General features: G+C 40.4%; 101 protein-coding genes and 1 tRNA gene (1 of these 102 only partly in view). 89 read left to right on the top strand and 13 right to left on the bottom strand.

Translation table 11 applies throughout. From position 1 onward, the window contains the following. The first annotated feature begins 314 nt into the window (after nucleotides 1–314). Complete coding sequence (locus J7E81_RS31115; RefSeq protein WP_215044918.1) at nucleotides 315–2,306, top strand: cytochrome c3 family protein; 1,992 nt, start codon at nucleotides 315–317, stop codon at nucleotides 2,304–2,306. 94 nt (nucleotides 2,307–2,400) lie between these two features. Here the strand turns inward: J7E81_RS31115 and J7E81_RS18990 are convergent, their stop codons facing one another. Next, a complete protein-coding gene (locus J7E81_RS18990; protein WP_215044920.1) occupies nucleotides 2,401–4,329 on the bottom strand; it encodes an SEC-C metal-binding domain-containing protein in 1,929 nt (642 codons plus the stop codon). A 298-nt stretch (nucleotides 4,330–4,627) separates the two neighbouring features. Between J7E81_RS18990 and prfB the strand changes: the two genes are divergently transcribed. The 8 genes from prfB (at nucleotide 4,628) to J7E81_RS19030 (ending at nucleotide 13,633) form a co-directional block, all read left to right on the top strand. Further along, nucleotides 4,628–5,729, top strand: a protein-coding gene (gene prfB / locus J7E81_RS18995; RefSeq protein ID WP_215044922.1) for a peptide chain release factor 2 whose coding sequence is annotated in 2 segments (ribosomal slippage) — nucleotides 4,628–4,699 and nucleotides 4,701–5,729 — 1,101 coding nt in all. Because the reading frame shifts where the segments join, the coding sequence is not laid out codon by codon here. A gap of 201 nt (nucleotides 5,730–5,930) precedes the next feature. Next, nucleotides 5,931–6,797: a YitT family protein gene (locus tag J7E81_RS19000; protein ID WP_215044924.1), complete on the top strand. Its 867-nt coding sequence runs from the start codon at nucleotides 5,931–5,933 to the stop codon at nucleotides 6,795–6,797. Nucleotides 6,798–6,852: 55 nt separating this feature from the next. Continuing rightward, nucleotides 6,853–7,206: a cytochrome c551 gene (cccB, locus tag J7E81_RS19005; RefSeq protein ID WP_215044926.1), complete on the top strand. Its 354-nt coding sequence runs from the start codon at nucleotides 6,853–6,855 to the stop codon at nucleotides 7,204–7,206. A gap of 252 nt (nucleotides 7,207–7,458) precedes the next feature. Then, nucleotides 7,459–8,145, top strand: coding sequence for a cell division ATP-binding protein FtsE (gene ftsE / locus J7E81_RS19010; protein WP_215044928.1), 687 nt, complete (start codon nucleotides 7,459–7,461; stop codon nucleotides 8,143–8,145). After that, complete coding sequence (ftsX, locus tag J7E81_RS19015) at nucleotides 8,135–9,028, top strand: permease-like cell division protein FtsX (protein ID WP_215044930.1); 894 nt, start codon at nucleotides 8,135–8,137, stop codon at nucleotides 9,026–9,028. Before ftsE ends, ftsX begins: the two co-directional genes overlap by 11 nt. A 103-nt stretch (nucleotides 9,029–9,131) precedes the next feature. Next, nucleotides 9,132–10,475, top strand: coding sequence for a murein hydrolase activator EnvC family protein (locus tag J7E81_RS19020; RefSeq protein WP_215044932.1), 1,344 nt, complete (start codon nucleotides 9,132–9,134; stop codon nucleotides 10,473–10,475). 180 nt (nucleotides 10,476–10,655) lie between these two features. Next, complete coding sequence (locus J7E81_RS19025) at nucleotides 10,656–12,110, top strand: S41 family peptidase (protein WP_215044934.1); 1,455 nt, start codon at nucleotides 10,656–10,658, stop codon at nucleotides 12,108–12,110. A gap of 329 nt (nucleotides 12,111–12,439) precedes the next feature. Then, nucleotides 12,440–13,633: a PDZ domain-containing protein gene (locus J7E81_RS19030; protein WP_215044936.1), complete on the top strand. Its 1,194-nt coding sequence runs from the start codon at nucleotides 12,440–12,442 to the stop codon at nucleotides 13,631–13,633. Nucleotides 13,634–13,728: 95 nt separating this feature from the next. On the opposite strand, the gene J7E81_RS19035 is transcribed toward J7E81_RS19030, so the two are convergent. Both J7E81_RS19035 and J7E81_RS19040 read right to left on the bottom strand, forming a co-directional pair. Continuing rightward, nucleotides 13,729–13,875, bottom strand: coding sequence for a GapR family DNA-binding domain-containing protein (locus tag J7E81_RS19035; protein WP_215044938.1), 147 nt, complete (start codon nucleotides 13,873–13,875; stop codon nucleotides 13,729–13,731). 43 nt (nucleotides 13,876–13,918) lie between these two features. Next, a complete protein-coding gene (locus J7E81_RS19040; protein ID WP_215044940.1) occupies nucleotides 13,919–14,239 on the bottom strand; it encodes a cupin domain-containing protein in 321 nt (106 codons plus the stop codon). A gap of 327 nt (nucleotides 14,240–14,566) precedes the next feature. Here J7E81_RS19040 and J7E81_RS19045 point away from each other — a divergent pair, with 327 nt between their 5' ends. The 14 genes from J7E81_RS19045 (at nucleotide 14,567) to J7E81_RS19110 (ending at nucleotide 28,906) form a co-directional block, all read left to right on the top strand. After that, entirely contained in the window at nucleotides 14,567–15,160 is a 594-nt protein-coding gene (locus J7E81_RS19045; protein ID WP_215044942.1) for an NADPH-dependent FMN reductase, read from the top strand. A 281-nt stretch (nucleotides 15,161–15,441) separates the two neighbouring features. Beyond that, complete coding sequence (locus J7E81_RS19050) at nucleotides 15,442–16,014, top strand: putative ABC transporter permease (RefSeq protein ID WP_215044944.1); 573 nt, start codon at nucleotides 15,442–15,444, stop codon at nucleotides 16,012–16,014. Nucleotides 16,015–16,206: 192 nt separating this feature from the next. Further along, on the top strand, nucleotides 16,207–16,980 hold the full coding sequence (locus J7E81_RS19055; RefSeq protein ID WP_215044946.1) for a cytochrome c oxidase assembly protein: 774 nt from the start codon (nucleotides 16,207–16,209) through the stop codon (nucleotides 16,978–16,980). Nucleotides 16,981–17,178: 198 nt separating this feature from the next. Next, nucleotides 17,179–17,883, top strand: a complete 705-nt coding sequence (locus tag J7E81_RS19060) for a response regulator transcription factor (protein ID WP_215044948.1) — start codon at nucleotides 17,179–17,181, stop codon at nucleotides 17,881–17,883. Between the two features lie 4 nt (nucleotides 17,884–17,887). Then, nucleotides 17,888–19,249, top strand: a complete 1,362-nt coding sequence (locus J7E81_RS19065; RefSeq protein WP_215044950.1) for a sensor histidine kinase — start codon at nucleotides 17,888–17,890, stop codon at nucleotides 19,247–19,249. 13 nt (nucleotides 19,250–19,262) lie between these two features. Continuing rightward, complete coding sequence (locus tag J7E81_RS19070) at nucleotides 19,263–19,955, top strand: polysaccharide deacetylase family protein (protein ID WP_215044952.1); 693 nt, start codon at nucleotides 19,263–19,265, stop codon at nucleotides 19,953–19,955. Nucleotides 19,956–19,968: 13 nt separating this feature from the next. Next, a complete protein-coding gene (locus tag J7E81_RS19075) occupies nucleotides 19,969–20,562 on the top strand; it encodes a DedA family protein (protein WP_215044954.1) in 594 nt (197 codons plus the stop codon). Nucleotides 20,563–20,711: 149 nt separating this feature from the next. Next, nucleotides 20,712–21,893 (top strand): MGDG synthase family glycosyltransferase, encoded by a 1,182-nt coding sequence (locus tag J7E81_RS19080; RefSeq protein WP_215044956.1) that lies wholly within the window; start codon nucleotides 20,712–20,714, stop codon nucleotides 21,891–21,893. Nucleotides 21,894–21,915: 22 nt separating this feature from the next. Continuing rightward, on the top strand, nucleotides 21,916–22,518 hold the full coding sequence (locus J7E81_RS19085; protein WP_215044958.1) for an undecaprenyl-diphosphatase: 603 nt from the start codon (nucleotides 21,916–21,918) through the stop codon (nucleotides 22,516–22,518). A gap of 27 nt (nucleotides 22,519–22,545) precedes the next feature. Then, nucleotides 22,546–24,249 carry a DUF6044 family protein gene (locus tag J7E81_RS19090; RefSeq protein WP_215044960.1) on the top strand — a complete coding sequence of 568 codons (1,704 nt, stop codon included), beginning with the start codon at nucleotides 22,546–22,548 and terminating at the stop codon, nucleotides 24,247–24,249. Between the two features lie 15 nt (nucleotides 24,250–24,264). Beyond that, nucleotides 24,265–25,254 carry a glycosyltransferase family 2 protein gene (locus J7E81_RS19095; protein ID WP_215044962.1) on the top strand — a complete coding sequence of 330 codons (990 nt, stop codon included), beginning with the start codon at nucleotides 24,265–24,267 and terminating at the stop codon, nucleotides 25,252–25,254. A gap of 147 nt (nucleotides 25,255–25,401) precedes the next feature. After that, complete coding sequence (locus J7E81_RS19100) at nucleotides 25,402–25,770, top strand: ArsR/SmtB family transcription factor (RefSeq protein WP_285292033.1); 369 nt, start codon at nucleotides 25,402–25,404, stop codon at nucleotides 25,768–25,770. Next, nucleotides 25,763–27,832 (top strand): heavy metal translocating P-type ATPase, encoded by a 2,070-nt coding sequence (locus J7E81_RS19105; RefSeq protein WP_215044966.1) that lies wholly within the window; start codon nucleotides 25,763–25,765, stop codon nucleotides 27,830–27,832. The genes J7E81_RS19100 and J7E81_RS19105 overlap by 8 nt, the downstream gene beginning before the upstream one ends. Before the next feature lie 135 nt (nucleotides 27,833–27,967). Further along, nucleotides 27,968–28,906, top strand: a complete 939-nt coding sequence (locus J7E81_RS19110) for a cation diffusion facilitator family transporter (RefSeq protein ID WP_215044968.1) — start codon at nucleotides 27,968–27,970, stop codon at nucleotides 28,904–28,906. A 116-nt stretch (nucleotides 28,907–29,022) separates the two neighbouring features. Here J7E81_RS19110 and J7E81_RS19115 read toward each other — a convergent pair whose 3' ends face one another. The 6 genes from J7E81_RS19115 to pssA form a co-directional block, all read right to left on the bottom strand. After that, a complete protein-coding gene (locus J7E81_RS19115; protein ID WP_215044970.1) occupies nucleotides 29,023–29,730 on the bottom strand; it encodes a DNA alkylation repair protein in 708 nt (235 codons plus the stop codon). Nucleotides 29,731–29,798: 68 nt separating this feature from the next. Further along, nucleotides 29,799–30,989 carry an MFS transporter gene (locus J7E81_RS19120; protein ID WP_251028747.1) on the bottom strand — a complete coding sequence of 397 codons (1,191 nt, stop codon included), beginning with the start codon at nucleotides 30,987–30,989 and terminating at the stop codon, nucleotides 29,799–29,801. Between the two features lie 30 nt (nucleotides 30,990–31,019). Further along, nucleotides 31,020–32,384: a sensor histidine kinase gene (locus J7E81_RS19125; protein WP_215044972.1), complete on the bottom strand. Its 1,365-nt coding sequence runs from the start codon at nucleotides 32,382–32,384 to the stop codon at nucleotides 31,020–31,022. Further along, nucleotides 32,362–33,081, bottom strand: coding sequence for a response regulator transcription factor (locus J7E81_RS19130; RefSeq protein ID WP_215044974.1), 720 nt, complete (start codon nucleotides 33,079–33,081; stop codon nucleotides 32,362–32,364). The genes J7E81_RS19125 and J7E81_RS19130 overlap by 23 nt, the downstream gene beginning before the upstream one ends. Before the next feature lie 50 nt (nucleotides 33,082–33,131). Then, the gene (locus J7E81_RS19135) at nucleotides 33,132–34,409 is read right to left on the bottom strand and encodes a DedA family protein (RefSeq protein ID WP_215044976.1); all 1,278 of its coding nucleotides are present in this window, start codon (nucleotides 34,407–34,409) and stop codon (nucleotides 33,132–33,134) included. 199 nt (nucleotides 34,410–34,608) lie between these two features. Beyond that, complete coding sequence (pssA, locus tag J7E81_RS19140) at nucleotides 34,609–35,100, bottom strand: CDP-diacylglycerol--serine O-phosphatidyltransferase (protein WP_215044978.1); 492 nt, start codon at nucleotides 35,098–35,100, stop codon at nucleotides 34,609–34,611. A gap of 267 nt (nucleotides 35,101–35,367) precedes the next feature. On the opposite strand from pssA, the gene J7E81_RS19145 reads away from it, so the two are divergent. The 47 genes from J7E81_RS19145 (at nucleotide 35,368) to J7E81_RS31120 (ending at nucleotide 93,431) form a co-directional block, all read left to right on the top strand. Next, the gene (locus tag J7E81_RS19145) at nucleotides 35,368–38,493 is read left to right on the top strand and encodes an efflux RND transporter permease subunit (RefSeq protein ID WP_215044980.1); all 3,126 of its coding nucleotides are present in this window, start codon (nucleotides 35,368–35,370) and stop codon (nucleotides 38,491–38,493) included. A gap of 184 nt (nucleotides 38,494–38,677) precedes the next feature. Further along, nucleotides 38,678–38,962, top strand: coding sequence for a YhdT family protein (locus J7E81_RS19150; protein WP_215044982.1), 285 nt, complete (start codon nucleotides 38,678–38,680; stop codon nucleotides 38,960–38,962). Continuing rightward, nucleotides 38,959–40,410 carry a sodium/pantothenate symporter gene (panF, locus tag J7E81_RS19155; protein ID WP_215044984.1) on the top strand — a complete coding sequence of 484 codons (1,452 nt, stop codon included), beginning with the start codon at nucleotides 38,959–38,961 and terminating at the stop codon, nucleotides 40,408–40,410. The genes J7E81_RS19150 and panF overlap by 4 nt, the downstream gene beginning before the upstream one ends. 80 nt (nucleotides 40,411–40,490) lie before the next feature. Further along, a complete protein-coding gene (locus tag J7E81_RS19160) occupies nucleotides 40,491–40,721 on the top strand; it encodes a CsbA family protein (RefSeq protein WP_215044986.1) in 231 nt (76 codons plus the stop codon). 329 nt (nucleotides 40,722–41,050) lie between these two features. Beyond that, entirely contained in the window at nucleotides 41,051–43,030 is a 1,980-nt protein-coding gene (uvrB, locus tag J7E81_RS19165; RefSeq protein ID WP_215044988.1) for an excinuclease ABC subunit UvrB, read from the top strand. Nucleotides 43,031–43,037: 7 nt separating this feature from the next. After that, a complete protein-coding gene (gene uvrA, locus J7E81_RS19170) occupies nucleotides 43,038–45,911 on the top strand; it encodes an excinuclease ABC subunit UvrA (RefSeq protein WP_215044990.1) in 2,874 nt (957 codons plus the stop codon). Nucleotides 45,912–46,837: 926 nt separating this feature from the next. Beyond that, entirely contained in the window at nucleotides 46,838–47,950 is a 1,113-nt protein-coding gene (locus J7E81_RS19175; RefSeq protein WP_215044992.1) for a DUF4097 family beta strand repeat-containing protein, read from the top strand. Between the two features lie 12 nt (nucleotides 47,951–47,962). Then, nucleotides 47,963–48,328 carry a phage holin family protein gene (locus J7E81_RS19180; RefSeq protein ID WP_215044994.1) on the top strand — a complete coding sequence of 122 codons (366 nt, stop codon included), beginning with the start codon at nucleotides 47,963–47,965 and terminating at the stop codon, nucleotides 48,326–48,328. Nucleotides 48,329–48,484: 156 nt separating this feature from the next. Then, nucleotides 48,485–49,414 carry an HPr(Ser) kinase/phosphatase gene (hprK, locus tag J7E81_RS19185; protein WP_215044996.1) on the top strand — a complete coding sequence of 310 codons (930 nt, stop codon included), beginning with the start codon at nucleotides 48,485–48,487 and terminating at the stop codon, nucleotides 49,412–49,414. A 12-nt stretch (nucleotides 49,415–49,426) separates the two neighbouring features. Further along, nucleotides 49,427–50,242, top strand: coding sequence for a prolipoprotein diacylglyceryl transferase (gene lgt, locus J7E81_RS19190; protein ID WP_215044998.1), 816 nt, complete (start codon nucleotides 49,427–49,429; stop codon nucleotides 50,240–50,242). A gap of 40 nt (nucleotides 50,243–50,282) precedes the next feature. Further along, nucleotides 50,283–50,933, top strand: coding sequence for a pyrophosphatase PpaX (ppaX, locus tag J7E81_RS19195; RefSeq protein WP_215045000.1), 651 nt, complete (start codon nucleotides 50,283–50,285; stop codon nucleotides 50,931–50,933). 5 nt (nucleotides 50,934–50,938) lie between these two features. Continuing rightward, a complete protein-coding gene (locus J7E81_RS19200) occupies nucleotides 50,939–51,487 on the top strand; it encodes an acyltransferase (RefSeq protein WP_215045002.1) in 549 nt (182 codons plus the stop codon). A gap of 313 nt (nucleotides 51,488–51,800) precedes the next feature. Then, on the top strand, nucleotides 51,801–55,607 hold the full coding sequence (locus J7E81_RS19205) for a bifunctional 2',3'-cyclic-nucleotide 2'-phosphodiesterase/3'-nucleotidase (protein WP_215045004.1): 3,807 nt from the start codon (nucleotides 51,801–51,803) through the stop codon (nucleotides 55,605–55,607). Nucleotides 55,608–55,862: 255 nt separating this feature from the next. Beyond that, nucleotides 55,863–57,035 carry an ATP phosphoribosyltransferase regulatory subunit gene (locus J7E81_RS19210; RefSeq protein ID WP_215045006.1) on the top strand — a complete coding sequence of 391 codons (1,173 nt, stop codon included), beginning with the start codon at nucleotides 55,863–55,865 and terminating at the stop codon, nucleotides 57,033–57,035. Continuing rightward, a complete protein-coding gene (gene hisG / locus J7E81_RS19215; protein ID WP_215045008.1) occupies nucleotides 57,028–57,651 on the top strand; it encodes an ATP phosphoribosyltransferase in 624 nt (207 codons plus the stop codon). Before J7E81_RS19210 ends, hisG begins: the two co-directional genes overlap by 8 nt. A 13-nt stretch (nucleotides 57,652–57,664) precedes the next feature. Next, the gene (gene hisD, locus J7E81_RS19220) at nucleotides 57,665–58,939 is read left to right on the top strand and encodes a histidinol dehydrogenase (protein ID WP_215045010.1); all 1,275 of its coding nucleotides are present in this window, start codon (nucleotides 57,665–57,667) and stop codon (nucleotides 58,937–58,939) included. Nucleotides 58,940–59,237: 298 nt separating this feature from the next. After that, nucleotides 59,238–59,825 carry an imidazoleglycerol-phosphate dehydratase HisB gene (gene hisB / locus J7E81_RS19225; RefSeq protein ID WP_215045012.1) on the top strand — a complete coding sequence of 196 codons (588 nt, stop codon included), beginning with the start codon at nucleotides 59,238–59,240 and terminating at the stop codon, nucleotides 59,823–59,825. Between the two features lie 40 nt (nucleotides 59,826–59,865). Next, a complete protein-coding gene (gene hisH / locus J7E81_RS19230) occupies nucleotides 59,866–60,492 on the top strand; it encodes an imidazole glycerol phosphate synthase subunit HisH (RefSeq protein ID WP_215045014.1) in 627 nt (208 codons plus the stop codon). Continuing rightward, a complete protein-coding gene (hisA, locus tag J7E81_RS19235; RefSeq protein WP_215045016.1) occupies nucleotides 60,489–61,214 on the top strand; it encodes a 1-(5-phosphoribosyl)-5-[(5-phosphoribosylamino)methylideneamino]imidazole-4-carboxamide isomerase in 726 nt (241 codons plus the stop codon). Before hisH ends, hisA begins: the two co-directional genes overlap by 4 nt. Next, nucleotides 61,211–61,972, top strand: a complete 762-nt coding sequence (hisF, locus tag J7E81_RS19240) for an imidazole glycerol phosphate synthase subunit HisF (protein WP_215045018.1) — start codon at nucleotides 61,211–61,213, stop codon at nucleotides 61,970–61,972. The genes hisA and hisF overlap by 4 nt, the downstream gene beginning before the upstream one ends. Beyond that, nucleotides 61,969–62,586, top strand: coding sequence for a bifunctional phosphoribosyl-AMP cyclohydrolase/phosphoribosyl-ATP diphosphatase HisIE (gene hisIE / locus J7E81_RS19245; protein ID WP_215045020.1), 618 nt, complete (start codon nucleotides 61,969–61,971; stop codon nucleotides 62,584–62,586). The genes hisF and hisIE overlap by 4 nt, the downstream gene beginning before the upstream one ends. Before the next feature lie 190 nt (nucleotides 62,587–62,776). Beyond that, entirely contained in the window at nucleotides 62,777–63,532 is a 756-nt protein-coding gene (locus J7E81_RS19250) for a DeoR/GlpR family DNA-binding transcription regulator (protein ID WP_215045022.1), read from the top strand. 139 nt (nucleotides 63,533–63,671) lie between these two features. After that, nucleotides 63,672–64,427, top strand: a complete 756-nt coding sequence (locus tag J7E81_RS19255; RefSeq protein ID WP_215045024.1) for a DeoR/GlpR family DNA-binding transcription regulator — start codon at nucleotides 63,672–63,674, stop codon at nucleotides 64,425–64,427. Nucleotides 64,428–64,638: 211 nt separating this feature from the next. After that, complete coding sequence (locus J7E81_RS19260) at nucleotides 64,639–65,502, top strand: sugar phosphate isomerase/epimerase family protein (protein ID WP_215045026.1); 864 nt, start codon at nucleotides 64,639–64,641, stop codon at nucleotides 65,500–65,502. A 178-nt stretch (nucleotides 65,503–65,680) separates the two neighbouring features. Further along, nucleotides 65,681–66,070: a tautomerase family protein gene (locus tag J7E81_RS19265; RefSeq protein WP_215045028.1), complete on the top strand. Its 390-nt coding sequence runs from the start codon at nucleotides 65,681–65,683 to the stop codon at nucleotides 66,068–66,070. 205 nt (nucleotides 66,071–66,275) lie between these two features. Next, a complete protein-coding gene (locus J7E81_RS19270) occupies nucleotides 66,276–67,751 on the top strand; it encodes a CoA-acylating methylmalonate-semialdehyde dehydrogenase (protein ID WP_215045030.1) in 1,476 nt (491 codons plus the stop codon). Between the two features lie 81 nt (nucleotides 67,752–67,832). After that, nucleotides 67,833–68,651 carry a 5-deoxy-glucuronate isomerase gene (iolB, locus tag J7E81_RS19275; RefSeq protein WP_215045032.1) on the top strand — a complete coding sequence of 273 codons (819 nt, stop codon included), beginning with the start codon at nucleotides 67,833–67,835 and terminating at the stop codon, nucleotides 68,649–68,651. 19 nt (nucleotides 68,652–68,670) lie between these two features. Then, nucleotides 68,671–69,669, top strand: coding sequence for a 5-dehydro-2-deoxygluconokinase (gene iolC / locus J7E81_RS19280; protein ID WP_215045034.1), 999 nt, complete (start codon nucleotides 68,671–68,673; stop codon nucleotides 69,667–69,669). A 14-nt stretch (nucleotides 69,670–69,683) separates the two neighbouring features. Continuing rightward, nucleotides 69,684–71,594 carry a 3D-(3,5/4)-trihydroxycyclohexane-1,2-dione acylhydrolase (decyclizing) gene (gene iolD, locus J7E81_RS19285; protein WP_215045036.1) on the top strand — a complete coding sequence of 637 codons (1,911 nt, stop codon included), beginning with the start codon at nucleotides 69,684–69,686 and terminating at the stop codon, nucleotides 71,592–71,594. A gap of 82 nt (nucleotides 71,595–71,676) precedes the next feature. Beyond that, nucleotides 71,677–72,543: a class II fructose-1,6-bisphosphate aldolase gene (fba, locus tag J7E81_RS19290; RefSeq protein ID WP_251028748.1), complete on the top strand. Its 867-nt coding sequence runs from the start codon at nucleotides 71,677–71,679 to the stop codon at nucleotides 72,541–72,543. A 452-nt stretch (nucleotides 72,544–72,995) separates the two neighbouring features. After that, nucleotides 72,996–74,213 (top strand): MFS transporter, encoded by a 1,218-nt coding sequence (locus J7E81_RS19295; RefSeq protein WP_483861574.1) that lies wholly within the window; start codon nucleotides 72,996–72,998, stop codon nucleotides 74,211–74,213. A gap of 805 nt (nucleotides 74,214–75,018) precedes the next feature. Next, nucleotides 75,019–76,041, top strand: coding sequence for a Gfo/Idh/MocA family oxidoreductase (locus J7E81_RS19300; protein WP_215045040.1), 1,023 nt, complete (start codon nucleotides 75,019–75,021; stop codon nucleotides 76,039–76,041). Between the two features lie 75 nt (nucleotides 76,042–76,116). Beyond that, complete coding sequence (locus J7E81_RS19305) at nucleotides 76,117–77,142, top strand: LacI family DNA-binding transcriptional regulator (RefSeq protein ID WP_215045042.1); 1,026 nt, start codon at nucleotides 76,117–76,119, stop codon at nucleotides 77,140–77,142. Nucleotides 77,143–77,360: 218 nt separating this feature from the next. Beyond that, nucleotides 77,361–78,809, top strand: coding sequence for a sugar porter family MFS transporter (locus J7E81_RS19310; RefSeq protein ID WP_215045044.1), 1,449 nt, complete (start codon nucleotides 77,361–77,363; stop codon nucleotides 78,807–78,809). A 153-nt stretch (nucleotides 78,810–78,962) separates the two neighbouring features. Then, entirely contained in the window at nucleotides 78,963–79,790 is an 828-nt protein-coding gene (locus J7E81_RS19315; protein ID WP_215045046.1) for a sugar phosphate isomerase/epimerase family protein, read from the top strand. A gap of 315 nt (nucleotides 79,791–80,105) precedes the next feature. Continuing rightward, a complete protein-coding gene (locus J7E81_RS19320) occupies nucleotides 80,106–81,614 on the top strand; it encodes a sugar ABC transporter ATP-binding protein (RefSeq protein WP_215045048.1) in 1,509 nt (502 codons plus the stop codon). Between the two features lie 4 nt (nucleotides 81,615–81,618). Continuing rightward, on the top strand, nucleotides 81,619–82,635 hold the full coding sequence (locus J7E81_RS19325; protein ID WP_215045050.1) for an ABC transporter permease: 1,017 nt from the start codon (nucleotides 81,619–81,621) through the stop codon (nucleotides 82,633–82,635). Nucleotides 82,636–82,728: 93 nt separating this feature from the next. Beyond that, nucleotides 82,729–83,724, top strand: coding sequence for a sugar ABC transporter substrate-binding protein (locus J7E81_RS19330; protein WP_215045052.1), 996 nt, complete (start codon nucleotides 82,729–82,731; stop codon nucleotides 83,722–83,724). 157 nt (nucleotides 83,725–83,881) lie between these two features. Beyond that, a complete protein-coding gene (locus J7E81_RS19335; protein ID WP_215045054.1) occupies nucleotides 83,882–84,889 on the top strand; it encodes a LacI family DNA-binding transcriptional regulator in 1,008 nt (335 codons plus the stop codon). Between the two features lie 82 nt (nucleotides 84,890–84,971). After that, on the top strand, nucleotides 84,972–85,991 hold the full coding sequence (gene iolG / locus J7E81_RS19340; RefSeq protein ID WP_215045056.1) for an inositol 2-dehydrogenase: 1,020 nt from the start codon (nucleotides 84,972–84,974) through the stop codon (nucleotides 85,989–85,991). A 155-nt stretch (nucleotides 85,992–86,146) separates the two neighbouring features. Continuing rightward, a complete protein-coding gene (iolE, locus tag J7E81_RS19345; protein ID WP_215045058.1) occupies nucleotides 86,147–87,043 on the top strand; it encodes a myo-inosose-2 dehydratase in 897 nt (298 codons plus the stop codon). Between the two features lie 515 nt (nucleotides 87,044–87,558). Next, nucleotides 87,559–88,587: a LacI family DNA-binding transcriptional regulator gene (locus J7E81_RS19350; RefSeq protein ID WP_215045060.1), complete on the top strand. Its 1,029-nt coding sequence runs from the start codon at nucleotides 87,559–87,561 to the stop codon at nucleotides 88,585–88,587. Nucleotides 88,588–88,805: 218 nt separating this feature from the next. Then, nucleotides 88,806–90,236 carry a sugar porter family MFS transporter gene (locus tag J7E81_RS19355; protein ID WP_215045062.1) on the top strand — a complete coding sequence of 477 codons (1,431 nt, stop codon included), beginning with the start codon at nucleotides 88,806–88,808 and terminating at the stop codon, nucleotides 90,234–90,236. A 163-nt stretch (nucleotides 90,237–90,399) separates the two neighbouring features. Continuing rightward, the gene (locus J7E81_RS19360) at nucleotides 90,400–91,422 is read left to right on the top strand and encodes a Gfo/Idh/MocA family protein (RefSeq protein ID WP_215045064.1); all 1,023 of its coding nucleotides are present in this window, start codon (nucleotides 90,400–90,402) and stop codon (nucleotides 91,420–91,422) included. A gap of 30 nt (nucleotides 91,423–91,452) precedes the next feature. Continuing rightward, the gene (locus tag J7E81_RS19365) at nucleotides 91,453–92,394 is read left to right on the top strand and encodes a sugar phosphate isomerase/epimerase family protein (RefSeq protein ID WP_215045066.1); all 942 of its coding nucleotides are present in this window, start codon (nucleotides 91,453–91,455) and stop codon (nucleotides 92,392–92,394) included. Between the two features lie 137 nt (nucleotides 92,395–92,531). Further along, nucleotides 92,532–93,116 (top strand): AraC family ligand binding domain-containing protein, encoded by a 585-nt coding sequence (locus J7E81_RS19370; RefSeq protein WP_308162240.1) that lies wholly within the window; start codon nucleotides 92,532–92,534, stop codon nucleotides 93,114–93,116. A 48-nt stretch (nucleotides 93,117–93,164) separates the two neighbouring features. After that, on the top strand, nucleotides 93,165–93,431 hold the full coding sequence (locus tag J7E81_RS31120; protein WP_308162241.1) for a helix-turn-helix transcriptional regulator: 267 nt from the start codon (nucleotides 93,165–93,167) through the stop codon (nucleotides 93,429–93,431). A 186-nt stretch (nucleotides 93,432–93,617) separates the two neighbouring features. Here J7E81_RS31120 and J7E81_RS19375 read toward each other — a convergent pair whose 3' ends face one another. Then, nucleotides 93,618–93,986, bottom strand: a complete 369-nt coding sequence (locus J7E81_RS19375; protein ID WP_215045068.1) for a dihydrofolate reductase family protein — start codon at nucleotides 93,984–93,986, stop codon at nucleotides 93,618–93,620. Nucleotides 93,987–94,358: 372 nt separating this feature from the next. Here J7E81_RS19375 and J7E81_RS19380 point away from each other — a divergent pair, with 372 nt between their 5' ends. After that, the gene (locus J7E81_RS19380) at nucleotides 94,359–95,546 is read left to right on the top strand and encodes an FtsW/RodA/SpoVE family cell cycle protein (RefSeq protein WP_215045070.1); all 1,188 of its coding nucleotides are present in this window, start codon (nucleotides 94,359–94,361) and stop codon (nucleotides 95,544–95,546) included. Between the two features lie 98 nt (nucleotides 95,547–95,644). Here J7E81_RS19380 and J7E81_RS19385 read toward each other — a convergent pair whose 3' ends face one another. Next, the gene (locus tag J7E81_RS19385) at nucleotides 95,645–95,815 is read right to left on the bottom strand and encodes a hypothetical protein (protein WP_215045072.1); all 171 of its coding nucleotides are present in this window, start codon (nucleotides 95,813–95,815) and stop codon (nucleotides 95,645–95,647) included. Nucleotides 95,816–96,043: 228 nt separating this feature from the next. Beyond that, nucleotides 96,044–96,907, bottom strand: coding sequence for a sugar phosphate isomerase/epimerase family protein (locus J7E81_RS19390; protein ID WP_215045074.1), 864 nt, complete (start codon nucleotides 96,905–96,907; stop codon nucleotides 96,044–96,046). Between the two features lie 250 nt (nucleotides 96,908–97,157). Here J7E81_RS19390 and J7E81_RS19395 point away from each other — a divergent pair, with 250 nt between their 5' ends. From J7E81_RS19395 to J7E81_RS19445, 11 genes are all read left to right on the top strand, one after another. Beyond that, nucleotides 97,158–98,021 (top strand): helix-turn-helix domain-containing protein, encoded by an 864-nt coding sequence (locus tag J7E81_RS19395; protein ID WP_215045076.1) that lies wholly within the window; start codon nucleotides 97,158–97,160, stop codon nucleotides 98,019–98,021. A gap of 189 nt (nucleotides 98,022–98,210) precedes the next feature. Next, nucleotides 98,211–99,125 (top strand): myo-inosose-2 dehydratase, encoded by a 915-nt coding sequence (gene iolE / locus J7E81_RS19400; RefSeq protein WP_215045078.1) that lies wholly within the window; start codon nucleotides 98,211–98,213, stop codon nucleotides 99,123–99,125. A 29-nt stretch (nucleotides 99,126–99,154) separates the two neighbouring features. After that, nucleotides 99,155–100,582 (top strand): sugar porter family MFS transporter, encoded by a 1,428-nt coding sequence (locus J7E81_RS19405; protein ID WP_215045080.1) that lies wholly within the window; start codon nucleotides 99,155–99,157, stop codon nucleotides 100,580–100,582. 87 nt (nucleotides 100,583–100,669) lie between these two features. After that, nucleotides 100,670–101,704 carry a bifunctional inositol 2-dehydrogenase/D-chiro-inositol 1-dehydrogenase gene (gene iolG, locus J7E81_RS19410; protein WP_215045081.1) on the top strand — a complete coding sequence of 345 codons (1,035 nt, stop codon included), beginning with the start codon at nucleotides 100,670–100,672 and terminating at the stop codon, nucleotides 101,702–101,704. Between the two features lie 249 nt (nucleotides 101,705–101,953). Continuing rightward, nucleotides 101,954–103,453 (top strand): tetratricopeptide repeat protein, encoded by a 1,500-nt coding sequence (locus J7E81_RS19415; RefSeq protein ID WP_215045083.1) that lies wholly within the window; start codon nucleotides 101,954–101,956, stop codon nucleotides 103,451–103,453. Nucleotides 103,454–103,543: 90 nt separating this feature from the next. Next, nucleotides 103,544–104,500 carry a thioredoxin-disulfide reductase gene (gene trxB / locus J7E81_RS19420; protein WP_215045085.1) on the top strand — a complete coding sequence of 319 codons (957 nt, stop codon included), beginning with the start codon at nucleotides 103,544–103,546 and terminating at the stop codon, nucleotides 104,498–104,500. A gap of 384 nt (nucleotides 104,501–104,884) precedes the next feature. After that, on the top strand, nucleotides 104,885–105,343 hold the full coding sequence (locus J7E81_RS19425) for an NUDIX hydrolase (protein ID WP_215045087.1): 459 nt from the start codon (nucleotides 104,885–104,887) through the stop codon (nucleotides 105,341–105,343). An 18-nt stretch (nucleotides 105,344–105,361) separates the two neighbouring features. After that, complete coding sequence (gene rapZ, locus J7E81_RS19430; protein WP_215045089.1) at nucleotides 105,362–106,255, top strand: RNase adapter RapZ; 894 nt, start codon at nucleotides 105,362–105,364, stop codon at nucleotides 106,253–106,255. Continuing rightward, the gene (locus J7E81_RS19435) at nucleotides 106,252–107,238 is read left to right on the top strand and encodes a gluconeogenesis factor YvcK family protein (protein WP_215045091.1); all 987 of its coding nucleotides are present in this window, start codon (nucleotides 106,252–106,254) and stop codon (nucleotides 107,236–107,238) included. Before rapZ ends, J7E81_RS19435 begins: the two co-directional genes overlap by 4 nt. Nucleotides 107,239–107,297: 59 nt before the next feature. Beyond that, complete coding sequence (gene whiA, locus J7E81_RS19440) at nucleotides 107,298–108,257, top strand: DNA-binding protein WhiA (protein WP_215045093.1); 960 nt, start codon at nucleotides 107,298–107,300, stop codon at nucleotides 108,255–108,257. A gap of 58 nt (nucleotides 108,258–108,315) precedes the next feature. Continuing rightward, a complete protein-coding gene (locus J7E81_RS19445; RefSeq protein ID WP_215045095.1) occupies nucleotides 108,316–108,573 on the top strand; it encodes an HPr family phosphocarrier protein in 258 nt (85 codons plus the stop codon). A gap of 333 nt (nucleotides 108,574–108,906) precedes the next feature. Here J7E81_RS19445 and clpP read toward each other — a convergent pair whose 3' ends face one another. Next, entirely contained in the window at nucleotides 108,907–109,512 is a 606-nt protein-coding gene (gene clpP, locus J7E81_RS19450; RefSeq protein ID WP_215045097.1) for an ATP-dependent Clp endopeptidase proteolytic subunit ClpP, read from the bottom strand. A 206-nt stretch (nucleotides 109,513–109,718) separates the two neighbouring features. Here clpP and J7E81_RS19455 point away from each other — a divergent pair. The 7 genes from J7E81_RS19455 to tpiA form a co-directional block, all read left to right on the top strand. Beyond that, a tRNA-Arg gene (locus J7E81_RS19455) sits at nucleotides 109,719–109,790 on the top strand. 206 nt (nucleotides 109,791–109,996) lie between these two features. After that, nucleotides 109,997–111,316, top strand: coding sequence for an RNA polymerase factor sigma-54 (gene rpoN / locus J7E81_RS19460; protein WP_215045198.1), 1,320 nt, complete (start codon nucleotides 109,997–109,999; stop codon nucleotides 111,314–111,316). A gap of 20 nt (nucleotides 111,317–111,336) precedes the next feature. After that, nucleotides 111,337–111,579: a glutaredoxin family protein gene (locus tag J7E81_RS19465; RefSeq protein WP_215045099.1), complete on the top strand. Its 243-nt coding sequence runs from the start codon at nucleotides 111,337–111,339 to the stop codon at nucleotides 111,577–111,579. A gap of 142 nt (nucleotides 111,580–111,721) precedes the next feature. After that, entirely contained in the window at nucleotides 111,722–112,744 is a 1,023-nt protein-coding gene (locus J7E81_RS19470) for a sugar-binding transcriptional regulator (RefSeq protein WP_215045101.1), read from the top strand. Nucleotides 112,745–112,793: 49 nt separating this feature from the next. Then, nucleotides 112,794–113,801 carry a type I glyceraldehyde-3-phosphate dehydrogenase gene (gene gap / locus J7E81_RS19475; RefSeq protein WP_215045103.1) on the top strand — a complete coding sequence of 336 codons (1,008 nt, stop codon included), beginning with the start codon at nucleotides 112,794–112,796 and terminating at the stop codon, nucleotides 113,799–113,801. A gap of 127 nt (nucleotides 113,802–113,928) precedes the next feature. Beyond that, nucleotides 113,929–115,113: a phosphoglycerate kinase gene (locus J7E81_RS19480; protein ID WP_215045105.1), complete on the top strand. Its 1,185-nt coding sequence runs from the start codon at nucleotides 113,929–113,931 to the stop codon at nucleotides 115,111–115,113. Nucleotides 115,114–115,220: 107 nt separating this feature from the next. Further along, on the top strand, nucleotides 115,221–115,343 hold the 5' portion of the coding sequence (gene tpiA / locus J7E81_RS19485; protein WP_215045107.1) for a triose-phosphate isomerase. Its footprint extends 639 nt past the window's final position; the window shows 123 of its 762 coding nt (coding positions 1–123); the start codon lies at nucleotides 115,221–115,223; its stop codon lies beyond the right edge, outside the window.

A 115,343-nucleotide genomic window follows, 5' to 3' on the forward strand; every position in this document is an offset into this window, starting at 1 on the left:
AAGCTACCAAATAGCCCTACTATTTGATAGCCCTGAATGGAATATTTAAGTTATTAAAATGACAGTTCACCTCGGTGGGCTGTTATTTATTTTAATTAAACCATTTGTTCACAAAATTGTCACGTTAATAGGTTCACAATGTTGTCAATTTATCTTCACAGTTCTGTTACCCAATTAACTTTCTAATAAAAGTATAATAATAATGTAGATTACAAGAAAACGGTGTTCGAATATTTATTACCTTGTAAACTTTTTATACATCATATAAATTAAATTTCAGCTTTTATGTCAAAGCAAAAAAGGAATGGCCATCCGTGACCTCGAATAATCCAAGAAATAAAATGCTAAGCTTTTTTATTGTACTTATATTTTTTCTTCTATCAACCACCATACCCTCCATTGCATCTGCAGAAGAACAGATTCCTATCGGGGATTCTCCGCAGGTTGATACAGTAAATATTCCTCACGCTACGGTTGATCAAACAACTCCTGTTACGGAACCAGCGTTGGTTGTAACAACAACTGAAGCCAGCGATACAATTACGCCTTCAATATTCGTAAATAGCATAACACTAAAAAGTGACGGAATAACTGTTGCTGGAACAGTTTCAGACAATCAGCCAACCACTGAACCATTAACTATGAATATTATTTATCCTGACGGTCATAAAGAATCATTAGTTCCTAATTCTGGGGCCTGGTCATTCAAAACAAGTGTCACAGCAAAACTTAATCGATATAAAATAGAAGCAATCGATGCGGCTAACAATGCAACGGTGATTTTTGTACAACGTCCTTATATTAAATCTATAACTATGAATGTCTTTAAATATAAGCAGAAGGATTATGAAGGCACTGAGCCCTATAAAGTAGAAGATGTAACTGCAAATGTTAATATTCTAGATAAAGATAACATCACCCGAGTCTCTTTAAATCAAACCATTATAATAGAATTAAGCGACACATTGACAAATCCGATTGATAACAGCCATAATCCTTTTATCATTTATGATAAAAACAAACAAGAAGTTCCATTCGACATTGACTTTACACCTGCTTCTAATAAAATAACAATTACCAATCAAACTGCGCTGAATCCTGGTGAAACTTATTACTTAAGGTTTAACCCGAGTCTAATCAGTCTTAATTATAATGATGGTACAAGAAAACTAGTTGATGATTTGACTAACCCGTTTTATTCCCTTACCAAACAATTTACAACGGTTAGTAATGCAGCAAAAAACTTCGCCGTTAACGGATATACTGTTCAGGAAATGAATAACCTACAACAGCTGCCGCATGGGGAATACAACTATAATATCAATAACTGTGCAATTTGCCATAATACTCACGAAGGTGCAAATAGTAGTTTGGAAGATAAAGATATGGCACAGGGATACTGTATGACCTGCCATGATGGAACAACTGGTCCAAAAATAGTAAACTTTGACTCATCAGTTAAATCGAAACATGAGACACAAAAAATCATCGAACACGATACGAAGTCTGGATCCTGCACAGTCTGTCATAATCCACATCTAACTTGGAGTGAAGACAACCCTAATTTACTTATTGATCACTATGTATATAACCATAAAGCAGAAGATACTTGGGAAGGGAATGCAGTTGGGGAAATTGACAGCAATGTTCAAATGTGTGAAGCCTGTCATGGCAGATTTACCTATTCCTATAAGTCCTTAGCAGAGAAAAGTGGTGGTTATAACGTCCTCCATTATCGACAAGAGACTACGGCGATTGGGAATATATCAGAAACTGACGAAGTGAAAAATGGGGTTACAAATAAAGTTTTACATGTGGATGATTACAACTTGTGTTTTACTTGTCACAATAGTGAAAAGGAAACTAAAGATGGGACAAAGGATATCCTAACCTATTATACTAATAATGATTCCAAACATATCATGTCAGCGTTGGATGGAAGTAAACTTAATGGTCAGCTTCCTTGTTCAGAATGCCATGATACACATGCATCGCAAAATATTTTTTTATTAAAAGATAAACTAGGCCATGAAAATCAGCAAACATTTAATTTAACCAAAATAGATGATTGGTCAACTCAAAAGAAACGTGATTATTGTTTAACTTGTCATAATGGTGAAACAGTCCTTTTCGGAGTAACAGGAAAAGCCATATATGATGAAACGGGTCAATCACTTATTACAACGAACGAAACAGTAAAAACAGCACATGCAAGGGATAGTATAGACGTGGATTGCTCTACTTGTCATAGCAATAGTAAGTCATTTACCGAAGCTGTGCATGCGCCAATAATATCAACACCATAAAATCGAGGGGGCTAAGCCCCTCGGTTTTTTAATAGGCCAAAGCAAAAAAGCCTTCAGGCATTCCTAATGAAGCCGAAGACTTTTTCCATTCTCTTTATTTCCCCTTCAACCATTCCCCTAACCCATCAATCTTCTTCCACAAATGCAAATGCATATCCGCATAAACAATCGCTTCATTCTCATCCCCAAATCCGAAATAATCAGGAGGATAAGCAGGCAGTCTTTTTTTACCGGTTAAATAGGGAATCACATACTTATTTTCCTTTTTGGCACCCTTCAAAAGCATTCCGGCTTTAGCCGAAAAACCATGTTCAGATAACTCCAATAAAAGCCGGTTATAGAAGAATTGGGCAGTGGGCTCCTCATATTGTTCCAGAATCGCATGAGCCTTTGTTAAGTCTCCCATATCCATATAAGCAACAAACAAGGAGTAACGGACACCTTGGTTATCCATTGGATTTAATTCAAGCAACTCTTCATATTGCCGAGCCGCCTGGTCTATTTTTCCCAAAAGCGAAAGGGCTTCGGCATAATGAAGTTTGGCGCGCATGAAAGGTCTTGTTTCGACCAATCCCCAAAAATAACCCTTGTTTTCTTTGAAAAAGTCCTTGCCCAGGTCTTGTTCACCCGCTTGGATCCCTTTTTCATATAATAGAATCGCTTCTTCTAGGCTCTTTGTTTTTTCAGCAAGAATGACGTAGGCATCGACACAGTTCGGATTGATGTTTAATGCTTCCTCTGCAAATTTATAACGCTGCTTCCCGTCTGTTTGCAAGGCGTCATAAATCAAGTTTCGAGCCCGCTCTTCATCACGCTTGGAAATCTTTCGTACGGTGGTTTTCTTCGCAGCTCGATCCGACCCAGTTGGAAAGTTTGTCACATTAGGCCCGGCTGCAGTGTTCGACCCTTTATTCTTAGGAAACTCAATAACAGGTGCTAGTTGAGCCTTAGGGAGTACAAAAGTATCCTCCTTACCCAGATTGTCCAACCCGAAAAACTCGCCAATATCTTCCTCTAACTCGAACTCCAATTCTGACACAACCGAGGAAATACTGCGGGCAGAAACACCGTATTGCTGAGCCAGATCCTTTTGCGTCACGGTTTGGTCCAATGGAGTGAGCGTGGACACTAAGTAATGAAGGGCGGCTACATATATATTGGGATTTTGGATTCGCTTTTGTTTCTTTTTGCAGAAAGAATACCAAAGAATCAGACCCATATCTAAGACGGGAGGGGGCAGCTGCATTTCAAGCTGCTTTTTAAAAAGATCAGCTACTTCCTTGTAAATAGGAGCAGGCCAATCAATCTCGTCTATGTCCATTAAACCACCTGCCATCGGGAGCTCACTTACAACGTCTACAAAGAAGTCGGTCAAATATTCCTGTGGTGAATCATAATCGGCATCAAGACTGCTGTCCTCAATATAGGAAATAGCAAGGTCTGGGTTGAGGTCTGGCAGTTCTAATGGACCCGGGAAGAAGACATATTGTTGTTCAAATGGAAGCAAGATTCCAACCATAAATGATCCTTCATCCACTTGAAGGGGCTCGGTTAGATTAATCGCTTCAAGATGTTCCGAAGTAAAACCATCTTTAATTGTCAGCTTGTTTTCATCTATAGCGATTACAGTGCCGGCAATGGTTCTGGCATTTGTCCAGGTTTGTAAAATATGCTTTAATTTAGGCCGCTTTATTTTTCCCGCTTCGACCTGAATGAATTTTTTCATGATTGTTTCACCATCATCCAACCCTTCAAACAGGGAGAACCAAATGGAGTGAATCATTTCATAGAATTCCTGCTCCTCGTTATCCATGATTTCGAGATTTGCTTCTACTACTTCAAAGTCTTCCGCCATTTCATGACCAAAGTGATAGTAAGCGAAATGGAGGAATTGTTTCTGTAGTTCATCTATTTCCTGTTCAAGGACCTCGGTGATGGAAATGGCATCAGTTGCTCCGCAGCACTTTTTATACTTTTTTCCACTTCCGCAAGGACAAGGTTCATTACGGTTTATTTTCTCCATTCCTTTGCTCCTTTTCTTTAGCTTCGCTCGTTCTGTTCCAACTGCTTATGTATAAATTTGGATGATAACCCTCGTTTACTCTTATCTAATAGTACCATCTTTGACACTTCGAAATATATAAATACTAAGGATATTTAATGGATTTTTCCCGATTTATCTTAGCGGATGTATGGGGATGATTTTAAAAAAATACGATCTAAATCGTCTAATTTTGAATTTAATCCGGTTCTCACGCTATAATGGATAGGGACTAACTAATTCAAAAAGCAATGATTAATTTTTTTTAGAGGTGAAGAAAATGGAATTAGCAGAAATTCGGAATGAACTTGAAAAAACAGCTAAGACATTAGCGGACTTTAGGGGGTCTCTTTGACCTTGAAAATAAAGAAGCCAGAATCGCAGAGCTAGATGATGAAATGCTTCATCCTGACTTTTGGAATGACCAAGAGAAGGCGCAGGCCGTGATCAGCGAAGCGAATGGTTTAAAAGATCAAGTGAATGAGTTCATGGAGTTAAATGACTCCTATGAGAATCTCGAGCTGACATATGAACTTGTAAAAGAAGAAAATGATGAAGAATTAAGGGCTGAACTTGAAGAAGAGTTGGAACAACTAACCTCTCGTTTAAGCCAATTTGAGCTCCAGCTTCTTTTGAGTGAGGAATATGATAAAAATAATGCCATCCTCGAGCTCCACCCAGGTGCGGGCGGGACAGAATCACAGGATTGGGGTTCGATGCTGCTTCGGATGTATACTCGCTGGGCGGAGAAGAAGGGTTTTAAGGTGGAAACGCTCGACTATCTTCCTGGTGATGAGGCGGGCATAAAGAGTGTGACCTTGTCGATTAAAGGACATAATGCCTATGGTTACCTAAAAGCAGAAAAAGGGGTTCACCGCCTTGTGCGAATTTCGCCGTTTGATGCATCAGGCCGCCGTCATACTTCATTCGTATCCTGTGAAGTCATGCCTGAGTTTAATGAAGAAATTCAGGTCGAAATACGCACTGAGGATTTAAAAATTGATACGTACCGTGCTACTGGTGCAGGTGGACAGCATATCAATACAACCGATTCGGCAGTAAGGATTACCCACTTGCCAACGGGAGTGGTCGTGACCTGCCAATCGGAACGTTCACAAATTAAAAACCGTGAGTCAGCGATGAAAATGTTAAAAGCGAAGCTATATCAGCGGGAAATTGAGCGCCAGGAACAAGAGCTTTTGGAAATCCGTGGTGAACAAAAGGAAATTGGCTGGGGAAGTCAAATTCGTTCCTATGTCTTCCATCCTTATTCCATGGTAAAAGACCACCGGACGAGTACGGAAAGTGGAAATGTGCAGGCTGTTATGGACGGAGACTTAGATCAGTTTATTAATGCCTATCTGCGTTCAAGAATTTCATAATCATCAAGCCTTTGCCGAGATGTTTCGGCAAAGGCTTTTCTTTTTCATGAAACAATGAAGAAAGGTACATTCTAATGGAGAATGGAGAAACATCTTGTAACACTTTATCACGTTAACTCAATGCCATTTACACCCCTATTTATCAAATGCTATACTCACTTTCGGTTCATTTATCTGGAAAGAAAATAGAGGAGAATTTGTATGAATGTTTTAAGCAATTTAACACATAAGTATCCGAAATGGAGTATAACAGTTGATTACATTTACGTGTTAGTGGGAGCGGCAATTATTGCGTTAACTTTTAATGTGTTTTTACTGCCTAACCAAGTAGCTTCAGGAGGAGTCAGTGGGATTAGTACGATTTTTAAAGCTGTTTTTGGATGGGAACCGGCCTTTGTTCAATGGGCTTTTAATATCCCGTTATTTATTGCCGGTGTTATTTTTTTAGGAAAGCAATTCGGTGTCAAAACACTTGTTGGCACGATTTTTCTGCCGTTTGTCGTTTTTCTGACGAAACACTTAGAACCATGGACCCATGATGCCCTGCTAGCGGCGTTATTCGGGGGGATTGGCGTAGGCCTGGGGCTTGGGATTGTCTTCCGTGGAAATGCCTCGACAGGCGGTACTGACTTGGCGGCTCAAATCATCAATAAATATACTGGCTTTACCCTCGGGAGATGTGTGGTCATCATTGATGGATTAATTGTACTAACCGCTGCGGTTGTTTTTGATATTGAAAAAGGCTTGTATGCGTTAATAGCCCTCTATGTGACAAGCAAAACGATTGACCTTGTCCAGGTTGGCTTTGGACGTTCGAAAATGGCCATGATTATTACGAATAACCAAGAAGAAGTTAGAGAAGGAATCTTGAATAAAATTGACCGTGGCGTGACAAAACTATCAGCATATGGTGGTTTTACAGACCATGAACGGCCAGTGCTTATGTGCGTGGTAGATCAAACGGAGTTCACAAAATTGAAACATTTAGTTCAATCTATTGATCCATCTGCATTTGTCATTGTAATGGATGCGGCTGAAGTACTTGGTGAAGGTTTCAAACGCGCATAAGATTGGTATAATAGTACATTGATGGAAACTTTTTCTCATAAAAGGAGGTAATGTGATGAAGCAAAAACTGTTAGCCCTATTACTGGGAACCTCTCTTGTAATGGGACTTGCTGCCTGTGGCGGAGGCAATGATAACAAAAAGGATACGTCTAAAGATAATGGCGGCGGCACAACGGAAACCTCAAATGCCAGTGACGCCCAAAAAATCTATGACCAAAAGTGCTCGAGCTGTCACGGCGGTGATATGAAGGGTGCAATGGGTCCGAACTTAACTAAGGTTGGTTCAAAGTATTCCAAAGCTGAAATTCTCGACATTCTTAAAAACGGTAAAGCAGGCGGAATGCCTGCAAAAGTGGTTACGGGCGACGATGCCAATACCATGGCAACATGGCTTGCAGGAAAGAAATAAGAATTGAGGAAAACGTTCTGTTGTTTGTAAACAGGGCGTTTTTTATTTGTATAATTGATTTAGAATAGTAAGAAATTTGTCAAGATAGGCGTCTCTTGAAAAGAAACTGTAATATTTTTACCGTTTTATTAGCAGATTATGATGTTATAATAAAAACATGCAAGATTATGCACGTATTATTTGTTTTTTTGGCCCAATCTGTAAAAATACGAAGATTAATGTCGAATAATCTTCGATAATAGGTGATAATGAATGATAGAACTACTAGATGTATATAAGAAGTATCCGAATGGTGTAACAGCTATTAATGGTATAGATGTCCGAATTAATCAGGGCGAATTTGTTTATGTCGTTGGACCAAGTGGTGCCGGTAAATCAACCTTCATTAAAATGATGTACCGTGAAGAAGTACCGTCAACTGGTACGATTACGATGAATGGCGTCAACCTTGCCAAATTAAAAATGAAAAAGGTACCGATATTTAGAAGGAATTTAGGCGTCGTGTTCCAAGACTTTAAACTCCTCCCGTCCTTAACGGTTTATGAAAATGTGGCCTTTGCCCTTGAGGTTATTGAGGCACAGCCAAAATTTATCCGCAAACGGGTAATGGAAGTACTCGATCTTGTCGGCTTAAAGCATAAAATTAAAATGCTGCCAACAGAGCTATCCGGCGGGGAACAACAGCGTGTATCGATTGCCCGTTCCATCGTCAACTCGCCAAAGGTTGTGATTGCCGATGAGCCAACGGGTAACCTGGATCCAGATACATCATGGGAAATTATGAAAATTTTTGAAGAAATCAACAACAGAGGAACCACTGTTGTAATGGCAACGCATAACAGAGAGATCGTCAATACATTAAAACATCGCGTCATTGCTATTGAAGGCGGTAAGATTGTTCGTGATGAGCAAAGAGGTGAATACGGTTATGAAAATTAGAACAGTTGGCCGTCACGCCCGAGAAAGTTTAAAAAGTATTAAAAGAAACGGCTGGATGACTTTTGCGTCCGTTGGTGCCGTTACGGTTACCTTAATCTTAGTGGGTGTCTTTTTCGCCATTATGATGAATCTTAACAGGGTAGCGCAAACAATTGAACAAGACGTAGAAATTCGTGTGCACATAGACGTTGCCGCTTCTAAACAAGATCAGCAAACGTTGAAAAACGAGATTGATAGTATACCAGAAGTAAAAAGTATTCAATTCTCACCAAAAACGCAGGAACTAGATAACCTCGTCAAGAGTCTTGGTGAGGATGGTAAAGCGTTTAAGCTTTTTGAACAGGATAATCCGCTAAATGATGTCTTTATCGTCAAAACAAAAGATCCGGCAGATACGATGAAAGTGGCAAAGTTGATTGAAAAAGACAACTTTGTCGCAAAGGTTAAATACGGTCAGGGCAAGGTTGAAAAATTATTTAAATTTATCAATGCAGCCCGAAATGTGGGGATTGTCCTCGTTATTGGATTGTTCTTTACGGCTATTTTCTTAATCTCCAATACAATTAAAATTACAATTATTGCGAGACGAAGAGAAATTAAGATTATGAGGTTAGTAGGAGCAACGAATACGTTTATTCGCTGGCCGTTCTTTTTAGAAGGTTTATGGCTCGGCATTATCGGCTCGATTTTACCAATTGTCCTGATCTCGATTGCATACTATCGTGCTTATGATTATATCGGTCCTAAGCTTGCTGGTACCTTTATCAAGATCTTGCCGTTTAACCCATTTATGTACCAAGTTTCAGGCATTTTGATTTTAATGGGTGCCCTGATTGGTGTATGGGGCAGTGTCATGTCCGTACGTAAATTCTTAAGAGTGTAATTTTTTAAGGAAGGACGACTCATTTGTCCTTCCTTCAATCATGAGTAAAGCAGGGCCAGCAACGATTTACCTGTAAATAGAGAGACGGAGGGAACAACCGGTTATGAGGAAATCAATAGTTACCCTTGCCGTGACGGCAACGGTAGGGTTTGGAACCATTTTTGGAGGAACATCTGTTAGAACAGAAGCTGCCTCTATTTCCAGCTTAAAGGGTGAGCAGAACAAAATTCAAGAACAGCGCTCCGATATCAATTCCACTATTAATCAGAAAAGCAATCAGATTACGGATCTACAGAATCAGCAGGCAGATGTAAAAGATGAAATTACTAGATTAGATAAGGCTATTGCTGACTCAACCAATAAAATTAATGAAACAACCGCTAAATTAGAAAGTACCAAAGCTGAAATTCTGGAACTTCAAGGCGAAATGGAAGTTATTAAAGACCGGATTGAGAAACGTAATATCCTCTTAAAAGACAGAGCACGCAGTTATCAGGAAACAGGCGGTGTCGTTAACTATCTGGATGTTTTAATGGGTTCCACCAGTTTTAGTGATTTTGTTGGCCGTGCCAATGCAGTTGTAACGATTATGCAGGCTGACCAGGCTATCTTAAAAGAGCACGAGGCAGATAAGCAGGCTTTGGAAACAAAACAGAAGCAAGTTCAAGCCAATCTTGCCAACATCGAAAAAATGGCCGCAGACTTACAAACCTTAAAACAACAATTAAATGTTCAAAAGGCAGATAAGGATAAATTATTAGCGAGCCTGAAGGATCAAGAAAATGAGGTCCACGAGGGCTTAATGGATTTACAAGAACAAGATGCCCTTCTTGCTGCTCAACAAACAGCCATTCAACAAGCATTTAAAATGGAGCAGGAAGCCCAAGCGAAAGCGGCTGCTGAAGCCGCAAAGGCAGCAAAAGCAGCAGCAGAAGCTGCTAAGCGTCAGGCAGCAAGCAGCCACAGCAGCAGTAGTAGTAGTAGTAATACAAGTTCTAGCAGTAGTTCTGGACTTGTTAGTTCCGGATCGACGCCTGGTGTATCCAGCGGTTATTGGACACAGCCTGCTGTCGGCTATTTAAGCTCTGGATTTGGAACACGAGGCAGTGAAAGGCACGTCGGTGTAGACATTGCCAATCGTACAGCAGTACCAATTGTTGCTGCTGCTGACGGTGTCGTCATTCGATCCTATTTATCTAGCACTTACGGAAATTGTATCTTTGTCTCCCACTCTATTAATGGACAAGTTTATACGACTGTCTATGCTCATATGACCACACGTTTGGTCGGCGGCGGCGCCGTTGTGAAAAAAGGCCAGCAAATTGGTGTGATGGGTAACACAGGTGCGTCTCATGGCCAGCACTTACACTTTGAACTTCATAAAGGTCCGTGGACACAGGATAAGCGCTTTGCGATTAATCCTGTCGGCATTGTGCCATTACCATAGCAGAAAAAGGAAGAGACCAACAGGTTTCTTCCTTTTTTACTTTTTTCCGATTCATGCGTCCCTCTCGCTTTTCTAATCATAACTCGTCCATTCCTTACATATAAGTTAATAATCGGGCAGGGGTTCGGTTGAATTTGACGAATCGAAGGACAGGCATTTTTTACTTGAGGAGGATTCAGGATGAATCGTAGATGGATGGCCCTGTTAATGACAGGTTCACTGCTGACAGGAGCAGGGGGAACTTATGCGGGAATGACTTATTTTAATAAAACAGATGCTGCAGCAAAATTGGAACAAGCAGTCAGTCCAAAAGAAAAAGCGGCAGCTACTGAGGCAAATGCTGATAATCTTGTAAAGGTCGAACAGGCTTATGAACTCATTTCAAGCCGTTATGTCGAAAAGGTAGACCATGACCAATTGGTGGAAGGGGCCATTCAGGGGATGCTTTCCGTTTTAAAGGATCCGTACTCGGTTTATATGGACAAGGATACAGCGAAGCAATTCACCCAAACTTTATCATCATCCTTTGAAGGGATAGGTGCCGAGGTCGGCATGGTAGATGGGAAAATTGTTATTGTGTCGCCTTTTAAAAATTCACCGGCTGAAAAAGCTGGCATCAAACCAAATGACCAAATTTTAAAAGTGAATGGAAAAAGTGTCGAGGGCCTCGATTTAAATAAAGCTACCCTCAAAATTCGTGGAAAAAAAGGAACCACGGTTGAACTAGAGATCGCTAGAAAAGGCTTAAAAGAACCGTTGAGCATTGATGTGAAACGTGATGAAATTCCACTTGAGACCGTTCATTCTTCGATCAAAAAACAGGATGGCAAAAAGATTGGCTATATTGAAATCACCTCGTTCTCCGAGGATACCGCTGCTGATTTTAAGAAAGACCTAAAGGCCCTTGAGAATGATCATATAAAAGGGTTGGTCCTTGATGTACGCGGTAATCCTGGCGGCTTATTAGATAGTGTCGGAGAAATCTTAAAAGAGTTCGTTCCAAAGGATAAACCATATGTACAAATTGAGCAGCGTAACGGTGAGAAACAACGCTTCTTCTCAACCCTTTCTAAGAAAAAGGATTATCCAGTCCTTGTCCTTGTTAACAAAGGCAGTGCGTCTGCATCTGAAATCCTGGCAGGTTCTCTTCAGGAGGCGGACGGATATAAGCTTGTTGGGGAAACCACGTTTGGCAAAGGGACTGTCCAGCAGGCCATTCCAATGGGGGATGGCAGCAATATTAAGCTGACATTGGCTAAGTGGCTGACCCCGGATGGAAACTGGATTCACAAGAAAGGGATCAAACCGGATGTTGCCATTAAGCAGCCGGCCATCTTTAATACCCATCCAATTCAAGTCAGTAAGCCAATAGTGGAAGATATGAACAATGAACAAGTCAAGAATGCTCAAGAAATATTAGACGGATTGGGATTTGAACCGGGCCGGAAGGATGGTTATTTTAGTGAGGAAACCAAGGTAGCAGTAAAGGTCTTCCAACAGGAATATAATCTGCCGTCTACTGGAAAGATTGATGAAAGGACAGCGGCTAAGCTGGAAGAGGCAGCAGTAAAGGAAATGAAAAAAGAGAAAAATGATTTGCAGCTGAAAATGGCGCTAAAATTAATAACGAAATAAACTCGGCAGAGGCTTTAAGCCTCTGTTTTTTTTGTGGGAACCATCAGGGGGTTCATTTCATTTATGGGATGGCGGAAAAAGTGTCCAATTTCGTGGAATTATCAAGAATTTCCACGGAAATAGTCGCAGATTCTGCGGAAATGCTCCACAAATTGACGGAATTCCTCCAAAAATGAGCGGAATCGGCACCGTGTGAGGACAAAATGACGAATTTTCCTTACTTCTAAAAACTAGCAATTTGTTTTATGTTAGTAATTTGGTAAAATAAAGTTTAAGAGATTTTTATTTCATATTTTTAAGAAATTTTTAATAGAGGCAGGTGGCAGGAAATGGTAGAAATGTGGCTTGTGGAAGTATTAAAAGGGGCAGGCAGGTTCTTTCTTCATCCTGTTTTATACTATCTCGTTTTCCTTGCCGGGATATTAGGTGTCAAACGGGTAAAACGTGAACGGAAAAATTTTCATATACGGGCAGAAGATGCCTATTTTGAACTTCGACAGCTATTTCCAATCGGAATGGTCATTGGGCTCATTCTGTCGGTCTTCACGATAGCCGCGGGAATCGCTGTACCATTTGCCGCAATCATACTGATTGCCGGTTTCACGCTGATCTGGTCATTAACAACCAATATACGGTTGATGTCACCAGCATATACACTTGGGGCCTCCTTTTTCGCTATCATTATGATTGCGCAAAATAATTGGTCGATACCTCTGTTTTCAAAGGCGTTTTCTTCGATTGATAATAAAGTCTATCCATCATTAGTAGTTATTCTGGGATTATTGTTAGTTGCCGAGGGCATCTTAATTTTTAAAAATGCCAGCAAAGGTTCTTCCCCTAAGCTTGCAAAAAGTAAGCGCGGCCAAGTGGTTGGTGTCCATGAAGTCAAGCGGCTATGGATGGTGCCTTTGTTCCTGCTGATTCCTGGGAATGCCTTGCATCTTCCTTTTGAATGGTGGCCAGTCTTCCATTTGGGGGCAAAGGAGTATTCCTTGATTTTTGTACCGTTTGCAATTGGGTTTCATCAGCAAATTAAAGGCATGCTCCCAAAAGAGTCGATTCAGCTCCATGGGCGCCGGGTCATTGTTCTTGGGGTTGTGATTTCATTGCTTTCGCTTGCCGGTTATTGGTATCCGTTGTTTTCGATTGTTGTCGCAGCATTAGCTGTCATTGGCCGGGAACTACTAGCATTAATCGCCTATTTGAAGGATGACAGCAGAGCTTCGTATTTTTCTAAGAAGAATAACGGTGTGATGATTATTGGGATTATTCCGGAATCTCCGGCGAGTAAAATGGGCCTTCAGGTCGGGGAAATTATTTCGAAGACCAACGGGGTTATAGTCCGCGATGAACAAACCTTTTATGAAGCATTGCAAAAAAACCGCGCCCACTGTAAGCTCGAGGTTTTCGACACAAACGGCGAAATCCGCTTTGTGCAGCGCGCACTGTATGAGGGAGACCATCACGAGCTCGGCGTTCTGTTTGTGCAGGGGGACCGGAAGTTTGATGAAAAAATCTGCTAGGTTTAACGATTTGTTTATAGCTATTTATTACTAAGAGAGGTACCAAAATGGTACCTCTCTTAGTTTTTTTATCGGCTTTATCCCAAAAAAGTGTATCACTGATTTTTGAGTATTTTTATAAGTTCTTTTTGTTCTTCTTTTAACGATGCTATTTCTGTTTCTAACTTCTCTATTTTCTGTATAAACGGTGTCAATGCCTCTTGAAGCATAGAACGCAGGCGATCACTTTTTTCAGTATCCATTTTGTCCTCCTAAAGTCCACTGTTTTTTCATATCAAACTTTTCTTATTTGGAATGCTTAGTTAGCACGACATACAAACTAACAGGTTGACTACTCGTATTGATAACTGAAAGTTCCTCATCATCACTGATATGGATGACATCCTGTTCCGTTACTTCATTTTCTTTGCCGTCAATGATTATCGTGCCGTTTCCGGATACCACAAGCAGATAGACGTCCGCGCCAGGGTGCTTATGAGCGGGCAGTTTTTGTCCAGGAAGGAAATTTAAGACAAAAGCCGTACTGCTGCTTTTATTAAAAATAACCCGTTTTGTAAATTTTTCTTCATTAAATTCCTGATAGGTCTTAATCGATTGCTTATCCATGTCTCCCCCTCCTTATTTTCTCTATCCACATTATAAATGAAAATCATTATCACTTAAGTGAACTGAATCACACTCCTATTGATATTTTTGTCTGGATTTCTGTCACTATGTAAATTAAGTTTTAAGATGCCAAATAAGCTAAATAGATCAAGAGAGCATAGAAGCCGATCATGTGTATTTCAACGTATTTTTTATGACCTTTCTGATTGTATTGGAAAAAAACTGTTGACATCGAAAGAGCTTTTATTATATGATTATCTCGAATTAAAAATAAACAACTTTGAGATACTCACAACTAAGATATAACATCAAAGAGGCGGTGCAAGCATGGGCTTTTTAAATCGATTATTTGGTCAAACACCAAAGGAGGAAAATAACATGACAAAATTAAATATCGGGATTATTTTAGGAAGTACACGTCAAGGACGCGTTAGTCCACAAGTAGGAGAATGGGTTAAAGGAATTGCTGACAAACGCGGTGACGCAAACTACGAAATCGTTGATATCGCAGACTTCAACCTGCCATTCTTAGGAACTACTGATGGTACAGAACCAGGGATTGCTGCATGGAATGAAAAATTAGCGAGCCTAGATGGCTTCGTATTCGTTGTTCAAGAATACAACCACAGCATTACAGGCGCGTTGAAAAATGCTCTTGATTTTGCTCGTGAAGCTTGGAATGACAAAGCGGCTGGTATCGTAAGCTATGGATCAACAGGCGGCGCGCGCGCAGCTGAACATTTACGCGGTATCTTAGGTGAATTAAAAGTGGCAGACGTTCGTACACATCCAACTTTGTCATTATTCACAGATTTCGAAAACGGCAGTGTTTTCAAACCAGCTGAATTACACCTAACAAATGTAACAGCCATGCTTGACGAAGTAATCAAGTGGAGCGGAGCATTAAAAACAATTAGATAAGAAGTTTCTCCTATTGAAACTGCTATAAAGGTGTCTGATACCTAAATGGTGTCAGGCACCTTTTTTATCGTCTAGCTCCAGCGCCTAGCCCCTCGAGGTCATAAGCCACTCTGGGAATGAAGGCAAAGAGCGCCTTCCTTCCCTGAGCGTCTTATGCTTGTCGGGGCTGTTCAAGGCGCTTGCGCTTTTGTTACTATTTATTCAGTAATTACTGGAATAATTTCCAACTTTGCGGGTAATCATAAAATGGGAAATTCTTATCCGTGAAAGGTGGTTTAGCCATGACACATAATTGGTTAAAAGGCTTGGAACTTCAACTTGTAGAAGTTCTTACAATGGAGGGAGCCGCCGCCATGCTATTTTATTTCACGCTCTATTCATTGATTGGCTGGCTGCTGGAAAATAGTTATAACTACGTGACCAAACGAGAGTTTTTGAAGGAGAATTTTTTATTTGGTCCCTTTAAACCGATGTATGGAATTGCCCCCGTACTGTTGGTTTATTTCACTCCACCGGGTTCACATTGGGCTTACATACTGTTTTTATGTTTTCTTATCCCTACCCTGGTTGAGTATGCCAGTGGGGCATTGCTGCAGAAGCTATTCCAACGGCAATGGTGGGATTACTCCACTGCCCGATTCCAGCTGCACGGACATATCTGTCTGCCATTTTCCATCTGCTGGGGCTTTTTATCCCTCCTTTGTTTAAAATGGATTCACCCAGCCATGGCCTTAATGTATGGAGAGATTGAGCCATTGTGGGCTTGGATCTGGTCAGCCGTCGGACTCTACTTTCTTGCCGACCTCGCACTCGCAGTCCGCAAACACACCCTCCAGGAAATCGTGGGTGCCTGACACCATTTTCAATATAAACACTCCTTCTATGTGGTAATGGAAGGAGTGTTTTCTTTTTGAACTCATAGATCCTCCCGATCGTGGGTATATTTTGATCCAGAAATCATATAATTTATAGTTCTTAACAAGATTGGAAATAGCGGCTTTCTCCAAGTGTGCACCATAGGATTGATTCAGAGGGGAGGAAGAGGGATGTTAGACTTTTTTTTGTTTGAAGATCCATTCGTGTGGAATTTTCCCTTATTGGCTGGACTTATTGGTGTTTGTGCCTTCTATATCGTTCTATTACACACATATACAAAAATCAAAATTTATGACAAGCAGCCATTGCTTTTCTTCCTCTCGTTAACCTTACTCTATCTGACGATCGGCAGCCCCTTATCGAGCATCAATCATTTATCATTCAGTTTGCACATGATCCAGATGAGTTTGTTATTTTTTGTCATCCCGCCTCTGTTTTTATTAGGCATTCCAGAAGCCTCTCTTCTTATGATAAAACGACTAAACATCCCCTTCTTAGCTGCTTTAATTCCCTTTGCTGTCCTGTTTTTCTTCTATCATTTTCAAGCCATTCTAACCTATCTTTCCTTACATTCGTATATCCATAATAGCTATCTGCTCCTGCTAATGCTTTTATCCTTGCTGATTTGGCGGCCGATTGTAACGGAACAGAATAAACGATTCGCCTTCTTAAGCGGGATTGTTCTATTGCCAGCATGCAGTTTGCTCATTTTGAGCGGCCTTTTTGGGAGCGGGACAAATCCACTCCTAAGCGGAATGATGGCCAGTTTGTGCATAACTCCATCTGCCCTAAGTTCACTTAGTATCCTTCCGCCGCCTTTCAACACAAGGGCTGATTTAATCTTGGCCGGTATTTTAATGATAATCATTCATAAATTCGCGCTCCTGCTAACCGTTCGGTTGAGAAATAAAGTCATAGCGAAGGATTTAACAGGGAATGGCTGATGGCTATTCCTTATTTTTATGGGGAAAGGTTTTCAGTCAAAACACTCCAGCCCTGTACAGTCCTAAACGGGTGCTTCCACATTTCCATGAAAAATAGATTAAAATTTAATGAAATCAAGTAAAATAAAGAAAAATAGTGCTAAATTGTAGATGAAGTAGTAGATAGAGTTTCTACCTTGATCAAAAGGGGGGCTGATGATGCAGGAAAAGTTGCGAATTTTGGTTGTCGAGGATGAACGGCATATCGCCAAAATCTTAAAAATAGAACTCGAATACGAAGGCTATGAGGTAGTAGTTGCTTATGACGGGAAAGCCGGCTTGCAGTCTGCACTCGCCGAAAAACTAGATTTAATCCTATTAGATGTCATGCTTCCTGAGATGAACGGAATTGAAGTGTTAAGAAGGATTCGAAAAGAAAACAACCTCATCCCGATTATTTTGTTAACGGCGAGAAACCTGACAATGGACAAGGTGACAGGTCTTGACCAAGGGGCCAATGATTATATCACCAAACCGTTTGAAATGGAGGAATTATTAGCGCGCGTCCGTTCTTGTCTGCGGCAAAATGCTCTAGCAGTCAAGGCTATGCAGCCAGAGGAATCGATCTTATCGTTTCAAGATTTAACGGTAAATCCTGAAACACGGGAAGTTACCAGGGGAAATACCTCCATTTCCTTAACTCCGAAGGAATTTGATTTGCTGGTTTATTTGTTAATGAATAAAAATAAAATTGTCACCAGAGAAAATATCCTCTTTCATGTCTGGGGTTATGAATATGAAGGAGAAACAAATGTCATTGATGTGTTTATCCGACATTTAAGAAAGAAAATCGAAGAAGGGTTCACCGACCCAACCATTATTCAAACAGTGAGGGGAATTGGCTATACCATAAAGGAGAATTAAGCAAATGAAGATAACAACCAAAATAAACATCATGACAACTGCTTGGATTCTCTGTGTTTTAGTGGCTGTAAATGCGGTTGTCTTTTTTTCATTTATGAAAATCACCATCAACATGGAAGATCAGGAGCTCTACCAAAGGGCTAATAGTCTGATTAAAGATATGAAACTGAACCCTTCCTCTGTCCTTATAAAAGAACAATTAACACCGTATTTAACAGGCCATTCTTTTATTAGAATGGTTCCACCCGGTTCAAAAGTGACCAATGAAGTAACCAATGATAAGCCTATGGCAGCTAAAATTAAGCCGAAATTCGTTAGAAAAAAAGAAGCAGAAAGAAAAACCGTTATGCAGAAGAATGGTGAAGAGCAGATTCTGATTGTGCGGATTCCCATCCATTCAAATGACGGCATGACTACGACACTGGAGATGGGAGAAAAATTATCCGGTCTCGAACTGGCAAAGGATGTATTACTTTCGATTCAAATCTCAAGTACCATTTTAGGAGCCTTATTGGCTTTACTTGGCGGCAGGTGGTTATCCAATCTGATCATAAGGCCGATTTCTAATATGATTAACACGATGGAAGAGATCGAGCAAAGCGGGATTCCTAAAAAGATTGTAATACAGCACGAAACAAAGGATGAACTGCAAAAAATGGCGGTTACCTTCAATCAGATGATTGGCCGGTTAGAAGAAAATCTCGATAAACAACGACAATTTATTTCCGATGCTTCCCATGAATTAAAAACGCCCCTTACGGTTATTAAGAGTTTCGCTGACCATTTATTAAGGCGGGGAATTCGAAATGAGGCCGATGCATTGGATGCCATAGAAACGATTCATTCTGAAGCGACCAGGATTCAAAAAATGACCGAAAGATTTCTTGATTTAGCCGATACCGAATCAGGGAATCATTTGGAAACCAAGTCACTTGATTTGGTCGCATTATGTCAAAACACCATCAAACAACTTAAAAGTGCTTATAAACGGGACATTGATTTGCACTTCGCTGCTCCGGCCATAATGGTTAAAGCGGATGAACTAAAGCTTAAACAAGCCATCATTATTTTAATCGATAATGCCATTAAATATAGTACAGACAAAATCGAAGTCTACCTAATGGTAAACGAACTTAATACGGTTATTAAGGTAAAAGATTACGGAATTGGGATTCCGGAATATGAAATTAAAAATATCTTTGAACGTTTTTACCGAGTGGACAAGGCGAGAAGCCGTGAAACCGGGGGAACTGGCCTGGGACTGGCCATTGCGAAGAATATCATGAAACAGCATCGCGGAGAAATTAAAATAAGCAGTACGGAAGGTAAAGGGACAGAGGCCGAATTATTTTTACCGAAAAGCTGAGAAAGGACCAGCCATGAAACTTTTATTGTTAGGCATTGTAATCATCATCGTGTTCTTACTGGTTTATGCAATCGTCCCAACGATCCTGATTCGCATGAATAGTTGGGGCATTTTAAAAAGGACGCAATCAGATGCGATTGCGATTACCTTTGATGATGGCCCTAATCCATTCTATACTCCACAGTTGTTAGATCTATTAAAGAAGTATAAGGTGAAAGCAACATTTTTTGTGGTGGGCAGTAAGGTAAAACAGAATCCGGAGATTATTAAACGGATGAGCGAGGAAGGACATACGATTGGAATTCATCATTTTCAGCATGTCTCAAGCTGGATCTGTACAGCGTCTCGTTTAAAAAAGCAGCTAGAATTAACGGATCAAGCGATAGCGGAATGTACAAAGGAAAAGGTAGTTTTTTATCGGCCGCCCTGGGGCCATTTCAATCTTTTTAGCTTGTTGGTAAGCAAACCGTATAAAACAATAATGTGGTCGCATATTTTTGGAGATTGGAAGGTTGAGAAGGGCAAAAATGGTCTGCTGGAGGAACTTCGGGAAGCTGCAGAGCCAGGTTCAATCCTCCTGCTTCATGACTGCGGGGAAACACTGGGTGCGGACCCGGAAGCACCGGGTTACATGATTAAGAATCTAGAAATCTATTTAAGGGAAGCCATCGATCATGGAACAAAATTTATACCCTTAAAGGAATAATAAGAGGCTGTTTATGAATATAGAATCCATCCTACATTATATTAATCTATATGGTTATGCGGTTATCTTCGTCTGTCTTTTTTTCGGAATCGTAGGGATTCCTGCTCCTGAGGAATCCCTGCTGTTTTTGATCGGGGTACTGTGTGGAAAGCACAAACTCTCCTTTGAATTTGGACTGGCAGCCGCCATTCTCGGCGTGTTTACCGGCATGCTGTCAGCCTATGCCTGTGGGAAATATCTTGGTTATCCTTTTATTAAAAAGTTTGGGAAGTATGTAGGGATTAACGATGAGAGATGGCAAAAAGCGGTTAGGTTTTATTCGAAAAATGTCCAGAAAACGATTCTATTTGGATTTTACCTGCCAGGACTAAGGCAAATCAGTCCATACTTTGCCGGAATTACCGAAATTCCGTTTCGGAAATTTGGGCTGCTCTCCTTATTGGGTACACTAGCCTGGACGATTCCGGTGATGTCGGCAGGAGTATTTACCGGGAAGGTCTTTTCGGTTAATCCAGCGTACATTCCCTGTGCCGGAATCATTTCGTTTCTAGTATTCTTGAGCTTTATTTGGTTCCGAAACAAGCGGCGTGCCCGTTTAACCGAATAGTGACAAAACAAAAACTCGATGTGTCGAGTTTTTTTAATTCTTCCTGAAGGGTTGATTAAAAATCAATTAAAAACCGGGTTTTCCCAAAAATGAGTGGTACAGTAAATGAGACAAATTTACAAGCTTATCAAAACAGGAGCTGGTCAATAATGAAAAAAATCTTGTTTTTACCACTCTTACAAATGCAATCAGGCCATCATCAGGTAGCTGAGGCCTTAATGGACCTTCTAAAAAATCATGCCGACCATCTAATCTTAAAGAAAGTCGACTTATTAAGTTATACCAATAAATCATTAGAAAAAATGATTACTAATGGCTATCTGAACTGGATCCGCTATGCACCTGAAACCTATAATCTGGCCTATAAGAGTTTTTTTTACATGCCAGACACGAAAAGGCAGTCCTTTAATTGGTACCAGCCTTTATTTTTAAAGAAAATGGAACAATTGCTGTTGGAGGAAAAGCCAGATCTGCTTGTTTGTACCCATGGGTTTCCTTCCCGCTTGCTTAGTATCTTAAAGAAAAAAGGTAAATGTGATATTCCAGTTATTAATGTATACACCGACTTTTTTGTAAATAGTGTTTGGGGAAAAGAGGGAATAGATGCCCATTTTGTTCCGAGTCAGCAGGTTAAAGAAATGCTGGTTGAGCGGTTTCACATCCCTAAGCACCGAATAATGGTTACCGGTATTCCTGTTCATGAGGAGATAACAAAGTGCTCTAAGACCTACCAACCGCCTCAAGCGCGTCCGAAACTATTAATTGCCGGCGGAAATAGCGGCCTAGGCGGAATGGGCAAGCTTCTAGAAGAGTTGAAAAATTCAAGCGGGTTGGACTTTTTCGTTTTATGCGGCAAGAATAAAAAATTGTATGAGGAGATTCGTTCCTGGCAGCTTGCGCATATTACTCCATTGCCATACCTTTCCTCAAGGTCAGCCATGAATCAGCTTTATGAAGAGGTTGATGCGATTATGACAAAGCCTGGCGGCGTGACAGTTAGTGAAGCATTGCACAAAAGATTGCCGATCTTTGTCCATTCCATGCTGCCTGGTCAAGAAAAAATCAACTTGCGTTTTTTAAGAGAACACAAACTGGCCTTTGTCCTTGACCAGAGCCGTTCAATCGAACAGCAATTAGTAATGGTGTTGAATAACAGGCAGCAAATGAAGGAATGGGAAAAAGCGATTGATTCCTATCAACAAGGAATGGAGCTGACTAGCAAGGAACCACTCATCGAAACGATTCTAGATGCAGTAAACCAACAACCAAAAAACGTGCTGGCGGGAGCGGTTCTGTCATCTGCCGTTTTGCACGCTAGCAGCGCACAATAATAAACTAGGGAGGATTAAGTAGATGTCAAATTTAGATTATAGTGTCTTTCAGATGATCAATCATCTGGCGGTAAGTGATCGCTTTTTAAACCCATTGATGATTTTTTTAGCTGAAAAAGCACAGTATTTATTCTTTGCCGCGATTGTTTTTTATTGGTTTTATCCCAAAGCCACTAATCGTAAAATGGTCGTGGAGGCCATCCTGGCTGCCTGTGTTGCCCTTAGTATCAACGGCGCGATTGGCCACTTTTTTTACCGAGCCCGGCCATTTGTCACTCATCATGTCAACTTTTTAATTTCACATGCGAAAAACGCTTCGTTCCCAAGTGACCATGCGACCGCCGCATTTGTGATTGCAACGGCATTTTGGATTTGGATTAAGCGGGATGGCTGGATTTGGCTGATTTTAGCAGCCGGAATTGCCTTGGCCCGGGTGTGGACAGGTGTTCATTATCCGTTGGATGTGACGGCGGGAATGGTTATCGGGGTTAGCATTGCGTTTGTGGTCCATTATCTATTTAGCCGATTTGAAAAAATGAACAAAGTTAGGGAAGCCATCATTGGGGTATATGAAAGTGTGGAAGGGAAAATCCTCAAAAAAACAATTATGCTTAGAAAAAGATAGGCATCAGGAGGTACAGTTCTCTTAGCCATGAAAAAGCTTTGCGGAAAAATAAAGTCAGTTTTAGATTCAGAAAAAAAGTCGCTCATCCTTGCCATCTGCCTCATCCTTTTGTATCTGTCACCATTGTTTATCTTAGGTGAAAATGCTCATATAAGGGTCCATGACAACTTGGACTCAAATATAGCGTGGTACAAAGTCCTGAAGAATAGCGGGCAGTTATTCGGCGGAATTAATTCGGTTATACCACAAGTCATCAATGGTTTGCCGCGGAATACCTTCGGAACAGAATTCAGCGGAATTGAGTGGCTTCATCATCTCTTTCCTTCCATGCTTGCCTATGCATTAAGTCAAACCATTACAAGGCTATTTGCTTTTCTTGGTATGTATTTATTGCTGAAGCGGCACTTTGTGAAAAAAGATGAGGCGTACCCCATTCGTGTTTGGGTATCGCTTGCGTTTGCCTTAACTCCCTTCTGGCCCTCAGGTATGTTAAGTACACTGGGAATGCCGCTTGCTCTGTGGGCGTTTATGAATATCAGGGAAGGACGCTATACCTGGAAAGAATGGCTGACACTGATTTTGCTGCCCCTTTATTCCAGCTTTGTGTTAGGGTTTTTCTTCTTTTTATTTGCCATGGGACTCACGTGGCTGAGAGACCTGCTCGTCAAGCGGAAGCTGAATGGGGTGTTCTTTAGCAGTATTGTGTTAATGACGGTTATTTACTTATTAATAGAATACCGCCTTGTCTATTCCTTAGTATTTCCGGAAGCGCCAACGAGCCGAAATGAGTTTGTCAGCTCAACACTGGGCTTTTGGCATACGATTCGACTTGCTTGTAAAAATTACTTCCTTGGTCATACCCATGTGTTAACCCTTCATACGCTGGTGATTGTGCCGCTGTCCTTCCTAGTGATTGCTATGCTTTGGAAAAAGAAGGACCGAAACGAGACAGACAAACGATATATGTACTTATTTGTTATTAATATTCTCCTTTCTGTCTGGTATGCCTTTTGGTTTAATAAAGAGTGGGAGCCTCTTAAAGAGAGAATCTCTTTATTAAATACCTTTAATTTTGCCCGGTTCCATTTCCTAAGACCGTTAATCATCTATCTGATGTTTGCGGTGGGAGCGTTTATTTTGTGGAATAAAGGCAAGCGGTGGAAGTCATTCGTAAAAATCTGCCTGATCGTACAACTGCTGGTCTTATTCTGTGCAAACGATGAAATTGTTTATCGTGTCGCTGGAAAGCCATCCGTTCAACAGTTTTATGCGACCGAACAGTTTAAACAAATTGCCGATTATATCGGAAAGCCTAAGAGCAGCTACCGGGTTGCAAGTATCGGAATTCACCCAGCAATCGCTCAGTATAATGGCTTTTATACGTTGGATACATACAATAACTTTTATCCGCTAACGTACAAACATGAATTTAGAAAAATTATTGCCGGAGAGCTGGACAAGAGCCCGACATTAAAGAAATACTTTGATCAGTGGGGCGGCAGGTGTTATCTATTTGTCGCTGAACTAGGGAAACACTATGAATTTAAAAAAGATTCGAAAGTGAAAATACATCATTTGCAGCTAAATACCAACGTTTTTAAACAAATGGGCGGAGAGTATATCTTTTCGGCGGTGCCGATTATGAATGCCAATGAAAATAATCTCGAACTTCAAAAGACCTTCATTCAAAAGGATTCAGCCTGGAAAATTTATCTTTACCGCGTAAAGTAAGGAGGGAAATTTCAGATGAATAAACCAATCTTAACGATTGTTGTTCCATGTTATAACGAAGAAGCTGTCCTGAATGAAACGATTTTACAATTGACGAAAATAATGGAACATTTAATCGAGGATTTGCTTGTTTCTAAGAATAGTAAGCTGTTATTTGTCGATGATGGCAGTAAGGATCAAACCTGGAATATGATTGAAAGCGAGTGCGGGAAAAATCGTTTCGTTACGGGGCTGAAGTTAGCAGGCAATGTCGGTCATCAGAACGCCCTCATTGCTGGACTTGAAACAGCTAATCAATACTCCGATTGCGTGATTTCGATAGATGCGGACCTGCAGGATGATATACATGTCATTCCGACCTTTGTAGAGAAATACTGGGAAGGGGTCGATATTGTTTATGGTGTAAGAGACAGCCGCGAGACTGATACCTTCTTTAAGAGGAACACAGCTTTGTTCTTTTACCGTTTCATGGAGCGGATCGGAATTAAACTTGTCCCGAATCATGCCGACTTCCGGCTGATGAGCAAACGGGCGTTGGACGAACTGTTGAAATATAAGGAGACCAATTTGTTTTTACGAGGTCTGGTGCCCCTAGTAGGATTTACCTCTGCGAAAGTTTATTATGATCGAAAAGAAAGGCTTGCCGGCGAATCGAAATACCCGTTGAAAAAAATGCTTGCCTTTGCTTTTGATGGAATGACTTCCTTCAGTGTAGCGCCCATCCGCTTTGTCACCTTTTTAGGTTTTCTCGCTGTGCTCATTAGTACATTGGTTGGCGGTTATGCCATTGTTCAAGAAATCTTGGGGCATACAGAGTCAGGCTGGACCTCGTTAGTGATCTCGATTTGGTTCGTTGGCGGATTGCAATTAATGGGTATTGGCATAATTGGTGAATATATCGGCAAGATTTATCGGGAAGTGAAACAGCGCCCAAGGTATGCGATTGAAGTGGACCGTTTCACATCACAGGTTAAGGAGAAAGAGCGAGAACTTTTGTTAAAATAGTTACTGTAGGGACCCGTTTTGGGTTCTTTTTTTTATGCTCGTTTTTCTTACATTCTTTTTTAAAAAATTTAAAATATGTTTGACATTCAAACACTCATTTGAATATCATATAATCAAACGAATATTTGAATGAAGAAGGTGACGATGTTGAAAGAACAGGATGTTTGCGAGGTGACCTGTGTCGACAGCGAGAAAACAACTCGGGTCAAGCAGCAGATTACGAATGGAAATATCGTTGATGTGACCAAGCTTTTTAAAGCTTTATCAGACGAAACACGTTTGAAAGTCGCCTATGCCTTAACACTGGAAGAAGAACTTTGTGTTTGTGACGTGGCCCATATTGTCGGCGCCACCACCGCAACCGCTTCCCACCATTTACGTCACCTCAAGGGGCTTGGCCTAGCGAAATACCGTAAAGAGGGTAAGCTCGTTTATTATTCCCTTGATGATGAACATGTTAAACAATTAATCCATATTGCGATTGAGCACCAGAAGGAGGTGGCCGGCCGTGAGTGAAGCATCGACAGAAAAACAAGTCTATCGAGTCCAAGGCTTTTCCTGAACTAGCTGCGCCGCCAAGTTCGAAAAGAACGTACAGCACCTGGATGGTGTTGTGGATGCCAAAGTTAATTTTGGTGCTTCCAAGCTTACAGTCTATGGAAACACCAGCCTTGAAGAACTGCATAAAGCAGGTGCTTTTGAAAAATTAATCCTTGTCCCGGAAAAAGAAAAACAAACGTTGATTCCAAGGGAACCTTTCTGGAAGCGATACTCGCTGTTGGGAATCTCACTATTATTCCTATTGGCAGGCTATATTTTTTCAGAAACCCTGCTCTTTGCCGCTGCTATCGTAATAGGTGGATATCCTTTATTCAAAACGGGTATTAAAAACCTAATCCGCTTTGATTTTGATATGAAAACCTTGATGACAATCGCCATCGTCGGTGCTGCCATCATTGGTGAATGGCGTGAGGGGGCAGTCGTTGTCATCCTATTTGCCATTAGTGAGGTCCTTGAGGGCTATTCCATGGACAAAGCGAGAAATTCCATTCGTTCGCTGATGGAGCATGCTCCGGCAGAAGCGCTTGTCGTTCGCAAGGGGAAAGAACTCCTTTTAAAGGCGGAAGATGTTGAAATCGGCGATATCATGCTCGTGAAACCAGGACAAATGATCGCAATGGATGGGGTGATTATCGAGGGAACATCCACGATCAATCAAGCTGCAATCACCGGTGAATCGGTGCCGGTTGAAAGAGGCATTGAAGATGAGGTATTCGCCGGGACTTTAAATGAAGCAGGCTTTTTAAAAATAAGCGTAACCAAACTAGTGGATGATACAACAATTGCGAAAATCATTCATTTAGTCGAAGAAGCCCAGGCCGAAAAAGCTCCCTCACAGCAATTTGTGGACCGTTTTGCCAAGTATTATACCCCTGTCATTATCCTTGTGGCCGCTCTTGTTGCTGTTATGCCGCCGTTGTTCTTCGATGCAGGCTGGCAGGAGTGGATTTACCAAGGGCTTGCGGTATTAGTGGTTGGCTGTCCGTGTGCCCTCGTCATTTCAACGCCTGTTTCGATTGTTACCGCAATTGGCAACGGTGCACGAAATGGCGTGCTCATCAAAGGCGGGAGTTTTTTAGAGGAAGCCGGGGCCTTGAAGGCGATCGCGTTTGATAAGACTGGAACACTAACAAAAGGGGTTCCAGTAGTGACGGATTTCGTGAACTACACATATGATGAACAACTCCTGGGAGTTGTCGCCGCACTGGAAAGTAAATCACAGCACCCACTTGCTTCCGCTGTAATGAAAAAAGCCTCTCATCTTCCGCAAAACTATGTGATTGAAGATTTCTTATCCATACCAGGAAAAGGAATTAAAGGGGTTGTAGAGGGAACGGAATATCGTGTAGGCAACAGGAAGTTATTTGAGGAAGTGCCTGAAGCGGTTTTGGATAAAATCTCTCTGCTGCAAAATCAAGGCAAGACGGTTATGATCGCCGGAACTGACCGTGAGATTCTCGGACTAATTGCCGTGGCCGATGAGGTCCGTGATAGCAGCAGCCATGTGATTGATCGCCTTAAACAGCTGGGGATTGAGCAGACCATTTTACTGACAGGAGATAACCAAGTCACAGCGGAAGCGATTGGCCGTGAGGCGGGTGTTAATCGAGTAGAATCAGAGTTGCTGCCTGAAGATAAATTAACGTTTATCAAACACTTAAAAGCTCAGTACGGAAGGGTTGCGATGGTTGGCGACGGTGTGAATGATGCGCCGGCCTTGGCAGCTGCAACCGTCGGAATTGCGATGGGCGGGGCGGGAACTGACACAGCCCTCGAGACGGCTGACATTGCCTTAATGAACGATGATTTAACGAAACTCCCGTTCACCATCAAGCTGAGCCGAAAAACACTGCAAATTATCAAACAGAATATCACGTTATCAATCGTAGTAAAATTGTTTGCTCTCCTCTTAGTTGTGCCCGGCTGGCTGACCTTGTGGATTGCTATTTTTGCCGATATGGGTGTGACCTTGCTCGTTACGCTAAACGGGTTGAGGCTATTAAGAGTAAAAGAATAATCGAATTATATGCTTTGGTTCGCAACAAAATGTATTGAAAAATATCGAATAGAAAAAACTATCCTTAATCGGAATATTTTCGTTTTAGAAAGAGAAATAGAGCCACTTACCATTAAGAGCTCTGGGGGGATAAACATGGGTCATCATCATCACCATCATCATGGACATTCACACGGCGGTCACGGACATCATCATCATGAGCCGGCAAATTATGGGTTTGCTTTTGGAATAGGAATCACGTTAAACGTGATCTTTATCATAATAGAAGTTATTTTTGGACTATTGGGAGACTCCCTAGCGTTACTAGCCGATGCCGGACATAATTTAAGTGATGTGTTAGGCCTGGTTATTGCCTGGATTGCTGTTTGGCTGGGGAAAAAAGCACCTACCAGCAAGCGGACGTATGGGTTTAAGAAAAGCTCCATTCTTGCTGCTCTTTTTAATGCCGTGTTTCTACTTGTAGCGATTGGCGCCATTGCCTGGGAGGCCATTCAGAGGTTCTCGGCTCCTGCACCCGTTGCTGGAAAAACTGTCATCATTGTGGCACTGATTGGTATCGTCATTAATTCGATAACGGCCTTCCTATTTATGTCTGGGAGGAAACATGATTTGAATATTCGCGGAGCATACCTACACATGGTGGCAGACGCGGTCGTATCTTTAGGAGTTGTCGTATCAGGTTTCATTATGCTTTGGTTTGGCTGGCAATGGCTCGACCCTCTTGTAAGTTTAGTCATTGCAATCGTGATCTTTATTGGTACCTGGGGATTATTAAGTGAATCACTCAATTTATCATTAGATGCCGTTCCGGATGGGATTGATATGGATAAGATAAAAAATTATTTAACTCATTTACCTACTGTTGTCGAGGTACATGATCTACATGTTTGGGGAATGAGTACCACTGAGCCGGCCTTAACCGTCCACCTAGTCCGGTCGGATATAACCGATAATGATCAATTGTTACAACGGTTAAATAAAGAATTACATGATGAATTTGGGATCGAACATACCACGATTCAGATCGAAAAAGGGACCTTTGCTTGTTCACAAGCGCCAATGGATTCTATTTAAACGCTGCAACAGAAGAAAGGTGCCCTAAAAGTATCACTTTTAGGGCACCTTCTTTTTTATACCCTTAAACTAGTTTGTTGATTTCCGCCCCAGGTGCTTCGCCTATATTTTGCTCGTTAACACCTGACATATTTTCGTTTGAAACCGAGCTTTCCTCGATCTATTTCCTTTTGGATACTTTCGGAAGCAAGCAGAATACTGTTTTTTTTCTTGTCCCGCTTGATTTCAACTGGTCCTACTCTCTTGGCGGTTTCCACCGCTTTATCATGGAGCGGCAAAAAGGAAGTCCCGACTGTGTAAATAAAATTATTCATAGCGGATTTTGTTCGTTCAGGAGAATCGTGAATCGTATTTTCTACTTGATCCAGCATACTGGCCAGCTTGCTTGCACTAAATTCGCTGTCCGGGCGGCTGCCTAAAAGCCAGCAGTAGCAGCTCCAGCCAGCCGACATCCTAAGTTCTTCCCCGCTTGCGATCCATTTATCGGCAACAGCTTGCGCGATATTAGTTTCAGCCAAAGTGACGGCAACTACATAATCAGACAGCATATAAAAATACGCCGCATCGATCCAGCGCTCAAAATCCTCCTCCGTCATGACCAATGGGTCCGCAATGATACCGGCAAAATACATGGCATCATAGTTTCCAGTGGCATAAAGCTGCTCGGCTAACGGTTGATTTTTCTTGATTTTCTTTGCGATTGGCTTCATTGCGCCTGTAGCCACACCAAAAAGCGGCTCGTGTGCACCATTGCTTAAATAGGTCTTTTTCAGGCGTTCCTTGCCGAGCTCCTTCAGTTCCTGCATAACATATTCGAAATCCATCGTTTATCACTCCCTTCCTTTATAAACATAACATTTATTCTAACCATCCAGCTTATAAAGCCAAGTAGTTATATACGAAGAATAAACATCAGCAATGCAGAAATTATAGCAAGTATACTACTCACACCAAAAGCGGTAAAAGCCCCAAAGGATTGCCACAAGAACCCTGCCATCACACTTGCGGGCAAGGCAGCAATACCTGTTAAGGCATTAAATGTTCCCATTGCCGTCCCTCGTTGTCCTTCAGGTACCATATCGGCTACATATGCCTTTTGAATCCCTTCCGTAGTGGCATAGTACAACCCATAAATAAAGAATAAGATCCAAATCCCCATCACCGTATGGACCAGACCAAAGCCGAGATAAATGAGTGCAAACATGACATAACCTGTGATTAAAACGGGGCGGCGGCCAATTCGATCGGAGATGATCCCAAATGGAGTAGAAAAAATACTTGCGATGATGTTGTAAGCAAAATAAGTCAGTGGGATATATTCGGCAGCCATACCAACATCTTTTGCCCGCAAGATCAGGAACGCATCAGAGAAGTTCCCTATGGTAAAGAGGAATGTGATAAGTGTGAACCACACAAACCGTGAATTAAGTCCCTTGAAGCTAATCTTTGGTAACATTTTTACATTACCTGGTGTTTTTAGTGGATTCCGTTTCTCTTTTAAGAAGAAGATGAGGAGCAGCGTTGCTATTAATCCAGGAATAGCAGATATCCAAAATACGGCCTGATAGCTACCATTCCATAGAGTAAGGATTAAGTAGGTGACAAAAGGTCCAAGAGCTGCCCCCAGTGTATCCATTGACCGTCTAAAACCAAAGGCTTTTCCACGTTCTTCTTTTGTTGTGGTATCGGCAAGGATGGCATCTCTTGGGGATGTACGAATTCCTTTACCAAAACGGTCGGCAAACCGAATAAAGAGAACTTGCCCCCAGGTTGAGGATAAGGCAAAAAAAGGTTTTATTAGATTGGATAGACTATAACCGCCAACCATTAACCATTTTCTTTTACCAAATCGGTCCGAAATCCACCCAGAAAAAAACTTTAAAATACTTGCCGTACTCTCTGCAATTCCCTCGATAATCCCCACGGTCCCAACTGGGACATGTAATACGGAAGTTAAATAAAGTGGAAGGATTGGTACAATCATCTGACTCGAAAGGTCTGTCAAAAGACTCACCATTCCAAGGACAAAAATCACTGAACTTAATCCGAAAAATTGTTTTTTCGATTGTTTTTCAGACTCCATAATTCACCTCTATTCACCTTGTTGAAAATTTTAAACTTCAATATTACGATTGCTAATGGGTAAAAATAATTCTACTGTTGTCCCTGATCCTTCTTTGCTGCTTATTTTAATTTCACCTTTATGCAGTTTAATAATACTTTTGGCAATGTGCAGACCTAATCCAGAACCTCCTGTTTCTCTGCTTCTTGCTTTATCGACTCGGTAAAAGCGCTCAAAAATATTCTCAATTTCTTGTTGGGGGATTCCTATACCATAATCTTTTATCCGTATTTTTGCATGTTGTGAATCCCTGTGTATAAAGACCTCTATTTGTTCATTGCTATATTTAATCGCATTATCAAGTAAGATGATAATCACCTGCTTGATCTTTAATTCATCCGCATAAATAGTGATTGGGTTTTCCTCAAAACGCAGTGTTATTTCTCTTTTATATACATCTTTAAGTTGTTTTAGAATACTTTCAGATATAGATACCAAATCTACTTTATGCATTTCTAAAACATTTTCTTGCTCTAAGTTAGCTAGGTCTAAAAACGTTTCAGTCATCTTTTGAATTCTGGTTGCTTCTGAATGGATGGCATGGATGGCCTCATCAGCCATTTCTTTATTTTCTAATCCGTGCCTTCTTAAGAGATTTGCATAGCTCTTAATCACAGTTAATGGTGTCTTTAATTCATGCGATGCGTCAGACACAAACTGTGATTGCCTCGCCATACTTTCTTGGAGCCTTTCTATCATCCGATTAAATGTACTCGCCATTGTTTGGAGTTCATCTCTTGTCTCATTTTGAATGTTGATCTTTTTAGGAACACCGCTCTTTTCAATTTCTTCCATGGTTTTGATCATATTGGAAATGGGTCTCATGATCATATTAGCTAACCATCTCCCTCCAAGTAGAGATAATATCGCTGCTAATATGGTGCAAAATACCAAAATCGCGCGAAGAATTTCTTTTCTCGTTTCTAGACCTGATAACCGTTCTCCCATTTCTAAGCTCCGATTATTAATCGGCACACGAACAATCAAAACTTCTTCTTCCCCGTTCTCCGCGGAAATCAGACGAGTTTGAGCCTGTTTTGTCTTCGTGTATTTTCCTTTTATTTTTTTTAACAGTTTTTGATCATTGGCTACTTCATGAAGCGCCTTGTTGTTCGGTTGTATGATTCGAATATAGGAATGGTCGGTTAAATACTCTTTTAATTTTGCCTCAACATTCCTAGAGGATGGGTTTGTATCGATACCTTTTACAATATCTTCAGCCTTTTGAAAAAGGACATTTTCTTCCATATTTACGGTTGTTTTCATAAATGAAAAATAGACCACGAAATTAATGAGCATTAATATGCAAAGCAGCCAGATAGTTGTTAAGAGGTTAATTTTTGTAGTGATTTTCATCCGCTTTCTCCTTTATGGTAAAACCAATCCCTCTAACGGTTGTAATTAAATGGGAAGAAAAACCTTCATCCATTTTTTTTCTAAGGTGTGTTATAAACACATCGATGACGTTGGTTTCGCCCTCAAACTCATATCCCCAAACGTTAATGATGATGCTCTCCCGTGTCACTACCTTATTTTTATTCATTACTAAATAAACCAAAAAGTCGTATTCCTTCGGTGTTAACGAAATTTCCTTTCCATTCCTTTCTACTTCCCTTGTATCCGTGTTTATGATCAGATCCTCTACTGTCAATAAGGGCGAATCTTCCTTTTGTGTTACCAGCTTATTGGGATAATTGCGTATACAGGCACGAATACGCGCTAATAATTCTTCAATTTCAAAAGGTTTTGTTACATAGTCATTAGCTCCCTGATCTAATCCTGCTACTTTATCAAATGTTGTATTTCGAGCGGTTAGAAGAATAACAGGAAGATTACTATTCTCCTTTCTCAATCTCCTTAGTACCTCAATTCCACTTAACCCTGGCAGCATTACATCCAATAAAATTAGGTCGATTCCAGGCTGCAAGGCGGCTTCTAATCCTGCTTTACCGTCATGCTCGACTGTGACTTGATAGCCCTCATACTCCAATTCCACTTTTAAGACACGTGCAATCTGAGTTTCATCCTCGATTACAAGAATATGTGTTTTCAACTACACTCATCCCTTCTAAACAATCTCCCTACAACTCAATAAATTTTAATTCATTCCTTCTCTATTACTAGTCTTAGCATTTCAAAAAGCAAGAAGTTAAAGAATATCCAGACACCGCCATATACATATCCACCCAAAATATCACTTGGAAGGACGTTTGTGGATGCAATATTTGCAATGGTTAACCCCATTAATAACAATAAACCAATTAAAGGGACGAATATGGATGTATAACTATTTTTCGAGTGACGAATAAGTAAAAAACAGCATGTTCCATAAATAATGATGATCAGAGTAGCATTTAGATCAGGAAAATTGGCGGAATGAAATTTCCCTGCAAAACCAAAAGATTGAAGAAAAGAAAATGTCTTTATGATTGAATCATGAAAAGGCTTTGCTCCTGCTATGGAAACGGTGAGCAAAAGATACTCTAGCACTCTGTTTCTTCCTTTTATCCAAATACGAATGATCGTGATTACTATAATGCTGCCAAGCGCAAACGGAGGTTGGAATACTAAAAAGCTCTTCATCCAACTTTTAAAAACAACTGAATGAACCATATATTCAGCAACTTCATCAAACTGAGTAAATTCATTATATAAATAGTCCTGAGCCATTCCCAGCATCAAAGTTACCATACCGATTAAAACGAAAGTGAGAAAAATAAGAAAGATCTCTGTTTTTCTTATCGTTTTAAGTCGATTCGTTAACCAATTAATTGAACGAATAAATAAATTTTTAATTTGAATTTTATAAAACCGATAAGCAAAATAACCAGCTAACAATATCACAAAAACAATAATAAAAATGATAAAGTATTTACTTGCAGCCTGATGGAAAACCTCCCAGCGCGGGCCCAAAACTTTTCCTAACGTGATAAAACAAACTCCCCATAAGAATGAACCTGTATAAGCTGGAATAATAAATTTTTTAAACGGCATTCTAGAAATCCCTGAGATATAACCAGTAAAATGTCTAATACCAGGAATGAAATAAGCAAAAACCAGCAATTTACTGCCTGAACGTTCAAACCAAGCAGCTGTTTTCTTATATCGATCAGGCCCAAGATGAATATACTTTCCGTATTTTTCGATTAGTTTGTATCCCCCTGCCTTACCAATCCAATACGTGACCGTGATACCTGCGCCGCCTGATAAAAAGACTGTTAGGAGGGCCAAAACGTAATTCATTTTCCCCTGATAGACAAAATACCCAGCGTAACTCATTAAAAATTCACCTGAAATCGGCAGTGCCATGAGTTCTAGAAAAATCCCTATAAATAATATCAGATAACTGTGCTGTTCAAATAAAGTGATTAAGTGTGACATATAAATGCCTCCATTTTTTATGAAAAAAAACTTTAAAGTCATAAATTCTTCAATATTAATGTAGCACGATAAAGGCATACATTTTCTATGTTAAGGAATTCTTAATCTTGTATTAAGGGAACAAAAAGGATTATGTAAAAATAAAAAAGCTATACCCATTAGGAAAAGGTTAATAGCTTTTTTTCAGAGGGAATGATCATTAAAGTTTTTTAACCCTAATTGGACTGACCATTAAGAGAGCAAGGATCAGGGTAATCCACGCATTGCTATATAAAAAGAATCCCATACCTGCCAATGGCAGCCCAGCAGCTGGAATTGGTAATCCTCTAAAATATCCAACCGTTGGTTTAACATTGAACCTAGCTAATCTTAATGCCCCCATCATCGGGAAAAGCATAAAGGCTATAGAAGTTAAAATAGATGGGGCTGCTAATGAATGAAATAAAAGCGCAGGTGCCACTCCGAAGCTGACAATATCTGCTAAGGAATCCAATTGTACGCCTAATGCACTGTTCACTTTTAGTTTTCTTGCAACCCTTCCATCTAAAAGATCAAAAACAGCTGAAAAGAATATTAAAACAGCCGAGACCTCTAATAAACCACTCATATTACATGTAATGGAAAGCACACCGCACAATAGATTACCAAGCGTAAATAAATTTGGCACCGCTTTTACTAACTGATTGAACAAGGTCATCCCCCTAACTAAATCTCACATTTAAATAGCAATAAAACTCCAGAAGGTTCGTACAAAAACCAATCCTTACAAAGTATTTTAGGCATCTTAAGGAATTCTTAATGATTAATTCATAGAACGAAAAGGTTCCTTTTATATACTTAGTTTACCCAGTTTTAGACAGCCGTATCATATTTGTATTTATAGCATTCGTCGCAGCTGTCTGGGATAGTAGGCTTTTTTCAAAATATCGATGGTTTGAAAAATCAGGGAGGTCCAATAATGAAAAAATTAGTAGAAGCAACCATGCAAAGAGCGATTCTTATGATCGTATGTGTGGTCATTATTTTGGTGTGGGGAGGTATTTCCGCATTCCAAATGCAACGAGATTATTTGCCCGGAATCAACAATACAACTCTCTCAGTTAGTATGCGAGTTCCTGGGTATCAAGCCGCACAGGTAAAACAGCAAGTGACCGATAGTCTGGCAGGTGCTGTCAAAACAGTTGATGGTTTAGCCAATGTCGAGACCACCTCTTATGACGGCGGATTGTTTATGAGTCTGTATTTTCCGATGAATACGGACATGAAGCAGGCAGAAGATCAAGTGAATAAAGCCTTAGCAAATGCAGATCTTCCGTCAACGATTACAAGCACTCCTTCGGTAACAAGATTAACAACTAGTTCATTCCCAATTTTGACTTACAGTGTGTCAAGTTCAAAATTAGATGAACAAACACTGCGTTCGACTGCAACACAGGAAATCGTAAAACAATTAAAATCTGTCCCTGGGGTGGCAGATGTCACCGCCATTGGCGGAGCAAAGGATGGATATGTATTAACTGTCCGCATGAAAGATCTAGTGAAAAACGGATTAACTTTGGATGATGTCAATAAATCGTTTGCTTTAGCTGTTCCATCCATGCCACAAGGAAATATTGTTAACAACCAATTATCCATCCCCGTTTCTTTTGATGGGTTACCCTTAACGGAACAGCAAATGGAAAGTGCAACAATTAAGAATAAGGAAGGAAAGGTCATTCCTGTTTTTGCATTTGGTACCATTACCCATTCTTTAAATGACGTTAAAACCGTCTCCAGAACAAATGGGGCACCAAGTGTTACGTTAAATGTAATCAAAACACCTTCAGCCAATATCACGGATGTTGCTGACCAAGTTAAGGACCGCGTTTCACACCTTCACTTGGATACCGTAAATCCAAAAGACGTTTCGTTCAAAGTAATACTTGACCGAGAAAAAGAATTAAACAGCTCTCTTTTTGGATTAGTTCGAGAAGGTTTATTGGGATGCTTATTCTCGATGATCTGTGTGTTCTTCTTTTTCCGAAATGTAAGATCTACCTTATTAATTGCCATTTCGCTGCCTATTTCATTGTTGGCGACAACGGCTTTCTTAAAATCAATGGGGATCACGTTAAATATTTTAACCGTTTCTGGTTTGATTGTAGCAATGGGACGGATTGTCGATGATTCGATTGTTATTTTGGACAACATGTATCGAAAAAGAGAGGAATCGAAAGATAAACCTTTGCTTTCCATTCTCGCATCGTCTGTAACAGAAATGATTCCTGCGATATTAGGCTCAACGCTCACAACGATTGCCGTTTATATTCCAATCGCCTTTGTGGGGGGCGTCATCAGTGCCTCTTATAGTGGATTCGCCTGGTCAGTCGTCATTGCCTTAATCATTTCCTTCTTTGTAGCGATGCTTGTCATCCCTGCTCTTGCTTTTATGGGCTGGAAAGGTGGAAACAGAGAGCAGCAAACGGTTAAACTCGATTCAAAAATGAAACCAATCTTGCAGTCTGCTTTTAACCATAAAAAAGCAATGATTATTGTTTCGATCCTAGTCTTCTTAGCCGCTGGAATCTATTCAGCTTTTCTTCCAGTAAGTTTATTGCCTAGTGGTAAGATCGGACAAATTGCGATTAAAGCTGAATTGCCTAAAGGAAGCACGCTAATAGAAGTAGATTCTGAAGTTCAAAAAATTGAAAAAACGTTAAAGGACAATCCAAAAGTCGATGCCTATTCAGCCAATTTTGGTTCTACCATGACACCTCAAAGTGATGATGTATTTGACCAAGGCGGCGGCTTTATTACCTATCCAAACGTTGCTAACTTAGCAGTTGTTTTGAAAAACGAAAAAGATGCTGATGCTGTCATTAAAGATTTACAAACACAGCTTCCGGCCCTATCTAAAAACGTCATTTATACTGTAACAAGCCAGAATATTTCTGGTGATGATTCACAAATGCGCATCTTGTTTACTGGCTCAGATCAGGCAACATTGGATCAAGTAGCCCAAGAGGCAAGAACGAACTTATCAAAAATTGCAAACCTAAGTGTGGATGGGAAGGTTGATTTAACCAACGGTTCACCTAAATACAAAGTGACTTTTGACCAAAAAGCGATTCAAAATAAAGGTGTAAAAGTGGCGGATATTCTAGCGGTCATTAATCGTTATATGTCTTCATCTAAGGATGCAACCATTACGGTGGATCATAAAGCACTTCCTGTGGACCAATATTTAGATCAAATTGCTACAGGCACAAACTCTGCTCTTACGATTAATGCGTCTGCGGATGATGTGTTAGCATCTCTTGCAGCTGAAACGGTTAATGGAACGAATGGTGAAAAAGTTCGTTTTGACCAACTAGCAAAAATCTCAAAAGATCAGTCTCCTTCAACAATTAGTGAAAGGGATGGTCAACCATTCGCCCTTGTAACAGCACAGATTACATCAAATGATATTAGTAAGGTATCAAGCCAAGCAGACAAAGCTCTAAGCAGCATGAAACTTCCTAAAGATGTAACCTATTCATTGGGAGGAATCACGGAACAAGTCAAACAAATGATTTTTGATATGTCCATTGCAGTAGCTTTCTCTATCCTTTTAGTATTGCTCATTACTTCTTCGATTTTCAAAGGATGGAGAGCACCATTAGCCGTACTTTTAAGCATTCCACTTGCGTTAAGTGGTGTGGTAATCGCGTTAATCCTATTCCACGGAGAATGGAATCTTGCCGCATTAATTGGTATTCTAATGCTTACAGGTATTGTCGTAACCAACGGTATTGTCTTAATTGACAAGATTGAAAGAAATAGAAAAGAAGGAATGCCGGTTAGAGAAGCTGTATTAACTGGCAGCCTTTCAAGGATTCGACCAATCTTAATGACGGCGGCCGCAACGGTTCTTACCTTACTACCGCTTGCATTTTCACATAATGCCGATACGGTTATTTCACAAACGCTGGGTATTGTCGTAATAGGTGGTATGATTACATCGACCATCAACAGCTTTATAATTATCCCGATTATTTATGAATGGCTGCATAAAAAGACTGTGACGAAAAATGTAAATACGTCAAATCAAAGCAATGCTAGCTGATGCTATGATCAAAAAACAAGGTCCCTTATTAAATAAGGGGCCTGTTTTTTTTAAGAAAGTAAAAAATGCATGGTTTCTCCTTTTTAATACGCATGTTAGTAAGGTTTTTTCGGTGTTTGTGGTAAAATGTTTTAATCTGGTAAAAATTGAACTAAATATAGATCCATACTAGGGGTGTAGAAGTGTGAAAAAATCTGTGGATTCTCTGGACAAGCGTTTTAAGATTGCCCATAAGGAAGCACTAATTGGAGTTATTCTTGTTATTCTTAATTTTATCATTTGGTATGGCTTTGCCTACGGGCTTGGTTCTGTCGATGTCAAAGATTATACATACGTATTTGGTCTGCCGGCCTGGTTCTTTTACAGCTGTATTCTCGGCTCCATCGTCATGATTATCCTTGTTATTTTGACCGTGAAATTCCTCTTCAAGGACATCCCCTTTGAAGTAAATGAGGAGGAAAACAAGTGAACTGGGCTGTTATTACACCATTAATTATTTTCTTATTGATTATTTTTGCAGTGGGGATCTGGTCCAATAAGTTTGTCCTAAAATCTAGCTCGTTCCTAGAAGAATATTTTTTAGGGGAACGGCAAATGGGCGGCTTCATCTTGGCCATGACGATGGTGGCCACTTATGGAAGTGCGAGCAGTTTTATCGGCGGACCTGGAGTTGCCTATACGCAAGGGTTGGGCTGGGTTCTTCTTGCCATGGCCCAGCTGGTCACCGGTTATTTTACGCTAATGGTCCTTGGAAAGAAATTTGCGATTGTGGCTCGTCAGTATAAAGCAATCACCCTAATCGATTTTCTAAAAGAACGATATAAAAGTAAAACAGTTGTGATTCTGTCCGCTGCGAGTATTATTATTTTCCTTTTTTCATCAATGACGGCACAGTGGATTGGCGGCGCCCGCTTGGTGGAATCGCTGACCGGCATGCCATATACGACTGCCTTACTCATTTTTGCTTTTTCCGTACTCGTCTTTGTTATTGTCGGCGGTTTTCGTGCGGTTGCACTCACTGATACGGTCCAAGGTGTTGTGATGTTTGTGGGAACGCTGATCCTTTTGATTGCTACGATTAAAGCGGGCGGAGGGGTTTCAAACATCATTTCTGATTTAGAAGCCGAGAATCCGAATCTCATTAGCCCGTTTGGTGCCCAGCATAATTTAACGCCTGCCTACGTTTCGTCGTTTTGGATTTTGGTTGGTGTTGGGGTTGTCGGACTGCCGCAAATTACGGTCCGAGCGATGTCCTATAAAAACTCAAAAGCAATGCATAATGCCATTATTATTGGGACGGTTGTCGTCGGCTTTATCATGCTGGGAATGCATTTGATTGGTGTGTTTGCCCGCCCTGTGCTTCCTGGGGTGAAAATTGGGGATACCGTTATGCCGCTGTTATCCATGAAAGTATTGCCGCCGTTTGTAGCAGGGATTGTGCTGGCGGCCCCGATGGCTGCGATTATGTCAACAGTCGATGCTTTGCTGATCCTGGTGAGCTCGGCTTTGGTAAAGGATATCTATTTGAATTATATTAAGCCGGATGCTGCGGACAAACAAATCAAAAAAGTAAGTTTCAGTGTAACCGCGATTATTGGGATTATCGTGATTATACTCGCATTAAGTCCGCCTGATTTAATTGTCTGGCTGAATCTATTTTCTTTTGGCGGATTGGAATCTGTGTTTATTTGGCCGGTGGTTTTGGGGTTGTATTGGAATAGAGGAAATAAATACGGTGCGATCACGTCGATGATTATTGGGATGGGTTCTTATATTCTATTAGATCGTTTTTACCCGAATGCCTTTGGACTGCATACGGTTGTCCTGCCAATTGTGCTGTCATTACTGGGCTTTATTATTGTTAGCCTAGTATCACAGCAAAAGACTGATTTCCGTTTGAAAAACGCAGCGGATTAAGCGATATTGGTTGCAATTTTATGGATATCTTTTTAGAATAAATTAACGAGTTTTATAAGTGAGGTGTACCCATGTTTGAGATGATTAGGATATTTTCGGCACTAACGATGCCCGGATTGCTGGTTTTACTTTTTTCTCGGGTCACTTACAATCGCGTTATCGGCCTTGTTTTAACCGTGGCACTCATTGCGGGGTCCGTTTACAAAGGCTATACCGACACCTTTTACCTGATTGTTATTGATGCCTTTTCGCTTACGGCCGGCTTCTGGCTGGCAGCCAAGATGAAACCGCGTGAAGTTAAGAATAGTTAGAAACGAAGTCTGCCTTGAAACTGGCAGGCTTTTCTTTGTTTTCGCTGATAAATGCACAAAAACCGCCGATAAACTCACCAAAACCGCCGATAAACTTCCTGAAACCGCCGATAACTTATTCAAAACCGCCAATAAAAAAACGAACCTTTTATATTTATGTAGAAATATTTAAAAACGAATATTCGTTCGCATATTATTGGTTTGTTTTTGGGGGAATGTGGTAGAATGTTAATATGCAAATTTCGAGAACCCACTTATCTAGCACCATCCCGGATCATAAACAGAATGAGAGCTTTGAGTGTGATACTTTTTACGGGAGGAAATAAATTGTGAATGATCAATTTGAATTAGTTTCAAAGTACTCTCCACAAGGTGACCAGCCGGAAGCGATTCGCCAGTTAGTGGAAGGAATTAAAAACAATAAACGCCATCAAACCCTGCTTGGTGCGACCGGAACAGGGAAGACCTTTACCGTTTCGAATGTTATAAAAGAAGTGAACAAACCGACCCTTGTGATCGCCCATAATAAAACGCTGGCCGGTCAGCTATACAGTGAATTTAAAGACTTTTTTCCAAACAATGCAGTCGAATACTTCGTCAGCTACTATGATTACTATCAGCCGGAAGCCTATGTACCACAAACCGATACCTTCATTGAAAAAGACGCCAGTATTAATGATGAAATTGATAAGCTGCGCCACTCGGCGACCTCATCCTTATTTGAACGGAAAGATGTCATCATCATTGCCAGTGTTTCTTGTATCTATGGTCTCGGTTCTCCGGAAGAATACCGCGAGATGGTCGTATCTCTCCGTACTGGGATGGAAATCGAACGCAATCAACTCCTGCATCGCCTCGTAGATATCCAATATGAACGAAACGATATTGATTTTAAACGAGGAACCTTCCGTGTCCGCGGTGATGTTGTCGAGATTTTCCCCGTTTCCCGTGATGAACACTGTGTTCGTGTTGAATTTTTTGGAGACGAAATTGACAGGATTCGCGAAGTCGATGCCTTAACAGGTGAAATTATCGGCGAACGCTCACACATTGCCATTTTCCCGGCCTCCCACTTCGTAACACGCGAAGAGAAGATGAGGGTAGCCATTGAAAATATTGAAAAAGAACTGGAAGAACGGCTCGCCGAATTAAGAGCGGAAGATAAATTGTTAGAGGCACAACGGATTGAACAGCGTACACGCTATGATCTAGAAATGATGAGGGAAATGGGCTTTTGCTCAGGAATCGAAAACTATTCCCGTCATTTGACATTACGGCCGCCGGGTTCCACTCCATATACATTGCTAGATTATTTTCCGGAAGATTTCCTGCTGGTAGTCGATGAGTCGCATGTTACCTTACCGCAAATCAGGGGTATGTTTAATGGTGACAAGGCGCGAAAACAGGTATTAGTCGACCACGGCTTCCGCCTCCCATCCGCACTTGATAACCGGCCGCTTACCTTTGAAGAATTTGATAAGCATGTGCATAATGCGATATTTGTCTCGGCCACACCTGGACCATATGAGCTTGAGCATACACCGGAGATGATCGAGCAAATTATCCGCCCGACAGGCTTGCTCGATCCAACGATTGAGGTTCGTCCAATTGAAGGGCAAATTGATGATTTAATTGGTGAAATACAGGAGCGAGTAAAGAAAAATGAACGTGTCCTTGTGACGACATTAACGAAAAAAATGTCAGAGGACTTAACCGATTACTTAAAAGAGATTGGAATTAAGGTTCAATACTTACATTCAGAAGTCAAGACACTCGAGCGGATTGAAATTATCCGCGAGCTGCGTCTTGGAAAATATGACGTTTTGATCGGAATCAACTTGCTCCGGGAGGGACTTGATATTCCTGAGGTTTCCCTAATCACGATTCTCGATGCTGACAAAGAAGGCTTCCTGCGTTCGGAACGGTCGTTAATTCAAACGATCGGCCGGGCCGCCCGAAATGCCAATGGCCATGTGATTATGTATGCCGATAGAATCACCAACTCAATGGAGTTGGCGATTAGTGAAACGAAGCGGCGCCGGGCGATCCAAGAGGAATACAACGAAAAACACGGGATTACACCGCAGACAATTCAAAAGGAAATCCGCGATGTCATCCGTGCGACCCAAGCGGCTGAGGATCAGGAAGAGTACAAACCAGCAGCATCCTTCGGTAAGATGAGTAAGAAGGAACGAGAAAAACTAATTATGACGATGGAAAAAGAAATGAAGGAAGAAGCAAAGGCGCTCAATTTCGAACGTGCTGCCGAGCTTCGTGATTTATTATTGGAATTGAAAGCGGAAGGATGACGGTAATATGGCAATGGAAAAACTGATTGTGAAAGGCGCCCGCGCCCACAATTTGAAAAATATAGATGTCACCATTCCGAGAGATAAGCTTGTTGTACTGACGGGACTTTCCGGTTCAGGGAAGTCCTCGCTCGCATTTGATACGATTTATGCAGAAGGGCAGCGCCGCTATGTGGAATCTCTTTCAGCATATGCCCGCCAATTTATCGGTCAAATGGATAAGCCGGATGTTGATATGATTGAAGGATTATCTCCGGCGATCTCGATTGATCAAAAAACAACAAGCCGCAACCCACGCTCAACAGTGGGGACGGTAACGGAAATCTATGATTATTTACGATTACTTTTTGCAAGAGTCGGACACCCAACTTGTCCGAATCATGGTATTGAAATCACATCCCAAACGATCGAGCAGATGGTAGACCGAATCATAGGCTATCCGGAACGAACCAAAATGCAAATCCTAGCACCCGTGATATCAGGCCGAAAAGGGGCCCATGTAAAGGTATTGGAAGATATCAAAAAGCAAGGGTTCGTCCGAATACGTGTGGACGGCGAAATGCTCGATCTTGGTGATGAAATTGAATTAGATAAAAATAAAAAGCACTCGATTGAAGTGGTAGTCGACCGAATTGTCATCAAGGAAGGCGTCTCAGCCCGTGTCGCTGATTCGCTTGAATCGGCCTTAAAGCTAGGGGAAGGAAACGTCATCGTCGATGTAATGGGTGAGGAAGAGTTATTGTTCAGTGAGAACCATGCTTGTCCAATCTGCGGTTTTTCGATTGGTGAATTAGAGCCACGGATGTTTTCCTTTAACAGTCCATTCGGGGCCTGCCCTGAATGCGACGGACTCGGTTCCAAACTGGAAGTCGATCTTGACTTAGTCATCCCTAATAAGGACTTGACGCTAAAACAGCATGCGATAGCCCCATGGGAGCCAACCAGTTCGCAATATTACCCGCAGCTGCTTCAGGCGGTCTGTGATCATTATGGAATTGATATGGATATACCGGTTAAAGATATCCCCGAGCACCAAATGGAAAAAGTTCTTTATGGTTCCGGAAAAGACAAAATTTATTTTCGTTATGAAAATGATTTTGGGCAGCTTCGCGAAGGTCATATCCAATTTGAAGGTGTTATGCGTAATGTCGAGCGCCGCTATAAAGAAACAAGCTCCGATTTTATCCGTGAACAAATGGAAAAATACATGGGTCAACAGCCCTGTCCGACCTGTAAAGGCTACCGCTTGAAAAAAGAATCTCTGGCCGTGCTAATTAACGGGTTCCATATTTCACAAGTAACCAACCTATCGATTAAAGATGCTGATCAATTTTTTACGGAATTAACGCTTTCAGAAAAAGAAATGCAAATTGCTGCGCTGATCTTCCGTGAGATTAATGAACGGCTTGGTTTCTTAATTAACGTGGGTCTGGATTATTTGACCCTTAGCCGTACTGCGGGGACACTTTCCGGGGGTGAAGCCCAGCGGATTCGTTTGGCTACCCAGATTGGTTCACGGTTGACAGGTGTGCTCTACATTTTAGATGAGCCGTCGATTGGTCTCCATCAGCGCGATAATGACCGGTTAATCGGTACAATGCAAAACATGCGTGATATCGGCAATACCTTAATTGTCGTTGAGCACGATGAAGATACGATGCTTGCGGCCGATTATCTGATTGATATTGGTCCGGGTGCCGGTATACATGGCGGTGAAGTTGTGTCTGCCGGGACTCCGGCAGAAGTAATGGCCGACCCGAATTCACTGACAGGTCAATATTTATCCGGGAAAAAATTCATCCCGCTGCCGCTTGAACGCCGTAAGCCGGATGGCCGCTTTATTGAAGTAAAAGGGGCATCTGAAAATAATCTAAAAAATGTAAATGTAAAGTTTCCGCTTGGTCTGTTTATCGCTGTGACGGGGGTATCCGGATCCGGGAAAAGTACGCTTATTAATGAAATCCTTCATAAATCCTTGGCGCAAAAGCTGAATCGTGCCAAAACCAAGCCCGGATCACACAAAGCGGTGAAGGGAATGGAGCATTTAGAAAAGGTCATTGATATTGACCAGTCGCCGATTGGCCGAACACCACGCTCCAATCCGGCCACCTATACGGGCGTCTTTGATGATGTACGTGATGTGTTTGCCTCAACGAATGAAGCAAAGGTACGCGGATATAAGAAAGGCCGCTTTAGTTTTAATGTGAAGGGCGGCCGCTGTGAGGCCTGCCGTGGAGACGGAATTATCAAAATTGAAATGCACTTTTTACCTGATGTCTATGTTCCGTGCGAGGTATGTCACGGCAAACGATATAACCGTGAAACGCTGGAAGTAAAATATAAAGGGAAAAATATTGCCGATATTCTTGATATGACGGTGGAAGCGGCAGTTGAATTTTTTGAAAACATTCCAAAAATCAGCCGGAAGCTGCAGACCATTATGGATGTTGGACTAGGCTATGTGAAGCTGGGCCAGCCGGCGACCACTTTGTCTGGAGGCGAGGCCCAGCGTGTCAAGCTTGCCTCTGAACTGCATCGCCGTTCAAATGGGAAAACGTTCTATATTTTAGATGAGCCGACGACCGGGCTTCATGTCGATGACATTTCCCGCTTGCTGGTTGTCTTACAGCGGCTGGTTGAAAATGGTGATACCGTTCTGGTTATTGAGCATAATCTTGATGTCATTAAGACTGCGGATTATCTAGTCGACCTCGGTCCTGAGGGCGGAGATAAGGGCGGTACTCTTGTCGCGACGGGAACTCCGGAAAAGGTTGCTGAGACTCCTGAATCTTACACCGGAAAGTATTTAAAACCAGTCCTTGAGCGTGATCGAGAGCGGATGAAACAACTAATTGAAGAGAAGAGTGCGATTAAGGCATAGGAAGAGTCGAAATCTCCAGGTGAAAGTTCTGGAAGGTTTCGGCTTTTTTTGATGCTGCAGATTAGCCTAGGGTTTCTGGAATTAATGTGGAAGTAGGTGGAATAAATTAGATTGTATGAGTCATAAACTGGAGATAATGCGGAACTCAGCTTAGCTGCAGTTAGTTTGCAGAAAAAAACGGTAAGTGTACGGAAATAAATCGCAAGTCCGCGGAATTATTCCAAAAGTTCACGGAAAAAATCAGTAAATGTACGGAAATAATGCGAAAGTGCGCGGAAAAAACAAAGAAACGTACAGAATTTTTCATTGATACCGCTGAAAAACAGAAATCACGTAGAATCCGGCTCAGGCGCAGTCGTCCGCGCGGGAAAAATAAGAAAGTGTACGGAAATTATCCGAAAGTTCACGGAAAAAACCCAAAAACATACGGAAATAACCAACATTCCCACGGAAAAACGGTCCAATCCCGCGGAATCGCTCCCCTCCTCCCTAGACACAACCCAAACTTAAAAAATAAAAAGAAACCTTTTCCCTTCTCCGTCCGTAATAACAGATAGAGGTGATAAACGTATGGAAACCCGAAAGTTTTATCCAGTCTATGCTATTTTAGTATCTTTTTCGCCGGATTTATTTTTCCTTTAGCCGTCTATCTCTAGCAACAAGTGACGAAGGAACCAAACAGCATGCCAAGAAATCACTTTTCTCACACCTCATTCCACTCATCCTGACACCGCTGCTAGTGTTTGCGGTATTCCATGACTTTACGGCACAGCAAGCTACCATCCCTGTGTTTACGATTATTAGTATCATCGTGCTGGCTTTACTTTGGCTCATTATTGTCATCTGGAACATAATCAAGGGCGTAAAGGTGTTAACAGCTGAATAAGCTTAAAAGTGAGAAATCCATAAAACTAGAGGTGGAAAAAATGAAAGAGGAAAGAAAGCGAATTTTACAAATGGTCGAGGAAGGCAAACTGAATGTCGAGGAAGCCCTAACGCTTCTCGAGGAACTGGAAAAAGCAGAGCAATCGATGGAACAAAAACAGGCGCAAATTGTTAATGAGCTGTCGACCACTGTCCAATTTGAGGAAGCCAAAAAAGAAGAACCATTCCAAGAAAAATACCAATCTACAAAGGACAAAATCTTTGAATTTGTGGACATCGCCTTGAAAAAAATTAAAGACCTAGACTTAGATTTAAACTTTGGCCATTCTGTGGATATCTCGCATATTTTCCACCAAGCGGATGCCAAACTAAACGATATCGACATTGACGTCGCGAATGGGGCTGTAAAGCTCGTTGGCTGGGAGCAGCCAGATGTTAGAATCGAATGTCAGGCAAAAGTGTACCGCGTGGAAAACCAGGATCAGGCCCGGCAAAATTTTTTACGAGACGTCCTTTTCACGATTGAACATGAGAAATTACGTTTTAGCACCCAGCAGAAATGGATGAAGGTGGAAGCGGTTGTTTATGTGCCAAAAGCCGTTTATAACCGAGTTCGGGTTAGATTGTTTAATGGTCCCGTTTCAGGAGAACATATGAATGTTGACGAGCTCCGTGTCAAAACAGCGAACGGAAAAATTGTTCTCGACCGTTTTACCGGTAAAAAAACAGAAATGGAAACAGCAAACGGAAAAATAAAACTGACAGGCAGTCAGTTCGATCAAGTGGAAGCAGAGACCATTAACGGCGCGATCCAACTTGACGGTGAGTTTAAGAAACTCGAAATGGAGTCGTTTAACGGGAATATCAATTTAAAACTCCATGGAAACGAAGCTGAATTCATTCGAGCCAAAACAGCAGCGGGTGGAATTGACCTCTATCTCCCTGAGGGGCTCCCCGTAAATGGGGATTTAAAGACGAACCTCGGTGGATTTCATGTGAACCTAGTCGGCATTCAAGTGCTTGAGGAAAAGACTGAAATGATCCAAAAATCACTGCGGTTCCAATCGATTAATCACCCTGAACAACTCGTAAACCTATATGCAGATACGAAAACAGGGTCCATCACGATCCACCAATCACAAGAAGAAAAGTAGGAGACTTTAGGAATGAGATGGCTGATAGGTTGTTTGATCAATGCGGTATTATTTACGGCCCTCGCCGGTTATTTTCACGAAAGCTTTCAATTAAAGGGTTTTGTGGCAGCGCTAGAGGCGAGCGTATTATTATCGATTTTAAATGTACTGGTCCGGCCGCTGTTGATTTTATTTACCTTGCCGGTTACAGTCCTAACGATGGGACTGTTCCTGTTTGTCATCAATGCCGTTACGTTAGAACTAACGGATTATTTGATGGGCACTGCTTTTGAAATCAATGGTTTTGGCATGGCCCTGTTTTTTGCCGTGCTGATGTCGCTTGTTAATGTTATCATTCAAAAAACATTGTTTGAGCCATCCAGAAAGGCAAAAAAATAATCAATTAGGGTGTTCCTTTTTTTAATAGAGGGCACCTTTTTTCATTTTTGCATAACTTACATTTGGTTCTTTTTCAAAAAATGCTAAAATAGGAGGTATGAATTCTTCTTATTTCTATCTTTTTTAAAAATACATCCGTTTGAGGAGGAAATCTTCTTGCCAAAAGTACGTACCAAAGATATCTATGAAAAATTTAATTTAGAATTAATCAGTGGTGAAGAAGGTATTAACCGCCCGATCACCATGAGTGATATTTCCCGTCCGGGGATTGAAATGGCCGGCTACTTTGAGTTTTACCCAGCTGAACGGATTCAGCTGTTAGGAAAAACAGAATTATCCTTTTTTAGCGAACTATCTCCGAAAGACCGCGCCTCACGAATGGAACAACTTTGTACAGATGTGACTCCGGCAATCATTGTCACAAGAGGTATTGATGTTCCGAAGGAGCTCATTGAGGCATCCGAGCGGGAGTCTGTTCCTGTGTTAAAGACAAACATGGTCACGACCCGTTTTTCCAGCCGGTTAACCAACTTTTTAGAAAGCAAGCTCGCGCCAACGACCGCTGTTCACGGGGTATTGGTAGATGTGTATGGGATTGGCGTGTTAATTACAGGGAAAAGCGGCGTTGGTAAAAGTGAAACCGCGCTTGAACTAGTAAAACGCGGGCACCGCCTCGTGGCCGACGATTGCGTCGAAATTCGTCAGGAAGACCAGGACACATTGGTTGGAACCTCACCGGATTTAATTGAACATCTTTTAGAGATCCGCGGTCTTGGAATTATCAATGTGATGACCTTGTTTGGGGCTGGGGCTGTCCGCAGTAATAAGCGGATCACGTTAATCATGAATCTGGAGATTTGGGATGCGAAAAAGCAATATGACCGCCTTGGCTTGGATGAGGAAAAAATGAGGATTATTGATACCGATGTTCCTAAGCTGACGGTTCCAGTTCGTCCAGGACGAAACCTTGCCGTTATAATTGAAGTCGCAGCGATGAATTTCCGCTTAAAACGGATGGGCGTAAATGCGGCGCAGCAATTTACCGACCGCCTGTCAGATGTAATTGAAGAGGGAGACCACGAATAAGGGGAGAATGAGATGAACGAAACAATACAGCCATTGAACCCGATCGCCTTTTCACTTGGCCCGATTCAAGTGCATTGGTATGGGATTATTATCGGCTCCGGTCTGGCACTTGCTTTGTATCTGGCGATAAGAGAGGCCAACCGTAGAGGATTACCGAAAGATACATTTGCCGATTTAATGCTTTGGGCGATCCCCATTGCGATTATTTCGGCGCGGATTTACTATGTGGTATTTGAATGGGGCTATTATGCAAACCATCCGGCAGACATCCCGAAAATCTGGAATGGCGGAATTGCCATCCATGGAGCGCTAATTGGTTCTGTGATCACCACCATTGTTTTTGCTAGGAAAAGAGGAATTTCTTTTTGGAAAATTGTCGACATTGCAGCTCCTAGCCTCATTTTAGGACAGGCGATTGGCCGCTGGGGAAATTTCATGAACCAGGAGGCGCACGGCCGTGAAGTAACAAGGTCCTTCCTTGAAAATCTGCATCTACCGGATTTTATTATCAACCAAATGTATATTAATGGTACCTATTATCACCCTACGTTCTTATATGAATCCGTATGGGATTTTGCCGGCTTTCTATTATTAATCTTGCTCCGCCGTGTGAATTTTCGCCGTGGAGAACTGTTTTTATCCTATGTTATTTGGTATTCAATTGGCCGTTTCTTCGTCGAAGGACTAAGAACAGATAGCTTAATGCTTGGAAATCTGCGGATGGCGCAAACCATTTCGATTGCTTTGATTATAGTGGCGGCGGCTATTATAATTTATCGCCGCACGAAGCGTCTTGACGAGGCCCATTACTTAGATCAAACCAATTAAATCGTTACCACCATAGCAATAAGAAGAGAGGAAACCAGCGATGACAAACAAAATTACCACCATCTTATTTGATTTAGATGGAACCTTAATTGATACGAATGAATTAATCATCTCCACTTACCTAAATACGCTCGAAAAATATTTTCCAAGCAAGTATAAACGTGAGGATGTCCTGCCGTTTCTTGGTCCAACACTCCATGAGGCGTTTGGCAGTATGACTCCGGACATGGAACAAGTAGAGGAAATGATTGCTGCTTATCGTGAGTATAATATCTCCAAACATGACGAACTAGTAAAAGAGTTTGCCGGGGTGACAGAAACGATCCACACCCTGAAAGAGCGCGGCTATAAGTTAGGCGTGGTAACAACGAAGCGCCTTGACGTAACGCTGAAAGGTCTGCGGTTGATGAATCTAGAGCCGTTTTTTGAAGTCATTGTGGCCTATGAACATGTAACAAAGACGAAGCCGGATCCAGAACCGATTTTTAACGCATTGGAGCAGTTGAAATCCACTCCTTCAGAAACGATGATGGTCGGCGATAATTACCATGACATTTTAGCCGGTAAAAATGCCGGAACGCAAACAGCCGGTGTGGCATGGTCGATAAAGGGCCGTGACTATGTTGCCAGTTATGAACCAGATTACATGCTCGAGAACATGACGGACCTATTAACCATTCTCGGAGAGTGAGAAGGATGAGAAACACGACCCGCTATCCTGTTGAGGGGGCGAACTCTTTATGGCACGTCTATAAGACCGTGCCATTTTGGAAGGTTGTTAAAAATTTTATTGTCATTCAGCTGGCGAGGTACACACCCTTTTTAGGGATGAAAAATTGGCTCTATCGTTCTTTTCTGGGGGTTAAGGTGGGGGAGCGGACCTCCTTTGCCTTAATGGTGATGCTCGATGTCATGTTTCCCGAGAAAATTAGTGTCGGCCGCAACACCGTGATCGGTTATAATACGACCATTCTCGCCCATGAGTATTTGATAAAAGAATACCGTCTCGGTCCTGTCGAAATTGGGAGTGAAGTGATGATTGGCGCAAATTCCACCATTCTCCCCGGGATTATGATAGGGGATGGGGCCATCGTCTCAGCTGGCACGCTGGTGCATAAGGATGTTCCCCCTGGATGCTTCGTAGGCGGAAACCCGATGCGGGTGATTTATACGAAAGAAGAACTAGAAAAACGTTGGGAAGAGGACCCTATCTATAGAAAAGTAAAAAAGTCTGATCAAATTTGATCAGACTTTTTTACTTTGTTTAAAGATTCTATACAAAAAATAGGTAAGAGGGCACATTTTTGTTCTTGATTCTGAACGATATAATAGTAATGATTGGAAAACAATAAGATTTAGATAGTAATAGAATATAGCTAAAACCTATAATCTATTAAAAAAATTGATGGAAGATGGAAAATGTCCTCGTAAAATGACAAACAGCAGCCATAGCCATTTTTTTCTGAATCTTAAAAAAGGAGAGGGTTTTCAGAAAGTTAGACAGAACATGGAGGTCTTGGCAAGAAAATTTAATCAAAGGGGATAGGTGAAGAGGCATATGAAAAAGAAAGATACTCGAAGATTTAGTAGATTAGCTGCTACAGCTTTGATACTCAGCACAATTGTTGCACCCTCAATACCTTACAAGGTAAAAGCCGCCGAGGCAGGTAGTAATACTGCTACTCTAAGAATTCTAGAAACTACTGATCTGCATGATGCAGCAATGGCCTATGATTATTACCAAGATACAGCGACTGGAATTAACTACGGTTTATCAAAGACGGCGACATTAATTCAGCAGGCTAGAGCAACGGCAGACAACTCTATGTTGTTTGATGCTGGTGATTTACTTCAGGGAAATCCGATGGCCGATTATGTGGCAAAAGTTAAGCCTCTGACAGAAAACGAAGTTCACCCAATGTTTAAAGCGATGAAGCTATTAAACTATGATGGGGGAATCGTTGGGAACCATGAGTTTAACTATGGCTTAGGATTCTTGAACACTGCCTTAAAAAATGCTCCATATCCAATTGTAAATGCTAATATTTATGTTGATGATCATGATAATGATCCAACTAATGATAAAAACTATTTTACACCGTATCAAATTTTACCTAAAAAAATCAAAGACAAAAACGGTGTCGAACAAACTGTGAACGTAGGGATTGTTGGGTTTGCACCACCGCAAATTTTACAATGGGATAAAGATAACCTTGAAGGAAAGGTTATTGTAAAGACTGCCGAAAAATATGTTCAAGAAATGAAAGAAGTAGGAGATGAGAAGGGGAGAAAGGCGGACGTAGTTATTGCAATTGCTCACTCCGGCTGTGACGTGACAAATGATGGTCAAGCAGATGCTGAAAATGCCGTATTCTCACTAAGTAAAGTGGATGGCATCGATGCCCTATTATTCGGACATGCACACTACGCCTTCCCAGCAGGTAAAGAATTCCACCAAGGCAGCAATCTAGCAAATCCTGATCTAGATGGCCTTAATACTACAAAGGGTACGATTAATGGTACACCTGCAGTAGAAGCAGGTTTCTGGGGTAACAATCTCGGTGTTCTTGACTTGGCATTAGTTCAAAATGCGGATGGAACATGGAAAGCCGATAAGGCTGCTTCCCATTCTGTAGATAAGCCTGTAACAGCTACAACCGCTGAGGATCCTGCGATTGTTAATGCTGTTAAAGCTGAACACGATGCAACCCTTCAATATGTACGCGGGAAAATTGGAGAAACTAGTACACCAATGTCCAGCTATTTCTCCCGTGTCATGGATGACCCAACCATCCAAATCGTTAACAATGCACAAACAGATTATGTGAAAAACTGGATTAATAAAAACCGTCCAGACCTGAAGGATGAACCAGTCATTTCCGCGGGTGCTCCATTCAAAGCGGGCCGTCAAGGGGCAACTGATTATACAAACATTGCAAAAGGTGACCTTTCTATTAAGAGCGCCAATGATCTTTATTTGTATAACAACACATTAAAAGCAGTCGAATTAACGGGTGCAGAAGTGAAAGAATGGTTAGAAATGTCTGCCTCACAATTCAACAAAATTGATTCTGCTAATCCTAATCCACAAGAATTAGTTGATTATGGATTCCAGCCTTACAATTTTGATGTGATTGACGGAGTTAGATACCAAATCGATGTAACACAGCCAGCGAGATACAACTATACAACAGGTGTTGTATCAAATTCTGATGCACACCGTATCATTAATTTTACAAACATGGATGGATCAGCGATTGATCCGAATCAAAAATTCATCGTTGCAACTAACAACTACCGTGCAAGCGGCGGCGGAAACTTCCCGGGTACGAAGGGTGGTAACGCAACCGTAGTGGTGGATTCTCCATTAGAAAACCGCCAGATTTTAATGGATTATATTAAGGACCAAGGGGTTGTCAATCCTGTTGCAGATAATAACTGGAAAATCGCGCCTGTTGGCGGAGTGGCGAAAACATTAACATTTAAATCTTCACCAGCCGCAAAAGAAGTTATAGCTTCAACACCTTCTATTAAAGATGTTGGTTCGACTTCTGATGGCTTTGAACAATACGCGCTGAATCAAGATGTTCACGTACAATTACTAGGAATCAACGACCTTCATGGACAACTAGACTATAAAACTACGGTCGCTGGTAAACCTGCCGGCGGAATTGAATATTTAGCAGGTTACTTGAAAGAAAGAGAAGCAACCAATCCTTCGAACACCTTAATGGTGCAGGCAGGAGATGCTGTGGGTGCGAGCCGTCCGGTATCCGCATTATTACAAGATGAGCCAACCATCCGCATTCTGAACGAACTTGGATTTGATGTAGGTACGATTGGTAACCATGAATTTGATGAAGGTGTAACCGAAATGCTTCGCTTAATTAATGGCGGTGCACATCCAAAGACGGTCGAGAAGTATGGTGTGTTTGAAGGGGCTGACTTCCCATATGTTGCAGCAAACGTTGTGAAGGAAGACACTGGCGAGTTAATTTTGCCTCCATACGTGGTCAAGGAAGTTGACGGCGTGAAAGTGGGCTTTATCGGTGTGGTTACAACGGAAACACCAAGCATTGTAACGCCAAGTGGTGTAAAAGGTGTGAAATTCACTGACGAAGCAGAAGCGATTAATAAGTATACAGCTGAATTAAAAGCTAAAGGGATTAAAGCAATTGTCGTTCTTGCCCATGATCCTGGAACTTCTGCAACAGACGGATCTAACCCAACAGGTAAAGTAGTTGATATCGCCAAGGCAGTCGATGATGAGGTGGACGTTATTTTTGGTGCACATGACCATAAATACCTAAACTCGACTGTTGACGGAAAATTGCTAGTTCAATCTTATTCTTATGGAACAGCTTTTTCTGATGTCGATTTAACCATCGATCCATTAACACAAGATATTGTTGAGAAAAAAGCGGAAATTATTACAACGTTCCAAGATGCTGCCCACCTTGATGCAAAAATTAAGGCAGAGATGGATCAATATCAGGCAGATGTTGCTCCTATCACGAATGAAGTAGTAGGGCAGGCGGCTGCACCAATTTCTCGTACGACGAATGAAGCAGGGGAAGCCCCGCTTGGTAACCTAATTGCTGATGGTATGAAAGCTGCAACCGGTACTGACTTTGCTTTCATGAATATTGGCGGAATCCGTGACGATATCAAGGATGCTGGAGAGATTACATGGGGAGAACTTTTTGCCATCCAGCCATTCGGCAATGACATCGTGACAGAAAATATCACTGGTGAGCAAGTAAGAACCTTACTAAATCAACAGTTCGCAGCCGATCGAAACCGAATTATGCAAATTTCTGGTTTGAAATACACTTGGTCCGATTTATTACCACTAGGACAAAAGGTTATTGATATTTACCTGCCAGATGGATCAAAGATTGATCCCAATAAAGTCTATTCAGTAACCGTCAATAACTTCATGGCAGACGGCGGAGATGGATTTGTAGTACTTAAGCAAGGTACAGATCGCACGACATGGTCCTCTGACCTGGATGTCTTTGTAAACTATATTAAGTCCTTTAAAGGGCAGCCAATTTCAGCAAAAATTGAAGGCAGAATTTTGATAGCGGACATTACGGCTCCAAAAGCGCCAGAAGTTGGACAAATCATTGCCCCAGCGAAAAGCGTAACCGGCAAAGCAGAAGCAAATTCAACCGTAAAAGTATACAATGGAAAAACACTGCTAGGCAGTGCAGTAGCTGATCAAAATGGAGTATTTACCATCTCTTTCAAAGCAGCTCAGACACATGATACAGTGTTAACCTTCACCGCTACAGACGCAGCTGGTAACACAAGTGAAACAACTTCAGTTAAATTAGTAAAAAGCAATCCGAAATTCCAGTAAGACCGATAGTTAGCGCCCCTGAGAGATTTTTCAGGGGTGTTTTTTTTACAAAATAACGCAATTTCTGCTGAATCTCGTGAAAATTTGCATAATTTACTGCGTACTGGACCTAAAACTAGTTTAAAATAGAAAGAAACTCAGTTGTTTATGATTGACGGAGGTCATATAAACAGGTAAACTTTAATTTATTAGCACATTAGCAGACTAAAGGATTTTAAAAATAGGAGCAAATCTGAAGATAAAGGATGGAGCAGAATGAGTCGCTTGTTTATGTTTGAAAAGCCGTTGGGAATGCGGGACACACTCCCTGAACTTTATGAAAAGAAGCACCATGTCCGCACCGAGATGGCAAATACCCTGAAACTGTGGGGCTACCAATTTATCGAAACCCCCACACTTGAATACTACGAAACCGTGGGAGCTGCCTCGGCCATCGCAGACCAGCAGTTATTTAAACTGCTCGACAAAGAAGGCCATACAGTCGTATTAAGACCTGATATGACGGCACCAATTGCCCGAGTAGCTGCCTCCAAGCTTTTAAATGAAGACCTTCCCGTGAGATTAGCCTATTCGGCCAATGTATTTCGCGCCCAGCAGCGCGAAGGGGGACGTCCGGCTGAGTTTGAGCAAATCGGCGTTGAATGTCTCAACGAAGAAACGGTTTCCTGTGACGGAGAGGTTATTGCCCTGCTTATTTCTTCTTTGAAAAAAGCGGGACTAGAGCAATTCCAGGTTTCCATCGGACATGTAGGCTTTGCAAACGAACTGTTTTTCCAAATCCTTGGAACAAATGGCAGAGCAACCACATTACGAAAATTTTTATTTGAAAAAAATTATGTAGGCTACCGCGAGCATGTCAACTCGCTCCAGCTCTCATCGATCGACAAAAAAAGACTCTTGCAGCTCCTTGAATTACGGGGCGGAGAAGAGGTAATCGGCTTGGCCCTTGATATCATTGAAAATGATAAAGGAAAACAGGCCATCCTTGAACTGAAGGAATTGTGGGATGTCATTAAGGATTATGGTGTGGAAGAATACGTAAAATTTGATTTTACGATTGTCAGCCATATGAGTTATTATTCCGGGATTCTTTTCGAAGCCTATGCCGGGAATGTCGGCTTTCCAATTGGAAATGGCGGTCGCTATAGTTTAATAGAAAAGTTTGGAAAAACAGCAAGCGCTACTGGTTTTGCAATCCGAATGGATACGCTCCTTGAAGCCCTTAGTGGCGGTCAGATTGAAAATACCACGCACTGTATCTTTTTCAGTCAAGAGCGGCGGAAAGAAGCCTTTGAATTGGCAGCAAGTATGCACGAGCAAGGGAAAAAGGCTGTACTCCAAGATATCACCGGTGTAAGAAATCTCGATGCATTTACGAAAAGATTTGCCGAGACAACTTATTTAATTGGAGGTCGCACAAATGAGTAACCTATTAACAATTGCGATGCCAAAAGGGCGGATTTTTATAGAGGCCGTTGAGCTGCTCCGCAAAGCAGGGTACAAGCTGCCGCCGGAATTTGATGATTCGCGAAAACTAATCATTGACGTTCCCGAAGAGGGCTTACGATTTATTTTAGCAAAGCCGATGGATGTGGCTACCTATGTAGAGCACGGTGTGGCGGATGTCGGAATTGCCGGGAAGGATGTACTGCTAGAAGAAGAGCGCGATGTCTACGAACTTCTTGATCTTAAAATCAGCTACTGCTATTTGGCAGTTGCCGGCCTTCCAGATACAAAAATGAATGACGTTGCTCCTCGAGTGGCCACCAAATATCCGAATGTGGCTGAGGCTTACTTCCGTGAGCAAGGCGAGCAGGTTGAGATTATTAAATTAAACGGCTCGATTGAGCTTGCGCCGATTATCGGTTTATCTGACCGGATCGTTGATATTGTTTCCACTGGGCGGACCTTGAAGGAAAATGGACTTGTGGAATATGAACGAATCAAGGATGTCACATCTAGATTTGTTGTCAATCCTGTCAGCTACCGCATCAAGGACCAACAGATTGATGATATGGTGAAACGACTTAGTGAAGTAGTGTAATGGAGGCATAGATATGAAAATCTTAAAAGTAAATGAACTTGTTTCGATCAAACGGTCGATTGAAGCAGGAACCTCCGAGCAGGTGGAGATTGTTAAAGGCATCATTTCAGAAATCCGCCATCGCGGCGAAGAGGCATTAAGGGAGTTTACGGAAAAATTCGACCGCGTCCATTTAACATCTTTTTCGGTGAGCGAAAGTGAAATAGAAGCGGCTTATACAGAAGTGGATCAGGAGTATATCGAAATCGTCCGCGAAGCAGCGGAGAATATTAAGTCTTTTCATGAAAAGCAGCTCCGCCCGTCCTGGATGACAACCGAAGAAAATGGAACGATTCTTGGTCAAAAAATTACCCCGCTCGATTCGGTTGGCGTCTATGTGCCGGGGGGCACGGCTGCCTATCCTTCATCGGTTTTAATGAATGTGATTCCGGCGAAAGTAGCCGGAGTGAAGCGGATTGTGATGGTATCTCCTCCAGATGAATCAGGGAAACTTCCTGCAGCAGTGTTAGTTGCCGCAAAAGAAGCAGGCGTCAAAGAAATTTTTAAAGTAGGCGGCGCTCAAGCGATTGCTGCGCTTGCATACGGAACAGAATCGATTGCTCCTGTTGATAAAATTACCGGACCTGGAAATATCTTTGTTGCACTAGCCAAACGTGAAGTGTTTGGTGATGTTGATATTGATATGATCGCCGGCCCTAGTGAGATTGCCGTGTTAGCAGATGATACTGCCCGTGCTGATGAGGTCGCGGCTGATTTGTTATCACAAGCCGAGCACGACCCGCGCGCCTGCAGTGTTCTTGTTACACCTTCGCTTGCGTTAGCAGAGGCGGTTGCTAAGGAAGTGGAAAAGCAGCTTGCTGTGTTGCCGCGCAGGGAAATTGCTTCTCGTGCTATCGCCGATTATGGTGCCATTTATGTAACGGCTGATCTAGATGAAGCAGTGGAAACAGTTAATCAATTAGCCCCGGAACATCTTGAAGTCATCACGGAGAATGCCATGGAGCTGCTCGGGAAAATTCGCCACGCCGGCGCCATCTTTATTGGCCGTTACAGCTCTGAGCCCGTCGGCGATTATTTTGCCGGACCGAATCATGTTCTGCCGACAAATGGGACAGCACGGTTCTCCAGCCCGTTGAATGTCGATGATTTTCAGAAGAAGTCTAGTGTGATTGTATATAGTGAAAAAGCATTAAAGGAAAATGGCGAAAAGATAGCCAAGTTCGCCCGAATGGAAGGGCTCGAAGCCCACGCTCGTGCGGTTGAGACTAGGATGAAGAACGATAAATAAATCGCACATTGAGCTCAAAATCGAAAGGATTGTCCTTAAGAGGATTGAGGAGGACAAAATAAGTAGGAAATCAAAGGAATTGACCTTATGAGGTGTCCATAGGCTGTCCAATAGAGACCGTCTAAAGGACAAATCACAAAGAAAACTTCCGGTTTTCGTCCAATAGAGTCCGTCTAAAGGACAAATCCCGAAGAAGACCGCCTGGTACTGTCTAAGAATCCGTTTAAAGGACAAATAACGAAGTAAACCACCGGGTAATGTCCCAACTATTAAAAAGAGTAAAAAGGAGCACCTCAAAATGGAAAGAACAGCAAGTATTGAACGAATTACTGGTGAAACACAAATTAAACTAGCGTTTGATATTGATGGAGAAGGCAGGTCCAATCTCGAAACCGGCGTCCCGTTCATGGACCACATGCTCGATCTATTTACCAAACACGGCCAGTTTAATTTAACGGTCGATGCCAAAGGCGATATCGAGGTCGACGACCATCATACAACAGAGGATATCGGTATCTGTTTAGGCCAAGCCCTCCGTGAAGCCTTAGGAGACAAACGCGGCATCAAGCGTTACGGAAATGCATTCGTGCCAATGGACGAGGCGCTCGCACAGGTAGTAGTCGACCTTAGCAACCGCCCGCACCTAGAAATGCGCGCTGAATTCCCTAGTCAAAAAGTGGGAACCTTTGATACCGAGCTTGTCCATGAATTTCTCTGGAAACTAGCCCTAGAGGCCCGGATGAACCTTCATGTTATTGTCCATTATGGACAAAACACTCACCATATGATTGAAGCCGTCTTTAAAGCACTAGCAAGAGCATTAGACGAAGCAACCACGATCGACCCGCGCATCAAAGGCGTGCCATCGACCAAAGGAATGCTCTAAGATCAACCATAGAAAGCGACCGATAAGGAAGGTGACAGAAATGATTGGAATCGTAGATTACGGAATGGGAAACCTTTTCAGCGTCAGCAAAGCCCTTGAACGGCTAGGCGCCGACTATTTTATCTCCGCAGATAAAACCGAGTTACTGAATGCCGATGGATTAATTCTTCCGGGAGTCGGTTCCTTCCGTGATGCGATGGAACGCTTGCAGGTAGAGACCATAAAAGAATTCGCCGCAACCGGCAAGCCGTTATTAGGCATCTGCCTCGGCATGCAGCTTCTTTTTGAAGAAAGTGAAGAAAACGGTCCTACCAAAGGATTAGGCTTACTGCCAGGCAAGGTCCGCCGTTTCCCTGGAACCACACCAGCAGGCGAAACCTACAAGGTCCCGCATATGGGCTGGAACCGGCTTGAATTTGTGAAAGACTCGCCATTGTTAACGGGTCTAAACGAAGACTATGTTTATTTCGTACACTCCTATTTTGTTGATTCCGACCGTAACGATGCCCTTTTGGCGAAGGCAGACTATCATGAACAAGTCTCAGCGGTTGTAGGCAGAGATAATATTTATGGCATGCAATTTCACCCGGAAAAAAGCAGCAAACTGGGGATGGCCTTATTAAATAACTTTTTAAAAATGGCTGCGGAAAGGGAGGCGGTTCGATGAGTTTAACCATTTATCCAGCAATCGATATGCGGGGCGGAAAATGTGTCCGTCTCCTTCAAGGGGACTACGATAAAGAAACGGTTTATGGAGATTCTCCATTCGAAATGGCAAAAAGTTTTGCAGAAGCGGGAGCCGAGTGGATTCATATGGTTGACCTTGATGGAGCAAAAGACGGCAAGCGCGTAAACGACCGTTTTGTCATTGAAGCCGCGCAAAACCTCAATGCCAAGGTTCAAATTGGCGGCGGAATCCGCTCAGAAGAAGATATCGTCCACTATCTTGAAAATGGCGTCGACCGCGTCATTATTGGCAGTATTGCCGTTTCCAATCCGGAGTTTGCGATCGAAATGATTGCAAAGTATGGAGCAAAAATTGCTGTGGGCATTGATGCGAAAAATGGTTATGTTGCGACACATGGCTGGCTTGATACCTCTTCGGTCAAGGCGGTCGAGCTTGGCAAACGATTTGCCGATGCAGGTGCCGAAACATTTATTTTTACCGATATTGCTACCGATGGTACCTTAGCGGGCCCAAATATTGATGCCGTTTGTGAACTAGCAGAAGTAACGGGCAAAACTGTCATTGCCTCCGGCGGTGTCAGCAGTCTTGCCGACTTGCAGGCGATTGCGAAGAAAGGGATTCGAGGAGCGATTGTAGGCAAGGCCCTGTACGAAAATCGTTTTACCCTTACGGAAGCATTGGAAGAGGTGGGAGTAAAGTGACGTTAACGAAACGAATTATTCCTTGTCTTGATGTAAAAGATGGCCGGGTTGTAAAAGGGATTCAATTTGTTCAGCTTCGCGACGCAGGTGATCCGGTGGAACTAGCTCGATTTTATGATGAACAAGGCGCGGATGAATTGGTATTCCTTGATATTTCTGCATCTGTTGAGGGCCGGAAAACAATGGTCGAAGTTGTTAAAGCGGTAGCATCCGAGCTTGCGATTCCGTTCACTGTCGGCGGGGGCATCAATGCCTTAGAGGATATGAAAAGAATTCTCCGCGCTGGTGCCGATAAAGTGTCGCTGAACACTGCGGCAGTCTTAAATCCTGACCTAATCAGGGAAGGTGCCAGTTACTTTGGCTCGCAATGTATAGTTGTGGCAATTGATGCAAAATATGATCCGGAAATTGGTACTTGGCGTGTCTACACCCATGGCGGCCGAACACCGACAGAGAAAAAAGTTGTCGAGTGGGCGGTGGAAGCAGCCGAGCTTGGTGCTGGGGAAATCCTCCTTACAAGCATGGACAGTGACGGTGAGAAAAATGGCTTTGACCTGGAGTTGACCAAAGCGGTTAGTGAAGCTGTCACGATTCCTGTTATTGCTTCAGGCGGGGCAGGCAATGCCGACCATTTTGCTGATGCCTTTTTAAACGGTAAGGCCGATGCCGGGCTTGCTGCCTCTATTTTTCATTACAAGGAAACATCGGTTGACGAGGTTAAAAGCTTTTTAAGGGAAAAAGGAGTGAGCATACGATGAACGTGAAATTTGATGAAAAGGGGCTCGTCCCCGCTATTATCCAAGATGCTGATACAAAAGAAGTGTTAACTCTTGCCTATATGAACGAAGAATCTTTACAAAAAACAATCGAAACGAACGAAACTTGGTTTTATAGCCGTTCCCGCCAGGAGTTGTGGCACAAAGGAGCAACCAGCGGTAATACCCAGACGGTGGCCAGCATTAACTATGACTGCGACCAGGATGCATTATTAGTACAGGTTTATCCGAAGGGCCCTGCCTGCCACACCGGAGCCGTCAGCTGTTTTTCTGAACGGGTTGTGGACCGTGAGGCCAATTTAGCAGATTATCAGATTTTACAATCTTTAGAAAAAGTCATCTTAGAACGTGAAAAACAGCGTCCAGAAGGGGCTTATACCACTTACTTGTTTGAAAAAGGCGTCGATAAGATTTTGAAAAAGGTTGGCGAAGAAGCAGCGGAAGTTATTATTGCGGCAAAAAACCGTGATCATGAAGAACTTCGTTGGGAAGCAGCCGATTTACTCTATCACCTTCAGGTTTTATTGGTAGAACAAGAGCTGCCATTTAAAGAAGTATTAAGAACGTTAGAAGAAAGACACAAAGACCGGTCCTAATAGGGCTCTGTTTTTTATTTTGCGTGAAAAATCAATATTCCCTTCCCCATGAATCAACATTTGGTCATAAATTACAGCATTTATCCACTTTATATAATTTTATTTAAAAAATATTAGTGAAGTTTTGGGTAAGTAATGATAATATATTTGTATACATGGAAAACAAATGATTCATAGGGGGTGAGACGAATTGATTAAAGAAAAGCGCATCAAAAAAATTCATGACTATGTAATTAAGCAAAAATCTGCATCATTAGACGAATTGGTTTCGGTCTTTGATGTATCGAAAAACACCATTAGGCGTGATATTCAAACACTGGTAGAACGGGGGGACTTGAAAAAAGTTTATGGCGGTGTATCTGTTATTCATAAGAAACTCGAGTCCATTCAAGACCGAAAAGCACGAAACCAAATCCAAAAAGCATCGATTGTAGAAAAAGCATCTAGCTATGTGGACGATGGGGATGTGGTCTTCATCGATTCAGGAACGACAACTATTGAAATGATTGAATATATTAAGGACAAGAGTTTGACCATTTTTACCAATAGTATTGAATTAATTATCCGTGCACTTCCATTTACAAATTTAACCGTTATCTCAACCGGCGGGTTACTTGATCGAAAAACCGATTCGTTTGGAAGCCCGCTTTATATAGACTTACTAAGTAACTACAATATAAAGAAAGCCTTTATGGCATCTACCGGTATCTCACTCTCTAACGGGGTAACGAATGCATCGCCATTAGAAAGTGAATTAAAAAAGGCGATCGTTAAAAGAAGTTCAGAGGTTTTTTTATTAGTGGACCACGATAAATTTGATAAATATGGGTTAATGACCTATTGTAATTTAGATGAAATTGATTACCTAGTTACTAATAAATCCCCAAATACAACTTACAGAGAATATGCTAAAAAAAATTCTATCCGGCTTGTGATTTCTAAATAAATGCATGATTCGTTTAAGAATAAAATAAAAATATTTCATCCTTTTTATAAAAAATAATGAAGTTCTGGTTATTTGTTGGTACTATGGAGATAGAATAGATATAACGTAAGCGATAACAATAGCATAGGGTGAAATTAAAATGATAAAGGATAAACGCATCAAAAAAATACATGATTATGTGATCGAACATCAATCTGCCTCATTAGATGAACTAGTAGAAGTTTTTGATGTATCTAAAAATACGATTAGACGTGATGTTCAGGATTTAGTTGACCGGGGAGATCTCAAAAAAGTCTATGGTGGTGTATCGGTCGTTCATAAAAAACTTGAACCTTTTCAAGATAGACAAATACGTAATCAAGAACAAAAGGCATTAATTTCAGAAAAGGCAGCTAGCTTTGTAGAGGATGGGGATTTTATCTTCATCGATTCGGGCACCACTACAATTGAAATGTTTGATTTTCTAAAGGAGAAAAACCTGACCATTTTTACGAATAGTATCGACTTTATCGTTCGTGCCCTTCCGTTTGAGAATCTCAATGTGATCTCTGTAGGAGGGATGCTTGACCGTAAAACCAATTCCTTTGTTAATCCAAGAAATATGGAGTTATTTAAAGATTATAATATTAAAAAAGCCTTTATGGCTTCTACGGGTATTTCATTGGTAAACGGAGTAACGAACGCTTCTCCTTTGGAAAGTGAATTAAAAAAGACCATTGTTAATCGCAGCTCTGAGGTCTATCTATTGATAGACCACGATAAATTCGGCCGATATGGATTAATGACCTATTGTAGTCTAAATGAGCTTGATTTTTTAATTACGGATAAACTTCCGGATGAGACTTACCAAGAATACGCTAGGAATAACCAAATTCAGCTTGTTATCGCTGACTAGCGGATTTTTGCTAAAACCCTTCTTTTTGGCTATTTCCATTTTAGAAGGGTTTTTTTGTTTAATTGATAAAAATATATTGATTATTGGCACTGTTCGTATTAATATGTACTTATAAATAACCAAAAGTTAACCAACATATAATAAAAAGTTGGATATCTTAAGTTGATTAACTTGAAAGTGCTTTGGCCTACTAAAGAAGGGGGAAATTAGCATGCGTTTAGCATACGATCCGTCACATTATCGTGACAATACGAATCTTAAAGAAACAATTGATACAGTTGCTAGATTAGGATATGAATGGGTAGAGTTATCACCGCGTAAAGATTTTATTTGGTTCTACGAATATCCAAAGGTTGATAGGCAATTGATAAAGGACTTAAAAAGATATTGTTCCGATGCTGGTGTTCGAATCTCTTCTGTCCTTCCTGTTCAACAATGGTCTTCACCAGATGAACAAGAACGCCAAGCTGCCGTAAGAAATTGGAAACGCTGTATTGAAATCACTTCTGATTTAGGAGTAGATTTAATGAACAGTGAATTCGCTGGTGACAAAAGCCGTCCAGTGGAAAGTGAAGCTGCTTTTGTAAAATCAATGGAAGAGCTAATGCCTATTTTTGAAAAAGAGGGGATTGATTTAAATCTACAATCCCATCCAAATGATTTTATCGAGTTAAACACTGAAGCCATCCGAATGATTCGTGCCTTCGATAAAGATTGGATCAAATTAGTTTATTCTGTCCCCCATGCTTTCTTTTATGACGATGGGATCGGCGATGTAGCCCAACACCTAGAGGAAGCGGGAGATTTACTTGCCCATGTTTTAATTGCTGACACACTTAATCATAAAGCAGCCTTCGGATTAAGATATATTATTAATCCTCCCAATGCAAATGTCACAATCCACCAGCACTTGAATCCTGGTGAAGGGGAAATAAATTTTGATGCTTTATACCGGAAATTAAGAGAAATGAAGTTTGATGGAATTGTAACAAATTCAGTGTTTGCTTACCCTGATAGACCAGAGTGGTCCAATGAAGTTACGTTGAAATCCATTAGAGAGGGTCTACATATTTAATCGTCTATTTATATTAGAAGTCTTTTCTCAATCTTTGAGAAGAGACTTTTTTTGTGGGATCGAAGAAAGTGGTTGACGAATATTCTAATCATTATGATATAATCATAATATAACCAAAACTTAATCAATAGTTAATATTAAGTTGGTAGGTAATATTCAATTAGTGGGAGGAAATTAGATGCCGTTAGTTAGATTTGATTTAATAGAAGGACGAGGTAAGGATGCTATAAAACTATTATTGGATGCCGCGCACCGAGCTGTTGTAGAAGCCTTTGGCGTACCAGAACGGGATCGTTACCAAATTATCAATCAGCACCCTGCCCATGAATTAATCATCGAAGATACTGGTTTAGGATTTGGAAGAAGCCAGAATCTAGTTATTGTCAGTGTAACAAGTACTCAAAGAAGTGATAAACAAAAGAAGGAATTTTATAAACTCTTAGTAAAAGAGCTGGTAGAATCCTGTGATATGGAACCAAACGACATCATGGTCTCAATCGTTACAAATGGGGCAGCTGACTGGAGCTTTGGTTTTGGAAAAGCACAGTTTTTAACTGGAGAGTTGTAATCATACGTGCATTTTATTAATAGTAAATTTTTATCTAAAAAGTAATAAAAAACTGTTGACTGAAAGCGGTTTTAGTATTAACATGTAATCAAAGATAACCAAAAGGTGACCAACAGGTGACAACGATATAGTGATAACTTATTAGTTTCTAGGCTGATAGGTGGTCTTTGTAGAACTTGTACCCAACTAAAGGAGGAAGAAAAAAATGTCTAACGTAATCGTAACAGTTGAAACTCTAAAAAATTACATAAATGGTGAATGGGTCGAAAGTAAAACGACACAGTTTGAAGATATCTACGATCCTGCTAAAAAGGAAATTATTGCAAAGGTTCCACTTTCAACAAAAGAAGAGTTGGATTATGCAGTTGAAGTCGCTGCAAAGGCGTTCGAAAGCTGGAAAAAGGTACCTGTTACAAAACGTACGAAAGTTCTATTTAAATTCCAACAATTATTAGAAAAGAATAAACAAGAATTGGCTCGTATTATCACGATCGAAAACGGTAAAAACCTTTCTGAAGCACTAGGTGAGGTAGGACGTGGAATTGAAAATGTGGAATTTGCATCAGGTGCTCCTACACTGATGATGGGAGATTCACTTTCAACGATTGCAACAGATGTTGAGGTCACTAATTTTCGTTATCCAATAGGGGTCGTTGGCGGAATTACACCATTTAACTTTCCAATGATGGTACCATGCTGGATGTTCCCAACCGCCATTGCCGTTGGAAATACATTCGTTCTTAAACCATCTGAAAGAACACCATTATTAGCTAATCGATTAGCAGAACTATTAGAAGAAGCTGGTCTTCCTAAGGGCGTATTTAATGTGGTTCATGGTGCACATGATGTAGTAAATGGACTGTTAGACCACCCAGAAGTAAAAGCTATTTCATTCGTAGGTTCAAAGCCGGTTGGAGAATATGTTTATAAGCGCGGAAGCCAAAATCTAAAACGTGTTCAAGCCCTAACAGGTGCGAAAAACCACTCCATCGTTTTAAACGATGCAGATTTAGAGCTTGCCACAACAAACGTTATTGCTTCAGCGTTTGGTTCGGCTGGCGAACGTTGCATGGCTTGTGCCGTTGTAACCGTAGAAGAAGGAATAGCAGATGAGTTTCTTGAGAAATTAGTCGAGAAATCAAAAGCAGTCAAAATCGGACATGGCCTTGACGAGGGAGTATTCTTAGGACCAGTTATTCGCGAACAAAATCAGCAGCGTACATTAGGATATATCCAAACAGGTATTGATGAAGGTGCTAAACTAGTATGTGATGGCCGTGAAAATGCTCCTGAAGAAGGATATTTTGTTGGACCAACTATTTTCGATGATGTGACAACTGATATGACGATCTGGAAAGATGAAATTTTCGCACCAGTACTTTCCATCGTTCGTGTGAAAAATCTAAAAGAAGCTGTGGAAACCGCAAATAAATCAGAATTTGCAAACGGCGCATGTATCTATACTTCAAATGCATCTTCCATTCGTTACTTCCGTGAGAATATTGATGCAGGAATGCTTGGTATTAACTTAGGTGTTCCAGCACCAATCGCTTTCTTCCCATTCTCAGGATGGAAATCTTCCTTCTTTGGAACATTACCTGCGAACGGAAAAGACGGCGTAGAATTCTACACACATAAAAAAGTGGTTACAGCAAACTATAAAACACCTTCATTCGAATAAATATCAGCATCATAAAAAGGCTATTATCCTGTCTCTTACAGTCAGGATAATAGCTATTACATAGATAGGAGAGGATTACACGTGAGTAAATTGCTCCGAAAACCCAAACAAAACGAAACTTCACCAGGAGTTACCATCGTTCAGGAAGTAACTAGTGAAAACTCCCCGTTAGAATATGTTGGTTTCAAAGTAGTCGATTTAGCCCCGGGTGCTAAGTATACAGAAGACTTAAGCAAAGTGGAATGCTGCATAGTTGCCTTAACAGGAAAAATAAATGTGACGGCTGGCGAAGAAGTTTTTGAGAATATCGGCACAAGGGAAAACGTTTTTGAAAAGAAACCAACCGACAGTGTTTATGTTTCCAATGACCGTTCTTTTGAGGTGGAGGGTGTTACACAAGCTCGTGTGGCTCTTTGCTATTCACCATCGAACAATCAACTTCCTACAAAGTTAATAAAGGCAGATGAGAATGGAATTGAAAATAGAGGAAAATACAGCAATAAGCGTTTAGTCCATAATATCCTGCCAGATTCCAATCCATCTGCTAATAGTTTACTAGTTGTAGAGGTATTCACAGAAAGTGGGAACTGGTCAAGCTATCCACCACATAAGCATGATCAGGATAATTTGCCAGATGAATCATTTTTAGAAGAAAGCTACTACCATGAAATGAACCCGCAGCAAGGATTTGTATTCCAGCGCGTCTATACAGATGACCGTTCAATAGATGAAACCATGGCTGTCGAGCATGGTGATGTCGTTTTAGTACCTGCCGGCTATCATCCAGTTGGTGTACCTGATGGTTATGAATCCTATTATTTAAATGTTATGGCAGGCCCAACACGTATTTGGAAATTCTACAACGAACCAGCCCATGAATGGATTCTAAATCGCAAATAAAAAGGAGTGGCTTTTAAACATGAAAATTCAATTTAGTTCTGATAGAGAGTTTGATTTGATTGCAATTGGTCGTGCATGCATGGACTTGAACGCAGTGGAATACAATCGTCCAATGGAAGAAACGATGACATTTAAAAAATATGTGGGCGGTTCACCAGCCAATATCGCCATCGGCTCATCGAAGCTTGGTTTAAAAGCAGGTTTTATTGGAAAACTTGCCAATGATCAGCATGGACGGTTTATTGAGCAATATATGAGCGGTGTGGGTGTTGATACATCCAACATGGTAGTGGATCAAGAAGGTCATAAGACAGGCTTGGCTTTTACAGAGATTAAGAGTCCGGAAGAATGCAGCATTTTGATGTATCGTGATGAAGTAGCGGATCTCTATTTGCAACCATCAGAAGTAGATGAAAACTATATTAAAAAGGCGAAGGTTCTGCTAGTATCAGGAACTGCTCTTGCCAAAAGTCCTTCACGTGAAGCGGTGTTAAAAGCGATTCAACTAGCAAAGAAAAATGACGTAAAAGTAGTATTCGAATTAGACTATCGCGGATACACATGGACATCCCTTGAAGAAACATCTGTTTATTATACATTAGTAGCACAGCAGGCAGACGTCGTTGTTGGTACACGCGATGAATTTGATGTAATGGAAAATGTGACTGAAGGAAGCAACGCTGAAACCATTGAACAATTGTTTAAGTATTCTCCAGAATTAGTCGTTATTAAGCATGGTGTAGAAGGATCCTATGCGTATACAAAGTCAGGAGAAACGTTCAGAGGCCATGCTTACTTAACAAAAGTACTAAAAACGTTTGGTGCCGGAGACTCCTACGCCTCTGCCTTCTTATATGCGTTAATTTCAGGTAAAGATATTGAAACGGCTTTAAAATTCGGCAGTGCGTCTGCAGCAATTGTTGTAAGTAAACACAGTTCTTCAGAAGCAATGCCAACAGTGGCTGAAATTGAACAATTGATTGAAGAAAGATCGGAAAAAGCAGAACAATTAAGCTAGAGGTGAAAATAGCCATGGGAAAAATTAGATTAACAACGGCACAAGCTTTAATCAAATTTTTAAATCAGCAATATATCCATGTGGATGGCCAGGAATCTCCGTTTGTTGAAGGGGTCTTCGCTATATTTGGACATGGAAATGTTCTCGGTATTGGCCAGGCGCTTGAACAAGATCCGGGGCATCTAAAAGTCATTCAAGGGAAAAATGAACAAGGAATGGCTCTTGCAGCAATGGCTTACGGTAAACAAATGCTTCGTCAAAAAATTTATGCCGTAACAACCTCTGTTGGACCAGGTTCTGCAAACTTAGTCACAGCTGCAGCTACCGCTCTTGCCAACAATATTCCAATGCTGCTTATACCGGGAGATACGTTTGCTACCCGCCAGCCAGATCCAGTACTACAGCAGGTAGAACAAGAATATAGCGCAGCCGTTACCACAAATGATGCCTTAAAACCAGTTTCAAGATATTGGGATCGAATTACACGACCAGAACAGCTAATGTCCAGTTTAATTCGTGCTTTTGAAGTGATGACAGATCCAGGAAAATCAGGCCCTGCTACAATTTGTATTTCCCAGGATGTAGAAGGGGAAGCGTGCGATTATGATGAGAAATTCTTTGAAAAGCGTGTCCATTATGTAGATCGCAAAGCACCGGTTGAACGTGAATTAAATGGAGCTGCAGAACTAATTAAAGCAAGTAAAAAGCCAGTGATCTTAGTTGGTGGAGGAGCAAAGTATTCACAGGCTCGTGATATTTTAGTTGCTCTATCCAAAAAACATAATATCCCATTAGTAGAAACACAAGCTGGTAAATCCACTGTTGAGTCTGATTTTGAAAATAATTTAGGCGGAATGGGGATAACTGGTACATTGGCTTCCAATAAAGCCGCCCGTCAAGCTGACTTAATCATTGGTATCGGTACACGATACACGGATTTTGCCACTTCTTCGAAAACGGCTTTTAACTTTGAAACAACTAAGTTCTTAAATATCAATGTCAGCCGTCTGCAAGCTTATAAATTGGATGCTTTCCAAGTGGTAGCAGATGCCAAAACCACATTGGAGCAATTGGCCCCATTATTAGACGGATATGAAAGTGAATTCGGCCCAATCATTTCTGAATTGAAGGAAGAATGGACGGCGGAGCGCAACCGCTTGAGCCAAGTAACCTACAACCGTGAAAATTTTCAGCCGGAAGTGAAAAATAACTTTACTCAAGAAGTACTAAATGAGTATGCGGATGCGCTTAACACGGAGCTTGCGCAGACAACGGCACTATTAGCTGTTAATGAAACAGTTGCCCCTGACAGCATCATTATTACTTCAGCAGGATCCCTGCCAGGAGATGTACAGCGCATTTGGAATCCAACGGTAACAAATACGTATAATGTTGAGTACGGCTATTCCTGTATGGGCTATGAAGTATCAGGCGCCTTAGGAGCCAAATTGGCTGCGCCAAATCAAGAAGTCTATTCACTAGTAGGTGATGGCAGCTTCTTGTTGATGCACTCTGAATTCATTACCGCAATCCAATACAATCAAAAGGTCAATATCGTCCTATTTGATAACTCAGGTTGGGGCTGTATTAACAATTTACAAATGGAAAATGGAAGCGACAGTTTCTATACGGAATTCAGAACACATGATAATAAAATCTTAACTATCGATTATGCAAAAGTGGCAGAAGGCTATGGTGCAAAGACGTACCGCGTGAATACAGTTGAACAGCTGAAAGAAGCTTTAGAAGATGCCAAACAGCAAGAAGGATCTACACTTATCGATATTAAAGTTCTTCCAAAAACCATGACGGACGGCTATGACAGCTGGTGGAATGTCGGGATTGCGGAAGTATCCCATAAAGAAAGCATTCAAAAGGCGTTTGAAGCAAGAAAACAAAAATTAGAAACAGCAAGACAATATTAAATAATAAGGGTTGGATCAAATTCTCTGGAATTTGATCCGCCTTAATGAGTTTGAAAATTCTGACAAGAGAGGTGGGATGGACATGATCACAACATCAAGATTAGTTCCAATGAAAGAAATGCTTGAGAAGGCGAAAAAAGAAAAGTATGCGGTAGGGCAATTTAATATCAACAGCTTTCAATGGGCAGAAGCGATGCTGGAGGCAGCTGAAGAGGAACGGTCTCCTATCATTGTAGCCTCATCCGACCGACTAGTAGATTATTTAGGCGGATTTAAGACGATAGCTATGATGGTAAATAGAATTGTAGAGGAAAAGAAGATTACGGTTCCCGTTGCGCTTCATCTTGACCATGGAAATAGTGTCGAAAGATGTAAAGAAGCCATTGATGCTGGATATACTTCCGTGATGATTGACGGTTCACACTATTCCATTGAAGAAAATATTGCTATGACAAAGCAAGTGACTGACTATGCGCGGCTTCATAGTGTCACAGTCGAAGCAGAGGTAGGAACCGTGGGTGGTAACGAAGATGGTCTTATCGGCGGCATTAATTATGCGGATCCACAGGAATGTTTACAGCTTGTCAAAGAAACAAACATTGATGCACTAGCAGCGGCTCTTGGCTCTGTGCATGGTCCCTATCAAGGTGAACCAAAATTAGGGTTCGCTGAAATGAAAGAGATCTCAGAATTAACCAATGTGCCGCTTGTCTTACATGGCGGTTCAGGCATCCCATTACACCAAGTCCATCAAGCTATTGAACTAGGGCATGCCAAAATTAATGTGAATACAGAATGCTTGCAGGCATGGACGAGAGCGGTTCGAAATGTACTAGAGAACGACAAAGAAGTGTATGACGCCCGGGCAATCCTTACACCAGGTAAGGAAGCTGTGAAAGAAACAGTCAAAGAGAAGATTAGAGAGTTTAGATCAAGTTATAAAGCATAAGATCAATCGGTTCCAACAACGATCGCAAACAATAAAAATGACTATCAAAGGGTTATAATTTGATAGTCATTTTTTATTGAGATATTGCCATTCCTTCACTGTACATTTTATATACGAAGACTAATATCACGTGGTAATTGGCGACCCGGTAGAATCAATTACTTGGCTCCTGGTTGTCAATAAGGTCTATTGGCGACCCAGAAGAATCAATTACTTGGCTCTCGGTCGTCAATAAGATCTATTGGCGACCCAGAAGAATCAATTACTTGGCTCTCGGTCATCAATAAGGTCTATTGGCGACCCGGTAGAATCATTTACATGTCTTCCGGTCGTCAATAAGATCTGTTGGCGCCCCTTCTACATCATTTTATATTACATTTCTAAAAGTTTTCGATACCAAACCGAACCTTGCCGATTTTGCCCGGTTTTTTCTAAATATTATTAGATTGGAAGTGGCAACTCTGAGTACATTACGAACGAATCGAAACAAATATATGTTTATTGTGGTTTCCTTTCTATTTTGGTTTCCGCAATTTCTCTATGTTCCTATTTTTTCACCTTATATGGAATCGTTGGGCGGAAAGTATACATTTATTGGGATCGTATTGAGCAGCTACGGGGTTATGCAGCTTTTATGCAGACTTCCAATTGGGATCTTTTCGGATGTAAAGAAAGTTAGGAAACCATTTATCATTTTTGGCATGTTGGTCAGCATGTTTAGTTGTGTAATTTTTTTACTAACAGATAGTTTAGGCTGGATTCTCGGAGCCCGCGCGCTTGCAGGAATTTCTGCAGCTACGTGGGTTGCCTTTACCGTCTTATATCCAAGTTATTTTGCTGACCATGAGGTCCATCGGGCAATGGGGAGTATTTCATTTATTGTCGTACTTGCCCAGTTTTTAGGGATGAGTTTCAGTGGTTCAATCGTAAGTGAATGGGGGTGGAAAGCTCTATTTTTGTTGGCTGTATCTTTCAGCATTCTCGGTGTAATCCTGTCCCTGTTTATTTTTGAATCAAAAGAAGGGATAGAGAGAGAGCCGCTAAAAGTGAAGGATCTTGCGGCTGTTATAAAAGAACCATCATTGTTAAAGGTGGCTCTTCTTTCGATATTGGCACATAGTATTATTTTCTCAACAATGTTTGGCTTTACATCCAACTATGCCCTCTATATTGGCTTTACGAAAAGTGAGCTAACTTGGATCGTGTTTGCGTTTATGGTCCCTCACGCCTTTGCGACTCTTTTTATGGGGAGAGTATTGGTACCACTTTTAGGTGAATGGAATGCCCTCAAAACTGCCTTTTTCCTTGCCTCTGTTTTTACGATACTGCTCCCGTTTGTTCAGAGTAAAGGATTATTATTGGCTGTACAGATTTTTAGCGGATTTTCACTGGGCTTAATTTTCCCGTTGCTGTTAGGTTTGGCGATTGAAAAAATTGCACCTGAAAAAAGAGCAACGGCAATGGGTGCCTATCAGGCGATTTATGCGATTGGCATCTTTGCGGGGCCATTTTTTGCAGGAATCTTTAATTCACTTATGGGAATTAAAGCGGGTTTTTATTTTGTCGGGATACTAGGATTAGTGGCTGTGCTCCTTATCATCATTTGGGGGAAAGGTCATGCTGAAATCGCTGTTGAAAAATCTGTCGACAAAAGCAAGACTGGTACATAGTAAATGTCTCAGTGTCCTTGTGCTGCACTTCTTAAATTTGGATAAAAAAATAATTGTTTTTTTGAATTAGGATGGAGAGTCTATGAAATGTATTGATGTCATTTATGGTGGAAAAGTTTATATATTGATATTCAAGTACGCCTCCGGTTTTTGTGAAATACAGGAAAAAAACAATCAATTTAATATTCAATTAGTACATGTTTCCAAATTAGAACTAAAGTCTGGCTAGTTCGGTTTTGAAAAAAGATCCCCCTTTTTCATTAAAAAGGGGGATCTTTTACTATTTAAGTGGATCTCTCTTCAAAATATTCACAAGCATTTTATGCTTTTAAAAAGAACAAGATGTTTAAGCAGGTGAGCAAAATCACTTAATAAAATGGTGTAATTAATGTGAATTAAAAGAAAATGTAGAAAGCAAAAAAATAATAGTTTTGAAATTGGAATTAATAATGGAAATAAGTTAATAATTTGTATCTTTTTTTTAACGTACTAGAAATGAGGGTGATTTAGAAAATAAGGAAAGCACTTTCCTAAAAATCAATCAATTATAAAAGTAACGAGACTCTAAATAGAAGACGTGCATAATATTTAAAATGTTTATGATCAGATTTTCCTTCTAAAAATGTTCAATGATTTATCAATTCAGTTTTAATTTCATGTATTTTCAAAAAATTGAATAAAAGTAATTGACGATTTATTTGTAAGTGGTTACAATGAAAAATAGTTAGGAAAGAACTTTCCTAAAAGCTAGTGAGCTTTTTTCAAAAGAAAAAAGTATTTCTTAAAGTGATGAGGAGTGTTTGAAATGAGTCCATTAAAGGTTGGGTTATTAGGTGCTGGCAGAATGGGGGCTTTTCACGGAGAAAGTATAGCAAAACGAATACCAGATGCTGTTTTATATGCAGTAGCAGATCCATTTCCCGGTGCTGCAGAAAAATTTGCAAATGAATTAGGATTACATATAAAAACGTATACAGATCCACTTGAAATGATGCAGGACCCCAATGTAGATGCAGTTATTATTGCTTCACCAGCACGAACACATGCAAGTAATGTTATTGCTGCTGCAAAAAACGGAAAAGCTGTTTTTTGTGAAAAACCAATGGCGATAACACTAGAAGAAGCAGATGAAGTTCTTCAAGTTGTTAAGGAGATGAAAGTGCCATTACAAGTTGGATTTAACCGTCGCTTTTCAAAAGGCTTCAAAGGCGCGCATGAAGAAATCGTTGCTGGAAAAATTGGTACACCACAATTATTACGATCTTTAACGAGAGATCCAGAATTAGGTAATCCAAATAAACCTGAGTGGACTATTTTTTTAGAAACACTTATTCATGATTTTGATACACTTTTATACCTAAATCCAAATGCAAAACCAGTTGAAGTATTTGTCATGGCAGATGCTTTGGTAGCGCCAGAATATAAAGATAAAGGTTTACTCGATACAGCTGTTGTAAGTATTAGATTTGATAATGGCGCTATTGCTGTTGCAGAAGCAAACTTCCAAGCGGTATATGGGTATGATGTCCGTGGGGAGGTCTTTGGTTCAGAAGGGATGTTACAGATGGGAAGCATTCGCGAATCAAGTATGACTAGGTATACAAAAGAGGGAGCAAGTTATAATACTTTGCGCTACGATCAGGACTTGCTCTTTGATGCTTATGTAGATGAATTAAAAGATTTTGTGGATGCAGTAAAGAACAATAAACCTACTTCTGTTACTGGAGAAGATGCTCGTTCTGCGTTGTTAATCGCTCTTGCATGTATAGAATCATATAAGGAGAAAAAGCCAGTTAAAGTAGAAAATAATGTTTTAATGACCGTTTAACGGATAAAAATTGCCCCTTTTCCTAATAACTGTGTTTATAATGAAAAATAGAAATTGGGGAAAGGGAGATAAGCATTGAAGCCAACCATTTATGATGTTGCAAAAAAAGCAGATGTTTCTATATCTACTGTATCAAAGGTACTAAACGGAAAGGGAAGTATTAGTGAAAAGACTAGGAAGCGAATTTGGGAGGTCATTGATGAATTACAGTTTCAGCCAAATATTGCTTCTTCCGTTAAAAAGGCAATGAAAACAATCGGTTTGTTGATTCCTGATATTTCCAATCCATTTATGGCTGAAGTGACAAGAGCAATTGAGGACAACGGTCGTAAAAAAGGGTTTAATGTCATAATATGCAGCACTGATAATGACAGTACCAAAGAAGATGAATATATATCTATGTTGAAACAAAAATATGTAGACGGAATGATTATTGCAACTGGTTTAAAAAATAGGCGTGCTTTTCAACAATTAATAGAGAGTGATACTCCAGTTGTGATGCTTTCTCGTGATGTTCCTAATTTACCCATTCATATAGTAATGGTAGACGATTTTCAGGGTGGGTATGAAGCTGGTACATATTTAGCACAGTTAGGCCATCGGAAAATAGCGATGATCGTAGAAAACATCAATATTCCTTCTATAAAAAACAGGGTAAAGGGATTTAAAGAAGGATTAATAGATTCTGGGCTATCTTCTGATGATTTAACGATCCTATATAGTTCCTTAGATTTGGATGACAGTGGACAAGTGTGCTTGAATTTATTGGGAAACCAGGAAAACAGGCCCACAGCCATTTTTGTTTCGACAGAATTACTTGCTTTTGGTGTTTTCCGGGCAGCAAGAACTCTGAAGATACAAATCCCTCATGAGTTATCTATCATTGGTTTTGATAATAGTATTTTGGCAAAACTTAGTGACCCGCCATTAACAACTATCGCTCAACCTATAGAAGAGATGGGAGCCAAAGCAGTGGAGTTGCTTGTTGATGAAATTACCAATAAGAAAGAACCATCAAATAAAGTGATGCAACGGGTAGTTATGTCTCCACTCTTGATTGTTCGTGATTCAACGGCTCCAATATCGAAGAACGAAAGATAAGTTCTTATCCACTTTCTGAGGGTGATGTAAGTTTACACCAGAACAGGATTTCATTCCATTTTACATAGAAAAGGGAGATGCTTGAAAGGAAATTTGTAAGCGTTATATAGTTTGAAAACCCATGGAAGTTTTACGTTTGGATTTTTGTAATCTTAGATAGATTTTACAGTTGTTTTGCCCAAGAGTTTATCACTTATAAATATAAGGGGAATTTCTATATGGAGAATATTTCAAATAAGGGTGTGCAATTGGATCATTTTACGAAAAAGAACCCAAAAAAGTTTTTGAAATTAATTACCACTGTATCAACATTTGGGGGGCTATTATTCGGATATGATACAGGAGTTATGAATGGTTCACTACCATTTATGGCAAAGCCCGAACAATTAAATCTTACCCCTCTTACAGAAGGACTTGTAGCAAGTTCTCTAACGTTAGGAGCTGCCTTTGGTTCAATAATGGGAGGACAGTTATCCGATCGAAAAGGGCGCAGAAGTCTAATACTTTATCTCGCTATTATCTTTTTATTTGCAACATTGGGCTGCGTTACCGCACCAAATGCAACAGTAATGATTATTTTCCGCTTCATTCTAGGCCTTGCTGTCGGCGGTTCTTCGGTAATCATACCCTCCTATCTTTCAGAAATGTCTCCTTCGGAACATCGGGGCAGGATGGTTACACGAAATGAATTAATGATTGTTACTGGGCAATTTCTAGCTTATGTATTTAACGCTATTATTGGAAATGCATTTGGTGATACAGGACATGTTTGGCGTTATATGTTAGTTGTTGCAACCTTACCGGCAGTGGCCTTATGGTTTGGAGTCGCTGTTCTACCAGAAAGCCCTCGATGGTTAGCCTCAAAAGGAAAAATGGCTGAAGCGTTGAAGGTCTTGAAAATGATTCGTAATGAGGGTATTGCACAACAAGAATTAAATGAAATAAAAGCACATATTCAAGAATCGCAAAAAGTAGAAAAAGCATCACTAAAAGAATTAAAGGTACCTTGGGTTCGATATATGGTAGGAATAGGGGTTGTAGTCGGGTCAATTGCTCAATTGGTAGGAATAAATTCTATTATGTATTATGGAACTCAAATCTTAGAAAATGCTGGTTTTGGAACCAAGACAGCTTTGATTGCAAACGTAGCAAATGGATTAATTGCCGTTATTGCCGTTATTGTGGGTATGTCCCTTCTTAACAAAGTGAATAGACGGACGATGCTGCTTACAGGTTTTATTGGTGTTACAGTGGTTCTAATAGCGATTGGGATTACTAATATTGCGCTAACCGACTCACCGATTTTACCATTTATCGTATTAACATTGACAGTAACTTACTTAGCCTTTTTTCAAGGGTTTATTGGACCTTTAGGCTGGCTCGTAATAGCTGAAATTGCCCCAGTTCGCCTGCGTGGTCTTAGTATGGGGATTGCTACATGCTCCCAATGGATTTGCAATTTTCTAGTAGGACTATTTTTCCCTACTCTTTTAAGTATACTTGGACTGTCAGGAACCTTTTTCTTATTTGCTGTGTTTGGATTCATTGGGGTATTATTTGTTGCGAAAAACTTACCAGAGACAAGAGGGCTGACACTGGAACAAATAGAGGATGAGTTTAGAGGTAAATATGATGTAAATCAGGGTAAGGATTGTAAGATAGGTTAAAGACCGATTATAAATGTGAGGTCCGGTTTTATATTTTCAAGTAGTACTAGAATCATATATAAAATAATGAACTGAAAACTTTGTTAATTTTTAAATATAGTAGAGTACTTATAAAAGAATATTAAATAAAATTAGTAACTAGGAGGAAGTAAAATGAGTAGAGAATATGGTTTATGTTTATGGACTTTTGGAGATATTTCTATAGAGGAAAAGTGTAAATTAGCTAAGGATATTGGTGTAGATGGTGTAGAAGTTCAAGGTGATCTTACGCAAGATCCAAGGGAACTAGCAAATATCTTGTCTAGATACGAGTTAAAGGTCTTATCTGTTACACCTGATAATGTGGATATATCCAGTGAAAATGAAGATATAAGACTAGAAGCAGTAGGCTACTTTTTAAATCTATTGGATTGGGCAAACGATTTAGGTGCAAAACGAATTTGTTTACATGGCGATGTGGGAAAAATAGTTGGAAGTGGAGATTTTGCGAAGGACTGGGAGCTTCTTGTTGAAAGTTCCAAGATAGTGATGAAGAAAGCCGAAGCATTAAATATCAAAGTAGTGTTCGAGGTGTTAAATCGCTATGAGAACCATCAAATTATTACAAATCAAGAGGCTATGAAACTACTTTATTCAGTAAACAGTCCGAATTTATCTATTCTTTTAGATGCCTATCATATGAATATTGAGGAAGCAGACCCTATTGATGCATTAAGAAAAGCAGGAAGTAAGTTAGGAGTGTATCATGTAGCCGATTCTAATCGTCAAGCTGTGGGAAATGGCCATTCCAATATAAAAGGCCAAGTTGAAGCATTACATGAAATCAATTATACTGGGCCAATTATTATGGAAATGACTGCGGAAGGTCCGAATCCTTTTACAGCGGTTAAAGGACCAAATTATCTTCAGGTTCTGACCAATTACTATATAACTTCATTAGAAAAACTAAAGGCATGGGATACCTTAAAAGTAGAGATATAAACATTAGATCACTATAAGTTAACCACTATATCACCAAATATAAATAAGAAAAGATAGCCATGGTCAAGTAAAATAACAATAACTTGATCACTATTTGCTAAACACATAATAATTTTTTGTTCATTTAAAAAAAAGGAATTGAAATTTCCAATAGGAGTAGGTTAGAATATAATTAAGAGGAAAGCGCTTACCCAAATGAAGCTATTTGATGTCTTGTTTTGAAAATCAGTATGTCTTTCTATCGATATAGGGTAAGCGCTTTACCAAAAAACTAATTAAAATCCAAAATGGATAATTGCAGAAAGGAGACCATATATGGTTGTACGTGCAGGGAGCCTCCTTGAAATTAAAGGAATTAAGAAAAGTTTTGCTCAAAATCATGTATTAAAGGGAATCGATCTTGACGTAAAACCGGGTGAAGTACATGTTCTGCTGGGGGAAAACGGTGCAGGAAAATCTACTTTAATCAAGATTTTAACAGGCGTGCATCAAAAGGATGCAGGAGAAATCTATTGGGAAGGGAACGTGGTAACACTAAATAACCCTGTTGATTCCATGAAACTAGGCATTGCAACCATTTATCAAGAATTGAATGTCATTCCTGAACTGAAAGTCTATGAAAATATCTTTCTTGGCAGAGAATTAAAACACGGTGGAAAAATGTCCTTGCTTAACCATAAAGCAATGCGGAAAGAGGCGGAGCGCTGCTTGGAGATGCTTGGCCAAAGCCCGAAACTTGCAGAAAAACAACTGGGAACACTAGGTATTGGTCAGCAGCAGTTAGTTGAAATTGCCAAAGCAATCACGTTAGATGCCAAATTAATTATTATGGATGAACCTACATCCAGTTTAAGCGCCCAGGAAGTAGAACAGCTCTATAAAGTGGTCGAAGAGCTTAAGAAAAAAGGCATCGCCATTATCTTTATTTCCCATCGTCTTGAGGAGATTAAACACCTTGGTGATCGGATAACTATTCTCCGGGATGGATTTAAAATCGAAACCTTACCAGTTAAAACTACAGATAGTGATTACTGGATTGAACTGATGGTGGGACGATCATTAGATGAAAAGTTTCCAAAACAGTCCTTTACACTTGGAAAAGAGGGCTTTCGTGTTGAAGATTTAATCGTAGCAGGCACGAGCGAACCTGTTAATTTTTCAATCCATTATGGAGAAATTGTTGGCATCTCTGGACTTGTAGGTGCGGGCCGTACAGAATTGGCCAGATCTATTTTTGGTGTTGATCACCAAAAGAGCGGGAAGGTCTTTATTGATGGTCAGGAAATGAAGATCAAATCTCCACGCGACGCCATAAATGCAGGGATCGCTTTTATTACAGAGGATCGCAAAAGTGAAGGTCTACTGCTCGACATGACGCTTGACTTTAATATTGCTATAGCGAATATGGACAAATTTAAAGGCAATACAGGTTTGCTGGATGTAAAAGAAATGCGCAGGGAAGCACAAAAGTATGTAAAAGAGTTAAAAATTCGTCCTGGTAACATTGAACTTCACTCCAGGAACTTGAGTGGCGGAAATCAGCAAAAGGTTGTTATTGCCAAGTGGTTATGCACACATGCGAAGGTGTTTATCTTTGATGAACCGACCAGAGGGATAGACGTAGGGGCAAAAGTTGAGGTTTATCGCTTGATGAATCAGTTGGTTGAAAACGGTTCCATTGTATTGATGATTTCTTCGGACCTTCCTGAAATTCTCGGGATGTGTGATCGAGTGCTTGTAATGAGTGAAGGAAAATTAACTGCAAATTTGCCGATTGAAGAGGCTTCGCAGGATCGAATAATGAAAGCGGCTACAGGGGGATGAGAAAATGAGTCAAGTTCAATTAGTGACAGAATCAGAAAAGAATCTTTCAGTGAACACGGATCCAAAAGAAAAGATCACTTTAAAGAAGGTAATTGGTAAGCTGGGACCTTTATTAGCCCTTGTCATCTTGATTGTCATCCTGACCTGCCTATCAGATAAGTTTTTAACCGTTAACAACCTTATGAATATTGCCAGTCAATCATCCATTAATGCGTTAATGGGGCTTGGGATGCTTTTAGCCATCTTAACAGCAGGGATTGACTTGTCAGTTGGTGCAATTCTTGCCGTATCGATTATGTTAATGGGGATCATTACTGTTAACCTGCATATGAACCCATTTATTGGTATGATCGTTTGTCTTGGTGTAGGGACTTTCTTAGGCTGGGTAAACGGAGTGTTATTAACGAAGCTGCATTTACCGCACCCGTTTATCTCTACGCTCGGTACACAATTCATCGGCCGCGGAATTGCTCTTATTTTAACCGCTGCAGCACCGATTGCTGGTTTCCCGGCCGCCATTCAATTTGCCGGAAATCAATTTGTTGGTCCAATTCCGGTGAGCTTTCTTCTTGTCATTGCTGTTTATGTACTGTTTCACATCTTCCTTACAAGGTCAAAGACAGGCCGCTATATTTATGCCATCGGGGGCAATAAGGAAGCCGCCCGTCTGTCTGGGATAAACGTCGACCGGGTGCTGATGATTGTTTATTCACTTAGTGGTTTAATGGCGGGACTTGCGGGATTAGTAATGGTAGGGCAAGTTAACTCGGCATTCCCTCTTGCAGGACTAAACTATGAAACGAATGCCATTGCAGCTGTTATTATTGGCGGCGCCAGCTTTTTTGGCGGGGTTGGTACAGTTTCCGGCACATTAATCGGGGCGCTAGTAATTGCTGTTCTTCAAAATGGCCTTAACCTTCTTAACGTTTCCGCAGATGCTCAACTGGCGGTAATCGGATTGGTTATCATTGCGGCAGTGTATGTTGACGTTCTTCGTCAACGCAAAAGTAAGAAAAACTAATACTGTGTGAAAAAGTTGATTCAAAAAATATCCAAAGAATAATGCTCGGGAGAATGCGATTTCTTAAACTTAAATTTTAAGGGGGCAGAAATGATGAAAAAACTTAGCGGGATTTTAATGATGAGTGTATTAGGGGCCGGATTAGTAATGGGGGGATGCAGTAATTCGGCTTCTCCGGGGGCAAGCAAGACTGCTTCTGGTTCTAATAAGTCTGCTTCAAATGAAGAAGTAAAGGTCTCTGTTGTTCTTAAAGCTTTAAATAGTGAATATTGGAAGCTGGTCCAGCGTGGTGCAATGGATGCGGGTAAAAAAGATGGAGTTACTGTTGAAGTAATGGGGCCTAGTGCTGAAACGGATGTACAAAAACAAGTTACACTGATTCAAGATCAAATTACCAATAATGTGAATGCTTTGGTAGTCGCACCGAGTCAACCCGCTACCGTACTAAATGTTCTTCAACAGGCCAATAGAAATAAGATTCCTGTCATTTTGGCAGATACAGATGCAAACTATTCCGAAAAAGTTAGTTTCGTAGGAACAGGAAACTTAGTGGCTGGACAAGAAGGTGGAAAATACATGGCCAATAAACTTCATAAAGGAGACAAGGTAGCCATCATTCGTGGAGCTTTAGGTGATAAAACCCACGATGACCGGTCCAATGGAGCAGAAAAAGCCCTGAAAGCTGCTGGTATTAAGGTGGTGACGATTCAACCTGCTGATAGTGACAGAGCGAAAGCGATGAATGTAATGCAAAATATTCTTCAATCAAATCCAAAAATTAAAGCAGTATTCGTAACAAGTGAGGATATGGCATTAGGTGCATTACGTGCTGTTCAATCAAAAAACAGCAAAGTAATGGTTGTTGGGTTCGATGGAACATCAGAGGGACTAAATTCGATCAAGGCAGGCGGGCTGGATGCTGAGGTAGCCCAGGATCCGTATAAGATTGGTTATATGGCGGTAGATGCAGCGGTTAAAGCGATTCATGGAAAGTCAGTTGACAAACGAATTGATTCCGGTGCTAACGTGATTACTAAAGAAAATGTGGATGAGTCACTTTCTAAGATTAAACAATATGTAGGTAATTAATGGCTATTGGGATTTCAAAAATGTTTGTGAAAGCTTAAAGATAAGACAGGAAATTTGTTTTATAAAAGAGATTCCAACATAGCATCGCATCCCCTGTTAATCCTTTGTGGTAAAATAATATCAACATAAGGATTTTGGAAAGGGAGTTTGGAGCAAAATGAAGCCTACGATCTATGATGTAGCTGAAAAGGCAGGAGTCTCGATTGCGACCGTTTCCAAGGTAATTAACGATACAGGGCGTATTAGTGAGGAAACGAGAAATAAAGTTCTGAAAATAATGGGTGAGCTTGAATATCAGCCAAGCAGTGTTGCTGCGGCATTAACAGGTAAAAAAACCTTTACAATCGGTGTACTTGTTCCTGATATTTCAAATGCGTTTTTTGCCGAAGTTTCCCGTGCGTTGGAAAACAACGCTAGGGAAATGGGCTATTCTATTATTTTGTGCAGTACAGATTACCAGATTGAACGCGAACATGATTATTTAGAATTACTACAAAAAAAACAGGTTGACGGGATTATTATTGCGACAGAGCCTGAAGATTGGAACGCCTATAAGAGTCTTCAAAAAAGGGAAATACCGCATTTAATGTTTTCTGTGGACAGCCTCCGTTTTTCATCCCATACTGTTACAACAGATGATGTACGAGGGGGATATATGGCAGGAAGGTATCTCCTTGATATGGGCCATAGAGAAGTTGCTATTATCGCAGAGCAAAACAGGGCCAGCGGCAGAATGCGTCTTGAAGGCTTTAAAAAATCCCTGGCTGATGAAGGGGTTGTCTTAAAGGATGAATGGACTTTGAATGCCATGTCTAAAATAGACGATGCAAAAGCTGCAGCAAGGAAGATACTGCAATTGGAAAATAGGCCGACAGCAGTGTTTGCTTCAACCGATTTAATTGCGGCAATATTCATCAAGGAAGCACGAAAAGCACATATTCGCATACCAAATGATCTGTCAATAGTAGGCTTTGATGATTCGATTTACGCGGAATTAACAGAGCCCGGCTTAACGACGATTGCCCAGCCAAAGCAGGAGTTGGCAAAATTTGCGATGGGTCAGCTTTTAAAGCTAATAAAAGACCCAAAGGTCCCGCAGCAGCGAATTATGCTTTCACCTAGGTTGGTCGAACGTAATTCTGTAAGAAACTTAAAGAATCTTTAATGACGTTGATTACATTTCGGCGTGTGGGTGGGGTAAGCGCTTAACCAAAAACCATTATGTTAAATAAATAGGAGGAGTCACAATGCCATCATTAACAGTAGGAATAATTGGTGCAGGCCGGATTGGAAAATTACATGTTGATAATTTAAGAAAGATTCCACAAATTCGCATTAAAAGTGTTTCAGATGTTTTTATCGATCACCTTGAATCATGGGCAAAAGAAAAGCAAATTGAGGTTTTAACTTCTGATTATCACAAAATGCTAAATGATCCGGAAATTCAAGCCGTTTTCATTTGTTCGCCAACCAATACTCACGCAACAATCATTAAAGAAGCCGCACTCGCCGGCAAAGATATTTTCTGTGAAAAACCAGTAAGTTTTTCCGTAGAAGAAACAGAAGAAGCATTAGCTGTGGTTGAAAAAGCGGGAGTAAGGCTGCAAATTGGTTTTAACCGCCGTTATGATCCAAATTTCCGCAGAATTCAAACACTTGTGAAAGATGGTCAAATTGGTCAGCCGCATATTTTACGAATTACTTCGCGTGACCCTGAGCCTCCAGGTGTTGACTATGTGAAAGCTTCCGGCGGATTGTTTATGGACATGATGATCCACGATTTTGATATGGCACGCTATGTAATGGACAGTGAAGTTGTTGAGGTATCTGCTGCAGGAGCAGTATTGGTGGATCCGGCAATCGGTGAAGCTGGCGATATTGATACCGCTATCGTAACATTGAAATTTGCTAATGGTGCACTAGGGGTAATCGATAATAGTCGTCAGGCAGTGTATGGATATGATCAGCGTCTTGAAGTTTTCGGTGAAAAAGGGGCAGCACAAGCTGATAATAATCGTCCTACTACTGTGGAAGTATCGACCGCTGAGGCTGTTACGGTAGATAAGCCGCAATACTTTTTCCTTGAGCGATACAATCAGGCATATATTGATGAAGTAGTAGAATTTACTCGCTCTATTCTTGAAAAGAAAGAAATTGCCTGCACAGGCTTTGATGGTTTACAAGCGCAAAAAATCGCGAAAGCAGCAAAAGAATCGCTTGTAAAGGGTGCTCCAGTCCAATTAAAACAGGCAGCTCCAGTCATTTAATAGAAATGACGAAACAATACTACAAGCCTCCTAATTTTTAGAAAATCCAACTGTTTTATCTGATGGAATTAGGAGTTTTTTTAAACTTACAAGGCAATGAGACGAATAGATCAAGATTGAAAAACACACAACAATGAATGATGGAGGATCAGACAATGTTTGACGCAAATCAAGTAAAATTGGCTATTGCCCCAATCGGCTGGACGAACGATGACATGCCTGAACTTGGCAGCGAAGTTACCTTCGAGCAATGCATTAGCGAAATGGCACTTTCCGGTTTTTCGGGAAGTGAAGTGGGAAACAAGTATCCGCGCGACACAGAGGTTTTGAAAAAGGCCCTTTCTTTAAGAGGATTAGAGATTGCAAGTGCTTGGTTTAGTTCCTTTTTAACATCAAAGCCATTAGAAGTAACGGAAAGAGCTTATATAGAACACCGTGATTTTCTTCATGAAATGGGTGCAAAAGTGATTGTTGTCTCAGAACAAGGCAACAGCATCCAGGGCCAAATGGAAACACCGCTATTTGGAAATAAGCCTGTAAATACGGAAGAAGAATGGAAGCTTTTATTGGAAGGGCTGACTCGACTTGGCGACCTGGCGGCTGAAAAGGGCATGAAAATTGTCTACCACCACCACATGGGTACAGGAGTGCAAACTGAAATAGAAATCGACCGCTTAATGGAAGGAACCGACCCTGAAAAAGTATCTCTTCTTTACGATACAGGCCATCTTGTATTCTCAGGCGAAGATCACCTGGCAGTGTTAAAAAAATACGTTGATCGAATCCATCACGTTCACTTAAAGGATATTCGTATGGAAATTGTTGAAAGAGTACATAGTGAAAAAATGAGCTTTTTGGAGGCTGTAAAAGCAGGGGTTTTCACCGTACCAGGAGACGGCATCATTGATTTCAAACCGGTATTTGAGGTGCTAAGCGAAGCAGGCTATAAAGGTTGGTTTGTAGTCGAGGCCGAACAGGATCCGGCAATTGCCAATCCATTTGAATATGCAGTGAAAGCAAGAAAGTACATCAGGGAAACAGCCGGGTTGTAAAGGGTACAGAAAAGAGTTAATTGTCCAACAATCTGTTGAAAATAGTAACTCAGGCGTCTAGAATGTATTAAAAATATATAGCATAGATGGCGATTTGATATTATCCCATTTGTGCAGACAGTTATAAAAAGAATATATTGTCTGCACAAATGGGATTTTTTATTAAGGATAATATTTTTTTTACGAATATTGAAACAACTATTGACTGAAAGCGTTTTTAATACTAATATTTATCCATACATTAACCAAGAGTTAACCAAAAAAACTGTTGGATAATTTTTCCTCAAAATAGTTGAAAGGGAGTGATCAATTAAAAAGGTAATGGAATTTACTACTTTCTTCCGCACAGCCAAATTGTAAAACAAGTAACTTCTAAAAATGATTTATCGCCAATTTTATTCTGTCACATTGACAAAAACTGAACTCTTTATTGATTTTATAGACTGAATATTATAAAATATTCTTCATAACGCATACGTATGCGTAGTCTAAAATAAAGAGGCGAAAATGCTATTATGGCAATCACCACGAAAGATATTGCAAAAATGGCGAATGTGAGCCAATCTACTGTCTCCAGATGTTTAAATGACAGTCCAATGATTTCTGAGAAAACCAAGAGAAAAGTTTGGAAAATCGCACAAGAGTATGGCTTTCAATTTAATGCGAATGCAAGAAGCTTAAGTGCGAATAAAACCAATACAATAGGTGTTATTTTACCAAAGAGTTTATTTGGACAGGGGATAGAAGTGTACTTTAGCTCATGGCAGAATGAAATTATCCAAACTCTTGAACAGTTGCAAATGGATGTTATTAGCTCATTTTTTGAGAATAGGTTTACAGAACAAAATAATATCGAAAGATTCATTGCTGCAAAGAAGGTAGATGGACTGATTATTATGGAGCCGTCTTTAGATGATAAATCCATAGAGGCACTAGAAAAAACGGAAGTCCCTTTCATATTCTGCAAATATTTACCACCATTTTATAAAACAAAGGATGTAGACTTTGTTTGTGTAGACCAGCACAAAGGCGGGTATATTGCGGGTGACCACTTAATTAAACTAGGTCATAGGAACATCATGTGTTTGTCAGCTAATATCAGCGGCAGCGAGTTTCAACAAAGGACTGAAGGCTTTAAAGCTGCGTTTAAGGATCATCATCTCCAGTATGATGGTGATAAATTATTTTATGGAGATACGACTTTCCAGTCGGGTTACCGCTTGATAAAGGATAATATGGATAATTTAAAAGACGTGACAGCCATCTTTGCACAGAATGATTTAATGGCACTGGGGGCGATCTCGGCATTGAAGGAGCTGGATATAAAGGTCCCTAATGAGATATCCGTTATCGGATTCGATGATATTGAGTTATGTACCTTCTACAAACCATATTTATCAACAATTCATCAACCTATAAAAGAAATTGCAACATTAACATGTAAACGGTTAATTGAGAAATTAAATTCAACATCAACCATGAAACAAAAACTAGAAATTAGTCCTACATTAGTTATTAGAGAATCTTGCGGGGGAAGAGTCTAACTTACTCTTTTTTCTCCCATTAATGCAAGCGTATGCATTAAATGCTGATACTTAGAAGGATAGATTTGAAATATAGTAAATCAGCGTAAATATATTAACAGTTTTTTTAAAACATAAATGCAAGCGTATGCGTAAATGAGCCTAAGGAGACTCTAAGAACCATACATAAATGGCTCGGAAGTTCATATTAAACATTAGAATATGGGGGAGAAATACTTATGGCAAATCAGGTAACTGAGAAGAGGCGTACTCCAAAGGCATTTTTACGGATCATTACATTAGTATCGACATTCGGGGGACTGCTGTTTGGATATGATACGGGTGTAATCAACGGTGCACTTCCTTATATGGCTAAACCCGACCAGCTCAATCTGAATCCGCTAACAGAAGGACTTGTTACGAGTTCACTTCTTTTCGGAGCTGCGCTTGGGGCAGTGTTTGGCGGCAGGCTGTCAGATCGTAACGGCCGGCGAAAGAATATTCTTAGTCTGGCATTATTATTCCTTATTGCAGCGCTAGGATGTACACTTTCACCAAATACAGGTATGATGCTTGTTTTTCGTTTTCTACTTGGTCTGGCTGTTGGAGGGGCCTCCGTTACAGTTCCAACCTTTTTAGCAGAAATGGCACCAGCCGAACGGCGGGGCAGGTTGGTTACTCAGAATGAGTTAATGATTGTTACTGGACAATTTCTAGCATTCGCGCTTAATGCCGCGATTGCATCAACATTGGGTGAAAATGAACACGTTTGGCGTTATATGTTAGTTATAGCAACACTTCCGGCAGTTGTCCTTTGGTTTGGAATGCTAATCGTACCTGAAAGCCCACGCTGGCTGGCAGCGCAAGGGAAAATAGGAGAAGCTTTACGGGTTCTCCAACAAGTGCGTGAGGAAAACAGGGCTAAAGAAGAATTACAAGAAATTAAAGATGCCATTGCTTCAGAATCTAAAATTGAGAAAGCAACAATGAAAGATTTGGGAGTACCTTGGGTGCGACGTATAGTTGTTCTAGGGATTGGAATTGCGATGGCGTCACAACTTACAGGTGTCAACTCGATTATGTATTATGGTTCTGAAATTCTGAAAGAAGCTGGATTTGCTACAAAGGCCGCTCTTATCGGTAATGTTGCGAATGGGGTGATCTCGGTATTGGCAACTTTCGTCGGAATTTGGCTCCTAGGAAAAGTTGGACGTCGTTCCATGATGTTATGGGGTTTAACAGGAACAACAACGGTACTTTTACTTATTGGAGTGTTTTCTTCCCTTCTGAAAGGGAATACATCCCTTCCATATGTAATACTTTCCCTTACAGTCACGTTTCTAGCGATCATGCAAGGAGCCATTGGGCCGGTATTATGGGTCTCGCTCTCAGAGATATTCCCGTTAAGACTGAGAGGACTTGGCATGGGGATTAGCGTCTTCTTCCTCTGGATAACAAATTTTGTAATTGGCTTCTTTTTCCCAATATTGATCGACAAAGTTGGCTTATCAGGAACATTCTTTGCTTTCGCGGCAGTAGGGTTGGTATCTATCACTTTTATTTGGAAGATGATGCCTGAAACAAAGGGCCGCTCTCTTGAGGAGATTGAAAGTTACTTCCGCACCTATGATGAAGTTCATGCTGATGAGAAAGCTGCAGTATCTAAATAACAACTTCAGTTGTCTTAAAATGGTATTGGCGAGTTACATATCAATTTGTATGCGCCTACAAAATCTTGTGTTTTATAGATGATAACTTTCCTATAAAAATACTAGTGAGATTCTTATAGGGAAGTGCTTAATTTAAGAAAATTATTAATAAGGAGTGTTTATTGTGGAATTAAAGATTGGTGTTATTGGTACCGGTGCAATTGGAATGGATCATATTCAAAGACTTACATATAAAACAAAGGGAGCAAAGGTAGTTGCAGTCTCTGATATTAATGCGGAAAGAGCGCAACAAATTGCTCAAGAAGTGGGTGCTAAATTTGTAGAATCTGGAGAAGAGCTAATCAGATTGCCTGAGGTGGATGCAGTAGTGGTTACCTCCTGGGATCCGACACATGAAGGTTATGTCTTAGAAGCTATAAAAAATAAAAAATATGTATTTTGTGAAAAACCTTTAGCTGTTGAAGTGGAGGGCTGTAAAAGAATCGTTGATGAAGAAATCAAACTAGGTAAAAAATTAGTTCAAGTAGGATATATGAGAAGATATGATCAAGGATACGAAGAAATAAAAGAATTGCTTGATAATAGAAAACTTGGAGAAGTATTAATGCTTCACTGTGCTCACCGAAATCCTGGCGTAGATGAAAGCTATACTACCCCTATGGCTGTTGAAAATTCAGTTGTTCATGAAATTGATGTATTAAGATGGTTACTGAAAGAGGACTATGTAGCAGCACAAGTGATTCTGCCAAAAAGAACATCAAGTGCACATAAGGATTTACATGATCCTCAGATTGTCATTTTAGAAACAGAGTCGGGCATCCATATTGATATTGAAATCTTTGTAAATTGCCATTACGGATATGATATAAAATGTGAAGTCATGTGTGAAAATGGAATGGTATCTTTAACGGATCCAGCTTTTTCAAGCGTTCGTACGGAAGGGAAAGATTTTACAAAAGTATCATCCGATTGGAAGGATCGCTTTGTAAAGGCATATGATAGAGAATTTCAACTTTGGGTTGATTCTGTGAAAGCAGATGAATTAAATGGACCTAATGCTTGGGATGGGTATGTAGCGGCGATTACTTCTACGGCTTGCTCGAAGGCAAGAGATACTGGGGAACGTGTACAAATTCAACTGGATGAATGTCCAGCTTTATATAAAAACAGCTTAGTTTTGGCATAAAAATAAACTAGATTGAGAGAGGGTTTTAACATGAGATTGTCATATGTAACGGATAGCTTAGGCCATTTGCCTTTTGAAAAAATGTTAGATACGGTAGCTGAAATGGGGATTGATACCATTGAGATGACAACTGGAGGCTGGTCACCGGCTCCGCATTTGCGTTTAAATGAATTGCTGGAAAGTGAAGCAAAAAGAAGTGAATTTTTAGGTGAATTAGAAAAGCGGAATATTAAGCTTTGCGCATTGAATTGTTCTGGGAATCCGTTAGATCCAGGTGAACTTGGTAAAGAGCATAGAGATGTAACAGAAAAAACAATGGAATTAGCCGGTTTACTTGGTGTGAAGAAGGTCATTATGATGAGTGGCCTGCCGGCAGGAAGCCCGGAAGATAAAATTCCTAACTGGATTACCTATACAGTCAGCTGGCCCCCAGTATTAAAAGAGATATTGGATTACCAATGGAATGAGGTAGCGATCCCGTATTGGAAAGAGTTAGTGAAAAAAGCTGAATCATGCGGTGTCGAAAAAATTGCCCTTGAAAATTTCAGTTCGCAATTAGTCTATAATCCAGCAACCTTATTTAGATTGCGGAATGCAGTCGGACCTATGGTTGGTTTGAATTTAGACCCGAGCCATTTAATCTGGATGGGGGCAGATCCAATTATTGCAGCAAGAGAATTAGCAGCTGCGATTCACCATGTTCACGGTAAAGATGTAAGACTTGAAAGACATTTATCTGCCATTAATGGCGTACTGGAAACAAAAGAGGTTACGGATACAGCAAATAGGGCATGGAATTATGTGGCCGTCGGCTGCGGTCGAGATTTGCAGTGGTGGAAAGAATTCTTCTCGGTTGTTCGCATGATGGGATATAACGGTGAAGTGTCACTTGAAATGGAAGATTTGACCATGTCCGTTGAGGCGGGAATTAGAACATCAGTGGATGCTTTAAAACAAACTCTTAGTTTTTGAGATTAACCTTTAATTCTACCAATAGATAGAGTGATTAAATACAGTTGCACCTAAAAAAGTAGAGATTGTTATGACATCTCTATTTTTTTAGGTGAGATTTCATTCAGTATTTAAATCTTTGAAAAGGAGGGCTCTTGTTGGATTTAAATAAATTTGTTTATGGAAAACGTTCGCTGAATGAATATGTTCATCATTTAAATCAAAATGGTGCGTCTTTTCAAGTGCATTATTGGGGAGTCATGCCGAAGCATTATGACAATCTATTACATAAACATTCCTTTTTTGAAGTGTGCTATGTGGTAGATGGGGAAGGAACTTATATAGAAGAAAATAGTAGCCAACCGCTCCATAAAAGCACACTTTTTTTATCACGACCAGAAGTTTTACATCAAATAAAAAGTAAGGAAGGTCTATTTCTGCTATATGTTGCATTTGACTTAATGGAATCGGAATCAAGTGAAGAATGGATAAGGATTATGGAGGGAGCCAAACAACAAGAGGTGGTAGTTTTGCATCATAGTGATGATATACCTACTACTTTACTTTGGAAATCGTTGCTGATCCAAGCAACCATGAAGGAACATTCTTTTTTTGAAGAAATGCTATCAAGCATGGCCCATTCCCTTATTCTTTCAATAGTAGAAAATTTCGTTTCACCATTAAATCACAGCAAACAAAGAATGGTTCCAGAGGGTTTTTCTTTACTCCTGACTCAAGCATAATTATATATACACGATAATTTATCAAGTCCCTTAAGAGTGGCTAAACATTTGCATATATCAGGACGGCATTTATCACGAATATTTATGTCAGAGTTAGGCGTAAGTTATTCAAATTATATTTTGGATGAAAGAATCAAAAAAGCTGTCACCTTACTTAAAAAGTCGGATTTATCATTGAAAGAAATTGCTGAGGAAACTGGTTTTGTTTCTGTCCAATATTTTACTCGTGTGTTTACGACAATGATGCAGATTTCACCTGGGCGTTTTCGTTCAGGGTTTGTGGATGCACAAACAACTGTATTTTTGGCTAATTGACACAACTTTTATTAAGTAAGAAAAATTCTATAGCTGAACCTTAATATTAATTAATGCATGTTGGTATCCAGGAATCGGGGAGGAGTAGAGGGTGCTTGTTGGAAGTAGAACTGTGTACGCTTTGCAGATAATGGAATAAAAAAAGGTATAATTTATAAATAATAACTTCAAATAATAAAAAGAGGATTAATCACCTTTTGTTACACACTTTAACCTTAGTCCACCATCGTCCAGTTTTTCGACTTCTTTCAAGAAGAAATTTACTGGATGCTGATTTGTTAGAAAAGAACTTGTTTCAAATAGTGTCACAGAGTTAGATGCACCCTCTGCAATTGGGACTAAAACCAGGCTCAATTCATCAATTAATCCCTCATTCAAAAAGGAGCCATTTAAATAGCCTCCACCTTCTAGCATTAATTGATCAACCTCAAATAGATTTTTTAGCTTTTCCACTACGACTGTAAAATTTAATCTTACTTTTCCGCCGAAAATATATGATATACCTATTTTTTGCAGATGAGCGAGATAGGCATCAGATACTTGTTCTCTCAGCACCTCTATAATGTGATCTCTTGATCGTAATTATCTGTAAGGTTCCGTTTTGGGTTGCAAACAAGGCGAGGCAGCTTCGGACAGCCGAAAACAAAATCATCGCAATTATGAAATTAAAGAGCCCAAAATATGCAAGTTTTGTATAATTGACTTGCGTATTTAGGCTCTTTTTATATACAACCTTTTTTAAGAATTAACACTAAGTTCATATAAAAATAATCGACCTTTAGTTTATTTTTAATAAAAATCTAATCATTCTGTGCTAGATTAAAGTTAAAATAACCTTTTCTTATACTTTGTAAGATTTAGGCTTATTTTTTATACATAACATCAAAACATTTTCGCAAATCTGTTTTAAAAAAATTGGAGGTAATGATGTTTAGGAAAATACTAAGATCGTATGATTATTCTTTAGTTATTGCGATCACTTTATTATCCCTCTTTAGTTTGGTCATGGTCTATAGTGCAAGCATGGCTACTGCTGTACAAAGGTATGGTGTTGCAAGTGATTATTTCTATCAGAAACAAAAGATATTTCTAATAATAGGTGCTTTTTTCTTTGTTATCACTTCTTTATTCCCTTATAAAGCCCTGAAAAGCCGAAAAATACTTATGTATATGGTTTTTTCATCCATTGTTGTTTTAATGGCTCTCTTTATCTTTGGTCATGTGGCTGGGAATGCACAAAGTTGGTTTAAAATTGGGCCGATTAGTATCCAGCCTGCAGAGTTTGTTAAGCTTTGTGTGATTGTTTATTTATCTGCTATGTATGCTAAAAAGCAGGAATTTATAAATCAATTTAAAAAAGGGGTTCTCCCTCCATTACTCTATTTAGGAATCGTTTGTTTATTAATAGCCATTCAACCAGATTTCGGGACAGTGGAATTGATTTTATTATTTTCTGGAGCCATGATCATTTCGTCAGGCACAAGCATTAAGAATTTAACCAAACTAGTTACAATTGGTGTTATCGTATTGTTACCATTTGTTCTTCTATTTTATAAGAAAATTTTTACAGCTGTTCGTATGAATCGATTGGAAGTCTTAAATGATCCGTTTAAATTCCAACAAACATCTGGTTACCATCTTGTAAATTCATTCATAGCAATTGGTAATGGGGGAATAAATGGCTTAGGATTGGGAAAAGGGATCGAAAAGCTTGGGTATTTACCAGAATCACATACAGACTTCATTATAGCTGTTATTGCGGAAGAGTTAGGAATATGGGGTGTTGGTTTTGTTATCATTACATTAGCGTATATAGTGTTAAGAGGGATTTATATTGCATTGCAATGCAAAGATCCGTTTGGAAGTTTACTAGCAATCGGTATTTCAAGCATGATCGGCATCCAGGCTTTCGTTAATCTTGCTGGTGTCTCAGGCCTCATCCCACTTACTGGTGTTCCACTTCCATTAGTCAGTTATGGAGGATCTTCTCTTATCCAATTAGCAATTGCTCTCGGAATTTTAGTCAATGTTTCAATGTTTGTTAACTATGAAAAGAAATATAAAAACAAAAAGGATCAAAACGTTGTACTTAAGGGAAAACGGTCCAGCTTTTAGATGAGTTAGGGGAAACCTATTGCCCCCACTTTTGATCAGTAAGAAAAATTCTGTAGCTGAACCTTACGATTAAATGAAAAACATACCACGGAGATAGTCTAGAGGATCGCCCCGTGTTTTTTTGTATAAGCTTTGTTAAATGAAGTTATTTTTGCTTTGTTTAAAGCAGAAATACTTTCATAAAAAGTGATTCGTGCTTCTCCATATTGATCCATTGAATGGTTAAAAGATTGCATTGTATGTTTAAGGAATTCTATTATTTTTTTCATCATGATTCCTCCCTAGGAATAAATTGGTTAATTTAATATTGTACCCTGTGAGTATCTTTAGCAATCATGATGAAAACGAAAACATACACGAAAAAAACGCTAACACTTATAATGAAAGCGTGTGATATATATAATATCTCAATATTTCTCCTTATTTACATGTTTCTTTAGGTAACTAAAAAAAGGCATAAAGAATTTTTTTTAAAAAAAATCCTTTATGCCTTTCGATCAATTATGAACAGCGTGTTTATTATAGTACTTTTCCAATACTTCCAAGGTCGTTTCTTTCGCTTTTTTAATGACTTCTTCAGGATCCATTTGATAATATTCCGGTCTGAATAACTCAACGGATGCCACAAAATCATAATTCAATTCTTTTAGTCTTTTCAAATGTGCCTCTAAATCAATCACACCGTGCCCAGGCCATACTCTATCACTATCACGCATTTGGCCAATCGGATAACCCTCCACATCGTTGATATGGAAGATAAACAATTTATCTGCTGTTTCATCGGTTACATCTTCTAATCTTGAACCCATCCCAGTGAATTGGAACGTATCATACACGAGACCCACATTATCTCGATCAACTGCTTTTACAATACTGTATGCTTGTGCAAAGGTATTAACGGTATTTTCCTGGATTCCAATAAACTCAATGGCAATCTTTACTCCGTATGGCTCGGCTAAATCAGATAGATGGGTTAAAACTCGGATACAACTTGCATTTACTTCTTCCGTCAATGTTTTTCCTTTTTCCGTCACATCGATATTAGAAGGTACCACGCAAATATATGGACAATCAATTTTTTTACAAATCTCCAAGTATTCTCTGAATTCCTCGATTATCTTCTCTTCGTCTTCTTTCGTACGGTTATTAAAAAAGCATAAGGCGTTCAAAGAAAGCGGTTTAATATGATGGGTATCAAAATAGGCTTTTAAATCATCTAATGTAAATTCTTTAAGATAGTCTTTTAACTGATCAATGGAACGAATTTCAATAAAGTCGTAACCGTGTTTTTCGCAATACTCTAAATTCTGTTGAAGAGAAGCACTTTCGAATGTTGTTCCTTCATTAAATGATAATTTCATAGGTAAACCTCCATTTTATAACTTATGTATGCGATTTCAGTTTAATGGAAATTTTCCTTCATTATCTTATATATTCTTGCTCTAAAATTGTATTTTGGTGCTATTTAATATTATTTAATAACTTTTGAAGATGAAATAGGTCGTTTACGTGCTAGTCTAATATTAAATAGTTCCCAAAAATAGACCATTACCTTTTGAGTCAGGATAAAATATACTATAGGAAGTGCTTAAATTAGTGAGAGGTGGAAAAATGAATTACTATATTCCAAATGTAGAACCAGGCATCAAATCTAAGGGATTATATTTTTATGAGCCTTCCGCTTTAACGAAAGAATTATATCATTATGTCCTATGGGGCGGTGAATATATCGTAGATGTTCCCTACAGCATTAAGCGAGATTACATGAATGCCTTTATCATCTTTTATATAAAAAAAGGATCGATGCAGTTCCACTATCTTGACCAATCATTTGTAGCCTCGAAAGATGACATTGTTCTGTTAGATTGTAAAGAAAAAAATAACTACTCTGCACTGGAAGAAACAACCTTCCAATTTTTTCACTTTACAGGCAGTCAGACGCAAGCTATGTATAACAAGTTATACAAAAGAAAGGGCTGCACGTTTAGACTGCCGAGTGAACAAAATAATATTCCCACTATCTTATCCCTGATTGCATCGAACCAGGAAATAGACTTTGCAATATCCTTAGAAATTTATAAACTGCTTGGTAATTTAGTAGAAAGTACCCGAGATACGTTTGAAAACAGAAAGGCAAATGCGGCAAAAGCAATACCGCCCGAAATTCAAGCTGTACTGTCCTTTATTAGTGAGAATTACTCATCTAAGATTTCCGTCGAGCAGTTGAGTGAAATATCCAATTTAAGTACCTATCATTTTTGTCGTACGTTTAAAAAGTACATAGGAACCAGCCCTCACCAATATGTACTGAATTACAGATTGATCCAGGCTAAGAATCAATTGGTGGAAACCAATCTTTCAATTGAGCAAATAAGCATGGATTGCGGATTTAATAGTATTGGCCATTTTATTAAAGTCTTCTCCCAATCTACTGGGGGCATCACTCCTGGAAAGTTTAGAAAACTTTGTTTTTAATGATCTGTCTTTTAAAAAGATATCCACTTTTGTGGGTATCTTTTTGTTAGTTTTTGCTAAACTTATAAAAGTTTAGCAAGAAATGATAATTTGATAGCAATTTTTTATAATACATCGATTCTTCATAATTTATAAAATAAGGTCAACCGGTTAAACAGTCCTACTTTTTATAAGGAAGAAGGTTATACGATGGAAAATAAAAAAATCTCATGGGGGATTGCTCCAATTGGGTGGCGAAATGATGACATTCCGGAAATTGGGGCAGAGAATACCCTATCACACTTACTAAGTGATATTGTAGTAGCAGGTTTTGAGGGAACCGAAGTTGGCGGCTTTTTTCCAGAACCTAACGTATTGAACAAAGAGTTACAACTTCGCAGCTTAAAAATTGCGGGACAGTGGTTTAGCAGTTTTATTATTCGTGACGGTGTGGAAGAAGCCTCTAAAGCTTTCCATAAACATTGCGAGTATTTGAAAGCGGTTAACGCATCTGTTGCTGTTGTATCAGAACAAACCTATAGTATTCAAGGTACTGATAAAAATGTCTTCAAAGAAAAACCATTCTTCACAGATACAGAATGGCATCAGTTAGGCCAAGGACTAAACGAATTAGCAAAAGTTGCTGAAGAATATGATTTGAAGCTAGTTTTTCACCATCATATGGGGACGGGCGTACAAACATTAGCCGAGATTGATCGTCTTATGGAAAACACCGATCCTAATCACGTTCATTTGCTGTATGATACCGGCCATATCTACGTATCTGATGCTGATTATATGACTCTATTAAATAAACATATCAATCGTATCCACCATGTTCATTTTAAAGATGTGCGTCCAGCAGTAAAAGAACAATGTGAAAAAGAAGGAAAGTCCTTCTTACAATCCTTTTTGGCAGGAATGTTTACCGTTCCTGGTGACGGCTGTATTGATTTTACAGAGGTATACAAGACGCTTCTGGAAACGAATTATTCAGGCTGGATTGTCATTGAAGCAGAACAAGACCCCTCAGTTGCACATCCGTTGGAGTATGCCTTGAAAGCCCGTAATTATATTAATGAAGAATTACTGCCATTAGAAAATGGTTCATTGATTAAAGCTTAATAAAAAAACGAACCCTGGGGAGGGAGAATATGAGTAATCAGGCGATTAAACAAACACGTGATTACGAAAAAGCTTTAAAAAAGATTACGGTTATATCTACATTTGGGGGGCTTCTTTTTGGTTATGACACCGGTGTGATTAACGGGGCATTACCTTTTATGGCAAAACCTGACCAGCTAAACTTGACACCCGCAACGGAAGGTCTTGTTACCAGTTCCTTACTTTTTGGAGCTGCGTTTGGATCCGTATTTGGCGGGCGTTTATCTGACCGTTTTGGCCGCCGTAAAATGATTTTAAATCTCGCGTTACTATTCTTTATTGCCGCAATTGGGTGTACGCTTTCACCGTCAGCCGGTGTTATGATCGTGTTCCGATTCTTGCTGGGATTAGCCGTTGGGGCTGCATCTGTCATGGTGCCTTCCTTTTTAGCAGAAATGTCTTCTGTGGAGAAGCGGGGAAGGATGGTTACCCAGAACGAATTAATGATTGTTTCCGGTCAACTGTTAGCGTTTGTCTTTAATGCCATCCTAGGAAATACGATTGGTGAGGGAGCTTCACATGTTTGGCGTTATATGTTAGTGATTGCGTCACTTCCGGCTGTTGTCTTATGGTTTGGAATGTTAGCGGTTCCAGAGAGCCCGCGTTGGCTTGCATCCAAAGGGAAATGGGGAGATGCACTAAGGGTCCTTAAAGAAATACGGGAAGCAAACGGTGCGGATTCTGAACTTAAAGAGATGAAAGAACATATTGCTCATGAATCAGAAATTAAACATGCGACATTTAAGGATTTAAACGTACCATGGGTTCGCCGGATTGTCGGAATTGGAATCGGGATTGCCATTGTGCAGCAAATTACAGGTGTTAACTCGATTATGTATTATGGTACTCAAATACTTGAAAAATCCGGTTTTTCAACCAATGCGGCACTTTTGGGGAATATCGCCAATGGAGCGATCTCAGTCATTGCCACTTTCGTTGGAATCTGGTTATTAGGGAAAATTGGCCGTCGTCCTATGTTAATTGCTGGATTGACGGGTACAACAGCTGCTCTTGCTTTAATTGGGGTGTTCTCGTTAGTACTTAAAGGGTCACCAGCACTTCCGGTGGTCGTACTAAGCTTGACGGTTACGTTCCTTGCATTCCAGCAGGGTGCTATTTCTCCGGTAACCTGGTTAATGTTATCAGAAATCTTCCCATTAAAATTACGTGGTATTGGAATGGGGGTAACCGTATTCTGCTTATGGATCACAAACTTCCTTGTTGGGCTGTTTTTCCCAATCTTACTAAGTGCAGTAGGCTTATCGATCACATTCTTCATTTTTGCAGTGTGTGGAATTGCCGCTATTATATTTGTGAATAAGATCTTGCCAGAGACAAGAGGAAAGACGCTTGAACAGTTGGAAAGCGATTTCCGGAGCTATGGACAAAAAAGTCATAAACAAGCTTCTAATCAGTAATGTTATAAAACTACGCTTTAATTAAAAAATGAAAGCGTTGCCTGAGTTTAACCATTAAATATGTAAATATAAAAGGAGAGTATCAACATGACTTTAAGATTTGGTGTAGTAGGAACAGGAGCAATTGGAAGGGAGCATATTGATCGAATTACCAATAAATTATCCGGCGGTAAAATTGTAGCGGTAACAGATGTGAATCAAGAGTCTGCTAAGCAAACGGTTGAAATCTATCAATTAGATGCGGTTGTTTATCCAGACGATAAAGCCCTCATTGCGGATGAAAATGTGGATGTAGTCCTTGTTACAAGCTGGGGTCCTGCCCATGAAGCAACCGTTGTCGCAGCAGTAGAAGCTGGTAAGTATGTATTTTGTGAGAAACCTTTAGCCACTACGGCTGAAGGCTGTATTCGAATTGTTGAAGCGGAAATGAAGCAGGGTAAGAAATTAGTTCAGGTTGGATTTATGCGCCGTTATGATAGCGGATATGTTCAATTAAAACAAGTGATTGACAACAATCAAATTGGTGCGCCATTAATGATTCGTGCTGCACACCGCAATCCAATCGTTGGTGAAAACTATACAACGGATATGGCTGTAACAGATACTTTAATTCACGAAATTGATGCCCTTCACTGGTTAGTCAATGATGACTATAAATCTGTTCAGGTTGTTTTCCCAAGGAAGACAAAATATTCACATGATAAACTGCAAGACCCACAATTATTTACGATTGAAACGAACAGCGGCATTGTCATGAGTGTGGAAGTATTTGTGAATTGTAAATATGGCTATGACATTCAATGTGAAGTGATTGGTGAAGAGGGAATTGTAAAACTACCTGAATTCTCCAGTGTGGTGATGAGAAAAGATGAAAAATTAAGCACAGGCATTTTAAATGATTGGAAATTCCGCTTTATGGATGCATACAATGTGGAAATCCAAGACTTTATTGATTCCATTACAAAAAAAGGTGAGCCAGAAGGACCAACTGCATGGGATGGATATATCGCAGCAGTAACATCTGATGCATGTGTAAAAGCTCAACAAACTGGTGAAAAAGAAGCCATTACACTTCAAGAAAGACCCGCATTCTATAATGAAAAAGAACTTCAAACGGTGTAATCCTTTAATTATAGTTAAATAGTTTATAAAAAGGAAATGGAGTACTCCATTTCCTTTTATTTGATTTGGGTTAATCTTAATTGTTAATTTAAATGGGATCTGCTTATTTTAGGAGGGAGAACCAATATGTGTACTTTATATAGCGCAAGCAGTTGATTTCAATCCATAAGTTAAATCCACCACCCTCTTCTCGAATACCCCCTAATGTGCTATACTACATAAGTTATGTTGAAAAATGTGGAGGACTTCATGGTGAAAGAAGCGAAGGCAAGAATTCAAAAGGGAAAAATACTATCATTTGTTCCTACAGGTGAATATTATTTCAAGAAGGGTGTCAAGGCATACCATCGACGAGATTTTATCAAAGCCAAAAAATATCTTGGGCGGGCGATTCAGCTTGAGCCGGGTGAACCAATGATTACATGCCAGCTGGCGATTGTTTCGACAGAACTTGGTGAATTCGAATATTCCAACCGACTCTTGCACGAAATCCTTGAAGAGCTTGATCCAGAAATGGCAGAATGCCACTACTTTTTAGCGAATAATTATGCCCATATGGGACTTTTTAAAGATGCCTACCATCATAGCAAATTATATTTGCAGCTTGATCCGGACGGTGATTTTTCCGACGACACCGAAGAATTATTAGAAGTGCTTACATTGGAAGCGGAAGAATTCGAGGATGAGCTATATGAACAGGATGACTTAATCATCAAACAAGAGCAAGCCCGAGAATTGCTGGAATCCGGCTATTTTCCAAAGGCAATTGAGCTTTTAAAAGATGTCGTCAAGGAATACCCGGAATATTGGTCGGCTTATAATAATTTAGCACTAGCTTACTTTTATTTAGGAAAAGTAGAAAAAGCGGAAGCCATCCTCGAGGATGTGCTCGAGCGCAATACGGGCAACCTTCATGCCCTTTGTAACAAGCTTGTGTTTGCCCACTATCAAGGACAATCAGAAAATGTTGCTGAATTACTCCAGGTATTGAAAAAAATTCAGCCACTTCTAAGTGAGCATCAGTTTAAACTTGGCGCAACCTTTGCGTTAGTCGGTGAATACGACCTTGCCTACTTATGGCTAAAGAAACTATATAAGCATGGTTTTGACGGGGATGGACCATTTTATTACTGGCTTGCTTATTCTGCCTTTTATACAGGCTTTGAAAACTTTGCAAAAAGCATTTGGAAAAAGGTACTTGAGCTCAATCCTGACAAAGAAGGCTCAGAACCATGGAATCTCGAAACCAAAAACTCACTAGGTAATGGTTTTGAAAATATGGCCGAATCCATTTTTCAAAAGCTTGACAGCGATTATGTGGAAGAGCGTTTATTTGCCCTTTTCTTAACGACTGTTTCGAGTAAAAAAGAAGAAATCATCGGCTCCAAACGGCTTTTTCAAAACCAAAAGTTGACGAAGCTGGAAAAAGAGTATCTCTCGATGATCCGATTAGGGAAACCATCTAAGACAAATGATGCCCAAGAAGTAGCAGAACTATTTTATGAAAATCATCAGCCGATTGGCACGATTGAGTCGGGGTTATATCTTCTGTGGTTTTCCGTGTTTGTCGAAGTATCTAAAGACGGTGCTCCATTAAAAAATAAACGTGCCTGGGCTGGAGCGGTCGAATACTTGTGGCATAAACTAAGAAGTGAGAAAGTTTCCCAGCAGGAAGTGGCCGAACGCTATGGCTTGTCTACTGCGACGATTGGGAAATATGTAAAATTGGTTAACAACTATCTGAACTAAGCATATTCGTGGACTATAATTCAATTGTTTTATACGATTAAGTGGGAATACTAATACTTAATCGTATTTTTTTATATAGGAGTGAATTAAATGACTGAAGAAAAAATTTATGATGTCATTATTGCCGGTGCTGGTCCTGCAGGAATGACGGCGGCTGTTTATACATCTCGCGCCAACCTATCCACACTGATGATTGAACGCGGTATGCCGGGCGGCCAAATGGCTAATACCGAGGATGTAGAAAACTATCCTGGCTTTGAGAGCATTTTAGGTCCTGATTTATCATCCAAAATGTTTGAGCATGCCAAAAAATTTGGTGCCGAGTATGCTTACGGTGATATTAAAGGAATAGAAGACCATGGCGATTACAAAATCGTCAACGCTGGTTCAAAACAATATAAAGCCTACTCTGTCATCATCACGACAGGTGCTGAGTATAAAAAAGTCGGTGTACCTGGTGAAAAAGAATTAGGCGGACGCGGTGTGTCTTATTGTGCAGTTTGTGACGGAGCCTTCTTTAAAAACAAAGAGTTATTTGTCATTGGCGGCGGTGACTCTGCTGTCGAGGAGGGCGTTTATTTAACTCGTTTTGCCTCAAAAGTAACCATCGTTCATAGACGCGACCAGTTACGTGCGCAAAAGATTCTTCAAGACCGTGCTTTTGCAAATGAGAAGGTTGATTTTATCTGGAACCATACAATTAAATCGATTAACGATAAAGATGGAAAAGTCGGCAGTGTAACGCTTGTTTCGACGCAAAATGGCGAAGAGCAAGAATTACCGGCAGATGGTGTTTTCATTTATATCGGAATGGTTCCACTGTCAAAACCATTTGAGAATCTTGGCATCACCAATGAAAATGGCTATATCGAGACCAATGATCGCATGGAAACAAAGGTGCCTGGTATTTTTGCAGCGGGAGATATTCGTGAAAAAATGCTTCGTCAGATTGTTACTGCTACGGGTGATGGCAGTATCGCTGCGCAAAGTGCTCAGCATTATGTAGAAGAACTCATTGAAGAAATGAAATTAAAAAGTAATAGATAAATTAAAAGCGTAACCTTTTTATAACTCTCCTGTAACAGTAGTGAAATAAAGATGGTGTATGATAAAGGAAATTGACCCCCTTTAAAATATATACCTTTCTGCACAGGCCCAGCAGCTTGTGCTCTTTTTTTGTTTTCTAGGTGTTTGAATTTGAGACGTTCAAGATCTAGGCCACCCATTGCCACTATTCAGGCGCTTCTACTCTTGTTTAAATTTATTTAACATAAATATCAACTTTGTATTCATTGTGGCGGTTTCCTAAAAATAGTATAATGAAAAGAATAAATTAATTTTAATCATCCAAGCTCCTACCCTGGTGCTTGTTCTTTCTAAATATACAACTTGCGTGAGTGACGTATGTGCGCTTCTGAAGAGGTGAAAAAAGTGCAGCGGGTAACCAATTGTGTGTTAATCAGAAATAATCAAGTATTACTACTGCAAAAACCGCGCCGCGGCTGGTGGGTGGCACCGGGCGGGAAAATGGAACCGGGTGAGTCGGTCCGCGATTCCTGTATTCGCGAGTTCCGCGAAGAAACGGGCATCTATTTGAAAAATCCACAATTAAAAGGAATTTTTACAATGATTATGAAGGATGCCGACGAGCTGTTGTCCGAGTGGATGATGTTTACGTTTGTGGCAACCGATTCTGACGGTGTTGATCTAGATGAGTCAGAAGAAGGCAAGCTTGCCTGGCAGCCGGTTGACCAGATAAAAGGTTTGCCGATGGCAGCGGGCGATCTACATATCATTGATTATATGATCCATGGTAAAGGAATCATTTATGGCACGTTTACCTATACAAGCGAGTTTGAATTAATTAGTTATCGATTAGATCCAAGTTAAAGAATAGGGGGAATGAATATGAGTACCGGTTCGACAAGCGAAACCCAGATGGTCATTATCACGGGAATGTCTGGGGCTGGAAAAACAGTGGCCATTCAAAGCTTTGAAGATTTGGGATTCTTCTGTGTGGATAATTTACCTCCTACACTCCTGCCTAAATTTCTTGAACTTATGAAGGAATCTGGGAATAAAATGAATAAAGTTGCTCTTGTCATGGACCTGCGCGGCAGAGAATTCTTTGACCATCTATTTAAAGGATTAGATGAACTGGCAGAGACCTCTTGGGTAACTCCACAGATTTTATTTTTAGATTCAGATGATGCTACATTGGTGCGCCGATATAAAGAGACGAGACGGACCCATCCGCTTGCGCCAACAGGACTTCCGCTTGAGGGAATCACATTAGAGAGAGAATTGCTAGAAGAGTTAAAAGGCAGAGCACAGTTAGTTTACAATACATCCCAGATGAAACCGCGTGAATTGCGTGAGAAAATATTAACTGAATTTACGACAAATAAACAATTAATGTTTACTGTCAATGTCATGTCGTTTGGATTTAAATATGGAATCCCTATCGATGCTGATCTCGTTTTTGATGTACGCTTTTTGCCGAATCCTCATTATATTGAGCATATGCGTCCAAAAACAGGGTTGGATGAAGAGGTTTCCAATTATGTTTTAAAATGGAATGAGACCCAGAAGTTTTTGGAAAAGGTAACCGATTTGCTCGGCTTTATGCTTCCGCATTATAAGAGAGAAGGAAAAGCGCAGCTTGTCATTGCGATTGGCTGTACAGGCGGACAGCACCGTTCCGTTGCCTTAGCTGAAAATATCGGCCGTTTTTTCCAAAATGATTATAAAACGGTTGTTTCTCATCGTGACATTGAGAGGAGAAAGGAAAAAACAACATGAGAGAGTTAGGACAGCCTCGCATTGTCGTAATTGGCGGTGGCACAGGATTACCCGTCTTGCTACGTGGATTAAAACAGTATCCTGTTGATATCACCGCCATCGTGACAGTGGCAGATGATGGTGGCAGCTCGGGCCGTTTGCGCGAGAATTTGCATATACCGCCTCCAGGCGACATACGCAATGTGTTAGCCTCACTGTCAGATGTTGAACCGCTCGTTGAGGAGATGTTTCAGCATCGCTTTAAAACGGCGAATGAATTATCCGGTCACTCGCTTGGTAATTTAATTCTGGCCGCAATGACCTCGATAACAGGTAATTTTGTCCATGCGATTCAGGAAATGAGCAAAATCTTAAATGTACGTGGGAAGGTCTTGCCGGCAGCGAACCAAAGCGTTGTCTTACATGCTGAGATGGAGGACGGTGCCATCGTTTCGGGGGAATCAAAAATTCCTTATTCAGGGAAAAAAATTAAAAAGGTTTATCTTACCTCCAAAAGCAGTATCCGGCCTTTACCGGAGTCGATTCAAGCCATTCGACAGGCTGATTTAATTATTATCGGACCAGGAAGTCTGTATACGAGTATTTTACCGAATCTCCTTGTTCCGCGCTTAGGTGATGAGGTGTGCCACTCCCTAGCCAAAAAGGTTTATATCTGCAATTTAATGACGCAGGCCGGAGAAACACATGGCTTTACGGCGAGTGATCATGTAAAGGCCATCTATGATCATATGAATTGTGCCTTTATCAATACCATTCTTGTCAATAATGAAGAAATCCCGCCTGATATCCAACTACGCTATAATGAAGAATTAGCAGACCCTGTCCAATACGATTTACAAAAGCTATCCGAACTCGGTCTTGAAGTCGTTCATGCGGATATTGCTTATCAGGAAAATGGGGCATTGAGGCATGATCCAAAAAAGGTCGCAAAAATTTTATATAATTTACTGATTGATGAAACTAAAAAGCGATATGAATCGTAATAAGTAGTACAATAAAGTTTATAAATTTGTTCCATTCAGTTTAATTAGGTGGTGAGGGGATGTCTTTCGCTTCGGAGACCAAAAAAGAATTAACTAACTTGGAAGTGAAAACTTGCTGTAATCTTTCTGAGCTATCAGCATTGATTCGTATGAATGGTTCCCTTTCCTTTTCGAATCGTAAGTTAGTTGTCGATATTCAAACCGAAAATGCGGCGATTGCCAGAAGAATCTATACATTATTAAAAAAAAGCTATCAAGTGCAGGTAGAACTTCTAGTTCGAAAAAAGATGCGCTTGAAAAAGAACAATGTTTACATTGTCCGCTTAGCTGAGCAGGCTAAGGAAATTTTAGAGGATACGAAAATACTTGGTGAAGGATTTACCATCATTCATGATATTTCGCCGGATTTGATCAAGAAGAAGTGTTGTAAGCGTTCTTATTTGCGTGGTGCATTTCTCGCTGGCGGCTCGGTCAATAACCCGGAGACTTCTTCCTATCATTTGGAAATTGCTTCGCTCTATAAAGAACATAATGATTCTTTATGCGAATTAATGAATACATTTGGATTGAATAGTAAAACCCTTGAACGTAAAAAAGGATTTATCACCTACTTAAAGGAAGCCGAGAAGATTACGGAATTTCTCAATATCGTGGGTGCCCATAATGCCTTGCTTCGTTTTGAAGATGTAAGGATCGTCAGGGACATGCGAAACTCCGTTAATCGCTTAGTAAACTGTGAAACAGCCAATCTAAATAAAACGATTGGTGCATCGATCAGACAGGTGGAAAACATCCGCTTTATTGACTCGACCATTGGACTTCAAGTTTTACCTGATAAGCTGAGGGAGATCGCGGAGCTCCGTGTTCAATATCCTGATGTCACGTTGAAAGAATTAGGGGAAATGGTTTCCGGTGGTACCATTAGTAAATCTGGAATTAATCACCGTTTAAGAAAAATCGATGAGATTGCTGACAAGCTCCGTATTGGAGAAGTAACGTCACATACTCACAGTTTTTAAATGTGTAATATGTGTAATATTTAACAAGTATAATAAAACAACTTGAGGAGGAATTATTATGTTGGTAAAAGAAATAGAAGTAAAATTAAAAACAGGTCTTCAAGCACGTCCTGCAGCTCTTTTTGTTCAAGAAGCAAATCGGTTTTCCGCAGATATTTTTCTGGAGAAGGATGGCAAGAAGGTAAATGCGAAAAGTATTATGGGATTAATGAGCCTTGCTGTTGGTTCAGGGGTTTTGATTAATATCATTGCCGATGGGGAAGATGAAGAGAAAGCTATTGTGGTGTTATCAGATTTTATTCAAAAAGAACAGTAATAAAGAAGGATTCGGCACAGGCTGAATCCTTTTTTAATGAAAATACTGAGTTAATCTTGAATGTTGATTTCCGCTCCAGGCGGCTTCGCTTTCCGCGGGCGTGCCGGGGAGCCTCCTCGGCGCACTTGCGCCTGTGGGCTCTCCCCTGCCCCGTACTCCCGCAGGACTTTGAATTTGCTTCCTCGAATCCGCCCACGCACGAAGGAAATGCGATAGCATTTTCGAGGAGTCTTCGCCGCCTTCCGCTCCAATCAACGTGCTAAAACTCAACAATCACCTTTAACATAGTCAAAAAAAAATAAAGCAACCGACGTGATGACGGTTGCTTTACTTTTATTTTTTCTCTGTTGTATCAGTAGGTTTACGAGTGATGATGCTGTCGATAAGGCCGTATTCTTTGGCTCTTTCAGCAGTCATGAAATTATCACGGTCTGTATCGCGTTGAATGACTTCAAGCGGTTGACCAGTGCGCTCTGCTAAGATACCATTTAATTTTTCGCGAAGGAAAAGAATGCGTTTTGCTGCAATTTCTATTTCTGTTGCTTGACCTTGCGCGCCGCCTAGTGGCTGATGGATCATCACTTCTGCATTGGGAAGTGCATAGCGTTTTCCTTTTTGTCCGGCAGCAAGCAAGAATGCTCCCATTGAAGCGGCCATACCGATACATACGGTTGATACATCTGCTTTAATGTATTGCATGGTATCGTAAATCGCCATTCCAGCTGTGATGCTTCCGCCTGGGCTGTTGATATAAAGTGTAATATCTTTTTCAGGGTTCTCTGCTTCAAGGAATAATAATTGTGCTACAATGCTGTTAGCTACATTGTCATCGATTGCGCTTCCTAGCATAATAATCCGGTCTTTTAAGAGACGGGAGTAAATGTCATAGGCTCTTTCGCCGCGGTTTGTTTGTTCAATAACTGTAGGAATCAAATTCATTTTTCTTCCTCCTTTGATTAGAAAAGGTAAAAGCTTATGTAATAGTATCATACACTGATGGTCAATAAAGGTCAAACAGTTTGCCTTCTAAAATGTTCGACAACTTTCCCATCATCAGGATAACCATTTCTCGTAAATTTAAAACCTATTTGCTGCTTGCAATTATCGAGAATGTAACATATAATATAAAAGTCGCTAATATTTATGCGCTCGTGGTGCAACGGATAGCACGTAAGATTCCGGTTCTTAAAATGGGGGTTCGATTCCCTCCGAGCGCGTCAAAAATATCACTGTGTTTTAAACACAGTGATATTTTTTTTGTTCTTTTTTAGGTGTGCAAAAATTACTATCGTAAGAAAATAAAATAAAAAGGTTTGAACAAACTTGAAAATTAGGGTTCCTTTTTTTGGTTTGATTAAATCTTCTAATAATTTAACACGGATATCCACTCATCGTGTAAAATAGAAAAGGAGGGGTGAACATGATGGATTTAAAACCGGGTTTATGGCAGCAGCAAACATTAAAATTAACCATGACGCAGGAGTTGTCGCAGGCAATCGCCTTATTGCAGTATTCTGCCCAGGAGCTGGCTGCATTTTTAGAAGATAAGGCATTGGAAAATCCTCTCCTAAAAGTCGAAAATGTGAATGTTAAACCGATGAATCCGCTGATCGACCGTAACCGTCGGAAGCATCAAAAGTCGGAAAAGGACTGGATTGAACAGATTGCAGACAAACCCTTTTCTCTTGAGGAATACTTACTCTCTCAACTTAACATTAAAAACTTAACGGCTGAGCAAATGAAAGTGATTCGGCACTTGATCAAAAATATAGATGGAAACGGTTACTTTACTGGGAGTCTTTCTGAAATTGCCCTAAAATTGCAGGTGGAGTTAGACATCATTGAGGACTGCCTCGCGATTATTCAAACACTGGAGCCGGCTGGCATTGGGGCAAGAGATTTGCAAGAATGTTTAGCTTTGCAATGTTATTATAAAAATCCAAACAACGAACTAGCGCAAACGATTCTATCAACATACTTTGTGCCCTTTGCTGAAAAAAAGTGGAAGCCGATTGCAAAAGAATTAGGTGTGAGCTTGAAGGATCTGCAAGATGTTTTTGATGAAATCCAGCAGCTCAACCCAAAACCTGGTGCATTACTCCATCAGGAGCCAACTACCTATATTATTCCCGATGCGATTATTGAGCAAACCAATGAGGGATTAACGGTCCGAATGTTTGATGAATCTCTGCCGCGGATTCGGTTTAATGAGCCTTATTATCAAAAGTTTCATAAACAAAATCAGCAGGTCAGCCGTTTCCTGCAGGATAAAGTACAGGACTACCAATGGATTTTAAAAAGTATTGAACAACGGAAAGAAACCCTTACGAAGGTTGTTGCCAAGATTGTTGAAAAACAACCGGCCTTTTTTCAAAAGGGAAGCCAATATTTAGTACCCATGACGATGAAAGAGATCGCCAGTGAACTTGAAATCCATGAATCTACCGTCAGCCGGGCTGTCCGGGAAAAATATGTGCAAACACCAATAGGCACTTATCCATTAAAAACTTTTTTCACTAGTACCATTCAAACCGCAGACGATGAGAGTACATCTTCCACACTGGTAAAGAATGAAATTGGTTTCTTGGTGGCCCAGGAAAATAAGGAAAAACCGCTATCGGACCAAGAGATGGTTGAACTGCTGAAGGGGCAAAAGGGAATCCTCGTTTCACGAAGAACCGTGGCTAAGTACCGGGAGCAGCTAGGCATTCCGTCCTCAGCAAAAAGGAAACGGTTTGTGTAATTAAGGAAAGGAAAAAAGAAATGCAGACAATCACGTTATATACTAGAAAACGCTGTCCGCTCTGTGACAAAGCGAAAAATACTATTTTAGAATTGCAAGAGGATTGGAAGTTTCGCCTTGAAGAAATCGATATTGACTCAAGTGATGAATTAACCGAACTTTATGGTCTCATGATTCCGGTTGTTCATATCGATGGAGAAGAAGTGGGATTTGGCTTTGTTGACAAAATTGACATAAGTAATCGTTTGCAAGAAAAAAACTGAGGTAAATGAGTTGAAATGAATATTTACTCCTGTTACAATGAAAAACGTAGTAGGGGTGATTTTTTTTAGCGTAGGTGGGACATAATTTGTCTATGGTGGACATTTTACGACCAACTACATATAATAAAGGAGCATGCAGTTCATGCAGTCATTTATTGATATCCAAAAAAGATTATTACCCGATCTCCTTCAAATCCTGCAGAAGCGACACACCATTTTACGATACATAGGATACATGCAGCCAGTAGGAAGAAGGAGCTTAGCTGTCAGCCTTGGGCTTACCGAAAGAATACTTCGCAGTGAAGTAGACTTCCTTAAAGAGCAAAATCTTATTCATACCAATAATGTAGGAATGAGTTTAACGTCGGAAGGGAAAAATTTACTTGAAGATTTAGAAGGTTTAATGCGTGAGCTAAAGGGTATAGACGTCATGGAACTAGAATTAAAACACCGGCTCGGCATTAAAAAGGTGATTATTGTCCCTGGTGATAGCGACGAATCATCGTTGGTCAAAGGTGAACTCGGCAAGGCTACTGCATCTTGTATGAAAAAGCTTCTAGGCGGAAAAAATATCATCGCTGTGACTGGCGGTTCCACAATGGCAGCCGTCGCGGAAAGACTTTCACCCGATTTAACCCAAAAGGAATTACTATTTGTTCCGGCAAGGGGAGGGGTTGGTGAAGATGTACATAATCAGGCAAACACGATTTGCTCGAATATGGCACACAACACTGATTCCCGGCATCGAGTTTTATATGTTCCAGGTCAGGTTAGTTCGGAAATTTACGAATCTCTGATCAAAGAGCCCGATATCCACGAGGTCTTAACTTTAATTCAATCAGCCAGCATGGTTCTCCATGGAATTGGAGATGCTATTACAATGGCTGAGCGGCGAAAAACCAACCCTGATACTAAGATGAAACTTGAAGAAGGGAAGGCTGTTGGCGAGGCATTTGGGTATTATTTTAACGAAGAGGGCGAGATTGTCCATAAGGTTCTAACAATTGGGCTTCAGCTCGAAGATCTAGAGCATATCCCTAATGTAATTGCGGTTGCAGGCGGGATATCAAAAGCCAAGGCAATAAAGGCCTATTTAAAACAAGCACCGAAATCGACGATTCTTATTACCGATGAAGGTGCAGCAAAAACGTTATTGAAAGGGTAATTCCTTTTAAAAAAATATAGCTTTACCCATACAAAGGAGGAAATTTATCATGACAGTAAAAGTTGGTATTAATGGATTTGGACGTATTGGTCGTAACGTATTCCGTGCGGCTCTAAACAATAGCAATGTAGAAATCGTTGCAATTAACGACTTAACAGATGCAAAAATGCTTGCACACCTTTTAAAATATGACACTGTTCACGGAACTCTTTCTGAAGAAGTAACCGTTGATGGTGAATACCTAGTAATCGGCAGCCACAAAGTAAAAGTTATCGCTGAGCGCGATCCTGCACAACTTGGCTGGGGCGACCTAGGAGTAGAAGTTGTTGTTGAATCTACTGGCCGTTTCACAAAGCGTGAAGATGCTGCGAAACACTTAGAAGCAGGCGCTAAAAAAGTAATCATCTCTGCTCCAGCAGATAACGAAGATATCACAATCGTTATGGGTGTTAACCAAGACAAGTACGATGCAAACAACCACCATGTACTTTCTAACGCATCATGTACTACAAACTGCTTAGCTCCATTTGCAAAAGTATTAAACGATACTTTCGGAATCAAGCGTGGTATGATGACAACTGTTCACTCATACACAAATGACCAACAAATCCTTGACTTGCCACATAAAGACTACCGTCGTGCACGTGCAGCTGCAGAAAACATGATCCCAACTTCAACTGGTGCTGCAAAAGCTGTTGCGCTTGTATTACCTGAATTAAAAGGTAAATTAAACGGTATGGCAATGCGTGTTCCAACTCCAAACGTTTCAATCGTTGACTTAGTAGCAGAATTAGAAAAAGATGTTACAGCGGATGAAGTTAACTCAGCTCTTAAAGCTGCTGCAGAAGGCCCATTAAAAGGCATTTTAGCATACAGCGATCTTCCATTAGTATCTAGCGATTACAATGGTGCTACTGTTTCTTCAACTGTAGATGGTCTTTCAACAATGGTTCTTGAAGGCAACATGGTAAAAGTATTGTCTTGGTATGACAACGAAGTTGGTTACTCTAACCGCGTTGTTGACCTTGTAGATTACATCGCATCAAAAGGACTTTAATCCTTAAGATTATATAATGTTTTCCAAAGGGGAGCGGGGAAGATTCCCCCTCCTTTTTTACTTTATGAGCTTTCAACAATATTCAAGCGGCTGTCATGACACCGCACATACTGGAGGTCCTTTACACATGAACAAGAAAACACTTAAGGATATCGATGTAAAAGGCAAACGCGTTTTTTGCCGCGTAGATTTTAACGTTCCCATGCAGGATGGAAAAATCACAGACGAAACACGGATTCGCGCAGCATTACCAACAATTCAATACTTGATGGAACAAGGAGCAAAGGTTATTTTAGCCAGCCACTTTGGCCGTCCAAAAGGGCAAGTGGTCGAAGAAATGCGCCTTACTCCTGTTGGTGTAAGACTTTCTGAGCTGCTCGGCAAAGAAGTGAAAAAAGCGGATGAGGCATATGGCGATTCTGTTAAAGCGATGATTGATACAATGAGTGAAGGCGATGTTCTTCTTCTTGAAAATGTTCGTTTCTATCCTGGTGAAGAGAAGAATGACCCTGAATTAGCAAAAGCTTTCGCTGAACTTGCGGATGTTTATGTAAACGACGCATTTGGTGCGGCTCACCGTGCCCATGCCTCAACAGAAGGTATTGCTCACAACCTCCCTGCAGTTTCAGGTTTCTTAATGGAAAAAGAACTTGATGTGCTTGGCAAAGCTCTATCAAACCCTGAACGTCCTTTTACAGCGATCATCGGTGGTGCGAAAGTAAAGGACAAAATCGGTGTAATCGAAAACCTGCTTGAACTAGTGGATAACTTAATCATTGGCGGTGGATTGGCTTATACATTCGTTAAAGCTCAAGGCCATGAAGTGGGTAAATCATTACTAGAAGCAGACAAACTCGACCTAGCAAATTCTTTCATTGAAAAGGCAAAACAAAAAGGTGTTAACTTCCTTATGCCGGTTGATGTGGTAGTAGCTGACGATTTCTCTGCTGATGCCAATAAAAAAGTCGTTTCAATCGAAGAAATCCCTGCTGATTGGGAAGCTCTTGATATCGGACCAAAAACAAGAGAAATTTATAGTGATGTGATCAAAAATTCAAAGCTTGTGATCTGGAATGGACCAATGGGCGTATTTGAAATTGATGCCTTTGCTGGCGGTACAAAAGCGGTTGCAGAAGCACTTGCTGAATCAGAAGGTACATATTCCGTTATTGGCGGCGGAGACTCAGCAGCTGCAGTTGAAAAGTTCAACTTAGCAGACAAAATGAGCCATATCTCCACAGGCGGCGGAGCATCTCTTGAGTTTATGGAAGGTAAAGCACTTCCTGGCGTCGTGGCATTGAACGATAAATAAGATTAACAAATTTTTTAATATATTTACAAAGTTACGGTAGATATTAACCATTTTTTGATAGATAGTAATAATGGGCAACGAACGTAATTATGAAAGGATGTGCCACTATGCGTAAACCGATCATTGCAGGAAACTGGAAAATGAACAAAACCCTTTCTGAAGCAAAAAGCTTTGCTGAAGAAGTAAAAGGTCTTGTACCTTCATCAGAAACAATGGAGGCTGTTATTTGT

The sequence above is a fragment of the Bacillus sp. ISL-18 genome (assembly GCF_018613415.1).
GTDB lineage: Bacteria > Bacillota > Bacilli > Bacillales > Cytobacillaceae > Neobacillus.

Bases quoted from the DNA above. Each gene is read 5' to 3' on its own strand.
- J7E81_RS18990 (WP_215044920.1), bottom strand. From the start codon at position 4,329: ATGGAGAAAATAAACCGTAATGAACCTTGTCCTTGCGGAAGTGGAAAA.
- J7E81_RS19000 (WP_215044924.1), top strand. From the start codon at position 5,931: ATGAATGTTTTAAGCAATTTAACACATAAGTATCCGAAATGGAGTATA.
- cccB (WP_215044926.1), top strand. From the start codon at position 6,853: ATGAAGCAAAAACTGTTAGCCCTATTACTGGGAACCTCTCTTGTAATG.
- ftsE (WP_215044928.1), top strand. From the start codon at position 7,459: ATGATAGAACTACTAGATGTATATAAGAAGTATCCGAATGGTGTAACA.
- ftsX (WP_215044930.1), top strand. From the start codon at position 8,135: ATGAAAATTAGAACAGTTGGCCGTCACGCCCGAGAAAGTTTAAAAAGT.
- J7E81_RS19020 (WP_215044932.1), top strand. From the start codon at position 9,132: ATGAGGAAATCAATAGTTACCCTTGCCGTGACGGCAACGGTAGGGTTT.
- J7E81_RS19025 (WP_215044934.1), top strand. From the start codon at position 10,656: ATGAATCGTAGATGGATGGCCCTGTTAATGACAGGTTCACTGCTGACA.
- J7E81_RS19030 (WP_215044936.1), top strand. From the start codon at position 12,440: ATGGTAGAAATGTGGCTTGTGGAAGTATTAAAAGGGGCAGGCAGGTTC.
- J7E81_RS19035 (WP_215044938.1), bottom strand. From the start codon at position 13,875: ATGGATACTGAAAAAAGTGATCGCCTGCGTTCTATGCTTCAAGAGGCA.
- J7E81_RS19040 (WP_215044940.1), bottom strand. From the start codon at position 14,239: ATGGATAAGCAATCGATTAAGACCTATCAGGAATTTAATGAAGAAAAA.
- J7E81_RS19045 (WP_215044942.1), top strand. From the start codon at position 14,567: ATGGGCTTTTTAAATCGATTATTTGGTCAAACACCAAAGGAGGAAAAT.
- J7E81_RS19050 (WP_215044944.1), top strand. From the start codon at position 15,442: ATGACACATAATTGGTTAAAAGGCTTGGAACTTCAACTTGTAGAAGTT.
- J7E81_RS19055 (WP_215044946.1), top strand. From the start codon at position 16,207: ATGTTAGACTTTTTTTTGTTTGAAGATCCATTCGTGTGGAATTTTCCC.
- J7E81_RS19060 (WP_215044948.1), top strand. From the start codon at position 17,179: ATGCAGGAAAAGTTGCGAATTTTGGTTGTCGAGGATGAACGGCATATC.
- J7E81_RS19065 (WP_215044950.1), top strand. From the start codon at position 17,888: ATGAAGATAACAACCAAAATAAACATCATGACAACTGCTTGGATTCTC.
- J7E81_RS19070 (WP_215044952.1), top strand. From the start codon at position 19,263: ATGAAACTTTTATTGTTAGGCATTGTAATCATCATCGTGTTCTTACTG.
- J7E81_RS19075 (WP_215044954.1), top strand. From the start codon at position 19,969: ATGAATATAGAATCCATCCTACATTATATTAATCTATATGGTTATGCG.
- J7E81_RS19080 (WP_215044956.1), top strand. From the start codon at position 20,712: ATGAAAAAAATCTTGTTTTTACCACTCTTACAAATGCAATCAGGCCAT.
- J7E81_RS19085 (WP_215044958.1), top strand. From the start codon at position 21,916: ATGTCAAATTTAGATTATAGTGTCTTTCAGATGATCAATCATCTGGCG.
- J7E81_RS19090 (WP_215044960.1), top strand. From the start codon at position 22,546: ATGAAAAAGCTTTGCGGAAAAATAAAGTCAGTTTTAGATTCAGAAAAA.
- J7E81_RS19095 (WP_215044962.1), top strand. From the start codon at position 24,265: ATGAATAAACCAATCTTAACGATTGTTGTTCCATGTTATAACGAAGAA.
- J7E81_RS19110 (WP_215044968.1), top strand. From the start codon at position 27,968: ATGGGTCATCATCATCACCATCATCATGGACATTCACACGGCGGTCAC.
- J7E81_RS19115 (WP_215044970.1), bottom strand. From the start codon at position 29,730: ATGGATTTCGAATATGTTATGCAGGAACTGAAGGAGCTCGGCAAGGAA.
- J7E81_RS19120 (WP_251028747.1), bottom strand. From the start codon at position 30,989: ATGGAGTCTGAAAAACAATCGAAAAAACAATTTTTCGGATTAAGTTCA.
- J7E81_RS19125 (WP_215044972.1), bottom strand. From the start codon at position 32,384: ATGAAAATCACTACAAAAATTAACCTCTTAACAACTATCTGGCTGCTT.
- J7E81_RS19135 (WP_215044976.1), bottom strand. From the start codon at position 34,409: ATGTCACACTTAATCACTTTATTTGAACAGCACAGTTATCTGATATTA.
- J7E81_RS19145 (WP_215044980.1), top strand. From the start codon at position 35,368: ATGAAAAAATTAGTAGAAGCAACCATGCAAAGAGCGATTCTTATGATC.
- J7E81_RS19160 (WP_215044986.1), top strand. From the start codon at position 40,491: ATGATTAGGATATTTTCGGCACTAACGATGCCCGGATTGCTGGTTTTA.
- uvrA (WP_215044990.1), top strand. From the start codon at position 43,038: ATGGCAATGGAAAAACTGATTGTGAAAGGCGCCCGCGCCCACAATTTG.
- J7E81_RS19175 (WP_215044992.1), top strand. From the start codon at position 46,838: ATGAAAGAGGAAAGAAAGCGAATTTTACAAATGGTCGAGGAAGGCAAA.
- J7E81_RS19180 (WP_215044994.1), top strand. From the start codon at position 47,963: ATGAGATGGCTGATAGGTTGTTTGATCAATGCGGTATTATTTACGGCC.
- lgt (WP_215044998.1), top strand. From the start codon at position 49,427: ATGAACGAAACAATACAGCCATTGAACCCGATCGCCTTTTCACTTGGC.
- ppaX (WP_215045000.1), top strand. From the start codon at position 50,283: ATGACAAACAAAATTACCACCATCTTATTTGATTTAGATGGAACCTTA.
- J7E81_RS19200 (WP_215045002.1), top strand. From the start codon at position 50,939: ATGAGAAACACGACCCGCTATCCTGTTGAGGGGGCGAACTCTTTATGG.
- J7E81_RS19205 (WP_215045004.1), top strand. From the start codon at position 51,801: ATGAAAAAGAAAGATACTCGAAGATTTAGTAGATTAGCTGCTACAGCT.
- J7E81_RS19210 (WP_215045006.1), top strand. From the start codon at position 55,863: ATGAGTCGCTTGTTTATGTTTGAAAAGCCGTTGGGAATGCGGGACACA.
- hisG (WP_215045008.1), top strand. From the start codon at position 57,028: ATGAGTAACCTATTAACAATTGCGATGCCAAAAGGGCGGATTTTTATA.
- hisD (WP_215045010.1), top strand. From the start codon at position 57,665: ATGAAAATCTTAAAAGTAAATGAACTTGTTTCGATCAAACGGTCGATT.
- hisB (WP_215045012.1), top strand. From the start codon at position 59,238: ATGGAAAGAACAGCAAGTATTGAACGAATTACTGGTGAAACACAAATT.
- hisH (WP_215045014.1), top strand. From the start codon at position 59,866: ATGATTGGAATCGTAGATTACGGAATGGGAAACCTTTTCAGCGTCAGC.
- hisA (WP_215045016.1), top strand. From the start codon at position 60,489: ATGAGTTTAACCATTTATCCAGCAATCGATATGCGGGGCGGAAAATGT.
- hisIE (WP_215045020.1), top strand. From the start codon at position 61,969: ATGAACGTGAAATTTGATGAAAAGGGGCTCGTCCCCGCTATTATCCAA.
- J7E81_RS19255 (WP_215045024.1), top strand. From the start codon at position 63,672: ATGATAAAGGATAAACGCATCAAAAAAATACATGATTATGTGATCGAA.
- J7E81_RS19260 (WP_215045026.1), top strand. From the start codon at position 64,639: ATGCGTTTAGCATACGATCCGTCACATTATCGTGACAATACGAATCTT.
- J7E81_RS19265 (WP_215045028.1), top strand. From the start codon at position 65,681: ATGCCGTTAGTTAGATTTGATTTAATAGAAGGACGAGGTAAGGATGCT.
- J7E81_RS19270 (WP_215045030.1), top strand. From the start codon at position 66,276: ATGTCTAACGTAATCGTAACAGTTGAAACTCTAAAAAATTACATAAAT.
- iolC (WP_215045034.1), top strand. From the start codon at position 68,671: ATGAAAATTCAATTTAGTTCTGATAGAGAGTTTGATTTGATTGCAATT.
- iolD (WP_215045036.1), top strand. From the start codon at position 69,684: ATGGGAAAAATTAGATTAACAACGGCACAAGCTTTAATCAAATTTTTA.
- fba (WP_251028748.1), top strand. From the start codon at position 71,677: ATGATCACAACATCAAGATTAGTTCCAATGAAAGAAATGCTTGAGAAG.
- J7E81_RS19300 (WP_215045040.1), top strand. From the start codon at position 75,019: ATGAGTCCATTAAAGGTTGGGTTATTAGGTGCTGGCAGAATGGGGGCT.
- J7E81_RS19310 (WP_215045044.1), top strand. From the start codon at position 77,361: ATGGAGAATATTTCAAATAAGGGTGTGCAATTGGATCATTTTACGAAA.
- J7E81_RS19315 (WP_215045046.1), top strand. From the start codon at position 78,963: ATGAGTAGAGAATATGGTTTATGTTTATGGACTTTTGGAGATATTTCT.
- J7E81_RS19320 (WP_215045048.1), top strand. From the start codon at position 80,106: ATGGTTGTACGTGCAGGGAGCCTCCTTGAAATTAAAGGAATTAAGAAA.
- J7E81_RS19325 (WP_215045050.1), top strand. From the start codon at position 81,619: ATGAGTCAAGTTCAATTAGTGACAGAATCAGAAAAGAATCTTTCAGTG.
- J7E81_RS19330 (WP_215045052.1), top strand. From the start codon at position 82,729: ATGAAAAAACTTAGCGGGATTTTAATGATGAGTGTATTAGGGGCCGGA.
- J7E81_RS19335 (WP_215045054.1), top strand. From the start codon at position 83,882: ATGAAGCCTACGATCTATGATGTAGCTGAAAAGGCAGGAGTCTCGATT.
- iolG (WP_215045056.1), top strand. From the start codon at position 84,972: ATGCCATCATTAACAGTAGGAATAATTGGTGCAGGCCGGATTGGAAAA.
- iolE (WP_215045058.1), top strand. From the start codon at position 86,147: ATGTTTGACGCAAATCAAGTAAAATTGGCTATTGCCCCAATCGGCTGG.
- J7E81_RS19350 (WP_215045060.1), top strand. From the start codon at position 87,559: ATGGCAATCACCACGAAAGATATTGCAAAAATGGCGAATGTGAGCCAA.
- J7E81_RS19355 (WP_215045062.1), top strand. From the start codon at position 88,806: ATGGCAAATCAGGTAACTGAGAAGAGGCGTACTCCAAAGGCATTTTTA.
- J7E81_RS19365 (WP_215045066.1), top strand. From the start codon at position 91,453: ATGAGATTGTCATATGTAACGGATAGCTTAGGCCATTTGCCTTTTGAA.
- J7E81_RS19380 (WP_215045070.1), top strand. From the start codon at position 94,359: ATGTTTAGGAAAATACTAAGATCGTATGATTATTCTTTAGTTATTGCG.
- J7E81_RS19385 (WP_215045072.1), bottom strand. From the start codon at position 95,815: ATGAAAAAAATAATAGAATTCCTTAAACATACAATGCAATCTTTTAAC.
- J7E81_RS19390 (WP_215045074.1), bottom strand. From the start codon at position 96,907: ATGAAATTATCATTTAATGAAGGAACAACATTCGAAAGTGCTTCTCTT.
- J7E81_RS19395 (WP_215045076.1), top strand. From the start codon at position 97,158: ATGAATTACTATATTCCAAATGTAGAACCAGGCATCAAATCTAAGGGA.
- iolE (WP_215045078.1), top strand. From the start codon at position 98,211: ATGGAAAATAAAAAAATCTCATGGGGGATTGCTCCAATTGGGTGGCGA.
- J7E81_RS19405 (WP_215045080.1), top strand. From the start codon at position 99,155: ATGAGTAATCAGGCGATTAAACAAACACGTGATTACGAAAAAGCTTTA.
- iolG (WP_215045081.1), top strand. From the start codon at position 100,670: ATGACTTTAAGATTTGGTGTAGTAGGAACAGGAGCAATTGGAAGGGAG.
- J7E81_RS19415 (WP_215045083.1), top strand. From the start codon at position 101,954: ATGGTGAAAGAAGCGAAGGCAAGAATTCAAAAGGGAAAAATACTATCA.
- trxB (WP_215045085.1), top strand. From the start codon at position 103,544: ATGACTGAAGAAAAAATTTATGATGTCATTATTGCCGGTGCTGGTCCT.
- rapZ (WP_215045089.1), top strand. From the start codon at position 105,362: ATGAGTACCGGTTCGACAAGCGAAACCCAGATGGTCATTATCACGGGA.
- J7E81_RS19435 (WP_215045091.1), top strand. From the start codon at position 106,252: ATGAGAGAGTTAGGACAGCCTCGCATTGTCGTAATTGGCGGTGGCACA.
- whiA (WP_215045093.1), top strand. From the start codon at position 107,298: ATGTCTTTCGCTTCGGAGACCAAAAAAGAATTAACTAACTTGGAAGTG.
- J7E81_RS19445 (WP_215045095.1), top strand. From the start codon at position 108,316: ATGTTGGTAAAAGAAATAGAAGTAAAATTAAAAACAGGTCTTCAAGCA.
- clpP (WP_215045097.1), bottom strand. From the start codon at position 109,512: ATGAATTTGATTCCTACAGTTATTGAACAAACAAACCGCGGCGAAAGA.
- rpoN (WP_215045198.1), top strand. From the start codon at position 109,997: ATGGATTTAAAACCGGGTTTATGGCAGCAGCAAACATTAAAATTAACC.
- J7E81_RS19465 (WP_215045099.1), top strand. From the start codon at position 111,337: ATGCAGACAATCACGTTATATACTAGAAAACGCTGTCCGCTCTGTGAC.
- J7E81_RS19470 (WP_215045101.1), top strand. From the start codon at position 111,722: ATGCAGTCATTTATTGATATCCAAAAAAGATTATTACCCGATCTCCTT.
- gap (WP_215045103.1), top strand. From the start codon at position 112,794: ATGACAGTAAAAGTTGGTATTAATGGATTTGGACGTATTGGTCGTAAC.
- J7E81_RS19480 (WP_215045105.1), top strand. From the start codon at position 113,929: ATGAACAAGAAAACACTTAAGGATATCGATGTAAAAGGCAAACGCGTT.